Here is a 111,629-nt window from a genome sequence, read left to right on the forward strand (position 1 = left end):
GGTCTCCGGACCCCCCCCCCCCCCCCCCCCCGCCCACCTGCAGTCCCGGAGGGCCCTCAGAAGCTGTGCTTCATCCCCAGCGAGATACCGGTGCTGGTGGCACTCAGGCCGGCGCCCTGGTAGTCGCGCTTCCAGCGGGTGTTGTCGGCCTCAAGGTAGACCAGAGAGCGCTTCGACAGCTTGTATTCCAGGAACGCAATGGTCCGGTTGTAGCCGTCATCGAGTGCCGCCGTGCGCGACCGGTTCACACGGTAGTGCCCGACCAGCAGATCGAGCTGCGGCGTGATGGGCCAGGTGCCGCCCAGGCCCAGCACCTGGTTGCGCGTCTTGGCCGTGGCCGAGGTGTCTGCGGTGTGGCCGCTGTAGGTCAGGTTGAGCCTGCCCGCCCCCACCGGCACGGCAACACCACTGACATAGCCGTTGAGGGTGAGGCCCGTGACCGTCTTGAACTGCGTGTAGGCCACGACGGCCTGCCAACCTGCAGCCTTGTATTCGATGCTGGCCCCGTTCGAGGACAGCTTGCTGTTGCTGTCGGCCTGGTTGCCGAACGCGTGCATGACCCGAGCCGTGGTGTTGCCAAAGCCATAGGCGTACTTGACCGAGTTGTCCAACCGGTAGCTGCCGGTGCTGGAGCCCGAAGCACCATATTCGATGCCCAATTGATGGGCACTGAGCGCCGCAATCGCCACATTCGAGTTCAAGCTGGCAAAGCGGGTGGCCAGGGGGTCCACCGGCAGCACCGCGTCGGCCAGCAAGGTGTTCTGACGGCCCAGGGTGAGGGTACCCAGATCGCCCCGCAAACCAGTGTAAGCGCCGCGGTCAAAGAACTTGCTGCTGCTGGCGGTGGCGCCGGTGTTGATGTTCAGCCCCGACTCCAGAAAGAACAGGGCCTGCAGCCCGCCGCCCAGATCTTCGGTGCCGCGGTAGCCCAGGCGGCTGGTGGTGTTGATGCCGCTGTTGATCATGCTGGCACTGCCCACCGAGCGCGCATTGGCAGGGTCCATGCCGGAGGTGCTGCGCACCCCTGCGTCCATGATGCCGTAGACCACGGCGCTGCTCTGGGCCTGAGCCAGGCCCGAGGCCAGCAGGCCCAACAACAGCGTGGGCAGGGCATAGGCTGCCCGATGGGGCATCTTCTTCTTGGTCATGCAAGTCTCCTCGTTTCCCGGGATATCGTTTTGGTGAATGTGCTCCGCCGCCTGCAGCGGCCATGGCGTGGCGGACCCCGCGCAAAAGCGGCGTGATGATGCCGGGTCAACGGCTATTTCTCAATTGCATTAATTTGATTTATAAATGCTTCATGCGCATCAATATCGAATTAGGGGAACTGCAGGCCTTCCTGGCCGTGGCTGAAAAATCCAGCTTCAAGGCCGCGGCGGAGAGCCTGTTCCTTTCGCAGCCAGCACTCAGCCGCCGCATCGAGAAGCTGGAGCTGGAGCTCAAATGCCAGTTGTTTCAACGCACCACACGGCGCGTTGCACTGACGGACGAAGGCCGTCAGTTGCAGGCCCATGCGCAGATCGTGATGGAAGAGTTGCGCCTGGCTTACCAAGGCCTGGAGGCCCGGGCCTTGGCCCGCACCGGCAAGGTGACGGTGGCCTGCGTGCCCTCGGTGGCGCATCACATCCTGCCGGCCGTGCTGGCCCACTACGGCAGCCTGAACGAAGGCGTGCGGGTGAAGATCATCGATGAAAGTGCGCAGACCGTGCTGGACAGCGTGTTGCACGGCCATGCGGATTTCGGCGTGAACTTTCTGGGCAGCCAAGAGGCCGATCTGGAGTTCGTGCCCATCCGAACCGAGGACTACGTCGTGGTGGTCCCCGAAAGCCACGGCCTGGCCCGGCGTCGCAGCGTGTCCTGGAAGACGCTGCTCAAAGAGCCTTTGATTGCGGTGTCCAGCAGCAGCGGCAACCGCCTGCTGATCGACAGTGCCATTGCACGCACCGGCATGCGCCCCACCATCCGCTACGAGGTCAACCACGTCACCGGGGCCTTGAGCCTGGTGGCAGCGGGGCTGGGGGCGGCTGTCTTGCCGGCGTTGGCCGTGCAGGGCCCGCTCCAATCGGGCCTGAAAGGGGTGGCCCTGACCGACCCCGCGGTCTCACGCACCCTGGGCCTGATTGTTCACAAAGGCGCCCGACTGCATCCAGAAGCACAAAGCCTGGCTGACCTGTTGGTGCAGGCCATCCAGGCGGTCTGAGGGCGGGCGACAGAGGCCCCTTCGGGCCAGGCCCCCGCCTCGGGCATCAAGGCTGGCAGCTGAAGCTGGCGGCCGACTCGACGTCCCCCGTGCCGTTGTAGCGCGCCACCTTGGGGTAGGCGCACAGCGGTCGAGTGCGGGTGGCCGACCAGGTGCTGGGCACATCGGCATTCACGCCACCCGCATTGCCGGCCCCCCGGGCGCTAGCCACCACCTGATCCGGGGCCTTGCCCTGCTCCACCCAGGCCACCAGGGGCGTGATCATGTCGAACTGGTCGGTGGCGGGGCCGCCCGAGCAGTGGTTCATGCCAGGCACCTTGAACAGGCGGGCAAAGTTGGTGGCATCGCCTCCGTTGGCAGCGTTCAGGCCGTCAATCAAGGCCACGGTGTCGTTGACCGAGAAGATCGGATCGCTCACACCGTGGTAGACCATCACCTTGGCGCCCCGGTTCTTCAACCCGGACAGGTCGGTCGGGTTGGGTGGCGTCATGAAGCCCATGCCCGACTCGGTGTAGGTGCTGTTGGTGGCATTGATCTGGGCCACCAGGGTGTCGATGTTGGCGCCCAGGGTGAAGGCCGGCCCGTTGAAGGTGGCTGCCGCCTCGGGCGGGGTCTTGAAGATCAGGCCCACGGCGCCTGAATCAAGCTGCAGCGGCGCCGTGAACTCCCAAAAGGCCACGCCGGCACCCCCATGCCCGCTGTCGAACGGGAAGCTGTTGTAAACGGCGGCGCCCGCGCTGGTTGTGGGGCCCTTGAAGATGTTGGACACCGCCGTTTTCTGAGCCGTGGTCAGGCAGGTGCCATCGCGGCTGCCGGTGCAGGTGGGCACATCGGTGGCGATGTTGAACGCGGCCTGACAGGCCTTGCCATCCTGGATCATCCCGTCCGTGGCGCCGTCCAGTGCGTCGCACTTGGCCAGCACCGCCTTGGAGACCATCGTGCGCTCGGCGGTTGTGTAGGCCGTGCCCAGGCCGGCCGGGGTACTGGGGTCGGTGCCTGCCGCGACCAGGCTGGCGTACTGCTGGCCCCGGTAAATGCTGCGCACGGCCGCCTTGGGCAGGTTGTAACCCGGGGCGCCTGCCAGAAAGCCATCGTACTGGTCGCTGTAGCGCGCCGCCCCGACCAGGGTGTGACGCCCCCCGTTGGAGCAACCGCCCAGGTAAGACCGATCAGGGCCCTTGCCATAGGCCAGTTGAATCACGTTTTTGGCCATTGGGGTCAGCTTTCCGACCGCTTGGTAACCGTAGTCGAGGCGAGCTTGGGGATCGATACCGAACGTCGGGTTCTGGGCCGCAGTGTGTCCGGCGTCCGAACTCAACACTGCGAACCCCTGCAGCAAGGCATGGGTTTGGGGCCCCCCGCCAAAGCCACCTGTGGCCGTGACCACATTGCCGTCGGTACCCCCATTGGCCTGGTAAAAGAAGCGGCCATTCCAATTGACCGGCAGGCGCATTTCAAAGCCGATGGCATAGGTCTGACCATCGACGGCGCTCACACGCTGGTTCATCTTGCCTGTGACCAGGCAATGGGCCGGCACGGCCTGCCCCCCCACCGTGAGGGTGCCGGCAGCCACGGTGCTGGTGCCCGTGATGGCCGTGTTCTGCAGGGCGCCCAACTTGCTGGCCAAGGCCTCGCAGGTGCCGCTCAGGCTAGCACCGGTGGCGGCCCCCAACTGGGGGATCACCACACCGCCGCCACCGCCGCCACAGGCCGAAAGCACCGCCACAGCGAATGCAGCGGGCAACCATCGGCACGCGGCAGAATCATTTACCTTATTAAGCATCTTCATGTCTCCTCGTGGGTCAATTCGCGATTTATATTGGGAAAGTCCAACTCACGACCTTCCAGATACTTACTATATGTAATTAGTTTTGCACAAAAACTAGGGATTACGCGAAGGAATCGAAGAGGGGATGGAAGCCGATCCGGCGCACTTGGACAGGTGCCCCAGGCGAAAAGGCCACGGTGCACACAGGCGTGTGGTCACCCACGCAAGGGCCACTCGTCCAAAGACAAACAGAGATTCAGTGGGGATCAGGCTGGGCCAACACCCAGGCGGCCAGTTGACGGGCTTCGACCTCGGTCACACCAGGCTGGCGAGGCATGATCACGCGCCCCCAACGCCCCACCGAGCCGGCGCGGATGATCGCCGCCAGCCGCTCCGGGGCTTCGGGATCTCCGCGGTAGCGCTGGGCCACCTGGGCGTAGCCCGGCCCCACCTGCTTGTGCACCAGGCCATGGCAGGACAGGCAACCATGGCCACGGGCCAGACTCAGGCCCGGGTCGGTCACATCGCTGCCCGCATCGCCGAAAGCCACCCACAACAGGCCGGCCAAGGCCAGGCCCAGCAGCCCCGTCAGCGCCGCGGGCCAGAGGTGACGGATTCGATGGATCAAGGCAGGGGCACTTTCAGACCTTGCGGTGTGCAGCGACCTTGGCCAGCAACTCAAACAACAGGGTGCGCTCACCCGGGCTGAGGTGGCTCAGCAGATCCGCCTCCATGCGGTCGATGATGGCTTCCAACTTTTGCACCAGCACCTCACCGTCGGGGGTCAGCCTCAGGTGCTGCACACGCCGGTCCGTCTCGCTGCGCTCACGCTGCAGCAGCCCCCGCTCTTCCAGGCGCCCCAGCAGCAGCGTGAGGTTGGGGCCCGGCACATTCATCGCCACCGACAGGCGTTTGGGTGTGACATGTTCATTGGAGGCCACCAGCATCAACAGGCTGAACTCCAGCTTGTTGAGCTGGCAATGGGTCTCGATGTTCGACTTGAAGAGCCGATTGGTGGGGATGGACGCCTGCGCCAACTGATAACCCAGCAGGCGGGTGAGCCGATGGTGATCAAGGTGGCCGGGGCCGGTGGGGTCAGAAACACGTGTGCTGGGCATACCCGGGTGAGTTTAGCGCCGGCCCGGGCCAGCGGGGCCCGCCATCCTGACGCTTCAGGCAGGGTGCCTGATCAGCCCCCCCTTGAAGCCCAACAATGACACGGCCGCCAACAGCATGGCCAACAGGGCCAGCGTCATATCCGACAACGCTGGCACGCTCAAGGCATCGGCCCCGCCAAGCCCCACCCCGCCCGGGTCAGTGATCGTTCCATCAACCAACCCATCGTCGTCACCAGAGCCACCATCTGTCAGCGTCAATGTGACCGTGTTACCCGAGATTGAGGCCCCGGAAAAGACATACCAGTGCGCCGCGTCTGTAGGGCTGGTTTTACCGTACTTCCAGTACCGGGCACCTGCTGGCAAGGCCTGCGGGTAAGTCAGGGTCAGTTGAACGGTTCCCCCAACCGTGGCATTGCTGATGACCATGTCAAACAGGCCGTAGGGGAAGCTGACCCCCGCGGGCGCAGCTGTTGCTGGGGAACCGGCGTCACCACTCACCGCGATGAGGCGGGCACGGGTCAAGGTGGCACTGCCGCCCCCACCGGTGAACGCCGCCCCCACCGATCCGGAACCACCCGAGGGCGTGCCGCTGTAATTTCGCGCCGTGACCGGCAAGCTCAGCGTTTGTGATGGGGCTGCCGCATAGACGGCATTGCCTGCCTGACTGGCTGTAACAGTGCAAGTGCCCTCGGCTACACCCGTGACCACCTGTCCGCTCACGGTACAAATCGAGGTGGTCTGACTGGCCCAACTGAGCGTCAGGCCTGAACTGGCACTGGCGCTGAGCGTGCCCGTGCCACCCACAGACACCACCGGCGCGCTGCCCAGGGTGATGCTTTGAGTGGCCTGACCGACGGTGATCGTATAGGTGCTGGTGCTGCCATCTTGCGCAGTCACCACCAGGTTGATGGTGCTGCCCGCGGCGACGGCGGCCGAGGCCTGGCCTGCAAGCAGCGAGCTGCCGTTCAGGGCCATGCCCGCATGGCTGAGATCGTCGGGGGTGGCGCTGACCTGCACAGCGTTCGCGCCATTGTTCAACACTGCGCTGTAGCCGTAGACGGTCGCCGAAAAGACCGGCGAAAGCGTGGCGTTGCTCAGGCTGAGTGCCGCAAGCCGAGAGTCGTAGGAAACCACTGCGCCGAGGGTGACCGTATCCACCCGCGACTTCTTGATTGGGTAATCGTGCTGAATGGCGTTGACATCGCCATCCAGATCCTTGGCGCCAAGGCCATCGCCGTAAAAGACCACATCACCACTGTCGCTGATCAAATCCACCGTGCTGGCAGAGTTGGTGGTGTCCGGGACCTCGACGACGCCTTCGACAGAACCGCCATAGTTGGGCGCCGTGATGCTTCCCAAGGCGGTCGCCCGCATCTGAAGATTCGTGGCCAGACCCGTGCTGGAATCAAATGAACCGTCCCAGGTGAACAGACGGAAATCGTAAGGTGCCGTCCCCGTGGCGCTGTTGGCCGGCCCGGCAATGATCAGGTACTGTCCTGCCGCGTTTTTCTTGATGTCGCGGATGCCCCGCCCCCCAAGATCGAGTCGGATCGGCAGGCCCAGACCGGAACTCGGTTGACTGGCGTTGTAGGTGCCACCACTGGTCGTCAAGACCTGATTGGTGTCACGGTAATTGGCCACCTGAATGATCAGTGCGTGGGTACGGCCCGCGTTGTTGCCAGAGGTCACGCCAGGTTGTCCGGGTGCGGGTACCAAGGGGGCGCGGAATGCGAACCAACCCACGGAATCGTTTGGTGAGGTGGTCAACCCCTCGATGTTGAAGCCGTCCAGACTGCTGCCCTCCGGCGCGTTGCCGTCTGCCGTACTGGCCGCCAAGCCGAAATAGTCGCCCCCCAGACCATGCATGTTGCCACGGTCCCAGTTGATCAAATCAGGACGCAGGTACTTGTAGTAGCCCACGAAGGTCAAGCTCGGGTCGGATGGAGTACTGTCGTCCAGGGTATAGGCAAAGTAGCGCCAACGGGCTGGGCGGATCTGGCCGGAGCTGCTGTTGCTGTGGGAGCCAGACCAGTAGGTAACATTGCCAACCCGGGTCGCGGCCTCCATGTCGGACTCCAGGTTGGTGTTGCATTCATTGGCGCCATAGCTGGCGATGGTGGCAGCAAAGGTGCAATCGACACCTGTCTTGCCCGTGTTCACCTGAAGATCGGCAGAGATATCAAATACCTTGATCGGCTGCCCCGACCGCGTTCGGTCCCAGAGGTTGATGACGTTGCCTGGTTCATCGTCGGCCACCAGCACATAGGGGCTGCCAGCACTGCCGCTCACGATGGCATCGGATGAATCTGAGCGCCCGGCCATCCAGCGTGGATTGGTGCCTCCAGCGAGGTCGGCAGCGCTGCGCGCTGACACGGCGAAATGACGAGTTGCCGTCGTGACCGCCTGGTTCTGTCCCTGGGCATCGCCCCCATCGGTGACCGACACGGTCACATCGACATAACCTGCCCCGGTCAACGCCGCCGGGCTGATGGTCAGGGTGCAGGCTCCGGTACTGCAGCCGCTCAAACCCAGCCCCGAATCGGGCAACAAGGCTGTGTTGCTACTGTGCGCTGTGACCGTCAAGTTGGCTGTCGGCGTCTCGGCGTCCGACACGGTGAAGCTCAATCCCGTGCTGGCGACCGGATCGTGGGTGTCGCCTGCCGTGATCGGATAGCCGACGGTGTCAGTGCCGTCGGTGACCGAGGCAAAGGTCAGCAACGGTGCCGTATTGGGAGCCGCAATGGCGGCAGAAACCAGATCCGTGCTGGAACCCAGGCTGTTCACCGCACGAACCCTGAAATAGTGGGTTGCACCACTGAGTCCGGAGACCGTGACCGATGTCTGGGTGCCGGGCACGATCAGGGTCTGGGACGGCGCGGTGGCAAAGTTGTCGCTCGACACTTCTACCACGTAGTAGGCCACATCCCCGCCGGAACTCGGCGCATGCCATTGCGCAACAAAGCTGGTGGCAGTGACAGTGCCTGCATCAGCCTGGCTGGCACTGCCAGGGGCTTCAACAGGCAGACTCGCTTCAGGAGCTAACGCCACACCATAGAAGAAGGTGTTGGTCGAGGTGGTCGTGGCATCGCCCGTTGCCGTGGCAATGATGGCCGGTGTGCTGGCCGCCATGCTTGCCGTCGGACCCGCACCATCCACACTGCGGTACAGATTGCCGGTGTTGGAATCGGTGTAGAACAGCGCCACACGCCCATCGCCAAGATTCAGTGCCGCCAGCCCCTGCAGGTTGCCGACGCCCGTAGCAGTCAGGCTGCCCCGGCTGGTCCAGAGGGTGCCATCGTAGGAGTACTTGTCAATGCTGCCTGCACTGTTGTTGGCCAAATACAGGGTGTCACTGCCCGAGACACCAGTTTGCAGATCCAGCAAGGCCATACCGCGGTAATTGCCCACGGTCGTGATGCTGCCGATGGCGCTACCGGTTTGGCCTGTGGTGGTCGGAAGGCCGGTGCCAATGATGTTCAGCGTTGAGCTCTTGAGAGAAGCCCACAAACGGCCATCGGCCACCAGCAACCCATGCACGGCATTGGTGCTGTAGACCTGTGTGGCACTGGTGCTGCCTTTGGTGGCATACCAAACCCCCTGCTTGGCCGACGTGCTGCCGTCCCCACTGAGCCAGGCATGGCTGCAGTTGTCACTGACCGCTGCGCGAGGGGATTTGGTATTGAACGCATTGCTGCCCAGCGTGGTGGTGGTGTCCACAGCGCCGGCAGCGCTCACGATCGCCAACGAGCGCTGCACCGTGCCGCTGGCCGAAGCCGCCACACCTGTTGTGCCGGCCGCTGTGGCATACCCCGGCACCAGCAGGCAGGCCCCATCAAAGGAACGGGTCAACAACCCCTCCGAGCCCGTGCTGCTGGCGGTCAGAGCATTGGTCAGAGGTGCAGTGCCGGCAACGGTCGGCATGGTGATGGTCTGCACCAAGGTGCCATCCGCCCGGTATTCATCCAGGTAGACCGCCGTAGCTGCTGTGCTGGCTGAGATCGAGCCATCGCCCACCCTGTACAAGACCAGATTGCCCGGCGTGAATGCAGCTGCATGCACCGTACTTGCAATTGTCGCCACCACACTGAACAGCAAACTTGCCGCCAGCACCCTCTTTGATGCGAGCTTCATGACCGTATGTTCCGAACCCAAAGCGTACGAACATAGTTCGCAACGATGACAGGGTCGTGAAACCCCCGTCCGCCGCGGCGATGCACTGCGTCGTGCCAAAAAAGGGGCTAGAAGCACTCACTCATTAACCGTATAAACTATATATACTGTTTATATTTGCATCCCACCACGAAAGGAGGTTAACCCAATGACACTTCTGCTTGCTCTCTTATTCGCGATGCTGCTGATGGCATGGCAGCGCCAACTCCACCTGGGGCTTTACCGCGTGGTTCGCACGCGGCGCAAGGGCTGGATGACAGCAGAGCTGCGCTATCGGGACTTCCTCATCGCCCCGCACCGCGAGGCCTTTCCAGAGCCACGCGAAGAACGGCTGGTGGTATGGCGGCTGTTGGGCTGCGTGATTTATGTGCGCCGCCGCAGCGTGGCCCTGCCCAGCCAGTGCGACGCCCGCATCAACCACATCAGCGAGCGCGACTTTGACGCCCGCTTCGAGAACGACTTTCGCCTGACCGCCTGGTGAACTGCCCGCACCTGAGGATCTCAGTGGCCCCGTACCAGGCTGAGCAAGGCCTGGGGTGCACCATACAGCACCTGCCCGGTGACCACCCTTGAGCCGCCCGCGGCCTGCACCTGCAGGGCCGGCACCCCTTGAAGCCCCAGTTGCTGCCAGGCACTGCGGGCTTTTTGCATGCGCTCGCGGGCATGGGCCAACAGGCCGGCATCGCCGGTCTGCAAGGCCTGGGCCGCGGCCTGCAGGCCCAGGCCATTGAGCAGGGCGACCACCACGGCAGCATCGCTGGTGGCCAGGCCATCCACATACCGCGCATGCTGCAGCGCGTGCAGGGTCTCAAGCTCACGCCCGGGGGCCGTGATCTGCACCGCACTCAAAGCCCGGGTGGCAGGCCCCGAATCGAAGGGCCTTGAAGCGTCTCCAAGCACCTGGTCTCGGTATGCCGGGCTGAACACCTGACCGGTCAAGGCCTGGATGCGTTGGTCATTGGCCCAGGCATAGGCCGCCATGCCACTGTCCATGGGCCGGGCCGCCTGATCGGCAAACAGGCCCACTGGCGCCAAGGTCAGCGCAATGTCGGCTTGCCCCTGCAACACCTTGAGGGCTGGCGTTGCGCCATAGCACCAGCCGCACAACGGGTCAAAGAAATAGCGAACCTGGATGAGATCGGTCTGGCTCATGTGGCACTCCGGTTGGGTTGACGGGATGGCGTGATCGTTCAGCGGCTTACCACTTCATCTCGCCCTTGTTGACCTTGGCCCCCAGGTCCAGCGACATCCCGCCGGGCAAGCCCGGGTAGGCCTGGTTCATGCCCTGCACCACCGCCGCGCTGTTGGCGCCCTTGGCCAGTTGCTGCTCAAAGGTCTTGAGGTAAGTGCTGGTGAAGCTCAGATTGGCCGGCGTCAGCGGGGTGGCTGCCGCCATGTGGCCCGGCACCACCACCTCCGGCTTCAGGGCCGCCATCTCGTCCAGCTGGGCCACCCAGGCGGCCCGCTCGGCCACCGTCTGCGTATCGGCCGTCCACACATGCATCTGGCCGAACACCCCCAGAGCGCCAGTGACGGTCTTGATCGAAGGGATCCAGACATAAGGGCGGTGCGCCAGCAGGCCTTGCGTGCCGCGCAGTTCAATGACTTCGCCGTCCACGCTCAGGCTGTTGCCTTGCAGGGCCTTGGGCAGCACCGGGGTGACCGGCGCATTGGCGCCCATCTTGGGGCCCCAATAGGCCAGCTTGCCGGCCAGCTTGGCCTGGATCTTCTCCAGCACCGCAGGGGTGGCCACCACCTCGGCGGCCGGGAACAGGGATTTCAGCGTTTCCACGCCAAAGTAGTAGTCGGGATCAGCCTGGCTGACCAGGATGGTCTTGAGCTGCCGGCCGGAGTCGAGCACGTTGGCGGCGATGCGCAGGGCATCGGAGCGCGTGAAGCCCGCGTCGATGACCACCGCCTCCTTGGCGCCATAGACCAGGGTGGAGTTGACGTTGAAGCTGTTGGGCCCAGCGGTATAGACCTGCAGGTGAAGGGGCTCGGCCTGGGCGGCGGCGGCAAAGGCCAGGGACAGGGTGGCGGCGATGACGGTGGTGCGGAACATGAGCAAGGTCCTGGTGGTTGATTGGGATGACCGGCAGTTTAGTTTCCTGAATCGCGCAGATAAACCCGATAATCTGCGCATATCTGTTGCACAAATCGATCAAATCATGGACCGTCTCACTGCCATGCGGGTGTTTGCCGAGGTGGCCACGGCCGGCAGCTTCAGCGCCGCCGCCGACACGCTGGAGATGTCACGCTCGATGGTCACGCGCCATGTGGGCGAGCTGGAGCAATGGCTGGGCACCCGCCTGCTGCAACGCACCACCCGCCAGGTGACCCTCACCGACGCTGGCGAAAACTGCCTGCGCCGATGCCAGCAAATGCTGGCCTTGGCCGACAGCCTGCAAGAGGAGACCGACACCCATGGCGACACCTTGCGCGGCCTGCTGCGGGTGACCTGCAGCGTATCGCTGGCCTACGCGCAACTGGCGGCGATGCTGACCGATTTTCTGAGCCGGCACCCGCAGCTCAAGATCGACCTCAATGCCAGCGAGGCGGCCCTCAACCTCGTTGAGGCGCGGGTGGATCTGGCCATCCGAATCAGCAGCGACCCCGACCCGATGTTGATCGCCCGCCCCCTGGCGCCCTGCGAATCGCACCTGGTGGCGGCGCCAGGCTACCTGGCCCGCCAGGGCCGGCCCGAACAACCCGAAGACCTGGGCCGGCACCGCTGCCTGAGCTACGCCAACTTTGGCAAGCATGTATGGCGACTGACGCGTGGCGATGAGACCCGTGAGGTGGCCGTGGCGGCGTATTTCAGCGCCAACGAAGCCACCGCCCTGATGCAGGCCACCCTGGCCGGCGCGGGCATCGCCCTGCTGCCCAGCTACCTGGTGCACGCCGAGCTGGCGGCGGGCCGGCTGCAGGCCGTGCTGCCCGAATGGCAACTGCCCACCCTCACCATCCAGGCGCTGTACCCCTCGCGCCGGCAGCTGTCACCCGCTGTGCGCGCCCTGCTCGATGAGTTGGTGCTGCGCTTCGCCAACCCGCCCTGGCAGACGCACTCGCCCTGACGCGGCGCAGAACCTCGGAATCCAAGCCCCGTGGAATCCCTGGGGGTGGCAGTGGCGCGGCCACCGCGCCCCGATCCTCCAACTGAAGTCTCAGGCCACTGGCCCCGCGCCGCGCACGCCGATCTGGCACACCGCCGTGGCCGAGGCCACCGCCCGACCGCCTTGGGACAAGGTGGCGCTGAGGTTGGCCACGCGGCGACCGCGGTGGACGAAGCAGGCCTCGGCCTGCAGCGGCCCCGGGCGGGCGGGCCGGTGGAAGGCCACATTGAGGTTCAGGGTCAGGACGACGCCCTCGCCGGCCAGACTGGCATCGAGCAGGCAGGCCGTCACATCGTCGAGCATGGCGCAGAGCATGCCGCCCTGCACCGTGCCAGCCGGGTTGAGAAAGGCGGCCGTGGCCTCGTAGGCCACGCTCAGCCGCCCCTGCGCCAGGTCCAGGGCCAGGGGCTGCGCCCCCAGCAGGCGTGCCACCGGCGGTGTGGGCGGCAAGGCGGCCAGCCCGGGCTCAGGCCTCGTCGCGGATGCCATTGCGCAGCACGCCGATGGCGTCGATGTCGATCTCGACCACGTCACCAGGCTTCATGAACACCGGTGGGGTGCGCTTGTTGCCCACCCCACCCGGCGTGCCGGTCACGATCACGTCGCCGGCCTCCAGCGGAATGAAGGCCGAGATGTAGGCGATCTGGCGTGGGATGCTGTGAATCATCATGTCGGTGGTGGCCCGCTGCATTTCCTGGCCATTGAGGCGGGTGACCAACGTCATCTGCTGATCGGGGGCGATCTCGTCGGCACTGACCATCCAGGGGCCGAAAGCACCGGTGCGGTAAAAGTTCTTGCCGGGTGTCCATTGCGAGGTGGCCACCTGCCAGTCCCGGATGCTGCCGTCGTTGTAGCAGCTGTAGCCGGCAATGTGGCTCCAAGAGTCCGCTTCGCTGATGCGGCGCCCGCCACGACCGATGATGATGGCGATCTCGCCTTCATAGTCCAGGCGGTGCGACTCGGGCGGACGGATGATGTCCTGGCCGTGGGCCACCTGCGATTCGGTGGTGCGCAGAAACAGCACCGGGCACTCGGTGACCTGCTTGCCCGTCTCACGCACGTGCTCACCGTAGTTCAGGCCCACGCAGACGATCTTGTTCGGATTGGGGATCACAGGCAACAGGGTGAGTTGCGAGAAGCGCAGCGTGGCCGCGTGCTGACCGGCCGCCTCGGCAGCAGCGCCCAGCAGGTCGAGGGCAATCAGCGTCTTGAGATCGGGGGCACGGTCGCCAAACAAGGGCTTGAGGTCAAGCACGTGTTCGCCTTGGACCAGGCCGTAACTGGGAACACCTTGGTTCAGGAAGCTGACGAATTTCATGGGAACTCCGGTAGGGGTGCTAGGGGATGCGGACCGTGATCTCCTGCGCGGCGCGGGTGAGCAGACGCGCCAGCTTGGGCAGGTCCACCAACGCCATGCGCTGCACGGTCGTGACAAGGGAAATGGCGCCAAGGACAGAGCCGTCGGCGCGGTACAGCGGCGCAGCCAGTGCCGCCAGCTCGGGCTCCAGTTCTCCGTTGGAGAAGTAGTAGCCCGTCTTGCGGATAGCGCTGTAGTACTTTCTGAAGTCGGACCAGTTGGTAGGCAGTCCGACCGAGCCCACCTCATCGAGGTGCTCGTCGAACAGGCGGTGCAACTGGGCCGGGCTGAGACCGGCCAGAATGACTTTCGGGGCCGCGCCCTGAAACAGGGGACGGGGCCGGCCCCGGCCATAACTCAGGCTGGCGGGTGCGGTGCCAAGTTCGCGGTGGGTGTCCAGCAACTGCTGGCCATACAAGGCCGAGATGACGCAATCAAATCCGGTCTGGGTGACCAGTTCCTGCATGAAGGGCACACCGTGCTGCAGCACCGGATCGGCGCGCCGGATGTAGTAATCCAGCATGATGATGCGCGGTCCCAGCGTGTACTGGGAGTCGGCCGAACGCTGCAGCAGGCCCGCGTCCGTCAGCATCTTCACATAGCGGTAGCCCGTCGGCAGGGAGACCTGGAGCGCGGCCGTGATGGCCTCGGCGCTCCAGCTCAGCTGGCGGTCAGAGAACAGATCCAGCACGCTGAGCATGCGCACGAGGCTGGAATCGGATTTGTCGGTCATGAGGCTCGGATCAGTGGGGTTGGAGGGGCGCCACGGGCATCAAAGCCGTGATGGCATCCAACTCCCCGGGCGACTTGGCCAAGCCCATGATATAGCGGTCGGGCCGCAACACCACGGCCTGTGCCGCCTGGGCCTGCAGCCAATCCTGCAGGCCGGCGTCGGCCTCCAGCACGGTCGCGCCGGACGCCTGCCAATGCGCCTGGGTGGCCACCGAGGCCGCCGCCAGCGCCGGGGCGAGGCCGATCACGGCGAAGCGTTGGCCCAGGGCCTCGTCCAGCAGGCGGCCGTCGGCCAAACGGGGCTGAGGGAAGATCTGCGCCACCGGCGCGGCCTCGCCCCGCCACAGGCCTGGGCCGATGCGGGGAGCCGGGAACTCGAAGATCTCGGGCTGATCCTGGCGAAAGCGCGCATCGCGGACGCGCGCCTGCTCGGGATCGGTGGTCTGGATGATGTTGCCCAGGCGCACCGCCAGTTCGATGAACGCGTGCACATGGGGCGAACGCTCGGCCTCGTAGCTGTCCAGCAGCGTGTCCGGGGCTTGCCGAGCCAGCACGGCCTGCAGCTTCCAGGCCAGATTGGCCACATCGCGGATCGCCGCGCACATGCCCTGCCCCAGGAAGGGCGGGGTCTGGTGGGCCGCATCGCCGGCCAGCAGCAGGCGGCCCTGACGCCAGCCCTGGGCAATCACGGACTGGAAGGTGTAGATGACGGCCCGCTCGATCTCGGCATGCTCGGGGCTCATCCAGCGGCTGACCAGGCGCCACAGTGACTCGGGCTTGACCAGCTCAACCGGGTCGTCACCGGGCAACACCATGATCTCCCAGCGGCGGCGGCGGCCCGTGACATTGCACCAGGTCATGGGGCGCGCCGGGTCGCAGTACTGCACCGTGTGCTCAGGCAGTTCGGGCGCGTTGTCACGCAGCAGTACATCGAACACCAGCCAGGGCTGACGCAAGCCCAGGTCATGCATGGGCGAGCCCATGGCGCAACGCAACATCGAGCGGGCCCCGTCGCAGCCCACCACATAGCGCGCGTGCAGGTTCAAGGGCTCGACATGGTCGGGCGACCGCACGGTGAGCCGCACCTGCTCACCCTCGTCCTGCACGGCCAGCACCTCATGGCGCAACAGCACCTGCACCCGCTCGAAGCGGCGCAAGCCCTCGCGCAACACCTGCTCCAACTCGGGCTGATTGAAGTAGTAGTTGCTGGCGCAGCCGTGCGGGCCATTCAACTGGGTGCCCCCCCGGATCATCAGGGTCTCCCCGTCAGCATTCACGAAGCGCATGCCGTTCAGGCCCGGACGCGAGATCGCTTCCACCTGCTGACGCAGGCCGATGCCCTGGAAGGCCCGCATCACCTCGCCATCGAAATGGATGGCCCGCGGCAGCGGGTAGATGCCGGCCTCGCGGTCCAGCACCAGCACCGACAGCCCGGCCTGGCCCAGCAGGTTGGCCAGCATCGCCCCGGCTGGCCCCAGACCGACGATGGCCACGTCGTGAAGTGTGGTGCTCATGCTGCGCCTCCTTCGGCCCGCCCCATGCGCCGCGCCATTCCGGCCTGCCACTCTGCGCGGCTCTGGAATCGCGGCCGGCTGCTGGCCAGTTGGCGCGCCTGCTCGAACACCTGCTCGTCCGGCTGATCCAGGTCGATGGGCTCACGCAGTGGCTGTTCGCAGTACCAGGGCATGTCCATGAACACCTCCAGGCGGTTGCCTTCGGGGTCGCGGAAGTAGATCGAGATGGCATTGCCATGGGTGGCACTGATCAGTTCACTGCTGCCACTGTCGGCCGCCACGCGCGCTCGCACCGCGCGCAGGGTGGCCAGATCGGGCACCCGCAGCGAAATCTGGTTGATCACGCTGAACGCCAGATCGGCCGGGCGGCCGCTGGCCAAGACGATCTGGTGGTGCTCGGCCGGATCGCGGCTCATGAAGACCAGTTGCACCGGCCCCAGGTCGCCCCGGTCGGTCTCGGTGAAACAAAGCACTTCTTGGTAGTAGCGCGCCATGCGCTCCAGGTCGCACACATAGAAGCCCATGTGGCTGAACACCAGGGAGCCGGGCCGGCTCAAGGGCGGAACAGGAATGCTCATCTTGTCTCCTTTTGATAAGTAGGCATCTGTTTTTTATTCTGCACCAGTTTTTTATCTTTGTTTTCTTATATTTTGACATTTAATTGTTTTTTACTGCAGAATTCAGCCGTCGAACGACAAAGAGACTCACACCATGAAAAACAGGAGACTTGCCTTGAACCTATTCACCCGCTGCCTGGGCGCCTTGCTGCCCACTCTGGCTTTGCTGAGCAGCCCCGCGGCCAGCGCCCAGGACTACCCCAGCAAACCGATCCGGATCATTGCGCCCTTCGCCGCGGGCACCGGCCCCGATGCCAACACCCGCGAAATCGCGGCCGAGTTGACACGCGTGCTAGGCCAGCCCGTGGTGGTTGAGAACCGCCCCGGGGCCTCGTCGACCATCGGCATGGATGCCGCTGCCCGCTCGGCCCCCGATGGCTACACCCTGGTGATGGGCTCGACCACTTCACACTCGGTGGTGCCAGCCCTGTACCGCAAGGTGCCTTACAACGCAGAGCGCGATTTCGCCCCGATCAGCATCCTGGGCCTGCTCAATACCGCCTTGCTGGCCAATGCCAACCTGCCCGAGACCAACGCCCGTGAGGTGCTGGCCCGGCTGAAGTTGCAGCCCGAAGGTCTGGTGGCCGGCACCTCCGGCGTGGGCAGCTACTCGCACCTGGCCGGCGAGTGGTTTGCCCACAGCGCAGGGGTGCGCTTGAACTTTGTGCCGTACAACACCACCAGCCCCTATGCCGACCTGGTCTCGGGCCAGGTTCAGCTGATGTTCGATGCCCTGCCCACCGCCCTGGGCAACGTGAAGGCCGGCAAACTCAAGGTGCTGGCCTTGACCGGCACCAGCCGGCACCCCAGCTTTCCGGATGTGCCCACCTTTGCCGAACTGGGCCTGAAGGACTACAGCCCCACAGCCTGGACCGGCCTGTTTGCCCCGGCCGGAACGCCCAAGCCCATCGTGGACAAACTGAGCGCAGCCATGCAAAAGGCCAGCACCCAGAACCCGGCCTTGATCGAACGGTGGCGCTCCTATGGCGGCGAGCTCAAGGCCAACACGCCTGAAGCCTTTGCCGCCTTTCTGAAGCAGGACGCCGTGCTGTGGGGCCAAGCCATCCGCCACACCGGCCTCAAGCTGGACTGAGCGCCATGAGCCCCACCCTTGAGCCGATGGCCCAGGCCCAGGCGCTGGAGGCCGGGCGCGCCGCCGCCCTGCTGGCGGGCGACCGCGCCGGTTTGCAGGCCCTGCTTTCGCCGGGCCTGGTGTATGTGCATTCCAGCGGACTGCGCGACAGCTGCGCCAGCCTGATGGCCCGGCTGACCAACGGACAGCTGCGCTACCAGGACCTGTCGCTGGACGACCTGCAATGCCAGGCGCACGAAGGCACGCTGATCGTGACTGGGCGCATGCGTGCCAGCGTGCTCAAGGCCGGGCAGGCCCTGCGCGTGGACAGCCTGTTCATGACCGTCTGGCTGGCGCAGCCGTGCGCACCGAGTGGCGCCCGCTGGCAACTGGTGGCCCACCACGGGCTGCCCACGCCGCGTTGAGCCAAATGGCCGCGCTCTTTTCACCTTCTTCCATTTGCAGGAGCAAGCCTTGATCGACAAAGAACGGCCTTCCGTGGCCGCGGCCCTGGAGGGCTTGCAGGATGGCGCCACGGTGCTGATCGGCGGGTTCGGCACCGCGGGCATTCCCAATGAACTGATTGAGGGCCTGATCGAACGCGGCACGCGCGATCTCACCGTGGTCAACAACAACGCCGGCAATGGCCACGCAGGCCTGGCCGCCCTGCTCAAGACCGGGCGGGTGCGCAAGATCGTCTGCAGCTTTCCGCGCAGCGCCGACAGCTTTGTGTTCGACGAGCTTTACCGCAGCGGCCGCATTGAACTGGAGCTGGTGCCCCAGGGCAACCTGGCCGAGCGCTTGCGCGCGGCGGGCGCAGGCATCGGGGCCTTCTACACCCCGACAGGCTACGGCACTGCACTGGCCATGAACCCAGATGGCCGACCCAAGGAAACCCGCGTGATCGATGGCCGCGGCCATGTGCTGGAGTACCCGCTGCAGGGCGACCTGGCCCTGATCAAGGCCGAGTCGGCGGATCGATGGGGCAATCTGACCTTCCGAAAGGCCGCCCGCAACTTCGGCCCGGTGATGGCCACCGCGGCCAAGCGCACTGTTGCCACCGTGCATGAGATCGTCGAACTGGGCCAACTGGATCCCGAGACCATCGTCACGCCCGGCATCTTTGTCTCCCACCTCGTGAAGGTCGGACGCACCACCACCCAAGCCGGCGGGTTCCGATCCGCGCAGCCTCAGGAGTCCTGAATGAGCCCCCCCCAAGCCCGCAGCAAGACCGCACTGGCCCAGCGCGTCGCGCAGGACATCTTCGACGGCGCCTATGTCAACCTGGGCATCGGCATGCCTACCCAGGTGGCCAATCACCTGCCCGCAGGTGTCGAGGTGGTGCTGCACAGCGAGAACGGCATCCTGGGCATGGGCCCGGCACCGGCCCCTGGCCAGGAGGACTACGACCTCATCAACGCCGGCAAGCAGCCGGTCACCCTGCTGCCGGGCGGCGCCTTCTTTCACCATGCCGACAGCTTTGCCATGATGCGTGGCGGCCACCTCGACATCTGTGTGCTGGGCGCCTTCCAGGTGTCGGCCACGGGCGACCTGGCCAACTGGAGCACCGGCGAGCCGGGCGCCATCCCCGCTGTGGGCGGCGCCATGGACCTGGCGATTGGCGCCAAGCAGACCTGGGTGATGATGGACCTGCTGAGCAAGTCGGGCCAGAGCAAGGTGGTGGCGCAGTGCACCTACCCCTTGACCGGGGTGGGCTGCGTGAAACGCATCTACACCGACCTGGCCACACTCGAGTGCACCCCTTGGGGTCTGCAATTGATCGACCGGGTCGATGGCCTGAGCCACGCCGAACTTGAGGCCCGGGTCGGCCTGCCGATCCGTGGCTGAGGCGCCGCAAAGTCAAACTCCTTGAGCCAACCCCATGGCCCAGCCTCCCCCCCCCACCACCGAGGCCTCGGCCACCCTGGCCAAGGGCCTGCGCATCCTCAGCGAATTTGCGGCTTGCGAGAGCCTGGGCAACGGCGATCTGGCCGGGCGCACCCAGTTGCCCAAGGCCACCATCTCGCGCATGACCTCGACCCTGCATGCCCTGGGCTACCTGCGCTGGGACGACGGCACACGCAAGTTCAGCATGGGCGAGCGCCTGCTGTGCATGGGTGCCAGCATCCAGCAGCGGCTGGGACTGGGCCCCGAGACCGACTGGCGGCTGCAGCAATGGGCCCAGGCCCAACACTGCGAGGTGCTGGTAAGCCGGCTTGAGCACGAACGCGTGCTGTGCCTCAAGGCCTATGGCCCCCGGCCAGTCACGGCTGCGGGGCCGTCCCAGGTTCGGGCCGGCGACGCGCTGCCGCTGTGGCACAGCTCGGCCGGCCTGCTGCACTGCATCACGGGTCCTCTGGCCACCCGCACCCGGCTGCTGGCCCAATTGCACCAACAGCCCGAGGCCCAGCAGACGTTGGCGCGCGAGCACATTGCAGCCGCCTACCGGAGCTTTCAACAGCAGGGATTCATCCGGCTGGAGGAAGACTGGCGTCCCGGCACGGTGGGCTTGAGTTTTCCGGCTCGATTATGTGAGCAGTCCACCTTCCTCAGTATTACCTTGCTATTTGACAGACCAGAAAATATCAACCCGATTTGGATTGATGATTTCATGAATACCTTTCAAACGACAAGCCAGCACCGACCACCCGGGCCATCCGACAAGCCCGGATTCATTGGGCCTTGAAGACTTGCAAGCCCATCTCGGTGCGCCATTCGAGCGATCGAATGGCATTTTCAGTACTGTTCCAACTGATGGAACGAAAGCCGATCAAGGCTCCACATACAGCGCCAAAGATAATCCGCCATCCATAATCAAATGGCTTCGGCAATTCATTATCTTTACCAATAATCAGGAGACCTGTTTTGAAACGCTTCCACCCCACCCCCTGGTTGATGCTGGCCGGCCTCGGCTTCAGCGGCTTGGCTCAGGCCCAGTCCTCGGTCACCTTGTTCGGCATCGTCGACGCCGGCTATGAAAGTGTGCGCACCGCCTCCGGCCGGGTCTCGGGCCTGGCCCCCTCGGGCAACAGTGCCAGCCGCCTGGGCTTCAGGGGCACTGAAGACCTGGGCGGCGGCCTCAGCGCCAGTTTCTGGCTGGAGGCCGCACTGGCCATCAACAGTGGCATCAGCAATTCAGGCACCTCGCCCAACAACCAGAACGGGGTGGCCTCGAACGTGGCCGGCGGGGGCCTGACCTTCGGCCGGCGTGCCACGCTGAGCCTGAACAGCGCGGCCGGCGAGCTGCGCCTGGGCCGCGACTACGTGCCTACCTTCTGGAACCTGGCCGTGTTCGACCCCTTCGGCGTGGCCGGCGTGGGCACCCTGATCGCCACCTACGCGGCCCTGGGCGCCTCGGGCGGAGGCAGCGGCGCCACCTCGGTGCGCTCGTCCAATTCGATCAGCTACTTTCTGCCGGCCAGCCTGGGTGGGCTGTATGGCCAGGCCAGCTACGCCTTCGGCAACAACGCCGACACGGCGTCCGCCACGGCCTACGGCAGCAGCAACGTGAACATCAAAGACAACGGCAACTACGCTGGCGCCCGCGTGGGCTATGCGGCGGGGCCTGTGAACGTGGCGGCGGCCTACGGCCGACGCAGCTACCAGGCGGGCACCAACAGCACGGCCAACCTGCTGGGCATGCCCGTCACCGGAGGCAACTACACCGACACCAACCTGGGCGGCTCCTACGATTTCGGGGCACTCAAGCTGATGGGTACCATGACCCGCCAGCAGGTCGCCGACGTGGGCAGCCTGGGCAACACCGCCTCGATCAAGGGCTGGTCGCTGGCCTTCAACGCCCCCGTAGGTGCCGGCAACTGGATCGCCCAGTACGGTGCCTTGAAAGTGGGCGGCGCCCGCGCAGACAAATGGGCTGTGGGCTACGTGCACAACCTGTCCAAGCGCACCGCGCTGTACACCACCTGGGCGCATGTGGGCAACCAGGGCGGTGCATCGATGACAGCCGGCTCGTTCAGCGGCGGCTCGCTGGTGCCGGCAGGCACGGCCAGCAGCAATGCCAATGGCAGCTCGACCGGGTTCGACCTGGGCATCCGCACCACCTTCTGAGCCCACCGGGCATGCCGCCACACCGAAGGCCGGCACCGCGACTTTCTCCAAGCCCCCTGCCGGCCCCGAGCTGGCCTGGGCTTTTCCCGGCCTTGCGGCCGGATTTTTTCACACGCAGCCGCCTTATCCAATGTCAGTCGGGCACCGGCCGGAAAAGGCATGCTCCCTGCTTTTCTTGACAGCCAAACTGTTAACGTTACCATTCTGCTTGTGAAATCTGAATACGCTTAAGCAATTGGCTTTCTTCTGCTTGGCGTGTCAACCCAGAATGACAACGTTTTCTAGTGAATCCCCAAGATGACCTCAAGCCCCGCCACCCCTCTGTACATCACCATGCACGCGCTCGACAACGTGGCCATTGTGGTCAACGATGGGGGCCTGCCCGCGGGCACCCGCTTTGCCTCGGGCCTGGTGCTGCGCGAGAAAGTGCCGCAGGCCCACAAGGTGGCCCTGGTGGACATTGGCCAGGGTGAGGCGGTACGCCGCTACAACGTGCCGATCGGCTATGCCTTGCAGGCCATCCCGGCCGGCAGTTGGGTGCACGAAGGGCTGTTGAAGATGCCAGCGGCCCGTGAACTGCAAGGCCTGCCCATGGCCACGGTGAAACCCGCCCCGTTGCCGCCGCTGACGGGCTACACCTTCGAGGGCTACCGCAACGCCGATGGCTCGGTGGGCACGCGCAACATCCTGGCCGTGACCCAGACCGTGCAGTGCGTGGCCGGCGTCACCGACTTTGCCGTGCAGCGCATCAAGGCCGAGCTGCTGCCGCGCTACCCCCACGTCGACGACGTGGTGGCCCTGGAGCACACCTATGGCTGCGGCGTGGCCATCGACGCCCCCGATGCCGTCATCCCCATCCGCACCGTGCGCAACATCAGCCTCAACCCCAACTTTGGCGGCGAGGTCATGGTCATCAGCCTGGGCTGCGAAAAACTCCAGCCCGAGCGCCTGCTGCCCCCGGGCAGCATCCCCATCCGCGACGAGCGCGGCCAACCCACCGGGGCCGATGCCCCGCTGGACACCGTGTGCCTGCAAGACGAGGCCCACGTGGGCTTCATGTCCATGGTCGAGCACATCTTGCGCCAGGCCGAGGTGCACCTGCAGCGCCTGAACGCACGCCGACGCGAGACCGTGCCCGCCAGCGAGCTGGTGGTGGGCGTGCAGTGTGGTGGCAGCGACGCGTTCTCGGGCGTGACCGCCAACCCCGCGGTGGGCTTTTGCACCGATTTGCTGGTGCGCGCCGGCGCCACCGTGATGTTCTCGGAGGTGACCGAGGTGCGCGACGGCATCGACCAGCTCACCGCCCGTGCCGCCAGCCCCGAGGTGGCCCAGGCCATGATCCGCGAGATGGCCTGGTACGACGCCTACCTGAACCAGGGCCGCGTGGACCGCAGCGCCAACACCACACCGGGCAACAAAAAGGGCGGGCTGTCGAACATCGTCGAAAAGGCCATGGGCTCGATCGTGAAGAGCGGCAGCGCCCCCATCAGTGGCGTGATCTCGCCCGGCGAAAAGCTCACGCAAAAAGGCCTGATCTACGCCGCCACCCCGGCCAGCGACTTCATCTGCGGCACGCTGCAGCTGGCTGCCGGCATGAACCTGCATGTGTTCACCACCGGCCGAGGCACCCCCTACGGGCTGGCCGAGGTGCCGGTGATCAAGGTGGCCACGCGCAACGACCTGGCCCAACGCTGGCATGACCTGATGGATGTGAATGCGGGCCGCATCGCCAGCGGCGAGAAAACCATCGAGCAGGTGGGCTGGGAACTGTTCGAGCTGATGCTCGAGGTGGCCAGCGGCCGCCAAAAGACCTGGGCCGAGCGCTGGAAGCTGCACAACGCCCTGGTGCTGTTCAACCCGGCACCCGTGACCTGAGGCGCCAGCCCGACAGCGATTTTTCAACGAAGACGGAGACAAACATGAACGAACCCCAAGCAACCCCGGCACGCCGCCAATTCATGAAGACCGCCACCGGCGCCGGCCTGGCCGGCTTGAGTGGGCTGGCGGCAGCCCAGAAGATCGACTTCAAGCCCAACGCACGCTACCCCGACATGGCCGTCGAGGTGCTGGACCCGAGCTTTCTCAAATACCGCCTCTACAGCAGCTCGGTCGAGCAGTTGGCCAGCGGCATGCGCTGGGCCGAGGGACCGGTGTACTTTCCAGCCGGGCGCTACCTGCTGCTGAGCGATATCCCGAACAACCGCATCATGAAGTACGACGAAACCAACGGCGCCTTCAGCGTGTTCCGTGAGCAAGCCAACTATGCCAACGGCAACACCCGCGATCGCCAGGGCCGGCTGCTGACCTGCGAACACTCACTCACCCGCCGCGTGACGCGCACCGAGTACAACGGCAAGATCACCGTGCTGGCCGACCAGTACGAAGGCAAGCGCCTGAACGCACCCAACGACATCGTGGTCAAGTCGGACGACAGCGTGTGGTTCACCGACCCGCTGTTCGGCATCAATGGCGAATGGGAGGGCTTCAAGGCCAAGTCCGAACAGGCCACCACCAACGTGTACCGCATCGACCCCAACGGACAGATCCGCGCCATCATCACCGACCTGGTGAACCCCAACGGCCTGGCCTTTTCGCCGGACGAGAAAAAGCTGTATGTGGTGGAGTGGAAAGGCACGCCCAGCCGCAGCATCTGGGCCTATGACATCGCGGCCGACGGCAGCGCCTCGAACAAGACCAAGTTGATTGATGCCAACGGCCCGGGTGCTCTCGACGGCTTCAAGGTGGACCGCGACGGCAACCTGTGGTGCGGCTGGGGCTCGGATGGACGCCTGGGCGTGAACCCGGCCGACCACGACGGCGTGCGGGTGTTCAACTCCCAGGGCAAGGCCATTGCCCACATCCACCTGCCCGAACGCTGCCCCAACCTGACGTTTGGCGGCCCCAAGGGCAACCGCCTCTACATGGCCAGCTGCCACTCGCTCTACGCGTTGTACGTGGAGGCCGAGGGCGCAGCCTGAGCCGCAGTTGCTTTTAATCAGGCCCGGGGCGGGTGGCGAGGTCGCTGCGTCATGCAAAATCGAGGCTGAGCTGGCACCAGCCCGCTTGACCTCAACCCGGCCCGACCTTGACCGTGACTTCACCTCGCCCGCAGCCTCTCCGCAAAGCCCCAGCCCGTGCGCTGGAGTTGGTTGAACAGTTGGCGGCCCGCATCCAAGCGGGCCAGCTGCGCGCTGGCGACAAACTGCCCGCCGAGGCCGATCTGATGGTGCAGTTCGGCGTCAGCCGCACGGTGGTGCGCGACGCACTGACCAGCCTCAAGGCCCGGGGCTTGATCTATGCGCACCAGGGTCTGGGGACCTTTGTGTCTGCGCTGCAAGACGCCCGCCCTTTTTCGATCGACCCGGCCAGCATGCACTCCCTGCCCGACCTGCTGGCCGTGCTGGAGCTGCGCATGGGCCTGGAGCCCGAGGCCGCCGCCATGGCGGCCCAGCGGCGTACCGAGGCCCATCTGCAGCAACTGCGCCAGTCGCTGGATGCGGTGTCCCAGGCCTGGCTGGCCAATACCGACCCGGTGGGGGCCGATTTTCGCTTTCACTGCGAGATTGCCCGTGCCTCACAAAGCCCGCATTACATCGCGATGATGGGCACACTGAGCCCCGGCAGCCTGCCGCGCTGCTGGCAAACCACGCAAGACCCGGTTGAGGAAGGCCGGCGCAACTACCTCGACCACGTGGCCGACGAGCATGAAGAGATCTACTCGGCCATCCTGCATCAACAGCCCGAGGCGGCGCGCGCCGCCATGCGCCTGCACATCGCCAAAAGCCGCGAACGCCACCGGGCGCTGGAGGCCCGCAACACGGCGGGTTGAGGCAGCCACCCGAGAGGCCCACCTCACGGCGGATCAGTGCGCCTGCGACACCAGCGGCCGGCCGGCAAAAAACGCCTCCAGGTTCTCGATCACCCGGTCAGCCATGGCCTGGCGGGTTTCGTGGGTACCACTGGCCACATGGGGCAGCAGCACCACCTGATCCATCTGGCGCAAGGCCTCGGGCACCTGGGGCTCGGCCTCAAACACATCCAGCCCTGCGCCGGCAATGGTGCCGTCGGCCAGGGCCTGCACCAGCGCGGCCTCATCGATCACGCTGCCCCGGGCCACGTTGATGATGAAGCCCTTGGGGCCCAAGGCCTGCAGCACAGCCTGGTTGACCAGGTGGTGGGTGGCGGCGCCACCGGCAGCGGCGATCACGAGAAAGTCACTCCAGCGCGCCAGTTCGATCAGGCTGGGCTCGAAGGTATGGGGCGAGCCCGCCACCGGATGCCGATTGGTGTAGCGCACGCTCATGTCAAAGCCGCTGGAGCGCCGGGCGATGGTGCTGCCAATGCGCCCCATGCCGAAGATGCCCAGCTTCTTGCCACTGACACGGGTGGTCATGGGGTACTTGGCCGACGCCCAGGCGCCACGGCGCACAAAGCGGTCGCCGGCTGCAATCTGCCGGGCCACATCGATCAACAGGCCGAAGGCCAGGTCGGCCACGCAGTCGGTCAGCACTTCGGGGGTGTAGCCCACCTGCACCCCCCGTGCGCTGGCGTAGGCCACATCGATCTTGTCCAGGCCGACGCCGAAGCTCGAAATCACCTTGAGCTGAGGCAACGCTGCGATGACGGCGTTGTCCACCCCGATGGCGGCCGAGGTGACCAGGCCGGCGAAAGTGTGGCCCTGGGCCTTCAGGAAAGCGGCCGGGTCGGCCTCGTCGGCCAGGCGGTGCACGGTGTAGCGGGCCGCCAGCGCGGCTTCAAGCTGGGGCATCTGACGGCCGATCTGGATCAGGCGGGGTGAGGTGGTGGTCATGGGAGAAGCTCGGGTCATTCAGGGAAAAAAGTCAGTCGACGTGGATGTTCTTATCGGCAATGATTTGCGCGTAACGCTTGCGGTCGCTGGCAATGAGCTTGGCAAACGCGTCGGGGGTGCTGCCCACGGGCAGTGCGCCCAGTTCGGCCAGCCGGGCCTTGACCTCATCCAGCGCCAGCACCTGCCGGATGTCGGCTGAAATCTTATCGGTGATCTCCCGCGGGGTGCCGGCCGGCGCCAACAGCCCCACCCAGGAGATGGAATCAAAGCCCGGGATGGCGCCTTCGGCCAGCGTCGGCACCTGTGGCAAGGCGGGCACCCGGGTCTTGCCGGTGACGGCCAGCGCACGTACCTTGCCACTCTTGAGGTGCCCACTCGATTCAAGCACCGTGGCAAAACAAAGTTGCACATGGCCGGCCAACAGGTCGCCCACGGCCGGGCCACCCCCCCGGTAGGGCACGTGTTGCACAGCGGTTCCGGAGCCACTCTTGAACATCTCTGCCGCCAGGTGCATCGAACTGCCCGCACCCGAGGTGCTGTAGCTCATGGCATCAGGCTTGGATTTGGCCAGTGCGATGAACTCTTCCACCGTCTTGGCGGGCACCTGGGCATTCACCATCATCACCAGGGGCAGTTCCGCCACCAGGGACACGGGCACGAAGGCCGTGTCGGGCGAATACGGCATCGACTTGTACAACGAGGGGTTGATGGCCTGGGTGCCGATGTTGCCAAACAGCAAGGTGTAGCCGTCGCTTTTGGCCTTGGCCACGAAGTCAGCGCCGATCATGCCGGCAGCGCCGCCCTTGTTGTCGACGATGACCGACCTGCCCCACTTCTGACTCAGGCGCGTGGCGATCAGGCGGGCACTGGTGTCGGTGCCGCCGCCGGGTGGAAACGGCACCACCAGGGTCACCGGTCGGTTCGGGAAATCATGGGCCTGGGCATGCACGGCCGTGCCCAGAACACAGGCACTGAGCGCGGCCAGGCCCAGGATCCAACGACGGCCTGAAAGGTGGGAGGGTGTTTTCATGCGGGTCTCCTGAGGTTGTTGTGGGGCTTCATCCGGGCTCGATGCCGGCTGGCTGGATCAACATCGATGCGGCGCCGGCGTGCACCCGCGTGATCGACCACTGCAGCTCACTGGCCAGCACTGGCAGGCTGGGCAGGGCCGGTCTGGCCAACAGCAGGGATGTCATGTCGTCTCCATGTGCGCTCGCTCATGGCGAGCGCTTCATCAATGATTGTCGTTGTCATTACCGTCACATTTTTTGAACACCCACCCTGCAAATAAGATGTTGCAAGGGGATTTTTCTATTTGAACAGCAATGACAACGATACCATTTTTAGAAACGACTGAACAGAAGCCACCAGGCGGCCCTGCCCCCCCCCATGCCCACGCAAACCCGCCGGACGGGTATCAGGGCCTGACAAGCTCCTGCAAGGCCGCCACGCCCACCGGCGGCTTCGCGGTCCAGGGAACGCTGTAGACCGAATGCCCGGCCAGCCCCAGGACACGCTCGATTTGCCGGTGCTCACTGAGCAGTCGCGCCTGGAGCAAGGGATCCTGGGTGGCCGTGGCCAGCAAGGATTTGTTGATCACCCACGCAAAGGGCTCGATCTGGGCGCGCAGCAGGTCATCCTGAAGAGCCGCCGCCTGCGAGACCGGCGTTGCCTCAGGCAGGGTCACCAGGATGATCTTCGTGTAGTCGGCATCTTGCAGGCGCATCAGCGGGGTCACGATGCGCCCTGCCCCTTTGCCTTCAAACTCTCTGAGCATCTGACGGTGGTAGGCGCCGGTGGCGTCCATGAGCAACAAAGAATGCCCGGTTGGAGCGGTGTCCAGCACAACAAAAGCACTTCTCGCCTGCGAAACCACATGCGAGAAGGCATGAAATACCGCCACCTCTTCTGTACAGGGTGAGCGCAGGTCTTCGATCAACAGGTCTTTTTCGGCAGCCGTCATGCCGGGCGACCTGGCCGCCACGATTTTGTCCACGTATTTTTGGGTCTCGGCCTTGGGGTCGATCCGGCCGACGCTCAAGCCAGGCACCTCGCCCTCGAGGGTGACCGCCAGGTGAGCGGCAGGGTCGGTGGTGCTGAGGTGAACCGATTTGCCATGTCGGACCAGGCCCAGGGCCAGCGCAGCTGCCATGGTGGTTTTACCGACGCCGCCCTTGCCCATCACCATGATCAAGCCGTGCTCGTCCTTGGCCAGTTCGGCCACCAGATCCCCCAGACCGGGATGCGCCCGGGCCAGATCAAGCGCCAGGGGTGGAGGGGCATCGACCGGATTGCCCGACAGCAGCGCCCTGAGCGCCGCCAAGCCCACTGAATCGACAGGACGCAAGGCCACCAGATCGCAAGGCAAGTGGCGAAGTGCATCGGGCATCGCCCGCAGCGCCTGCTGCCCCAAGTCCTCCAGTGCCATGGCGATGGCGTCTTGCCGGTCGCTGGCCTTGAACACGGCATTGACCACCAGGCGCTGCCGAGTCAGCCCCAGCGCCAGCAGTTCGACCGAGGACCTGGCGGCCTCCTGCAGGGCGCTGGCCTCGGGGCGGGCCACCAGAACCAGGCTGGTCAATGCCGGATCGTTCAGCGACTTCAAGGCCCGGTTGAAGAGTTGCTCCTGCATCTTCAAGCCCGAGTGCGGGCCCAGGCACGAAGCCCCCCGGTCATTGCCGCCCAGAAACCCGCTCCAGGCCTTGGGCAGGCTGAGCAGCCTCAGCGTGTGGCCCGTGGGCGCCGTGTCAAACACCACGTGGTCAAAGGCATCGCCCCCATCCGAGAGAAGGCTGGCAAATTCGTCGAACGTGGCGATCTCGGTGGTGCAGGCACCCGAGAGCTGCTCGCGCACCGTGGACACGTCCTCCGAGCTGGCCTGAGGCCCCATCTGCTCGATGACGCGCACGCGGTAACTCCGGGCAGCGGCCTCGGGGTCGATGTTCAAAACCGAGAGGCCGGCCACACCCGGCACGGTGACCGGTTGATTGCGCAACTCGACCCCCAGCATCTCGTCCAGGTTGGAGGCTGAATCGGTGCTGACCAGCAAGACCTTTTTGCCTGAATCTGCCAGGGCAATGGACACCGCTGTGGACACTGAGGTCTTGCCCACGCCGCCCTTTCCGGTGAAGAAAAGGTACTTGGTCGGGGCATCCAGAAGACGGATGGATGACGGCATGAATTTCCTGTTTCAGAAGGCCAGCGAGGTGTCTGCGCGCAGCGCGACAAGTTGGAAATCACCTCGACAGGCTTAAATTTACAACATTTCCAATATCGTTGTATAGTTGATGCATGAAAGAACAAGATGTCGTCCGCTCCCTGGCAGCACTGGCCCAAGAAGTGCGCCTGCGGGTTTTTCGAGCCCTGGTGGTCGCCGGCCAGGCGGGCATGACCCCGGGGGTTCTGGCAGAGCAACTGGCCGTTCCGCCCAACACGCTGTCGTTTCACCTCAAAGAGCTGACCCACGCGGGGCTCATCAGCCAGGAGCGCCAGGGACGCAATCTGATCTATCGAGCATCGTTCGAAACCATGAACGAGTTGTTGAGCTACCTCACCGAAAACTGCTGCCAAGGCACGGACTGCACGCTGTCAACAGCGCGCCCGTGCGATTGTTGAACGTCCATTCAGGAGAGCCCCATGAAACGATTCCATGTTCACATGCACGTTGAAGACCTGGCCAAGAGCATCGGCTTCTACACCCAACTGTTCTCTGCCGAGCCGACCCGGACAGAGGCTGACTACGCCAAATGGATGCTGGAGGACCCTCGGGTGAACTTCGCCATCTCCACCCGCGGCAGCAAGCCGGGGCTGGACCACCTGGGCTTTCAGGTGGATGAGGCGGACGAACTGGCCGAGCTCAAGGCCCGGGCCCGATCGGCTGACCTGGCGTTGCTCGACGAAGGCAGCACCACCTGCTGCTACGCCCGCAGTGAAAAGCACTGGGTCACAGACCCCCAAGGCATCGCCTGGGAGCACTTTCACACGCTGGGTGACATCCCCGTGTTCAACGAGAACCCGCCAGCCACCGCAGCCGGCGCCTGTTGCAGCCCATCGACACCGACAGCCGCGCTGCAATCCGGGCAGGCGGCCGGCAGCGACCGGGCCGCATCGGCTTGCTGTGCCCCCGTTGCAGTAGCGCACGCCCCTGAACAAGCGGCCTGCTGCACCCCCAACACCACCCGATCCACCTGCTGTTGAGCCTGTCATGACCACCGAAACCACCCCCCTGAATGTCTTGTTTCTCTGCACCCACAACTCTGCCCGCAGCGTGTTGGCAGAGGCCTTGCTGAACGCCATGGGCCAAGGCCGCTTCAAGGCCTTCTCCGCCGGCAGCAGCCCACGCGAGAACCAGAAGCCCAATCCGCTGGGCTTGCAAGTGTTGCAAAAGGCCGGCATCTCCACCGAAGGCCTGCGCAGCAAGAGCTGGGATGAATTCGCCGCGACAGACGCCCCCAAGATGGACCTGATCATCACCGTGTGCGACAACGCCGCGGGCGAGGTCTGCCCGATCTGGCCGGGGCACCCGGCCACCGCCCACTGGGGCTATGCCGACCCTTCCGAAGGCGAGTCCTCGGACGAGGAAAAGCTGGAGGCCTTCCGCCAGACCCTGCACCTGATCAAGCGTCGCCTGGAGTTGCTGATCAACCTGCCAGCCGACAAGCTGGCCAAGGCCATGCTGCAGACGACGGCCCGTGAACTCTCCAAGGACTGACATGAGCGCCCCCTGCGAAACCACTGCCCAACGAGCGGCCAGCGCCCCCATGAGTGTGTTTGAGCGCTACCTGACGGTCTGGGTCTTTCTTTGCATCGTCGCCGGCATCGCCCTGGGCCAACTCATGCCGGGCGTGTTCCAGGCCATCGGCCGCCTGGAAGTGGCCCAGGTCAACCTGCCCGTGGGCCTGCTGATCTGGGTGATGATCATCCCGATGCTGGTGAAGGTCGATTTTTCTGCGCTCGGCGAGGTCCGCCAACACGTCAAGGGCATCGGCGTCACCCTGTTTGTGAACTGGTTGGTGAAGCCCTTTTCAATGGCATTTCTGGGGTGGCTGTTCATCCGCCACTGGTTCGCGCCACTGCTGCCGGCCGATCAACTCGACAGCTACATTGCGGGGCTGATCCTGTTGGCAGCCGCACCTTGTACCGCCATGGTGTTTGTCTGGAGCCGCCTGACCGGCGGCGACCCCTTGTTCACGCTGTCCCAGGTCGCCCTCAACGACAGCATCATGGTGATTGCCTTTGCGCCGCTGGTGGGCTTTCTGCTGGGGCTATCAGCCATCACCGTGCCCTGGGACACCCTGCTGACATCCGTGGCGCTCTACATCGTGATTCCGGTGATCCTGGCCCAGTGGTTGCGCAGGTCGCTGCTGGCCAGAGGCCAGGCCGCTTTCGATGCGGCCATGGCCCAAATCGGGCCCTGGTCGATCACGGCCTTGCTGGCCACGCTGGTGCTGCTGTTTGCGTTCCAGGGCGAAGCCATTCTGAAGCAGCCATTGGTGATTGCACTGCTGGCCGTGCCGATCCTGATCCAGGTGTTTTTCAACTCGGCGCTGGCCTACTGGCTGAACCGCGCCGTGGGAGAAAAACACAACATCGCCTGCCCATCGGCCTTGATCGGTGCCTCGAACTTTTTCGAACTGGCGGTGGCAGCGGCCATCAGCCTGTTCGGCTTCAACTCAGGTGCGGCACTGGCCACCGTGGTGGGCGTGCTGATCGAAGTGCCGGTGATGCTGCTGGTGGTGAGCATCGTCAACAACAGCAAGCGCTGGTATGAACGCTCGCCCGTGAAGACGGCATGAACCCGACCGCGGTATCGCACTCCAGTGCGACACCGCACCGCCGGCCACGGCTCTCTGCACGCGTGGCCCTTGGCGCCGCCGAAGCGGCACGCTGAGCGCCCTGCAGACCCGCCTGGCTTTACTTGCCAAACAGCTTGGCCAGGCCCTGCCAGGCGCGCAGCATCAGGCCGGCACGCTCCACTTCAGCCTGCGCCACGAGCGGGGCTTCACCCACTGGCTTGCCATTCGAGGTGGCGACCACCTTGCCGATCACAGCCCCTTTGGCCACCGGAGCCTCCAGATCAGCCTTCAACTCAACCGCCGTCTGCACCTGCTGGCCCCGCGGCACGGTCAGGGTCCAGGGGGCCCCCAGGCCTGCGGCCACGGTATCGGCCTTGCCGTAGCCGACCTTGGCCGTGGCCACCACCGCGTCCGGCTGGATCGGGGTGGCCTTCTCGAAGGTGCTGAAGCCCCAGCCCAGCATGGCTCGCGTCTGGTCAGCACGGGCCTGGGCACTGCTGGTGTTGAGGATGACGGTGATCAAACGCATCCCGTTGCGCTTGGACGAAGTGACCAGGCAGTAGCCAGCCTCTTCGGTGTGGCCCGTCTTCAGGCCGTCCACGGTGGGGTCGGTGTACAGCAGGGCGTTGCGGTTGCCTTGCTTGATGCCGTGGTACTTGAACTCGCGCTCCGCGTAGATGGGGTAGTAGTCGGCACTGTCTCGGATGATGGCGCGCGCCAGGATCGCCAGGTCACGCGCAGACGACTTGTGATCCGGATCGGGCAGGCCCGTCGGGTTCATGAAGTGGGTGTGCGTCATGCCCAGGCGCTGGGCTTCGGCATTCATCAGCTTGGCAAAGCCCTCCTCGGAGCCGGCCATGTGTTCGGCAATCGCCTTGGAGGCGTCATTGCCCGACTGGATGATGATGCCGCGCAGAATATCGATCACCGTGGCCTGGCTGTTCAGCGGCAGGTACATGCACGACTCGGTGCTGGAGCCACGGCACCAGGCGTTCTGGCTGACCGAGACCAGATCGTCCTGCTTGAGCTTGCCTGAGCGCAGCGCCTGCTCGACCAGGTAACTGGTCATCATCTTCGTGAGCGATGCGGGCGGCAGGGGTTCGTCGGCGTTGGCCGAGGCCAGCACCTCACCGGAGTCAAAGTCCATCAGCAGCCAGGCCTTGGCTGGCAGCGCGGGTGGGCTGCCGGCCAGGGTGGTCTGGGCAGCCAGGGGCGGCAGGGCGTTGGCCGCAGCAGCGGCGGCGGCCTTCTTGGGAGAGGCAGCCTTGGCGGCATGGTGTCCACCCGCAGCAAATGACGCCGAACTTGGCACCAGAGCGCCCGCAGCGATGGCGAAGATGACAGGAAGGATGGAGAGAGTCTTGGTTTGCATGGCGTTTTCAATCGGTTCGCCGATTGTCGCGAATCGGCAGGGTGGATTGTCCACCCGGCGAGCGGCCCCCCCACGCTGAAAGCGGGCCGCCCCGCGAAGAATTTGCCTCGTGCGCCACCGCATCAGTGGGGTTTTGTGAGTCGATGCGTTGATGGGAACAGGGGCAGAAAATTGTGACAAATCATGACAAGCGGTGCCAAGTCAGGTTTTGGTCAGTCGACGCCCTCTAAGTTACGACACAAGTCAACTCCAAAAGGTGCCTGATGAAACTACCTGCCGCGCCCTACTTCAGTGACTCCCTGATTGCACAGGAAACACGCCCCATGGAGCCCTTGCCCCGAGGCCTGAACCCAAACCCGAACACTGGATCGCACTGGAACAAGGCATTGCTTGCGGGCGTGTTGCTGGGTGCCGCGATCGCCATGATCGGGTTCTGGCTCGACACCATCGGCTGAAGGCCGCCCTGGCCGTCGGCCCGCGTGCTGCCCAGACTGTCGAAAATCCGCCTCCCCCAGCTCAAACGCCGAGGGGGCCGCCGGCGCAAGGAACGGCGCAGGCCCGGGTGATGCCCTGGTTCTGGCACCATGGGCAACCCGTCTCAAATTGCGCCACGCCATGCTCCCATCGCCCAAACTGCTGCAGCAACTCGACGAGGGTGTACTGACCCTGACGCTGAACCGCCCCGACAAACTCAATGCCATCGACAATGAGCTGGCCAGTGCGCTGCTTCAGGCGCTGGAGAACGCGGCGGAGGCCCCTGACGTGCGGGCCATCCGGCTGCGCGGCGAGGGTCGCGCCTTCTGCGCCGGGCGGGACGTCTCGGCGCCCCCCACGGAACAAGACCTGGTGCTGGTTCAGGCCGTGGCCCGCGCCATCGTGCACAGCCCCCGGCCGGTACTGGCCGAGGTGCATGGCTGGACTGTCGGTGCCGGTCTGGAATGGATGCTGGATGCCGATGTCGTCGTGGCGGCAGAAGACACGCGTTTCAAGCTACCGGAAGCCTCACTGGGCGTGTTCGTCACCGGCGGGCTGACCGCCACGCTGCCTGCCCTCGCCGGGCTGGCTCGGGCCAGAGCCCTGATGCTGCTCGGCGATGAATTCAATGCCGTGCAAGCCCAAGCCTGGGGACTGATCTGGCAGGTGGCCCCTGCCCCAGCGCTGCCGGCCCAGGGGTTGCAGATCGCCAGGCGTCTGGCCGATCTGAAACCCGAGGTGGCCGCCAGCTTCAAGCGCGTGCTCAACCAGATCGGCCTGCCGGACTTTGATCGCGCTGTGACCGAAGAAAGCCGCGCGCAACGCCGGCTGCAAGGGGGCTGAGAGTCGACGCAGGGGTCCATCCCGGACTCGGAGGTTGCGATTTGAGCCGGGCACCGAGCGCCGGGCTGATCCGGTCGGGTTGACCCAGCACAGCTTCTAGAATGCCCGACCAAGAAGCATTACCCCCAGATCGACGGCCTTCAGACGGCGACACGCAAACCATGAACCCGAACCAGATCCAAACTCGCACGCCCACCACCGACGCCGACCGCATCAACCACCAGCCCTGGAGCGTGGCCCAGGTGCTGGAACTGCTGGAACTGCCTTTCAACGACCTGATGTACCGGGCCCAGCAAGTGCATCGCCAGCACTTCGACCCCAACGCGATCCAGCTCTCCACGTTGCTGTCGATCAAGACCGGCGGCTGCGAAGAGGATTGCAAGTACTGCCCCCAATCGGCCCACTTCGACACCGGTCTGAAGGCCGACAAGCTGCTGCCGCTGGCCGAGGTGCTGGAGGCCGCCCGCGCCGCCAAGGCCAACGGCGCCACGCGTTTTTGCATGGGTGCGGCCTGGCGCTCGCCCAAGGCGCGCCATGTCGAGGTCATTGGCGAGATGATCAGCGAGGTCAAAGCCCTGGGCCTGGAAACCTGCCTGACCGCCGGCATGCTGGCCGACGGTCAGGCCGAGCAACTGCGCGAAGCGGGGCTGGACTACTACAACCACAACCTGGACACCTCGCCCGAGTTCTATGGCCAGATCATCACCACCCGCACCTACCAGGACCGCCTCGACACCCTGGAGCGGGTGCGTGATGTGGGCCTGAAAGTGTGCTCAGGGGGGATCGTGGGCATGGGCGAATCACGCCGTGAGCGCGCGGGCCTGATCGTGCAACTGGCCAATCTGCAGCCCTACCCCGAGTCGGTGCCCATCAACAACCTGGTGCAGGTGGAGGGCACCCCCCTGGCCGGCACCCAGACACTCGACCCGCTGGAGTTCGTGCGCATGATCGCCGTGGCCCGCATCTGCATGCCACGGGCCATGGTGCGCCTGTCGGCTGGGCGCGAAGACATGCCCGAAGCCCTGCAGACACTGTGCTTTCTGGCGGGTGCCAACAGCATGTTCTATGGCGACAAATTGCTCACCACCAGCAACCCGCAGGCCGAAAAAGACCGGCAGCTGCTGCAGCGCCTGGGCATGCACTGCGCCACTGAAGAGCAGAGCAAGGTCCCGTTGGGCGCTGCCGTCAACTGATGGCCGAGGGGCTCAGGCCCTTGGGGCGACCTCAGGTCTGATACCCTGACCGGTATTCCGCAGCAAGCATCCGATGAAGACCACAGCACCCAAGAAAGCGGCCACCCTGCACGACGTTGCCCGTGAGGCCGGCGTCTCTCTGATCACCGCCTCGCGCGCCCTGAGCAAACCTGAACTGGTGTCCGACAAGACACTCGAACGGGTGAAACAGGCCGTGGCCGCCACCGGTTACCTGCCCAACCTGCTGGCCGGGGGCCTCAAGTCGCGCAAGAGCCAGATGATCGCGGGCATTCTGCCGGCGGTGTCGGTGGCTCAGTTTCTGCCCACGCTGCAGGCCCTGACCGATACCCTGGCCCAGGCGGGCTACCAGCTCATCCTGGGACAGAGTGGCTACAACCAGGACCGCGAAGACGCCCTGATCAACACCATGATCAGCCGCCGCCCCGATGGCCTGTTCATGGCCGGGCTGGTGGGCTCGGCCTCAGCCCGAGAACGGCTGGTGCAGGCCGGCATTCCGGTGGTCGAATCCTGGGATCACAGCGACCGCCCGATCGACATGCTGGTGGGGTTTTCGCACCTCAAGGTGGGCGGTGCGATTGCCGGCTACTTTCTCAGCAAGGGCTGGAAACGGGTGGGCATCGCCAGTGCCGACGACCACCGGGCCCGCCAGCGCTGCGAAGGCTTCGTGGCCACCTGGGGCCGCGAGGTGCCCACCGCCTTCGTGCCCGCCCCCAGCGGGCTGGCCTTGGGGCGCCAGGCCCTGAGCCAGCTGCTGGCGCAGGCCCCCGATCTGCAGGCGATCTATTGCAGCTCCGACCAGATGGCCCAGGGCGTGATGATCGAAGCCCAGGCGCGCGGCCTGCGCGTGCCGCAAGACCTGGCCCTCTGCGGCTTTGGCAATGCCGAGTTCTCGGCCCATGTCGAACCCGCGCTGACCACGGTGAGCGTCGATGGGCGTCTGATCGGCGAGCTGTCGGCCCGCCTGATCCTGGAGCGCTGCGCGGGCCACACACCACAGCACCCGATCGTGGACATCGGCTTCCAGATCCTGGAGCGTGCCTCGACCGCCCAAGCCGCCTGAGCGCGGCGCGGGGTCGCTGAACCGGCACCTGACCGCCTCAGGGCTTGGTGTTCAGGGCTTGATGGCGACCTTCAACACCCCGTCGCGTTGGTGCGAAAACAGGTCATAGGCCGCCACGATCTGATCGAGCGGGTAGTGGTGGGTGACCAGCACGCCCAAATCCAGCCGGCCTGAGGCCAGCACGTTCATCAGACGGCGCATCCGCTCCTTGCCGCCCGGGCACAGCGCGGTGTTGATGCGGTGGTCACCCAGTCCAGCGGCAAACGCCGACAGCGGGATCGTCAGGTCACCGGAGTAAACGCCCAGGCTCGACAGGGTGCCCCCGGGTTTGATCACGCGCAGGCCCGCTTCGAAGGTGGCCTGGGTGCCCAGCGCCTCGATCGCCGAATCTGCTCCGCGTCCGCCCGTGAGCTTCAGCACCTCGGCCACCACATCGCACTCATGGATGTTGAGGGTCACGTCCGCCCCCAATTGCCTGGAGATGCCCAGCCGGTGGGCATTGCCGTCCACCGCGATGATGGTGGTGGCACCCAGCAGACGGGCCCCGGCCGTGGCGCACAGGCCGATCGGGCCCTGGGCAAACACCACCACGGTGTCCCCAATGCGGATATTGGCGTTCTCAGCGCCCTTGAACCCGGTGGACATGATGTCGGGGCACATCAGCACCTGCTCATCGGTCAGGCCATCGGGGATCGGGGCCAGGTTCGCCTGGGCGTCGGGCACCAACACGTACTCGGCCTGAGTGCCATCGATCAGGTTGCCAAAGCGCCAGCCTGCTGTGGCCTTGAAGCCATGGCAGCCGCACAAGCCCTGAGGCACCAGGTAACTACCGTCCTGCGAAGGAGCACCGTCCTGGGCTGCATACGAATTGAAATTGGGACAGATGGCCCCCGCAATCACCCGCTGCCCTTCCTGGTAGCCCTGCACGGCGCTGCCCAGCTTCTCGATCACCCCCACCGGTTCATGGCCCACGGTGAGACCGCGGGCCACCGGGTACTCCCCTTTGAGGATGTGCACATCGGTGCCGCAAATGGTGGTGGTGGTGATGCGCAGCAAGGCATCGTTGGGCCCGACATCGGGAATGCGCTTGTCGACCAGTTCAATGCGGCCGGGTTCGACAAAAACGGCGGCTTTCATCAAGGTACTCATGGGCTGACTCCTGGAGATGAGGTGCACGCAAGGGCGCGCCTTCCCACTCTAGAGCCGCTCTGGGGCGAAACCATGACTCAGCGCAACAAGCACCGCCGATGCCCCCGGCCAGCCACACAGGGAGTGTTCTGGATTTGCGTTTGATCAACACCTTGAAAATCAAATCAATCATTATTTGCAGTCGGCTATTGTTCATTTTTGACTTTTAAATGATCATAGCGATACAATTGACATCGTCCATGGCGAGACAATTGATATTTACGGCAGCCACAAACACTCTGGAGCACAACATGGCCATTCCGGCTCTCAACCATCCCTGCTGGCAAAAGCTGGCCGCAGGCGGGCTCAGCAAAATCCGCACACAGCACCTGGGCACCCAACTGCTGGCCAAGCGCATCGAACGAAGTACCGATCCGCTGCCCGCACGCGCCGCCGAGCTGCATGCCTTCTTCACCAAGTGGGAACGCATTCTCCCGACCGAAGTCGCCCAACTGACCACACTCTGAGGACCGAACCATGAACAATTTGATCTCCGTGCAGGCTGCGGCCGAACTGATCCGCCAAGGCACGCCGCTGAGCTTGGCCGGCCCCGAATCCGCACTGGACCAATTGCCTGCCGGCAACTGGATTGGCGGCACCATCCCTTATTTCATGGTGCCCAGCGGTGGCGTGGTGGTGCAGGACGGTCAGGTTTTTGCCACCGATCTGTCGCCCGTCGGCGAGGTGAGCTTTGCCAGCTACGGCCCCGAGGCCCTGGGCGACATCAGCCGCAACGGCCCTGACAACGGCTTTGCCGTGACCATCATCCCGGCCGGCAGCAGCTCGCACCAGAAGTTCGCCGCAGGTGCCGCCAACTTCGAAGACGCCTTCATCAAGCCCACGGTGGGCTGGATCGCCGGTGTGCACCTGTCGCAGCTGGGCAGTGCCACCCCCAAGGTCTACGACGGCCGCACCGCCACCAAGTACGAAGACCGCGCCGTGGTGGCCTATGTCAAGCTGCCCGAAGACAAACTGGCTTCGATCGAAATCGTCAACCTGTTTGAGCCCGGCACCGGCGACCTGCTGCAGTTCGAGCAGACCACCTTCGAAGTGGGCCAATGCCTGGTCAATGGCCAGCCGACCAACTTCGCCGCGTATGTGCGCGAACACGACCTGGAAAACGGCCAGTTGCCCCTGGTGGGTGACTTTGCCGGCGCCCACGTGAATGCGTCGCTGCAAAGCGTGGGCGAGGCGGGCGGCAAGGTGGTGCTGTATGCACCCGTGTTCCCCGGGGTGGACTACCGCTTTGCCAAACCCGTGGGTGACTACGCCGCCGCCTTCCGCGCCCGCCTGGCCGACCAGAGCGCAGACGGCCTGGCCCTGTCGTGCAACTGCATTCTGAACTTCGTGTTCGGAGAGCTCGAAGGCAAGGCCATCGGCGGCATGGCCGGCCCCATCACCTTTGGTGAAATCGCCTACCAACTGCTGAACCAGACCATGGTGAGCGTGCGCGTGCATTGATTGCCGCGCATCCAGCCCCCGTGCCGGTGCTTTTCCGCATCGGCACGGGGGCTTTTTTTTGTCTGTCTGCCGCTGCCGACCCGGCCGCCCAAGGCTGATTCCGAGCCCACCGCCTCCCCTGGCCTGCGTCGTCACCAGTGACTTCCCGGTCCACATCCAGCCGCGCCGCAAGCGGAGGCCAGATGTCGCGCACCAGACAGATGGTGCTTTGCGTCAAAGGGTTTTCCTTAGCTGAAATGCCTTTCAGGAGGTCTATCTTTCCGCCAGTCGACAGGCTTACCCGCCGGTAACCTGATCTCGATCAAGCCAGGAAAGGTCGGTGTCCGTGCCTAAAACTGCTGCTGCAAGCGTCCAAGGGAGCCAACCGCCCGAGCCCAAGGGCTCGCCCTGGGCCACCCGCCATGAGCGGGAACCTGCGCGCCAGGCCAAGAAGGACGCCGTGTTGCTGGCAGCGGCGCGCCTGTTCACCAAGAACGGTTTCCAGCACACCTCGCTCGACGACATCGCGCGCAGCCTGGGGGTGTCCAAGCCAACGCTTTACTACTACGTCGACAACAAGGAGCAGATCCTTTTTGACTGCGTGGAGCGCGGACTGGCCGAGTTTCACACTGGCCTGGCCCAGCTGCAGGGCCAGGGGCTGAGCGGGCGTGAGCGCCTGCGCGCCGCCATGGCCTTGTACGCCAGCGTGGTGACAGGTGATTTCGGCCAATGCGTGATCCGCCTGGGCGAGGACACCCTGCCCGAAGAGCGGCGGCGCGAGTTGCGCCGCCTCAAGCGTCAGGTCGACGCCGATTTCCGGGTGCTGATCGACGAAGGCATGCTGGCCGGCTGGATCGTCACCGGCGATGCCGCCGTCGCCTCATTCACCGTGGTCGGCGCCCTGAGCGGCATCGGTCGCTGGTACCGACCGGGCCAGCACAGCGCCGAAGCCTTGCGCCACGCCGTGGACCATTGCCTGGAGATGTTGCTGCGCGGCGTCTTGAGCGAGCCCGCGGCCCACCCGGCCCGCCCCGACCAGACTGGAGACAGCATGCCCCTGACGCGTCGCGAAACCCATTTCCAGAACCGTGTGATGCGCTGCTACAGCGAACGCCCGATCAGCCTGGGCCACATGCTGCAGCGGGCCGCCCAGGCACACCCTGATGCGCCAGCCCTGGTTTCAGGCGGGCTGCGGCTGAGCTGGCGTGAGCTGCAACACACCGCCGCCCGATATGCCGCCGGCCTGGCACGCCTGGGCGTGCAGCCCGGTGACCGTGTGGCCCTGCACATGGCCAACCGGCCTGAATTCGTCTTGCTGGGGTTGGCCTGCGCCTGGATGGGCGCCGTGCTGGTGCCCATCAGCGACCGGGCCCGGGGGCTTGAGCTGGCCCATGCCCTGGCCGATTCAGCGGCGGTGGTCGTGGTGTGCGCACCCGAGCTGGTCGAGTGGTTCCCACACGACCAACCACCCGAGGCGCTGCGCTGGCGGCTGGTGTGCGGAAGCCAGGCCGTGACCGGCTTCAGCGCCCTGTCCGGCCTGCTGCAAGGCGAGGCCATGACCCAACCCCACGCCGCCCACGAAGACGATCTGGCCGTGCTGCTCTACACCTCGGGCACCACCGGCAAACCCAAGGGGGCCATGATCTGCCAGCTCAACATCATCCACTCGGTGATGCACTTTGCGCAGGTGATGGCCTTGGGCGCCCAGGAGCGCACGCTGGTGGCCGTGCCCCTGAGCCACGTCACCGGGCTGGTGGCGCAGCTCTACACGATGCTCCACTGCGCCGGCTGCCTGGTGCTGATGCCCCCCTTCAAGGCGGGCGAGTTTCTGCGACTGGCCGAGGCCGAGCGCATCACCCACACCATCATGGTGCCGGCCATGTACAACCTGTGCCTGCTGCTGCCCGATCTGCAGAACCACGATCTGCGGCACTGGCGCATCGGGGCTTTTGGGGGCGCCTCGATGTCGACCGCCACCATCGATGCGCTGGCGCAGCGCCTGCCCGGCCTGACACTGATGAACGCCTACGGCGCCACCGAGACCTGCTCGCCCGCCACGATCATGCCGCCCGGTCAGACCGACCACCACCGCGACAGCGTGGGCCAGGCCGTGCCCTGTGGCGAGGTGTGCATCGTCGACGACGAGGGCCGCGAGCTGCCACGCGGCAGCGTGGGCGAGATCTGGATCGCCGGTCCGATGGTGGTACCGGGTTACTGGCGCAACGAGGCGGCCACCGCCAGCGAGTTCAGGGGCGGCTTCTGGCGCTCGGGCGACATCGGCAGCCTGGACGCCGAAGGCTATCTGCGCATCCTGGATCGCAAGAAAGACATCATCAACCGAGGCGGCTACAAGGTGTATTGCGCCGCGGTGGAGAACGTACTGGCCGAGCACCCTCAAGTCATCGAAGTGGCCCTGGTCGGTGTGCCCTGCGCGGTGCTGGGTGAAAGAGTGCACGCCTTCGTCACCGTGCGTGCACTGGGTGACGACACCCAGGCCCCGGTGTTGCAGGCCTTCTGTGCAGAGCGCATGGCCGACTACGCCGTGCCCGAGACCTGGACCATCGATACCGAACCTTTGCCGCGCAACCTGAACGGCAAGATCGTCAAGCGCGAGCTGCGTCGCTCGCTCAACGCCGCCCTGACCTGACCCGAGGAGCCCGCCATGACCATCCCCAAACTGCGTGCCACCCAGCAAACCATTGTGTTTGCCCTGTTCATCGTGATGTTCCTGGGCTTCACGGTCCTGCTGCCCGGCTTTTCCAACCTGGACAACCTGCTCACGCTGCTGCAGAACGTGGCCATCCTGGGCATCCTGGGCCTGGGCATGGCGGTGGTGGTCATCGGGCGCGGCATCGACATCTCGATGATTGCCGCGCTGGCCGTACCGGCCGGCCTGATGCTGCAGATGGTCGCCAATGGGCAGTCGATCGCCTCGGCAGGGCTGATGGCGCTGGGCCTGTCGCTGGCTTTTGGCCTGATCAATGGCTGGCTGATCGCCTATGCCGAGGTGCCTTCGCTGTTCACCACCCTGGCCTCGGGCCTGTTTCTGGCCGGCCTGGGGCAGGCGGCCATCTTTCAACTGGAGGTGGTGCAATGGCCCGCGGCGCTGGACGCCGTGGCCGGCATGGGGCGCGGCTCGCTGGGGGGCATCCCCATGCCCGTGGTCATGTTCGCGCTGGCCTCGGCCCTCATGGCCTTGCTGCTGCGCAAGGTGCGCGCCGGCGCCTTCATCTATGCGATAGGCGACAACCCCTTCAGTGCCCGCGCCACCGGCCTGCCCACTCGGCCGGTGATCGTCTTTGAATACGTGCTGGCCGCCTTGATCGGCCTGTTTGCAGGCCTGGTGATGGCCGCCTCGGTCAACAGCATGCCCACCCGCATCTACAACTCGACCATGGTCTATGACGTGGTGCTGGTGGTGGTGTTGGGCGGCATCGGCCTGTCGGGTGGCCGCGGCGGCGTGGCCAACGTGGTGATCGGTACCTTGCTGATCGGCACCATGCTCAACGGCATGACCATCATGGACATTTCTTACTCGGTGCAGAACATCATCAAGGGCCTGGTGCTGCTAGCCGCCATCCTGATCGACTCGGTGCTCAACCCGCGCAACGAAGAGACAGCCCAACAGGGCGACATCTAGAGCCGCCCGCTCCCATTCTGGTTTCGGTATGCCGCACGCCCGGCCTCAGGCGCTTTTGATCCTCAAACAAGCAAGGAGACAAGCATGCACAACGCAGGAAACGCAGGAAAGTGGACGACAACCTTCGCCGGTCTGGCCCTGAGCCTGGGGCTGGCGGGCAGCGCACTGGCCCAGAGCAAGGGCCTGGATGAGCCCTTCCGTGAGGGCTACAAGAAGGCGCTGGCCGGCAAGACCGTGGGCTACATTCCGGTGGCCATGGGCTTTGACCTGGCTCAGGGCTGGTACCAAGGCCTGAAAAAGGAGCTGGAGCCCTCGGGCATGAAAGTGGTGGCCCGTGACCCGAACTGGAACACCAATGCCGGCGCCCAGGCCTTCACCTCGCTGATCGCCGAAAAGCCCGCCGCCATCGTGATCCACAACCCCGATGTGCAAACCTACGCCAAGCTGATCAAGAAGGCCGAGGACGAAGGCATCTACGTGGTGCAGATCAACATGCGCTCGGCCCAGCCCTCCACCGTGTTTGTCGGCGCCGACTGGGTGGACATCGGTGAACGCACCACCACCGCGGTGGTCGAGTCCTGCAAGGGCAAGTCCAACAAGATCGCCATTGTGCAGGGCGCCCCCACGGCAGCCGCCAGTGCCTACACCCTCAAGGGTGTGGAGAACGTGCTGGCCAAGAACCCCACCGTGAAAGTGGTGTCCAACCAGGCCGCCGACTGGGACGCCGCCAAGGCCAAGGCCCTGACCCAGACCGTGCTCAAGCAACACCCTGATCTGTGCGGCATCGTGGGCTTCTGGGACGGCATGGACATCGGCACGGCAGCGGCCATCAAGGAGGCCGGCCTGACGGGCAAGGTGTACCTCGCCACCTCGGGCGGCGGCGAGCAAAAGGGTGCATGCGACATGGTCAAGAGCGGCGGCTTCGACTACGACATCAGCTACGACGTGCCCACGCAGGCCAGCAACATGGCCGCCATGATCAAGTGGCTGGTGCAGAACGGCCTCAAGGCAGGCCAGGCGCGCCAGAACATCTACACCACGCTGATCCCGATCACCAAAGAGAACGCCGGGGCCGACGGCACCTGCTGGAAGCTGGCTGCCAAATAAGCCGCTGCGCCTGTGCGCACATCAACCGAGCCTTGGCGCCCTCTGGGGCCGCCGGGCCGGCCCCCCCAACGCCGGCGCCAGGCCCGCCCTTGCGCCAAGGGCGCCTCACCAATGGATGGAAACCTGCCATGAGTGACCCTTCAAGCACCACCTTGCCCCCCTTGCTGCAGGCCGGCGCGCCGCCGCGCCAGCACGCGGACGCCCCCTCGTGGTCCGAGACGCTGACGCGCCTGCGCTATCGCTACTGGCCCGACCACTGGGTGGGCGAAATCCTGTCCAAGCGCTGGACCGAGACGGCCATCCCGGTGATCCTGCTGCTGGCGGTGCTGATCGCCTCGGGGCAGTTGCTGCCCAACTTCTACAGCCTGGCCGTGATGGCCGACACCTTGCGGCAGGCCGGCGAGGTGGGCTTTGTGGTGCTGGGCCTGGCCCTGGTGATGATCGTGGGCGGCATCGACCTGTCGGTGGGTTCGATCTTTGCACTGACCAATTTCAGCGCGCTGATGATGATGCATGTGCTCAAGTGGCCGGTGCCGGCCGCCGTGCTGGGCACCCTGCTCACGGGCGCGGTCTTGGGGGGCATCAATGGTGTGCTGATCGGCTACCTGCGCCTGCGGGCCTTCCTCACCACCTTGATCACGCTGATCATCTTCCGCTCGCTGTACGAGATCCTGAGCCTGCGCTATTCGACCGAGATCGCCGGCAACCTGCCCGACTCGGCCTGGTGGGATTTCTTGGGCGGCGGCACGTTTCTGGAGATCCCCTCGGTGGCCTGGGTCTATGCCGTGGTGGCCATTGCAGGCCACCTGATGCTGACCCGGCTGCGCTGGGGCTGGCATGTGATGGCCATTGGCGGCTCACGCCGCTCGGCCTACAACTGTGGCATCGCTGTGCGCCGCACCGTGGCCTTGAGCTATGTGGGCAGTGGCGTGCTGACGGCCGTGGGCGGCTGCTTCTTCGCATCGCGGCTGGCCACGGCAGGCGCCGACATCGGCGTGGGCATGGAGGTGCTGGTGTTGACCGCGGCCGTGCTGGGCGGCATCAGCCTGGGCGGTGGGCGCGGCTCGGTGACCAAGGCCCTGGTCGGCACCCTGGTGGTGCTGCTGATCACCAACGGCCTGACCTCCCTGTCGGCCCCCGGCGGCGTGACACGCATGGTGTTGGCGGCCATCCTGATCGCGGCCGCCGCGATCGACGTGCGCTGGCTGAAAAACCGCCACCGCATCATCAGCAAGGTGTACGTGAGCCCCACCTACCTGTGCCTGCCAGCTGCCCCCGACTGCAGTGCCCAGGCGCCCACCGCCTGGGCCGTCAACAACAAGCTGCGCGATGTGGACCTGATCGGACTGGGCCGCATCGAAGCCCCCGAAGACGTGATCCTGGACCGCGACAACCACCTGTATGCGGGCTCGCGCCATGGCGACATCATCCGCTTCAAGGCACCCGACTACCAGGAGATGGAGGTCTTTGCCCACATCGGCGGCCAGCCGCTGGGCATGGCGTTCGACCGCGACTGGAACCTGCTGGTCTGCGTGGGTGGCATGGGCCTGTACAAGGTGACGCCAGAGCGCGAGGTGCACTGCGTGACCGACGAGACCAACCGCAGTTGGGCTTCGATCAACGACGACAGCCGCCTGCGCCTGGCCGACGACCTGGACATCGCGCCCGATGGCCGGATCTTCTTCAGCGAGGCCACCACCCGCTATGAAATGCACGAATGGCCGGTGGACGGCTTGGAGGCCCGCGGCAACGGCCGCATCGTGTGCCACGACCCGCGTGACGGCAGCACCCGCACCCTGCTGCGCGGGCTGAAGTTTCCCAACGGCATCTGCGTGGGCAGCGACGGCCAGTCCATCCTGTTTGCCGAGACCTGGGGTTGCTGCGTCAAGCGCTATTGGTTTGACGGGCCACGCCAGGGCCAGGTCGAGGTGGTGCTGGACAACCTGCCGGGCTACCCCGACAACATCAACCTGGCCTCTGACGGGCACTACTGGATGGCCCTGGTGGGCATGCGCGCGCCGGCCTACGACCTGGCCATGCGCATGCCGGGCTTCAGGCGCCGCATGGCCAAGCGGGTGCCGGTGGACGAATGGCTGTTCCCCAACATCAACACCGGCTGCGTGCTCAAGTTCAGCGAGCGCGGCGAAGTGCTTGAAACCCTGTGGGACCTGGGCGGCGAGAACCACCCCATGATCACCTCGATGCGCGAGCACCGGGGCTACCTGTACCTGGGCGGCATTTCCAACAACCGCATCGGCCGCTACAAGCTGCCCGACGCCAAGGCGGATTTCGCCCACTACGAACAACGCTGGGAGCAACGCTGATGCTGGCCACCTTCAGACAACTGAGCGACCGCTTTCTGGGCCGGGGCGATGCCGCCATCACCGTGCCGGTGATGGATGGCGCCCTGAAGCCCAACCGGGCCCTGGACGAGGCCCAGGTGGTGGCCCATCTGCCGGGTCTGAACGACCTGGCCAGCGACGGGCGCCAGCTTTGGATGAGCGCCGGCAATGCGCTGTATCGCCTGGACCAGGACGCCGGGCCCGTGGAGCAACTGCGCTTTGACCGCCCCATCACCGCGCTGGCCCTGCAAGGGCCTGAACGCCTGGCCGTGGCCCTGGGCGGCAGCGAGTTGCGCATCCTGTACCGCCCCAACCAAGACCCGGTGTGGCACACCGAGGCCAGCCTGCAGACACTGGCGGGCACGCCGCTGCTCAGCGTCAACGCGTTGAGCTTTGACACCCAGGGGCGGCTGTTGTTCAGTGAAGGCTCCTCACATCACGGCACCGAGGCCTGGTGCCACGACCTGATGGCCCTGGGCCACACGGGTCGGGTCGGCTGCTGGACACCGGGCACACCGCAGGCCGACCTGCTGGCCCAGGGGCTGCGTCATGCCTTTGGCGTGCTGGCGCTGGGCTCGCGGGTGCTGGTCAGCGAAAGCTGGCATCACCGGGTGCTGGACCTGAGCGGCGCCGGCCCGCGCCAGGGCCACTTGCTGAGCGCTGAACTGGTGGGCTACCCCTCGCGCATGGCGGTGGATGACCGTGGCGGCTTCTGGCTCAGCTGCTTTGTGTGCCGCTCGCAACTGGTCGAGTTCGTGCTGCGCGAGCCGGCCTACCGCCAACGCATGATGGCCGAGATCGATCCACGCCACTGGATCGCACCTGCGCTGTCATCGGGCCAAAGTTTTCTGGAGCCGCTGCAGGGTGCAGGCGTCAAACAGATGGGCGTGCTCAAACCCTGGGCCCCTCCGCACTCCTATGGGCTGGTGCTCAGGGTGGCGGCCGATGGTCGGGTGCTGTCGTCTCTGCACAGCCAGGTGGACGGACAGCACCACGGCATCACGGCGGTGGCCCAGGTGGGCATGGTCTTGTATGTGGCCTCGCGCGGTGCGGGGCGCTTGTTGCGGCTGGACGCCCAGCCGACAGGGAGTCAGACATGACGGTTTCTCAGCTGGATTCCACCCACACCCCCTCACCCGCCCCCCTGGCCGACGAGGTGGTGCTGGAACTGCGCCAGGCCACCAAGAAGTACGGCGGTGTGCCAGCCGTCGACGGCGTCAATTTCGATCTGCGGCGCGGTGAGATCCACGCCCTGCTGGGCGAGAACGGCGCCGGCAAATCCACCCTGACCAAGATCATGGCCGGTGTGGTGGCGCTGAGCGAAGGGCAGATGCTGGTAGAAGGGCGCGAGGTCCAGCTCAAGACCCCGCTGGAGGCCCGCGACGCGGGCATTGCCATGGTGTTCCAGGAGACCAGCCTGGTCCCCACCATGACCGTGGCACAGAACCTGTTCCTGGGGCAAGAGCACTTCTTCAACCGCTTGCGCGGGGTGTACATCTCGGCGCAGCAGTTTCTGCAATCGCTCAACTTCGATGTCGACCCCACGGCCACGGTGAGCCTGCTGGGCGCCGCCAAGAAACAGATGGTGGAGATTGCCCGCGCCGTGCTGCATCAGGCCCGAATCATCATCTTTGACGAGCCCACGGCCAGCCTGACCCCCGAAGAGAAGAAATACTTCTTCGACCTGATGCTCAACCTCAAGGCACGCGGCGTGTCGGTGATCTTCATCTCGCATGCGCTGGAAGAGGCGCTGCTGCTGGCCGACCGCATCACCGTGCTGCGCGATGGCCAGCACGTGGTGACTGACCTCAAACAGAACTTCGACCGCGCCCGCATCATCCAGGCCATGGTGGGCCGCGACCTGTCGCAAACCCTGTACGGGCAAAAGAAGACCCAGGTCCGGGCCCAGGGGGACTGCGTGCTGTCGGTGCGCAACCTGCGCATGGCCTCGATGGTGAAAAACAACTCGCTGTCGGTGTTTGCAGGCCAGGTGACGGGTGTGTTCGGACTGGTGGGGGCAGGCCGCACCGAGACCTTCAAGGTGGTGGCCGGCCTGATCAAGCGCGACTTCTTTCACGGCGGCGAGGTGCTGCTGCGCGGGCGCCCGGTGCGCTACCGCGTGGCACGCCAGGCCGTGGCCGATGGCATCGCCTACATCACCGAAGACCGCAAGGTGGAGGGCTTTTTCGAGACCATGTCCATCACCCAGAACATCTACATGGGCTGGCTGGGCAAGCTCGGCTCGATGGTAGGCCTGCTCGACCCGGGCCGCGCTGCCCGCATGGGCGAGCACTGGAGCCAGCTGCTCAATGTGCGCGCCATCAGCCGCGACGTGAAGGTGATCGAACTGTCGGGCGGCAACCAGCAAAAGGTGGTGATCGCCAAATCACTGGTGCAAGACCCCGATGTGATCATCTTTGACGAGCCCACCCGCGGCGTGGACGTGGGGGCCATCACCGAGATCCATGCCGAAATCAACCGACTGGCCGATGCCGGCAAAGCCGTGGTGGTGATCTCGTCCTATCTGCCCGAGGTGATGGCCCTGTCCGACCGCATCCTGGTGGCCAAACAAGGCAAAGTGGTGGTCGAGTTCTCTGCCGAGCAGGCCAGCCAGGAAGCGATCATGTACGCGGCCATCCACTGATTTCACAGGCCGCCACCGACGGCAGCTGGGCACCCCAATTGGCATTCAAGGCGGCCGAATCCCAGACACCTGCTTCAGACGCCGGGTCGGAACGGTCTACCGCTTGCCACACCACTCGGCAAGCGCCCGCACGGCACGGATGACTTCGTCCTCTGTGTTGTAGAAGTGAGGCGCGATGCGCAACACGTCATTGCGGGCCGAAGTGATGAAGCCAGATTGCCGCAGATGCTGTTCGCTGGATGCGGCATCCTGTACCAGGATGGCCGTGTTCAGGGTGCCCACCCTGAGGTCGCTCACCACGGGCTTCAGACCCAGGCGCCGGGCCTCCTGACGACCTATTTGCGACAGTTCCAACAGGTAGCCCTGCACTTCAACGCAGTCCATGGCGTTCAACAGTTGCAACCCAGCCCGCGCTGCGTAGGCGTTGACCATGGGGGGCGTGCCAGTGTTGAAGCGATTGGCATTGTCGGAAAAATCCAGTTTCCGGATATCGAACGCGAACGGCTCTCGGCGGCCAAACCAACCGGTGTGGGTGGGCTGCAGTGTCGTGGCCAGACCGGGCCGCACGTAAAGAAAGGCGATGCCGGGACAGCCCAACATGAACTTCTGTGCACCAGCCACCAGGATGTCCACCTGGTCGCGTTCGACATCGATGTCGAGCGCGCCCGCCGACTGGTAAGCATCCACGAAGACGATGGCGCCATGGTGGCGCGCGAGCTGCCGGATCGCCGCCAGGTCCTGGATGTAACCCGTGTCATAGGCCACATGAGAGACATGGATGAGCAGGGTGCGGTCGTCGATCACAGCCTCCAGACACGCGGGGGTGACGCATCTGTCAGCCTGGGCGGTGGCGAATCGGACACGCGCTCCGCGAGGCTCCTGGGCCAGCCAAACGTGGCCCTGTGACGGGAAATCGCTCTCACCGACCACCACGCACTCCTTGCCGGGCTCGAACCTCAGTGCGCTGCCCACGGCGCTGGTCGCGTCGGCCACCGAGCCAGCCACAGCAATGTCCTGGGGCTTTGCGCCGATCAGGCGTGCAAATTCGGCCTTGGCCCCGTCGACGGCCAGCATCCAGCCGGCCCAGTCCATACCCTGGGTCTGCCAGCTCTCGAGGTAGGCCTGAACCGCCTCGATCACCGGCACGGACAACGCGCTCTGGGAGCAACTGGAGAGCTGGGCCTGGTGATCCAGGATGGGGAATTGACTGCGGAAGGCGGCAAACGGGTGGTGCATGGCGTCACATGAGCAAAGTGATTGAGGTAGGCGCAGCGTAGGACGGCGTCATGGTGGGGTCTGCCAAGCGCTTTACACAACAGGGCGAGGGCACAATCGGTGGAATCAGCCGCCTGAGTCGATCACCCGAAACCAAGCCCATGAGCCCCCCAGTGAGTGAACCCCAAAGCGCCTGCACCTTTTGGCTCGGAGAGCCCCGGCACGACTGGGCTTCGCTGATTGCCGATCGACCCGCCAGGCCGCTGCGTCGGGGAGCCGTCCTCTACACGCAGGGCGACCTGTTTCGGGCGCTTCACATCGTGCTGCGCGGGCGGATCCGGCTGGTGCGCTACACCCCCGATGGCCACGAGCGGCATCTGATGGTCATCGGGCCCGGTGGCTTGCTGGGTGACGAAGGAGCATCTCAATCTGGGTTCCATGCCTGCACGGCGGTGGCCTCGTCCGAGGCCCTGGTGGTCGAGTTGCCCTGGCCGCAGGCGATGGCAGACCTGCAGGCCGAGCCCACGCTGCTGGGTCAGTACCTGGCGTTCTCGAACCAGCGCTTGCAGGCGCTGCTGATGCACCATGACCTGCTCAGCCATGGCGGCGCAGGCCGACGGGTTGCCACCGCCCTGCTGGGCTTGCTCCACTCACACGGGCAGGCCCACCCCGCGGGGCGCCTGATCCGGATCAACTTCACACAGGAGGAAATGGCCTGCCTGTGCAGCCTCTCACGCATGAGTGTGTCCAGCGTGATGACAGAGTTGCTCAGGCGACGGGTCCTGTCCCGCGAAGGCCGCCTTTATGTGGCCATGGACCCCGCCGCATTGCAGGCGCTGGCTCAGGCCTGACCGAACCACGCCCCAAGGGCTCAAGACTCTGACTGCGCCAGGCAGTTCTTCAGGTAGTCGAGAAACGTCAGCACCACCCCTGGCAGGGTTCGACCCACCAGCGTCTGCAATTCGATGCTGCGACTCTCCAGGCCCGCATCGCGGATGGGCAGGCCGACCATGCGTCCTTCCCTGAGAAAGTGCCGCACCGAGACCTCGCCGGCAATCGACGCGATACCGCTGGAGAGCACCAGCCTGTGCAGCGTCGCAGCACAGTTGCTCGCCACCGTCGGCTCGATCAGCAGCCCGCGTCGACTGCAGGTGATGTCAAAGATCTGCCTCAGGCTGGTCTCCTGGGTCGGCAATGCCAAGGGGTGGGCGGCCAGCTGCGAAAGGCTGAGGCTCTTCTTGCTGGCCAAAGGGTGGTCGGGGCGCATGATCACCAGGATCGGCGCGGCAAGCCGATGCTCCACCTTGATCTCGCGCTGCGCCAGGCGATTGAAGGCGAGGCCAATGTCGGCCTCTCCGTTGCGAACCCGCTCGGTCACCTCGTCAGGGCCGGACACGTTCATGTTGAAGGTGATGCCGGGGTATTTCTTCTGGAACTCAATGATGACGGAAGGCAGGAAATCAATGGCGAAGCCTTCCGTGCAGGCCAGGCTGACCTTGCCCCGCTTCAGCCCCTGCAGGGCCACGATGTCGGCCACCACACGGTCGGCCTCCAGGGCGGCACGGCGGGCGTGAGCCGCCAGCATCTCACCCGCAGCACTCAACACCATGCCCCGGGGTCGGCGCTCGAACAGCGTCACTTCAAGCACGTCTTCCAGCGCACTGATCTGTCGGCTGATGGCCGAGGCAGCGACGAACAGCCGCTCTGAGGCCTGGGTGATCGAACCACAGCGCGCCACCTCCAGAAAGTACCGCAACGAGGTTTCCTTGAGGTGATCGGACTTCATGGGTTTCGATATGGTTTGCCAAAACGGCAATTAAAGCATGTTAATTATCTAATGGTGGCAAATGTCTCATCGCCCTATTCTTCGCGTCACACAAGCCGAACACCCCATACGGAGACCCGATTCAAGGGCAGACAAAGATGAAGCAGGCAGCGATCAGCACCTTTAACGACCAAGGCCGCCAACGGGCCATCGACGCGGCGACGCGCCTGTTTGACACGGGCCGCTTTCAGGCGCTGCTGGCCCAGCGGGTGGCCATGCGAACAGAAAGCCAGAAGGCCGAGAGCCTGCCCATCCTGCACGCCTACCTGGAGGAACTGATCGGCCCGGAACTGCAGGCCATCGGTTTTGAAGTGCGCATCGAACCGAACCCGGAAGCTGGCAAAAGCCCTTTTCTGATCGCCTCCCGCATCGAAGATGTGGCGGCCTGCACGGTGCTGATGTATGGCCATGGCGACGTCGTCAACGGTTACGACACGCAATGGCGTACGGGCCTGTCGCCCTGGCAACTGACGGTGGAAGGGCCCCGGTGGTACGGCCGCGGCATTGCGGACAACAAGGTGCAACACAGCATCAACGTGTCGGCCTTGGGCGAGGTCATCCGTGCGCGCGGTGGCCGCTTGGGCTTCAACGTGAAGATCCTGCTGGAGATGGGCGAGGAAGCCGGCTCACCCGGCCTGCACGAGTTCTGCGCCAGGCACCGGCACACCTTGAGCGCCGATGTCTTCGTGGCCTCGGATGGGCCTCGTCTCAATGCCGCCTCACCCACCGTGTTCCTCGGTGCCCGAGGGGGCCTCAACTTCAACCTGCACGTGCGGGCGCGGGAAGGGGGTCACCATTCGGGCAACTGGGGTGGGTTGTTGCGCAACCCGGGCATCCGCCTGGCACACGCCATCGCCAGCATGGTCGATGCCAAGGGGCGCATCCTGGTCCCCGGCCTGCTGCCGGACAGCCTGCCGGACAACGTGCGGGAGGCTTTACAGACCATCGAGGTGGGGACAGACCCCGGAGCACCCGAGATCGACCCCGACTGGGGCGAGCCCGGCCTCAGCCCGACCGAACGGGTGTTCGGGTGGAACAGCTTCGAGGTCATCGCGTTCAAGACCGGCAACCCCGAAGCGCCCGTCAATGCCATTCCACCGCATGCATTTGCCCAATGCCAGATCCGCTATGTGGTCGGCAGCGACAACACCCGGTTTCTGGAACACCTGCGTCGCCACCTGGACGCACACGGCTTTCAGGATGTCGAACTCAGTCAGGCCGGCTCTGAGGCCATGGCCACACGCCTGGACCCGAGCGATCCGTGGGTTCGGTGGTGCCTTGCTTCGCTCAGGCAGACCACCGGCAGGGCCCCCAGCCTGCTGCCCAACCTGGGAGGCTCCTTGCCCAACGATGCCTTTGCCGACGTTCTGGGATTGCCCACCCTGTGGGTGCCGCACTCCTATCCCGGCTGCGCCCAGCATGCACCGAACGAGCATGTGCTCGCCAGCGTCACCAGAGAGGGCCTTCAGATCATGGCCGGCCTCTTCTGGGACCTGGGTGAACAAGGCCATCAGGTGATGCAAGCGCGGCGTGCCGCCATTGCCAACAGCACCAGCAGCGTCGGCGCCGCCGACTGAGGCTGGAACCGACTGCCCCATCCAACCGGTGGCCGCTCCACGGGCCGCTGACAGGTTTCCCCACGACCCTCAGAAAGCACACATGAAAAAACACAAGCTTCTTTGCGCCACGTTCAGTTTGGCGGGCCTCGCATGTCACGCCCAGAGCACCGGTGCCTCATCGGTGTCCATCTACGGCATCCTGGACACCGGGGTCAGCTACACCAATCGGATCCAATCAGGGAGCGCCACCACACCAGGCTCGATGTGGTCGGTGCTGCCGGGCGCCATGCAGGCATCGCGCCTGGGTTACCGGGGGCGTGAGGACCTTGGCGGCGGCATCAGCGCCGTGTTCGCCCTCGAATCGGGCCTCAACATGAACAGCGGCAGCTTCGCACAAGGCGGTATCGCTTTTGGCCGCAAGTCCATTGTGGGCCTGAACACCCCCTGGGGTGCCTTGCTGGTCGGACGCCAGACCGACCCCCTGGATGACATGGGCACCCTGTCGTCCACGATCGATTTCGGCTCTCAGGCGGCCCCAATCCACGGCCTGGACCGCACCTACGCCGATCGGACCAACAACTCGATCCGTTACAACTCGGTGCGTCAAGGCGGGCTGCAAGGAACCGCCATGGTCGGCCTGGGTGGCAATGCGGGCGACAGCCAGGCGGGCCAGACCGTGGCACTCGGCCTCGACTACCAGCAACAGGCGCTGCGCCTGGCTGGCGCCTTCTATCAGACCCGACTCGGTGCCACCTCTGCCGATGCCAGTGCCGCCAACATCGGTGCCAACAAGGGGGGCGCGGGCGACGTGGCGCTGCGCACCTGGACATTGGGTGCAGCCTACCAGTGGGGTGTCGTCCGCCTGCATGGCACCTACTCGGACACGCGCCAGCCCCTGGCCATCGCCAGCACCTCGCGTGACTTGAAGGGTGCCTCCGCTCGCCAGTCCACGATCCTGGACCTCGGTGCCAGCTGGGCCGTCACGCCCAATCTCAACCTCAATGCCAGCATCATCCGCAACCAGGTCGACTTCGTGGCCGCGGCCGGAGGCCGACTGAACCAGCTGAACCTGGGCCTGGATTACTACCTGTCGAAGAGAACCGATCTGTATTTCAACACCGGATACCTGGGTGCCAAGTCCATGAATTCGCCGGGACTGAGCGATGGGGTCCCTGGTGCTGATCGTTCACAACGCATGATCCGCGCCGGCATCCGGCACAAGTTTTGACCCGCCTCCGGTGTCAACGCCTCACAACAACAACACCCTCACCTCCCATGCCCACCCCCTCCTCATCCCTGCGTCGCCGATCATTGATCGCGGCCGCCGCTGCACCCTGGATGGCCAGTTCGTGGCACAGTGCGCAAGCCCAGTCCTGGCCCAGCAAGCCGATCCGCCTGGTGGTGCCCTTTGCCCCCGGCGGCGCATCGGACACCATCGCCCGCCTGATTTCCGATCAGTTGCCCCGTCGTCTCGGGCAGCCCGTGGTGATCGACAACAAACCCGGTGGCTCCACCATCATCGGCGTCGACGCCGTCGCCAAAGCAGCCCCCGACGGCTACACCCTCCTGCTCGCAGGGGTTGGCAGCTACAGCGTGCTGCCCGCCCTGCGCAAGAACCTGCCGTTTCAGATCGACCGGGATCTGGCCATGTTGGCCTTGGTCAGCTACACCCCGAACGTGCTGGTCACCGCGTCGAACAAGCCCTATGCCTCGCTGGCCGACTTCATCCGCCAGGCCAAGGCCAAACCAGGCGACCTGCGCTATGTCACCTATGGTGAAGGCGGGGCCAACCATCTGTGCGGTGTGATGCTGGAGAACGCGGCCGGCATCAAGATGGATGCCATTCCCTACAAGGGGGCGGCAGATGCCAAGCTGGCCCTGCTTCGAGGCGATGTGGATCTGAGCTTCGAAACACTGGCCAGCGTGGGCGGCGAACTGCGCTCGGGCCGCCTGCGGGCCCTGGCCATCGGCAGCCCCGAACGCAGCAAGCTGCTCCCCAGCGTGGCGAGCCTGGCCGAGTTGGGGCTGGGCCAGGCCGCCGTTCAACCCTTCTTCGGATTCTCGATGCCCAGCGGCACGCCGCAGGCCATCCGTGACCGCCTCAGCCGCGAGCTGATCGACATCATGTCCCAACCCGAGGCGCGCGACCGCTCCACCGCAGCCTTCCTGGAGCCCGTCGCACTCGGCCCGGACGAGATGCGCACGCTGGTGAACCGCGAAACCGAAAGCTTCCGCCGCGTGGCTCAGCAACTGAAGCTGAATCTCGATTGACACGCGTGCATGCATCCACCCCATTTTTCATCGGAGACCTTCATGCCCCCTGCCAGCCTGACCCCAGCCCAGTCGTCGCCCAGTGCGCCGCTGCCCTCTTTGAACCTCGATGGCATCAGCGCCGCCATGGTGCAGCTTGGCTGTGAAACCCTTGAGCCCACGCTCAGCTTTTTCACCCATCAGCTGGGCATGCGGGTGCTGGCCATCTTTCCGGCCGATAACCCCAAGACCGCCCTGGTGGTGGGGCACGGCATCACCCTGCAGCTCTCGGTGGGGGTGCCCAACGCTGCGCCACGCCTGACCCTGCTGTGTCGTGATCCGGCGGCCGTGGCCGGCGGGCGCCTCGTGCTGTCGGCGCCCAATGGCACGGCGGTTCATCTGGCCCCGGTAGACCCCGAGATGAGGCTGCCCGCCACCGTTCAGTCCCTGGTCATCAGCCAACACGGCGCTGCCACTCACTGGAGCGTGGGTCGCGCCGGCCTGCGCTACCGCGACCTGCTGCCAGACCGCCACGGCGGTGCCTTCATTGCCTCCCACATCCGGATCCTGGACGGCGGTGTCGTGCCTGATTACGAGCACTATCACAAGGTCCGGTTCCAAATGATCTTCTGCCGCAAGGGCTGGGTCAAAGTGGCGTACGAAGGCCAGGGCGAACCGCTGGTGATGCAAGCTGGCGACTGCGTACTTCAACCCCCGTTGATCCGTCACCGGGTGATGGAAAGCTCGGCGGGTGCCGAGGTGATCGAGATCGGTACGCCGGCCGAACACATCACCATCGCAGACCATGCGATGTCCTTGCCGTCGGATCACCTGTTGCCGCCCGCGCATGAATTCGGCGGCCAGCGCTTTGTCTTTCATCAGGCGCGTAGCGCCCCTTGGAAGCCATGGCGTCTGGCAGGCCTGTCCTGCCAGGACACCGGCATCGGCGAGGCCACCAAAGGCCTGGCCGGTGTGCGCGTGATCCGGCCTGAAGGCCTGGGCGCTGCCATGATCCCCGATCAGCAGCATGAAACTGAATTCTGTTTCTATTTTGTGCTGTCGGGTCAATTGGATTTCTGCCATGGTCAAGAGCGCCTGACCTTGAAGAGCGACGACAGCGTCACCGTACCAGGGGCCCTGCGATACGGATTCGCCAAGGCGAGCGAAGACCTTCAGTTGCTCGAAGTCACGCTGCCGGACGCCGTCCACCTCTCGCCCCTGATCGAAGAATCAGAGGTTTGCCAAGCCTGAACCCGCAACGCCAGTCACGGCACAACACTTTCTCCAGGCAAGCCTGTTGCCCCGCCAGACTTCATGTCCCGCGGGGCTTTTTTCATGCTGCGGCCACCACCGTGACCTCGATCAGCGCACCGGGATACAAGGGCTCCGCCGCGACGGTGGTCCGCACAGGGAAAGGCGGGGCAAAGCACTCACCGTACACCTGATTGAACGCGGCAAAGTCCTCAGGGTGGCGCAGATGAACCGTGGCCTGGAGAACCTTGTCCAGGCTCGAACCTTCATTGGCCAGCGTGGCGGCCAGGTGATGCAGAACCAGGCGGGTCTGCGCTTCAACCCCTTCGGGCGCCCTGCCCGAGCTCTGGTGGGCCACTTCGCCAGACACAAAGAGGAGGCCGGCATGCTTGCGGACCTTGCTGAAATGTTGGGATGGTTGCGGTGATGGGAGGCTCATTTTTGATTCGAGATGCCGTGGTCTGAAATCAAAATTATCCCGAGACCCTGCCGATCATGGGTTGGCATATTCGCAATGTGGTCATGCAATTTCGGCAAACGCCCGAGCACCCGACACCCGAGCACTCCATTGAGCCTGAAGTCAGACCCGGCGGCCCTCCGGCCCGCGGCTCGACCCACGGATCACCAGTTGCCCCTCCAGCACCACCTTGCGGGGCGGGCGGCTCGGGTCGTCGATGCGCTGAAGCATCAGTTCGGCCGCGCTGCGGCCGATGTCGTAGGTGGGCTGGGCGATCACGGTCACGTCGACCGAGGGCAGCGCTGTCCAGTCGTTGTTGTCGAAACCGGCCAAGCCGATCTGGCCGGGCGAACGCCTGCCTGCGGCCTGCAAGGCCTGCACCGCGCCCATCAACAGCAGGCCGTTGGATGCCAGCAGGGCGTCCGGTCCGTCGGCCTGGGCCAGCAAAGCGGCGGCCGCCTCAATGCCGGCCTCGCGGGTGGGCGCCACCCGGTGCACCTCGGGGCGGAGGCCCTGAGCCTGCAAGGCGGCTTCGTAGCCGGCCTGGCGCTCCTGACCGGTGGTGCTGTGGTGGCCCACCAGCAAGGCAATGCGCCGGTAGCCCGCCGCCAGCAGGTGCTCGGTCAGCTGACGTGCTGCCGCCACGTTGTCTAGCAGCACCCGGTCCACCGGGGTGTCGGGCAGGGCACGGTCCACCATCACCACCGGAAACGGCCAGTCCGTGGGCCTGAAGCGCCGCAGGCCTTCCAGTGTGGGTGAGTAGATCACCCCGCTGGCCTGTTCGTCGGCCATCAGTTGCAGGTAGGAGTGCTCTTTTTCAGGGTTCTCGTCGGTATTGCACAAGATCAGACGCAGGCCGTGGCGGTAGGCCATGTCCTCAACCGCCCGCCCCACGTCCGTGAAAAAGGGGCTGCGGATATCGGACACGATCAGGCCCAACAACGAGGCTCGTTGTTGTCGCAACCGGCGGGCTGCCAGATTGGGCCGATACCCCAGGGCGGCAATCGCCTGTTCCACCTGGGCGCGCAACGCCGGTCGCACCGCCTGGGGCTGACTGAGCACCCGCGAGACCGTGGTGGTGGACACGCCGGCCTTGGCGGCCACGTCCTTGATGCTGCTCACCTGGAATCCTTTCTTTTACCGGCCTCCATGGTAACGCCCGTGAACCAATTTGGTATCGATTCCAAAAACAAACAGAATTCTGATCTGCACAATCAAATCCAGTAACCCGTTGCTTTTAATTTCTTCGCCAAAAATTCGGGGTTTACCCTTGTTTTAGGCCGCTCAATGGCGCAATCATGCCCATTCCAGAGAAACGAGATCGATAATGCCGAACTGAAATCGATACCAATTTGGAGACAGAGATGCCGATCCAGGTCGAAGTCCGTCTGGGGGCTGCCCCCCACAACCGCGAAGATGCCGTGCGTGCCGCCGGTGCCCTGCTGGCCCAGGCCGGCCATGTGCTGCCGGCCTATGTGGACAGCCTGTTGCAACGCGAAAAGCTGGCCAACACCTTTCTGGGCCAGGGGGTGGTGATCCCGCACGGTTTGATCGAAGACCGCCACCTGGTGCAGAGCACGGGCCTGGCGGTGCTGCAGGTCCCGGCCGGGGTGCGCTGGGGGGACGACGCCAAGCAGGCCCACCTGGTGGTGGCCATTGCGGCCGCCTCGGACGAGCACATTGACGTGCTGCGCCGCCTGACCCGCCTGATGCGCAACGAGGCCTTGATGCAGCGCCTGGTCACCACCCACGATGCGCAAGACATCGTGCGCGCCCTGACCACCGATGGCGAAGCCGATGCCACCGCCACCGCCACCGCCGTCCTGGAAGACTTTGCCCTGGGCCGCGAGGTGGCGCTGAGCTACCCCAACGGCTTGCATGCGCGCCCTGCCGGCCAATGGACCCAAACCGCACAGCGCTTCGCCGCCCAGGTGCACGTGCGTTACGACCAGGTGGTGGTCGACGCCAAGAACGTGGCGGCCCTGCTGAGCCTGGGCGCCGGCCGCGGGGCCACCCTGCGCCTGTCGGCCCAGGGCCCGGATGCCGAAGCGGCCTTGCGCGCCCTGCGGGCCATCGTCGTGCGGCTGGGCGAGGAGGAGGCGCGCCAGGCCCAGTTGGCCAGCTTTCGCCAGAGCCAGGCCCAAGGCCTGGGCCAGGTGCTGGGCGACTGGCAGCCCACGGCGCGCCAGACCTTCACCGGCATCGCGGCCAGCCCCGGCCTGGTGATCGGCACCCTGGTGCAGGCCGCCGGGGCGGTGCTGCAGGTCGAAGACCATTTCCGCAGCGCGCCGCAAGAGGCCGAAGCGCTTGAGCGCGCCCTGCAGGCGGCTTTGGCCGAGCTGGAAACCGGGGCCAGCCAGGCCCGGGGGCAGGGCCAGGCTGAACAAGCCGGCATCTTCAGTGCCCACGCCGGCTTGCTGCGCGACCCCCGCCTGCTGCAGGTGGTGAGCCGCGGCATCGTGCAGGGCCACGGCGCGGCCTGGGCCTGGCGCCAGGCCCTGAACGAGCGGGTAGCAGCCCAGCGGGCGCTGCCCGACGCCACCCTGGCCGCGCGTGCGGCGGATCTGCAGGATGCCGGCGACCGCGTGCTGCGTCACCTGCTGGGCCTGCCCACGCAGGCGCTGGGCGACACCTGGCCGGGCGACGCCATCCTGCTGGCCGACGACCTGTCGCCCTCTTTCACCGCCCAGCTCGACCCGACCCGCGTGCGTGGCTTCTGCACCGCCAGCGGGGGCCCCACGGCCCACACCGCCATCCTGGCCCGCGCCCTGGGCCTGCCGGCCCTGGTGGCCGGCGGCCCCGATCTGCTGCAGGCCGAGAGCGGCACCCTCGCCATCCTCGACGGCTACCGGGGCCGTTTGTATGTGGGGCCCAGCGCCACCGCCCTGATCGAGGCGCAGGAACAAATCGAGGGGCTGACCCGCCGGCAGGCCGAAGAGGCGCGCAACCGCCTGATGCCCGCCACCACCACCGATGGGCACACCGTGGAAATCGCAGCCAACGTCAACCGCGCCGACCAGGTGGCACGGGCACTTGAGGCCGGGGCCGAGGGCGTGGGCCTGATGCGCACCGAGTTCCTGTTTCTGGAGCGCGACACCGTGCCCGACGAAGAGGCTCAGTACCTGGCCCTGCGGGCCATGGTCGAGGCCCTGGGTGGACGGCCGCTGGTCGTGCGCACGCTGGACATCGGCGGCGACAAGCAGGTACCCCACCTGCAGTTGCCGGTCGAGGACAACCCCTTCCTGGGTGTGCGCGGTGCCCGCCTGGCGCTGCGCCGCGACGACCTGCTGCTGCCCCAGCTGCGCGCCCTGTGCCGCGCCGCCCGGCACGGCCCGCTGCAGATCATGTTCCCGATGATCAGCACTGTGGAGGAGGTGCAGGAACTGCGCCGGCGCATGGCCCAGGTGCGCGAAGAACTGGACGCCCCCGAGGTGCCGATCGGCATCATGATCGAGGTGCCTTCGGCCGCCTTGCTGGCCGACCGGCTGGCCGCCCAGGTCGACTTCTTCTCGATCGGCACCAATGACCTGACCCAGTACGCCCTGGCCGTGGACCGCCAGCACCCCGAACTGGCCGCCATGGCCGACAGCCTTCACCCCGCCGTGCTGCGCCTGGTAGAGCGCACCGTGGCTGGCGCGCGCCGCCATGGACGCTGGGTGGGCGTTTGCGGCGGCCTGGCCGGCGAGCCTCTGGGCGCGGCCCTGCTGGTGGGCCTGGGCGTGGACGAACTCTCCATGAGCGTGGGCGATGTGGGGCCGATCAAGGCCTTGCTGCGACGCCACAGCCTGAGCGAGCTTCAGGCCCTGGCCCGCCGGGCCCTGGACATGGACAGTGCCGACGAAGTGCGCGCCCTGGGCGGTGCGCTGCACGGTACCCCAAGCGGGGCTGACAGCCCGGAGGCCCAGGCATGAGCGCCCGCCTGATCACCATCACCCTCAACCCCGCCATCGACCAGACCGTGCGGCTGAGCCGTCTGGAGCCCGGCGCGGTGCACCGCGCGCTGGGCGAGCAGACCGAGGCGGGTGGCAAGGGCATCGGTGTGGCGGCGGTGCTGGCCGCCCTGGGCCGGCCGGTGACTGCCAGCGGCTGGCTGGGGGCCGACAACGACGCGGTGTTCCGCGCCGCGTTTGCCCACCACGGCATCACCGACGCCATGGTGCGCCTGCCTGGCGCCACCCGCACCAACATCAAATTGGCCGTGGCCGAACGCGGCGACAGCACCGACATCAACCTGCCCGGCCTGAGCCTGCCCGCCGAGGCCTTGCAGGCCGCAGAACAGCGCCTGCAAGAGGCCCTGGGCACCGCCGTGGCGCCGGGCGATTGGTGCGAACTGGCCGGCAGCCTTCCGCCGGGCACCGATGTGGCGCTGTGGGAGCGCCTGGCACGCTGGCTGGCCGGACGAGGCGCCCACTTGGTGATCGACACCGGCGGCGCCGTGCTGGGGCAGTTGCTGCAACGCCTGTCCGACCCGGCCCAGGGGCCAACGGTGGCGCCCGCCTTCATCAAGCCCAACCGGGCCGAACTCGAAGAACTAGTGGGCCGGGCCCTGCCAGATGCCCAGGCCGTGGCCGAGGCGGCCCAGGCCCTGGCCGGCCGGCACGGCGTGCAGCAGATGGTGGTGTCGCTGGGCGCCGAGGGCGCGGTGATGGTCAGCCCCCAGGGCTGCTGGCTGGCCGCGGCACCGCCCGTGCCGGTGGCCACCACGGTGGGTGCCGGCGACGCCTTGGTGGCAGGCACCCTGGCGGCCCTGATGGGCGGGCAGACCATGCCGGTCGCGGGTGTGTTCGGCATGGCCTGCGCCGCCGCCCGCATCCAGCGCATTGCGCCTGGCCTGCCCCCGCTGCACCAGGTGCACGAGCTGGCCAACCACATCCACACCACCCTGATCTGACCCCCGATCTGCCCCCTTTTCACTGAGCACACGGAGACACGCATGGCGCAACTCATTGCCCTCGCGGCCAGCCAGGCTGGCCCTGCCCACAGCTTTGTCACGGGCGAGGCCCTGCGGGCCGCTGCCGAACGCCAGGGCCACCACCTGGCCCTGTGGGTCAAAAGCCCGCTGGGTGACCAAGGTGTCTGGAGCGAGACCGAACGCGCAGGCGCCCTGGCCTGCATCCTGGCCTCGGACCTGGACAGCCCCCTGCCCCCGCATCTTCAGCCCCAGGTGCCCACCCTGCGGGTGACCCCGGCCGAGGTGCTGGCCGATGCCGAGGGCGTGCTGCGGCGCGCCCTGATGCCGGCGACAGACACTGGCGCGGCCCCAGCCATTGCCGCGACCAAGCCAGCGTCAAACAAGCCCCCAGCCCCGCAAGCCACGGCCCCCACGGCGCCGCTGCGCATCGTGGCCGTCACCTCATGCCCCACCGGGGTGGCCCACACCTTCATGGCGGCCGAGGCGCTGGAACAGGGCGCCAAGGCCCTGGGCCACCTCATCCAGGTCGAAACCCAGGGCTCGGTGGGTGCCCAGAACACCCTGAGCGCCCAAGCCATTGCCCAGGCCGACCTGGTGATCATTGCCGCCGACACCCAGGTGAACCGCGATCGCTTTGTGGGCAAGCGCCTGCATGTGACCGGCACCAAGGCCGCCATCCACGACGCAGGCGCCGTGTTCAACGAGGCGGCACGCCAGGCCGTGGTCTGGAACACCGCCACAGACCCCACAGCGGCGGCTTCGGCCAGCGCAGCACCGGCCGGCCCCCAGGCCCGCACCGGCGCCTACAAGCACCTGATGACCGGCGTGTCGTTCATGCTGCCCTTTGTGGTGGCCGGTGGCCTGTTGATTGCACTGGCCTTTGCGCTGGGCGGCATCTATGTCTATGACGATGCCCACAAAGGCACGCTGGGCTGGGTGCTGTTTCAGGTGGGGGCCAAGGCCGGCTTTGCGTTGATGCTGCCGGCCCTGGCCGGCTACATCGCCTACTCGATCGCCGACCGCCCCGGCATTGCACCGGGCATGATCGGCGGCCTGCTGGCCGGTACCGTGGGAGCCGGGTTTCTGGGGGCCATCGCGGCCGGCTTCATTGCTGGCTACAGCGTGCAGGCACTCAACCGGACCATGCGCCTGCCCCGCGGGCTGGAAGGCCTCAAGCCCGTCCTGCTGTTGCCGCTGCTGGGCGCGGCCATCACCGGCGTGCTGATGCTGATGGTGATCGGCGAACCCATGGCCGCCGTGATGAGCGCGCTCACCCACTGGCTCAAGGGCTTGCAGACCGGCAGCGCCGTGATGCTGGGCCTGGTGCTGGGCGGCATGATGGCCGTGGACATGGGCGGGCCCGTCAACAAGGCGGCCTATGTGTTCTCGACCACCTTGATCGGCTCGGGCGTGACCGAACCCATGGCCGCCGCCATGGCCGGCGGCATGACCCCGCCATTGGGCATCGCCCTGGCCTGCTGGCTGTTCCGCAGCCGCTTTTTGGCCGAAGAGCGCGACGCCGCCAAGGCCACTGCCGTGCTGGGCCTGGCCTTCATCTCCGAAGGGGCCATCCCCTACGTGGCGCGCGACCCCCTGCGCGTGATCCCGGCCTGCGTGCTCGGCTCGGCCGTGGCCGGTGGCCTGAGCATGTTCTGGCACATCGGCCTGCACGCCCCCCACGGCGGCATCTTCGTGCTGGCCATCCCGAACGCCGTCAACCAGGTGCTGCTGTATGCCGCCGCGATTGCCGTGGGCACGGTGGTGACGGCGCTGGCGCTGGGGGTGGTGAAACGGGAAGTGGCGGCCAAGGCCACCTGAACGTTCAAGGCCTGCCCTCCCCGACACCCCCTCACTTGGCAAGGATGTGAGGCAACAGGGGCCGGGAAAGCCGATTCACCCACCACTTCAGCGCCTCGCCCTCGTGGCCGATCTTCCAGCCCAGCCAGAATTGCTCGTCAGGCCGGGATTCCTGGCAGGGCAGTTCGACCAGGGTGCCGCGGGCCAATTCAGCCTGTATGCAGGCCAAGGGCAGAAAGCCATGGCCCAGCCCCGCCACCTGGTAGGCCACCTTGGCCTCCATGGAGGGCACGGTGATCCGCTTCTGGCCCAGTTGCACCCCCACCGTTCGCTCTGACAGGTGGCGTGCGCTGTCACCGACCACGATGGCGGTGTGCTTCAACAGCTGGTCCCGGCTCAAGGGCTGCGGAGCCCTGGCCAAGGGGTGGGTTGGCGCCACACAAAAGCCGAAGGCGAGCGAGCCCACGTTGACCGCCCTGTACCCGCCCCCGGCCGGGCCATCCCCGGCCGCGATGACCAGATCGGCACGGTCGTCACGCAGGGCCTCCCAACTGCCGGTCAGGGCCTCGCAGGCGATGCGCAAACGGGTGCCGCAATGCAGGTCTTCGAAGGCACAGACATCTGGCGCCAAGGCGCTGGGGGGGATCAACGAGTCATGCACCAGGCGCAACTCGGACTCATAGCCGGTGGCGATCTGACACATCCGTGACTCCAGATCGGCAGCGGCATCGAGAAGCCATCGCCCCTCTTTGAGCATCTCCCGCCCCGGGGGCGTGAGGGTGATGCGCGGCCCATTTCGCACAAACAAGGCCATGCCCAGCTGCGATTCCAGCTTGTTGATGGCATAGGACACGGTCGATGGCACCTTGTGAAGCCGCTCCGCCGCCGCGGCGAACGAGCCATGCCTGTCAATCGCGTCGATCAACTCAATGGCTTCAAGGGTGATCTTCAACATGCGTGCACTGCCCCTCTATGTTCGGATTTTTTGATTATGAAGCATGAAACTCTTCAATCCAAGCAGGCTTTTGGAAGTGGAAACTAGCATCTCTTCATCGGAAATCACCCACTGACGAGTTGATTCGATGAAATTGATCATCAACCAGATCGAAAGATCAACCAGTCCGGAGAGCAGCATGCTTGAACTTCGCAAAGCCGACCATCGGGGCCTCGCCAACCTGGGTTGGCTTGAGTCTCGTCACACCTTCTCATTTGGTCACTACCGCGACCCCCAGCAGCAGGGCTTTTCTGAATTGCTAGTCATCAATGACGACAGGGTGCAGGCCGAGCAGGGCTTCGGCACCCACCCGCACAACAACATGGAAATCTTTTCCTATGTGCTCGAAGGTGCGCTGGAGCACAAGGATTCGATGGGGACCGGCTCGGTCATCCACCCTGGCGACGTGCAGTTGATGAGCGCCGGCGCCGGGGTGCGGCACAGCGAGTACAACCACTCGGCAACCGAGCCGCTGCACTTTCTGCAAATCTGGATCGTGCCCAACATCCGGGCGGCCAAGCCGGGTTATCAGCAAAAGCACTTCAGCGAAGCGGACAAGCGGGGCCGGCTGGCGCTCATCATTTCGCCGGACGGTGCGGAGGGCTCACTGCGCATTCACCAGGACGCCCGCGTGTATGCCGGCCTGTTCGACGGCGACGAGGCCAGCACTTTGGCGCTGGGGCCCGACCGCTACGCCTATGTCCATGTGGCACGCGGCAGCCTGGAGGTGAACGGCCAAAGGCTCGCCGAAGGCGACGGGGCCCGTGTGCGCCATGAAGAGGTGTTGCATCTGAGCGCTGGCCGGCAGGCCGAGGTGCTGGTCTTCAACCTGCCGCCACGCGAATTGCCCTCGCGTTGACGCCCACCTCGACACCGCCTTGACCACCTGACAAATCTTCAAGACGGCATCGGACGGCCTTGGCACGATCGGTTCGCTTCCATTGATTTTTTCCCCACACCTACAAGGATCTCACCATGACACTCACCGCCACCCCGACACCCGGCGCCACCTTGCTCACGCCATCGGACCACGCCCTGATCCTGATCGACTACCAGTCACAGATGTCGTTCGCGACGCAGTCGATCGATGCCATCCAGCTGCGCAACAACGCGGCCCTGATCTCGCGCGCCGCCAAAGGCTTTGGCGTGCCCACCATCCTCACCACCGTGGCAGAGAAGAGCTTCTCCGGGCCCATGTACGAAGAGATCACCTCTGCCTTCCCGGGCCAGGCACTGATCGATCGCACCTCCATGAACACCTGGGAAGACGCCAACGTGATCCAACAGGTCAATGCCATCGGGCGTGACCGCGTGGTGCTGGGCGGGCTCTGGACCTCGGTGTGCATCGTCGGCCCGGCCTTGTCCGCACTGGCTCAGGGCTATGAGGTGTATGTCATTGCCGACGCCTGCGGTGATGTGTCGGTCGAAGCCCACAACCGCGCCGTGGACCGCATGGTTCAGGCCGGCGCCCGCCCCATGACCGCGCTGCAATACCTGCTGGAACTGCAACGGGACTGGGCGCGCACCGACAGCTACGAGCTGACCACGGGCATTGCCAAGCAGTACGGCGGCGCCTATGGCCTGGGCATCACCTACGCCAAGACCATGTTCGGCGCCCACGAAGGCTGACAGGCCATGAAGCCCTATCTTTTGGCACTGGCCGTCGGTCTGTTGGTGGGTGTCATCTACGGGGCGCTCAATGTGCGGTCACCAGCGCCCCCCGTGATTGCGCTGGTCGGCCTGCTGGGCATCCTGGCGGGCGAGCAGATCCCGTCTCTGCTCAGGCAGGTTCTTCAGGAGCGCGCGCACCGCGTGTCCTGGTTGAATGAGCAGGTCAAACCGCACATGTTCGGGCACCTGCCCAAAGCCCCGGTGAGGGCCCGTGAAACCAACGCCGAAAGGCAGGACAGCTGATGAACCCCGACAACCATCCCGACCTGATCCTCCACCGTGGCCTGTTCACCACGCTCGATCGCAGCCAGCCCCATGCCAGCGCCGTGGCCATCCGGGACGGGCGATTTCAGCAGGTGGGGCGCGATCACGAGATCCTGCCGCTGGCAGGCCCGAACACCCGGGTCATCGACCTGCGCGGCAAGCGCGTCCTGCCCGGCCTGATCGACAACCACATCCACATCATCCGCGGCGGTCTGAACTACAACATGGAGCTGCGCTGGGATGGTGTGCGCAGCCTGGCCGACGCGATGGCCATGCTCAAGCGCCAGGTCGACCTGACCCCCGCGCCGCAGTGGGTTCGCGTGGTGGGCGGCTTCACCGAGCACCAGTTCCAGGAGAAGCGCCTGCCCACGCTGGAAGAACTCAACGCGGTCGCACCGGACACCCCCGTTTTCATCCTGCACCTGTATGACCGGGCCTTGCTCAATGGCGCCGCCTTGCGGGCCGTGGGCTACACCAAGGACACCCAGGCCCCGCCCGGTGGCGAGATCCTGCGCGACGCGGGTGGCAACCCCACCGGTCTGTTACTGGCCAAGCCCAACGCGGGCATCTTGTATGCCACCCTGGCCAAAGGCCCCAAATTACCCATCGACTACCAGATCAACTCGACGCGCCACTTCATGCGCGAGCTGAATCGCCTGGGCGTGACCGGGGCCATCGATGCGGGTGGCGGCTTCCAGAACTACCCGCAAGACTATGAAGTGATCCAGACGCTGGCCGATGCGGGGCAGCTGACCCTGCGCCTGGCCTACAACCTCTTCACGCAAAAGCCCAAGCAAGAGAAAGAAGACTTCCTGCAATGGACCGCCACCTCGAAGTACAAGCAGGGTGACGACTACTTTCGCCACAACGGGGCGGGCGAGATGCTGGTGTTTTCGGCCGCCGACTTCGAAGACTTCCGCCAGCCGCGCCCTGACATGGGGCCCGAGATGGAGGGCGAACTCGAGGCCGTGGTGAGTCTGCTGGCGCAGAACCGCTGGCCTTGGCGCCTGCATGCCACCTATGACGAGACCATCAGCCGAGCCCTGGACGTGTTTGAGCGCGTGAACCAAAGCGTGCCCTTGCAAGGGCTGAACTGGTTCTTTGACCACTGCGAGACGATCTCCGAGCAGTCCATCGACCGCATTGCAGCGCTGGGTGGCGGCATTGCGGTTCAGCACCGGATGGCCTATCAGGGCGAGTATTTTGTCGAGCGCTATGGCCGGGGCGCTGCCGAGGCCACCCCGCCCGTGGCCCGCATGCTCGAAAAAGGCGTGAAGGTGTCAGCGGGCACCGATGCCACCCGCGTCGCCTCGTACAACCCCTGGGTGTCCTTGTCCTGGCTGGTCACCGGCAAGACGGTGGGCGGCCTGCAGCTCTACCCGCAGCGCAATTGCCTGGACCGCGAGGCCGCCCTGCGCATGTGGACAGACAACGTGACCTGGTTCTCCAACGAGGAAGGCAAAAAGGGCCGCATCGAAGCTGGCCAACTGGCCGACCTGATGGTGCCCGATCGCGATTTCTTTGCCTGCCCCGAGTCCGAGATTGCCGACACCACCTCCTTGCTGACGCTGGTGGGTGGCAAGGTGGTGTACGCATCGGGCCTCTTCCAGGATCACGACGAGGCCGCGCCTCCCCCTGCCATGCCGGACTGGTCTCCGGTGCGCACCTTTGGCGGCTACGCGGGCTGGGCTGACGAAGGCGGAGCCCCCTTGCAAGCCAGTTTGAAGCGTCAGGCCGCCGCCTGTGCCTGCAACGTGAGTTGCGGTGTCCATGGCCACGAACATGCCACGGCCTGGAGCCGCAAGCTGCCCATCGCCGACCTCAAGAGCTTCTGGGGGGCGCTCGGCTGCGCCTGCTGGGCCATCTGACCCCGACCGAGACGAGCATGCTCAGATCATCGACGGATCAGCCGCCCCAAGGGCCAGCGCATCACCTGGCATCGGCCATTCAATGGCTGGCCCTGCTCGGGCTTTGCGCGGCCTACCTGCAGGGGGGCGTCAACAAGCTGCTTGATTTTCCGGCAGCGGTGCAGGAGATGCAGCACTTCGGACTGGCCCCCGCCCCACTCCTGGCGGGGGGCACCATCGCACTGGAACTGGGGGCGTCCCTCATGGTCCTGACGGGTTGGTGGCGTGGGCTCGCGGCCGCCCTGCTGGCGTGCTTCACCGTCGCCGCGACCTTTCTGGCCAACCGCTACTGGACCCTGGCGCCACCGCTGCGCGACGGTGCGGCCAACGCCTTCTACGAACACCTGGGCCTGGTGGGCGGCTTCGTGCTCGTGGCCGTACAAGACTGGCGGGCTCGGCAGCGATGACGAACGCGCCCTCCCGCGACGGGAAAGCCCCGTCCAGACCGCAGCACCAGGTGATTGCCTGGCGCACCGATGACATTGGCTTTCAGCGCGTGGCGATCTCCACCGATCAACCGCTGGCCTTCAACCGGGTGTTCCACGATGACATCACCATCCTGGCCTTTCGGCAGTCCTATTGGCGCAGCGAGCAGGACCGGCGCCAGCACGATGAAACGCCTGATCACCTGGTGATTCGCAATGCCGGTCAGGTCTTTTCGGCCTGCCTCATGGAGGCCCATGCCAGCGCGGATACCGAACCCGAATGCCGGGAGATGCACCTGTCCAGCGGGCGGTTGGCGCAGATCTATGAACAGTCGCACGGCGTTCTGCCCGCGGTCGATTTCTCGTCGCCCGTGATCATGAGCCCGGAGCTGGTGCAGCTGTTCTGGGACACGCACTGGCTGTTTGAGCATCGCAACGAATGCAGCTTGCTGGCCACGACCTACCTCAGCTGGCTGTTGTCGGCCATTGCCCAGCGCAGCAGCGGGCAGGGCCTGAAGGCGTCGACCGCCTCTTGCACCCATCGCCCCATTCGGGCGATCGAATACCTCAGAGCGCATTTCCAGGACAAGATCAGCCTGAACGATCTGGCCCAGGTGTGCCAGACCAACCCTTACACCCTGCTGCGGCAGTTCAAGAAGGCCTTCGGCATCGCCCCGCACGACTACCTACTGGCCTACCGCATCTTTCGCGCCAAGCAATACCTGCAAGCCGGCTTGCCCTGCTCCGAGGTGGCCCAGCTGTGCGGCTTCGCAGACCAAAGCCATCTGAACAGGCGCTTCAAGCAGCGGCTTGGCGTGAGCCCGGGCAGCATCATCCCCAGAACGCGCAGCTGAAAGGCCGTGGGCCCCAGTTGCACGCTGGGCGGGCCGCGGCCCACAAATCAAGCACAGATGGCCAAACGATCGTCGGGTGATCTCCGCTTGATTTCTGCTTGATTTCTCCTTGATGGCGGGGCGCATCAATAACGTCCAAGACGACGCGGGACTTGATCACTACGCTGAACACATTGCCACCGTATTCAACCCACACCGGAGACGCCATGTCCCTCAATGCACCTGTCGATCGTCGCCAAGCCCTGCTGGGGGCGGCCGCTGTTCTGCCCACCCTGGCCATGGCCAAGGACAAACCCGCCACCCCGGCATCCACTCTGTCACACCCAGGAGCCCAGTCCATGACCCAAGGCAATGTCATCGTCACCCAAGACAAGACCCGCATCTTCTACAACGACTGGGGCCAAGGGCAGCCTGTCGTCTTCAGCCACGGCTGGCCCCTGAACGGAGATGCCTTTGAAGATCAGATGCTGTTCCTCGCATCGCGCGGGTATCGGGTCATCGCCCATGACCGGCGTGGCCACGGCCGCTCGTCTCAACCCGGCTTTGGCAACAACATGGATCAATATGCCGATGACCTGGCCGCCTTGACCGAGGCGCTGAACCTCAAAGACGCGGTGCACGTCGGCCACTCCACTGGTGGCGGCGAAGTGGCGCGCTACATCGGCCGGCACGGCACGAAACGCGTGGCCAAGGCGGTGCTGATCGGCGCGGTCACCCCCATCATGGCCAAGACCGACTGGAACCCGGCCGGTGTGCCCCTGTCGGTGTTTGACGGCATCCGTGCCGGTGTGCAGGCCAATCGGGCCCAGTTCTACAAAGACCTGACCCTGCCTTTCTATGGCTACAACCGAGCCGGCGCCAAGGTGTCAGAAGCCGTGCGCGACACCTTCTGGCTGCAAGGCATGACAGGCAGCATCCTGGCCCAGTACGAGTGCATCAAGGCCTTTTCGGAGACCGACCTGCGCGAAGACCTCCAACGCATGACGGTGCCCACCCTCATCATCCACGGCGATGATGACCAGATCGTGCCCCTGGAAACCACGGGGCGGGAGGCGGCCAAACTGGCACCGCGATCCAAACTGGAGATCGTGCCAGGCGCGCCCCATGGCCTGTGCACCACGCACAAGGACCGAATCAACGAGTTGCTGCTGGCCTTTTTGCAGGCCTGAACAACACCACCGGGAGTTCACCATGGGATATGTCACCAAGATGGATCTGCCGCCGCTGGTGCGTGGGCAGGTTGCACGCTTGTTGCAGCAGCGCCTGAACGACGCCATCGACCTGGACGCGCAACTCAAGCATGCGCACTGGAACGTCAAGGGCCCCCAATTTCTGCAGCTGCACCAGCTGCTGGATTCAGTGCACGACGCGATCGAAGAGGCGGTCGACCTCATTGCCGAGCGCATCACCGCCCTGGGCGGCACGGCCGATGGGCGCCTGAAAACCGCCGTCAACGGAAGCTCTCTGGCGGAGTACCCGCTGGGCCTGAAGGGCGGCGCGGCCCACCTTGACGCCGTCAGCGGGGCCCTGAGCGGCTTCGGGACTGGCGTGCGGCAAGACATTGAGGTGGCCAGCCATCTCGGTGACGCCGGCACGGCCGACCTGTTCACCCAACTGTCGCGCGAAACAGACAAGCTGTTGTGGCTGGTCGAGGCCCACCTGATCGACGCGCCCAACCTGGAGTCTGCCAATTGAATGCCGCCGTCCTGCAGGCATCGGGCGGGGGGCTGTCCCGGCACCATCGCATTCAGGCCTTGTCCATGTTCGAACTCTGCGGGCAGGCCCATCCCCATTGCACCGTGACCGCCGTGGCACGCCAATGCGGCCTGTCGCGGGGCCACTTCAGCGTGGCCTTCAAGGCCTGGACGGGTTACAGCCCGGCGCAATGGCGCCTTGCACGCAAGATTGACATGGCCAAACTGTTGCTCAAAGGCACACTCTCGATCGCAGACATTGCGAACGAATGCGGCTTTGCCGACCAGGCCCACCTGACACGCACCTTCCGCGCTGCGGAAGGCCTCTCGCCAGGCCAGTGGCGCAGCCAGTTCCGTGCCCACTGACACCCTCTTACCGCACCGAGACCGCCCCACCATGAAACCCTTACCTGCCCACCACGGCGCCACGCTTTTGGCGGGGGTGGCCGGCTTTGTCGACACGCTTGGGTTTGTCGCCTTGTTCGGCCTGTTCACCGCCCACGTCACGGGCAACTTCGTGTTGATCGGTGCCGAGCTGGTGCAGCCCGGGCGGGGCGTTGCGCTCAAGCTGCTGGCGTTTCCGGTCTTTGTGCTGGCGGTCGCGCTCTGCCGTTGGCTGGCTTTGGCACTCGAACGCCGAGGCCGGCCGCCTTTGGGCCCCTTGATGGGCCTGCAAGCCTTGCTCTTGCTGGCTTTCATGGCGGCGGGTGTGGCCTCAGAGCTTGTGCCAGGGCATTTTCAGCCCCTGGCCTACGCTGCAGGCCTGTTTGGCGCTGGCGCCATGGGCATGCAGAACGCCAGCAGCAAGATGCTGCTGGCCAAGCTGACGCCCAACACGGTCATGACTGGCAACGTCACCCAACTGGTCATGGAAGCCAGCGACTGGATCGCCGGGCGCCGGGATGCGGGCCTGAGCCAGCGCATCAGCCGGCTCTTCTACCCGGTTTTGACCTTTGCCCTGGGGTCGATCGCGGGTGCCCTCAGCTATTCGGCCGTCGGCTTTGTGGCCCTGTTGGTGCCGGTGACGGCCATCGCCTGCATCGCCACCGCAGGCTTGCACACCACCGAGCCCTGACGCCCGAACACGCCAAGCCGAATGCTTTGTGTTTGAAATTGACTCAGCCCGTTTTGTGAGCGATACCAGCAGACGGGTGCGCGCCAAATGGGCAAGACCCTGCAACCGGGGTTCAGACTCTCTGAATCCCATTTTCAACAAGAACCCAACCGTTCTATTTCAAACAGGAATCAACATGAAAAAGCAAATTTTGATCGCCGGTCTTCTGGTCTCGCACGCCTTCATCGGCACAGCCTTCGCGGCCGGCGAGGTCGATGCTGCAGACAGCAAGGCAGCCCCCACCAAAATGGTCACACCGGAAGAGAAGAAAGCCGCACGTGCAGAGCGCAAGGCCAACGGCGCCGCGGCTGCCAAGGCAACACCGATTCCTCAAGGGGGCGAAGTGGCCCTGGGTGACAGCAAGGCGGCGTCATCGGGCAAGGTAAGCGCCGAAGAGAAAAAGGCAGCCCGTGCCAAAAGAAAGATGGAAGGTGCCGCCGCAGCGAAGGCCGAAAAGAACGGCCAGTAAAGCACTTAGCGCTCCAGGTGCGCCAGGATGGGCACACAGGCCAGCGCGTCTATCCAGTGCCGACCTGGGCCCAAGGGCCCATCGCGGGTGCCTGAGCCCTTCGGCCGCCAGCTTCATCGCCTGGCGGCTGCCGATGACGCCCATCACCGGCGTCGCCAGCGCAGGCCTGCCGACCACCGCGCCCTGAGGCCACAGCCAGGGAAGCAGCGAACGCAGCACTGGCACCGAGATCCTCGCCGCCCAAAAGGGCCTGCCAAAGGGGCGATTGAGGGCTCAGCGTTGCCCAGCTGACCCTGCGCCCCCCGCTTGCGCCGCCTTGCCACCCTTGCCGGCCTCCAGCTCCGACGCCAGGTCATGGCTGCGCTTGACCAGGTACTGGCGAATCAGCTCCACCTGATCCATCGTCAGCACGCCATTGAAGCTGGGCATGCCCTTGGGGATGCGGGCGCCGTAAAGGATGCCGGCAAACTGCTGGTGTTTGGCGGGGGTCAGGTAGCGCAGGTCGGGCACCACGCCGCCGCTGATGGCGTTGATGCCGTGGCAAGAGGCACACAGGCCATTGAACAGGGTGCGCGCCTGCTGCACCTGCTCGGCGCTGGCCGTCAGCGTTTGCAGCGGGGGCAGATCGCGGGCCTGTTGAGCCGGTGCGGGCAGCTTGGCCTTGCCGTCGAGCTTGAAGGTGACCACGCGCGCTTCGGGCTGCACCTGCGCACCCAGCGACAGCGGCCCCCCGATCAGGGGCAAGGCACCGCCCCAGCCCACCATGAAGGTCACGTATTGCTCGCCCTTGACCAGGTAGGTGACCGGGCCCGCCATGGCGCCGGAGTTGACGCGCTGCTCCCACAGCTTGCGGCCGGTGTCTGCGGCATAGGCCACGGCCCGGCCATCGGCCGTGCCCTGGAAAACCAGGTTGCCGGCCGTGCTGAGGGTGCCGCCATTGCCCGGGGCCTGGTAGTCCACCGTCCAGGCCGGCGCCTTCTTCACCGGGTCCCAGGCGATCAGGCGGCCCTTCCAGGCGTCGCGCACCTGCGCTGTGATCTGCGGGTCTTCAGGCAGGTCGGGGGCATTCAAGCCCAGGTTGACCACCGATTTGGTGGGCAGAAACTCGGGCGCCTTGGCCGCCTCCAGGCCGGCCACCGTCTCTTGCGCCGGCAGGTAGATGTAGCCCGTCTGGGGGTTGAACGACATGGGCTGCCAGCTGTGGCCACCCAGGAACGAGGGCACCACCATTTTCGGGCCCTTGTTGTAGTCGGCCTCGCCCGTCATCACGGGCCGGCCCGTGCTCAGGTCCACATGCGAAGCCCAGTTGGCCGGCACAAACTTGTCGGCCGACAGCAGCTTGCCCGTCTGCCGATCCAGCACATAGAAAAACCCGTTCTTGGGCGCCTGCATGATGACCTTGCGCGGCTTGCCATCGATCACGATGTCGGCCAGCACCATGTGCTGCGTGGCGGTGAAATCCCAGCGGTCGCCGGGCGTGGTCTGGTAGTGCCACACGTACTCGCCGGTGTCCGGGCGCACGGCAACGATGGACGACAAAAACAGGTTGTCGCCCTTGCCTTCGCTGCGGAACTCGTAGTTCCAGGGTGAGCCATTGCCCACGCCCACATAGAGCAGGTCAAGCTCAGGGTCGTAGGCCATCGAGTCCCACACCGTGCCGCCACCGCCCCACTTCACCCAGCCATTGCCCGACCAGGTCTTGAGGGCCATCTGCATGGCGGCGTTCTCGGGCGGGTTCTTCGGGTCGCCAGGCACGGTGTAGAAGCGCCAGGCCTGCTGGCCGGTGTCGGCATCGTAGGCCGTCACATAGCCCCGCACCCCGAACTCGGCGCCGCCATTGCCGATCAGCACCTTGCCCTTCACGATGCGCGGGGCGCCCGTGATGGTGTAGCTCTTCTTGTGGTCAATGACGGTATCGACCTCCCAGACCTTGCGGCCGTTGCGGGCGTCAAGCGCGATCAGGCGGCCATCGAAGGCGCCCACATAGACACGGCCCTTCCAGACGGCCACGCCGCGGTTGACGATGTCGCAGCAGCCGGTAGACAGGCTTTCCACCCGCACCTGCGGATCGAACTTCCACAAGGGCTTGCCCGTGCGGGCATCGAGCGCATAGACGATGCTCTTGGCGCCGGTGGTGTACATCACGCCATCCACCACAATGGGTGTGGCCTCGACACCGCGGTCGATGTCGAGCTTGTAAGTCCAGGCCACACCCAGCTGGCCCACGTTGGCATCGTTCACCCGCTTGAGCGGGCTGAACCGCTGCTCATCATAGGTGCGGCCATGGCTCATCCAGTTGCCGGGCTCTTGATCCGCCCTTTGAATGCGCTGCCCATCCACATCCGCCGGCGGGCGCAGGGCCATGGCCGGCGCAGCGGTGGTGAAGAGCCCCCCGGCCAGGAGGGTGAGCGAAAGCAGGCGATGGCGGCGTGAGCTTGACATGGGCAGTCTCCGAGTTGTTCTGCCGCGAATTGTCTGAAGTCAAGCCCGTTCGCGCATCGCGAACAATCGTTAAGGGTGAGCCCTAGGCTGGCGGGGGGGTGTTGGGGGTATTCAGACTGCGGTGCTGGCCTGTGAAGAGCCCATTGGCTCAACAAAGACCAGCGCGCAAGCGAGCGGTCCTCCCTCCGACGCGCTTGCTATCAAGCAAACCCGTATGGCCCCTCAAAGTCACCCATGTGGCTCACGTGGCTGATCATGCCGTGGGCCTCGTCCCACAAGTGCAGCATGCAGCCGCGCGGGCCGATGTGAGACTGCGGCTTGGCATCGGGAGCCAGTTGCAAGTCAATTTCCGTGGTGGTGCTAGGGCAAGAGCACAAGACGGTTCCACCCCAACGCCGCACCATGGTGCGATGAACATGCCCACATAGCACAAGCTCGATGTTGGGCGCCGCCCGCACCACCGCCTCCAGGGCCTGTGCCGTCATGTAGCGGTACTTGTCCATGTAATGGATGCCGCTCATGAACGGCGGATGGTGGAGCATCAAAAGTGTGGGCTTGACCCTGTCTTGAGCCAGCACGCCGGCCAGCCACGCAAGGCCTTGCTCGTCGATCTGCCCGTGGTGTTTCCCTGTTGGGCACGAGTCGAGTCCTATCAGGCGAACTGAATAGTCGTCGTTGCACCAGTGCAGGGGGCCCGTCGTGGGCAAATAGGGCTGATCCTGAAACGCGAGACGGAAATTCTCACGGTGATCGTGGTTGCCCGGAATGACGAAGACGGGTATGCGCGAAGCCGCCAGCAACTCGCGCACCATCGCGTACTCCGCAGGCAGCCCCTCATCAACCAGGTCACCCGTGATCAGCATCAGGTCCGGGAGTTGATCAAGGGCGTGAACATGGGCGATCGCTTCCGTGAACATCCGGTTGGAATCCGCAACGCCTTGGTACAGCTCGCCTTTGGGACGGATGTGCGGGTCTGACAACTGAGCAATGAGCATGAGAATCCCCAATAAACCTGGCGTCAGGCTAAATCAAATCCAAGGAAGGTCTGTAAAACCTCCGCGTCCCGATCCAGATTCGACCCTGAGTTGCGCGAAATCCATGCATTGGTAAATGCCTTTGGAATTGAAGCCCAGTCGGAGAGTTACGAGCCTACGGCTGCGCCTGGCCGGCAGCCGAAGCAAGCGTGCAACAGCGCTCAGCGCACCAGCGATTTCCTCATGTAGGCCAGGTAGAAGCCGGGCGCATAGTCCTCGACCCGCGCGTACTCTTCGTAGCCGTGCTTTTGGTAGAACGCGGGTGCCTGCCACTCGAAGGTGTCGAGCTTCGAATTTTTGGCACCCAGCTCGATGGCTTGCCGTTCTGCTTCCGCGAGCAGGCGACTGCCCAAGCCATGGCCGCGTACCTCGCCTTCGACAAACAGCACTTCGATGTTGAGCCAGTAGAGAAACACAAAGCTTCTCAGCCCGCCGACGCATCGGCCATTCTCATCTCTGGCAGTTAACCGAATGTACTGCTGCTCGGGATATTCACCGACGAAGCCATAGTTGTAGCGGCGCAGCTTCAGGCCGAGCTCGCTGGAGCGGAGTTCATCGGGTGTGGCGGTCGTTATGGTGATGTTTTCCATTCGGAAGAATGGTAGTGGAACTGCTCAGCAAAGGTCGGCTTCTGGCCTTTTTCGGCCCTCCTATCAGGGGATTCGCCTACGATGTCCGCATGGACAAGCAGGCCGCGAGCAAGAGCACCAACCGCCACGACTACGAGCAGGCCGCATCACCCCTGGGCGTGATGCCCAAGGATTATCCAGACGGCTTCGTCGTCGGTTGGCACGCCCATGTCCGCGGGCAGCTCATTCACGCGGTTTCCGGCTTGATGAAGGTGCGTACCGAAAAGGGCTTCTGGCTCGTGCCGCCTTTGCATGCGCTGTGGATGCCCCCGGGCCTGATGCATGACATGCAGGCTTGCGGACCAGTTGCCTTGCGCACGCTATACGTCCACCCGGCAGTGCTGTCCCAACTGCCGGTGGTTCCCAAGGCGCTGGGGATCTCTCCACTGCTGCGCGAGTTGCTCGTACGAGCCTCTGTCATACCCATCGACTACCCCGCCGGCAGCCACGAGGCGCAATTGCTCCAGGTTCTTCTGGGCGAGGTGCAGGGTGCGTGCGAGGCCATCGATTTTCACCTCCAACCGGCCCGGGACAGGCGCTTGGCCCATGTCTGCGATGCGCTGGTCGCGCAGCCCGGCGACACCCGAGAGCTGACGCAGTGGGCCGAATTGGCGGGCTGTTCGAGTCGCACGCTCGCGCGCCTGTTCAAGCAAGAGTTCAGCCTGTCCTTCAGCACCTGGCGCCAGCAAGTGCGTCTGATGGCCGCGCTTACGCGCCTGGCGCGCGGGGAGCAGGTCACGAGCATCGCTCTGGACCTGGGCTACGGAAGTCCTGGGGCGTTCACAGAGGTGTTCCGGCGCTGGCTCGGTACCGTGCCCTCCAGTTACTTCGGCGGGATATAGCACCACCTGCCTGCTGCAGGCGTTCAGTTTGTCTGTTCTGCCGCAGTCATTGTCCATTTGGCCGCAGCGGGTCAAGCGGCGGTCTCCTAACCTTGGCTTGGGCTTTTTCGTACCAGACGCGAGTCCACGACACAAGACACCAGGAGACAACACTTTGACTTTTTTGATTCACCTATCGACAGATCACGTCTCGCTCAAGAGCCGCCGACGCGTCGGTCTATGCCTGATGGCTACCATGCTCTCCACTCTCCACGCCCCATTGGCACAAGCCACACCATCCGTCTCCCCCGATTTGGCGGCCAAAGCCGCCTTCGCGCCGCAGGCCAGTTTCAGCCGCCAGGACGTGGCTTTCGATGCCGATGGTGTTCAACTGAGGGGCTGGCTCTACTTGCCCGCCGGCAGTGGGCCAACGCGACGCGCGCCGGCCGTGGTGATGGCTGGCGGCTACGGCACCACAAAGGAGATGTTCACCGACCGCTATGCCGAAGCCTTCGCGGCGGCAGGGCTGGCCGTGCTGCTATACGACCACCGCGGCTTCGGAGCCAGCGACGGGGAGCCGCGGCAGGAGATCGATCCCTGGCGCCAGGTGGAAGACCTGCGGCACGCCATCACCCATGCCAGCAGCTTGCCGGCCGTGGACCCGGTGCGCATCGGCGTCTGGGGCAGTAGCTACAGCGGCGGTCATGCGCTGGTGGTCGCCGCCACGGACCGGCGTGTGCGCTGCGTGGCCGTGCAGGTGCCCACCACCCATGGCAGCCAGACAGCCCAGCGTCGGGCATCGGGTGAGGCTGAGGCCGCGTTGCTTCGGCGTTTTGCAGAAGAACGCTTGCGCCGCGCCCGTGGCGAAGCCCCGACCCGGCTGCGCCTGATGGGCGACGCGACTTCCAATGCGATCTACCGCAGCCAGGAGGCCGTGGACTGGTACACCGCCGCCTATACACGAGCCCCCGGTGCCGTACCGGAGGTCACGTTGCGGTCGGTGGAAGCGGCACGTGGCTACAACCCAGTGGATTTCATCGACCGCATCAGCCCGACGGCGCTGCTGATGCAGGTGGCCGAACACGACAGCGTCACCCCCACGGATCTGGCGCTGAGTGCTTATGCTCGCGCACTGGAACCCAAGGCTTTGCGTATCGTGCCGGGAGCCGGGCACTTCGACGTCTACGAACGAGACTTCGACAGCACATCCCAGGCGGCGATCAACTGGTTCCAGCGTTACCTCGGTGTACGCTGATCGGCTTACCCGGCCATGTGATGCCAATTCGAGACGGGGCCCCCAGTCGTTCCTTCACCCTGCAACCACTTCTTGCAGATCTGGGGCCACCGTCTGATTTGGCACCCCCAGCGGTCTGTAGGCATCATCGGTCCAAGGTCTGCAACCACAGCAGAGCCGACTCCCGTTGCTGGGGGCCGCTCAGGCTGGTCTGCAGACATACGGGACGCTTCCGCGAATGAGTACTATCGGCCAGAAGCCGTCTTTCACCACCCTCTTCCAGTTCAATTTCTACCCATGAGTTCATTAACTTGGGACGATCTATTTGTCGATGCAGAGCATCTCGACTTCGGTAGATTACTTGCCGAATGGCAAAGCGTGGTCACAGGTCAAGTAGGCCCCATTGGGGCATCAGCATTCGGAGACCTTTTCTTCGAACGCAGGTCCGGTGAGGTGGAGAAATTGGATGTTTTGGAGGGCGGCGTCCAGCGAGTCGCATCAAGCCGGCAAGAATTTGCTGCATTGATGAATGATCAGCCTTGGCAGGAGCAACATCTTTTGAGCCAAGGCGTTGCTTTGCTGAAGGAACGCGGCATCTCGCGGGCTGCGGGACAGTTCTTCGGCTTCGCACCTCATCCTGCGTTCACGGGGAAAGTTGACTGGTCGAGGGTCATGCCATTGGATGCCGCCGTTTGGAACTCGATCTGCGCTCAGTCCTTAAGCCAAGCCGCCCCACCACCAACTCTGACGATACCTGCCGAATCGACAAAGAAGCCTTGGTGGAAATTCGGTCGCGGGCAGTGAAATCCTCCCTGGTCCATCGGGCGGGCGCAATGTCTGCTTAGGAGCGGAGCGAACTTCTGCTTGGGGCCCAAAGCGGACATACGACTTTCATTAGCGGACGTTCTGTTGGAGTTGGGCGCTTTCACATCCCGACATAGCACCCTCGACAATGGAAGCCATCGCCGCAGATCACCGCCGCAATCGCTCCATAGCAGTTTCGGACGCTACGAAGCCCAGCTTTGCAAAAAACTCTGCAGCCCCTGGCCGGCCCGCACGAAGCACCCAAGTGATGTTCGACCCAGACGCGACAAGGCGTTCAACGAGCGCCTGCCCAATGCCCCGTCGCCGATGCTTCTCTGCGACGACGACCATGGACACGTACCCATTGGATATGCCGTCAGTGATCGCGCGAGCGAAGCCGACGATCTCATTGTCTGCAACAGCGACCACCGCCTGCTGTGATGCCAGAATCAGCCGCTCGAGTTCTTCGACGCCACCCACCCGATGGGCCCACCCGCTGGTCACCAAAAGGCCATGGATAGCCTCAATGTCGGAAGTTGCGATGCTACGAACCTGCATGTACACGTCTCGTATAAATCAGCCGATTTTGCGGCTGAAGCGAGGGACCGCTTCTGGCCGGATTCTGTAGGTCAAAGAACGGTTCTAGCCGATGCTCATCCATCACGTTGAAGCTGCTTGCGCATCAGGGCATTTGGAATACTCACACCACGACGCATTGGTAGTCTTCGCTCTGCGACTTTGAATCCATGGAGAGCAAAGAACGGCTCAGCAGTCTTGCTCACATCTGATGTCAGCTCGGTCAGTCCGAGCGACTTGGCTTCCTCATGGATACGGGCCATCAGCAGTGTGCCAATTCCCTGTCGCGGATGTGCGCCTGATACGAAAAAATGGTCGATGTAGCCCTGTGGCTGAACGTCCGCATAGCCAACGATTTCGCCATCAAGCTCAACTAAGAACGGGCGAATTTCTTGAACCTTGTTTGCCCATAGGTCCATGTCGAGGTCAGCCGGTGCCCATGCATCAATTTGCTCAGGTGTGTAGTTGCGGTAGGCAATTTCATGGATGGCCGTGAAATACACATGGAACAACGCAGTTTCGTCACCATGCCTGAACCGACGAATCTCCATGAAGTCTCCACTACATCAAAAAATGATCACGTGTCCGTCGCGTATAGGTTGCAGCGCGATCGACCGCTCCTGGCCGTTCTCGGACATCGTATCAGGCAGTGTTCCAAAAGGATGCCGTCTCCGACGGTAGCTGGATCGAATCGGAATCAGTGGCCTAGTTTCAATCGGAGTTGGTGGCAGGTTTGGATCTGATCCGCTGGTTAAGCTGATCGAAATATGCAAGATCGGCCAGCCCTGCCACGCTGCTGATGCAACAGGGTGGGCCAGCAGGCCGGACTGAAATGACGGCGAAGACCGACCGTTTGGGTGGTGAAGGCCTCTCGCACTGGGGCTCATCTCAAGGCGAAACCTGGCCCAAGGGGCCGGGGGTTTTCATCCAAATCAACACCCGCTGGCCACCACAAAATCCCCAAATGCGCGCACCTTGGCGGAGTGTCTGCGGTGGGGCGGGATCACCAGATGCAGTGGCAGGTCTTGCACGGTCCAGTCTGAGAGCAATGAGGTCAGTTCGCCGCTGGCAAGCTCTTGTTCGAACAGGAACACGGGGGCGTAACCCACGCCGTGCCCGGCCAGCACGGCGGCCCGCACCACTTCACTGGCGTTGGTCTGCAGGTTGCCAGCGGCCCGGATGGTGTGAACGCTGCCGGCTTCGGCATCGGCGCCCGGTCCGGCAATGAAGCTCCAGGCATTTCGGGTGGCCAGCTCGCTGTAGACGATGCAGTTGTGCTGCAGCAGGTCTTCTGGCCTGCGCGGCAACGTGCGCCCTTCAGGCAGCTTGCGCAGGTAGTCGCGGCTGGCGATCAGGCCGCGTCGCGTGGTGCCGATGCGCCTGGCGATCATGCTGCTGTCGGCCAGTTCGCCGATGCGAACGGCCATGTCGACGCCCTCCTCGACCAGATCGATAAAGCCGTCGGCCAGCCGCAGGTCGATGCGCACGCCAGGGTGCAGCGCCAGAAAACGCTGCACCAGCGGGAACAGCTTGAGCCGGCCAAACGCACCGGATGCGGCGATCCTCAGCCAGCCCTGCAACTGCTGCTCTTCTGCACGAAGCTGGGCCTCGGCCTCGGCCACCTCAGACACCAGGCGCCGGGCCTGCTCGAAGTAACGATCCCCGGCCTCGGTGAGCGACAGCGAGCGCGTGGTGCGCGCGAGCAATTGCACGCCCAGCGCACGCTCCAGCCCCGCAACCTGCTTGCTGATCGCGCTTTGGGAGGTGTTTGTTTCACGCGCGACAGCCGAAAAGCTGCCGGTTTCGACGACCCGAACAAAGGTCTGCATGGCCAGCAATTTGTCCATCGAATGGCCTATTTAAGTCCAGATAGGAATGAATTATAGGAATCGAATGGGTCTATTCGATCGGCTGGGATTGAATCAAAGTACGTCCATCGCAACACCCGCGGTACTCAGACCGGTTCTTTGATTTTCTCTTCAACCCATCACCAAAGCCTTGAGGAACACCCCATGACCCCCGAAACCACCCACCCCGTCGTCCTTGTCACCGGTGCCCTGACCGGCATCGGCCGTGCAACAGCGCTGGCATTTGCCCGCGAAGGCAGTCACCTGGCCATCAGCGGCCGCCGCGAGGCCGAAGGCCAGGCACTGGCAGCCGAGTTGCGCGCGTTGGGGGCACAGGCCGAGTTCTTTCGCGCCGATGTGCGTGACGAGGCCGAGGTCCGGGGCTTGGTCGAGCAGACCGTTCAGCGCTTCGGCCGGCTGGACATCGCCATCAACAATGCCGGCGTTGAAGGCGAGATGGGCCCGATCACGGAACAGGGCGTTGACAACTTCGCCCATACCTTCAACACCAATGTGCTGGGTACGCTGCTGTGCCTCAAACATGAACTGCGCACCATGCTCAAGCAAGGCAGCGGCAGCATCGTCAACCTGTCGTCCATTGCGGGGCAGGTGGGGGCTGCAGGCGCTTCGGTCTACGTGGCCAGCAAGCACGCGGTCGAAGGCCTGACCAAGACAGCGGCACTCGAAGTGGCGGCCACCGGTGTGCGGGTGAATGCCGTGGCGCCGGGCCCGGTCGCCACCGCCATGTTGGACCGCTTCGTGGGTGGCAGCGACGAGGCCAAAGCCGGCTTTCTGGCCTCGATGCCTGCCAAGCGCGCCGCCACGGTGGAAGAAATTGCTCAAACCATCGTCTTTGTGGCGGGTGACAAGGCCCGTTACCTGACCGGCCAGTCGATCGTGGTCGATGGTGGGTACACCGCCCAGTGAGCGCAACCCATTCCTGAATTCCAGCATTCCTACCCCCCCCGAAAGGCCCCCCGCCATGAACACCCTCCAAGTTCCCACCCGTGACCAGGTCAGCCCCGCCAACCAGGCCATCTTCGACAAGCTGCAAAAGACGCTGGGCTTTGTGCCCAACCTGTACGCCACGTTCGCCTTGTCCGAGCACGCCCTGGGCAACTACCTGGCTTTCCAGAACGCCAAGAGCAGCATCACCAGCAAGGCACGTGAAGTGGTCAACCTCGTCGTGAGCCAGGTCAACGGCTGCAAGTACTGCCTGGCCGCGCACACCGCACTCGGTGGCATGGTCGGTTTCAGCCCCGAGCAGATCCTGGAGATCCGTCGCGGTGGTGCCTCATTCGACCCCAAGCTGGATGCCTTGGCCCAACTTGTCAAGCAGGTGGCGGTGGAGCGCGGCCACGCCGACCCGGCCTTGGTGGACGCCTTCTTTGCTGCAGGCTGGACCCAGGAGAACCTGGTCGACACGCTGGTCGTGATCGGCGACAAGGTGGTCAGCAACTACCTGCACTCGACCACACAGATTCCGGTGGACTTTCCCGCCGCACCGGCCCTCTGAGGCGGCCATGGCTGCAACGACTGCACCGGCCCCCCGTCACTTGGCCCTGGGTCTTGCTGTGGGCTTGCTCGCCGCCAGCATCGGGGCGCTGTACACCGTCTTCGCCCGATGGGGCATCGCACAGGGCATGAGCTCTCCGGACCTGACCGTGCTTCGATTCGGCACGGCGGGCCTGGTCACACTGCCGGTGCTGGTCTGGGCCCTGTGGCGTGATGTCGACGCGATGCTGGCACGCTGGCGGGTTTGGCTGCTGATCGCCATGCTGGCCGGAACGCCTTTCGGACTGCTGATGTTCGGCGCCTTGCAATGGGCGCCATCCAGCCATGCGGCGATCTTTCCATTCGCTGCCATGAGTGTGATGGGCATGCTGCTCAGTGCCTGGGTGCTGGGCGATCCGCTCACCCGTCGGCGTCTGACGGGCATCACCATCGTGTTAGTGGGTCTGGTGGTGCTGTCAGGTGTGACCGCCACGGCCTTCACGGGCCTCACGCTGCTGGGCGATCTGATGTTCATCGCCGCCGGAACCCTCTGGGCCGGTTTTGGCATCGTCCTGCGCCGGCACCAGCTGAACCCCCTGCTGGCCACCGCCGTCATTTCGTTTTCAGCGCTGGTCACCTACGTGCCGGCCTACCTGCTGATGGGCGGCACGGCGCGACTGATGGCGACCGAGCCCCGCGTGCTGGTGGTTGAAGTGCTGGTTCAAGGCCTGATTGCAGGCGCTGGAACGCTCTACAGCTACGCCAAGATGGTGTCCTTGCTGGGCGCCGCACGGGCCGCTGTGTTCCCTGCGCTGGCGCCCGGGCTGGCCGCCCTCATGGCCTGGCCCGTGCTCGGCCGCCTGCCCAGCCCAGCCGAAGGCCTGGGCCTTTTCATCGCCATGTTGGGGCTGCTGATCGCAGTCACACAAACCCGTTTCCCCACCCGTTCACAGGCAACACCATGACCACCTCACTGACCCAAGCCCTGGCCGACTACAAGACCGCCTTCATCGCTCGCGTGGATCCCGCGCGCGTCCAGATGATGGAGGCTGCCACCGATGAACTGCGCGCCACGGGCATCGAACGCTCGGCCCTGCAGGTGGGCGACCCGGCACCAGACCTCACACTGCCCGACGCCCTGGGAAAGCCGGTTCGCCTGTCAGATCTTTGGGCAAGCGGCCCGCTCGTGCTGGTGTTCTACCGCGGTGGTTGGTGCCCGTACTGCAACCTGGAGCTGCGAGCCTGGCAGCAGCAGCTTGATGAATTGCGCCGCCGAGGTGCTGGCCTGGTCGCGATCTCGCCTCAGACGCCGGACAACTCGCTGTCCACCGCCGAGAAGAACGCCTTGGCCTTCCCGGTCCTGAGCGACTCTGCGCTGGCCGCCGCCCAGGCCTTCGGTGTGGCATTTGAGCTGCCGCCCGAGTTGGTGGACCTGTACGGCCGGGTTGGCAATGACCTGCCGACCCTCAATGGCAACGGCCAATGGGTGCTGCCTGTTCCGGCAAGCTATGTGGTTGGCAGGGACGGCCGAATCGCCTGGGCCCACATCGATTCAGACTACCGGCTGCGCGCCGATCCCTTGGATGTCTTGCAAGCAGTTGGGCAGATGGCTTAGCCGCCAGGCTGGCGCACCGCAGCAAAGGCTTCCGAGCGGGCCGGCCCAGGCCGAGGCGATGGCCAGACCCTGGGAGCCGGCAGGGCCTGAATTCGAGAGGGCTTCAACGAGGATCAGGCAAGCACGCGATTCGCCATTAACATGGCGGCCACCAGGCGCTGAAACGAGAGCGCTCAGAACGCTCTATTGATTGCGAGGACATCATGGTTTTCCCAAGTCTGAAGATTGGATCGCGCCTGGCGCTGGGCTTTGGCGTCATGGTCTTGCTCATGCTGGGCATCGCGTACACCGGCATCCATTCCATCAGTGGCTCGAAGGACGCGATCAGGTCCATCACACAAGACCGTTACCCGCAAATCGTTCGAGCGACCGAACTGCAGGTGACCATCAACGAGCAGGCCCGCATTCTGCGCAACCTGATCATCTCGGCCAAAGACCTGGAGAAGTCGACAGAGTGGCAGCGCCAGATCGACGAAAAGGCAAAGCGCGGGGGCGAGATCATTGACCGCCTCAAGGCCGACATGACCCACCCCAAGGCCTTGGAGCTGTTGAATGACCTGATCGTCAAACGAGAGGCTTACGCCAAAGCCCGGGCTGACCTGATGTCGTTCCTGGCCATCGGCAAGGTTGAGGAAGCCGGTGTTTACATTTTTGACGACTTCCAGAAGCCGCAAGATGATTACTTTGCAGCGGTGGCGGCTTTCACGGCCTACCAGGAAGCGCTGATGAAGGAAGACGGTCAACGCGCCGATGACGCTGCTGATCTGGCAATGAAGCTGGCCATCGCGATCTCGGTCGCCGGGGTGTTGGTGGCCGTGGCTGCGGCCTATGTGGTGGCCAAGTCGATTGTGTTGCCACTGAACCGCGCGGTGAAAATTTCCGAGAGCGTCGCCTCGGGAGACCTGACGGCCGATATTCAAGCCCATGGCCAGGACGAGACGGCGGTACTGCTGCGTGCCCTGCAAAGCATGCAGGCCGGCCTGGCCAAAGTGGTCTCGAATGTCCGAGCCAACTCCGAGCGGGTTTCCACCGCAGCCGCCGAGATCGCCCAGGGCAACAACGACCTGTCCATGCGCACCGAGCAACAGGCCAGCTCGCTGGAGCAGACCGCCTCCAGCATGGAAGAACTCAGCGCCACGGTCAAACAAAATGCCGACGCGGCCAGCCAGGCCAACCAGCTGGCCCAGAGTGCGTCCGCCATCGCATCCCAGGGGGGGCAGGTGGTCTCTGACGTGGTCGAAACCATGCGAGGCATCAACGACGCCAGCCGAAAGATCAGCGAGATCATCGGCGTGATCGACGCCATTGCTTTCCAGACCAACATCCTGGCGCTGAACGCGGCCGTCGAAGCGGCCCGGGCCGGGGAACAGGGGCGCGGCTTTGCCGTGGTGGCCAGCGAAGTCCGCTCGCTCGCCGGGCGCAGTGCAGAGGCCGCCAAGGAAATCAAGACCCTGATCAACGCGAACGTCGAACGGGTTGAGCGGGGCACCGACCTGGTCGACAAGGCGGGCGGCACCATGGCCGAAGTGGTCAACAGCATCCGCCGGGTGACCGACATCATTGGCGAAATCAACGCCGCCAGCGCCGAGCAGGCCGCAGGGGTGACCGAGGTGGGCGTGGCGGTCGAAGACATGGACAAGGTGACCCAACAGAACGCCGCGCTGGTCGAACAGATGGCCTCGGCCGCAGACGGCCTGAAGTCGCAAGCCCTGGACCTGGTGCAGGCCGTGGCTTCGTTCAAGCTCAATGACTTGCCAGGCCAAGCGTCCCGCCGCGCACCGATGCCCCCACCGGTGCGCATGGTGGCCGCAGCGCCCACGCTGGGCCAGGTGCACCACCTGCCCAAAAAGGCGGCAGCACCCGTGGCACTGCCCAAACCCGCGGGCAACAGCAAAAACACCGCAGCGGGTGGGGCCGACGATCAATGGGAAGCCTTTTGATCGCCTTCGGCGAGGGCCGGCCACCGCACCCCCACCGCACCCCCACCGCATACCCACCTCAGCGCATCTGAAGCTGTGAAGGCTTGGGCACTTCGGGCGCGCACCTGAAATCGTCGGCCTCAAACTGATGAGCCGGGCGGGCTGTCATGGCGGCCAGCCGCTGCAGGTCATCGGTGGCGGGCTTGGGATGGAGGTATGCGCGCATTCCAATGATCCGCGCCGCGCCGTTTTGGGTCGGTGGACAGGACGCCGGCAGGTTCGCAGGCACGCAGGCACACAGGTGGTCAACCAGCAGGTCACCTGCACGTGATTGACGTGGCGCCTGTCGATGAGCGCCATGAAGACATTGACAGCCAGCAGAGTGATCATCTGTCAACGTCGAATCAAGCTCGCGGCCAACCTGGTCGCTGGGTAACTTGACGCTCTCAAGCCTGGAGATGGCGGCTCGCGACATCCAGGCCTTGAGTCTCCGCGACCAACCATGCCTTGAAGAGCTTGAGCGTCGGAGACTCTGCCTTGTGCTCCGGGTAGGCCAGGTAGTAGGCCCGATCACTGGGGCAGGCATGCTGGATGGGGATGATCAAGCGCCCTGAGGCGATGTCGCTGCCGAGGTCGTATTCCGGCACCAAAGCGACGCCGAGCCCCACGACCGCGGCCTCCAAAGACATGAAGAACAGCTCATAGCTGGGGCCCGCGAGCTCGTTGCCAGGCAGGTACCCCACAGACTCGAACCACTGGCGCCAGGCATAAGGGCGCGTGCTTTGTTGCAGCAGCGGGAATTGGGCCAACTCCTGTGGCGAAAGCGCGCGCCGCGGCGCAATCAGCTCAGGGCTGCAGACCGGGATCAGCGCTTCCTGCATCAGGCAGGTGGTGTTGGCACCGGGCCAGTTGCCATCCCCGGCATAGATGGCAGCATCGATGCGGGTCTCGTCAAACAAGAATGGACGCGTTCGACTGCTCAGGTTGATGGTGATGTCGGGATGCCTCTTCGAAAAGTCGGGCAGGCGAGGGATCAACCAACGGGTCCCGAAGGTCGGTACCACCGCCAGATCCAGACGCCCTCCTCGCCCTTGCCGGGCCATGAGATCCAGCGTGTCGCGCTCGACATCGTCCAGACGCTGGGTCACCTGGCGGTGATAGACCTCGCCCGCTTCGGTCAGCAGCACCCCTCGGCGGGTGCGACGGAACAGCTTCACGCCCAGAAACTCTTCCAAGCCCCCGATCTGCCGGCAGATGGCGCTTTGGGTCAAGGCCAATTCGTTGGCGGCCTCGGTGAAGCTGGAGTGGCGGGCGGCGGCTTCGAAAGCGCTCAGAGAACTGGTGCTGGGGATTTTTCTTCGCATCCCGCCATTGTCTTTCGGAGTGCAATAAACGCAAGACATAGTGAGAAGAAATCGTTTGAATGCCCATTTCTTACTGGATAAAGTCCGCCCGACTGATTTAACAAATGAGTTGATTGCAGATCTAAGGGTTTTCCTCAGGCTGCAGAGCCAGGCAGGTGTTCGAAGAGCTTGCCGGCTGTGACGATTTTTTTCTTCGCCTCTGAAAGTCGACCATGAAGCTTTTGTCGTTCCAACACCAGGGTGTGGCCTCTTGGGGGGCCGTGATCGGCGACCGAGTCGCCGACCTGGGTCGCGCCCATCCGCAATACCCGACCCTGCAGTCCTATCTGAGCGCGGGCCGCCTGCCACAACTCGCCCAGGACAGCGCCTGGGTCAAGGCCGACATTGCGCTGGGTGACATCACCTACCTGCCCGTGATCACCCAACCCGAGAAAATCATCTGCGCCATCCGCAACTACCACGACCACCACAAGGAAGTGGTGGCCGCCGGTCTGGATCGCGAGCTCTCCGACCACCCCCCGATCTTTCTGCGCACCTGGCGTTCGCAGGCCGCTCATGGCCAGGCCATCCTGCGCCCGCATTGCTCGAATTCGCTGGACTGGGAAGGAGAACTGGCCGTGGTGATCGGACGCAGCGGCCGCAACATCCCCGAAGCCCAAGCCCATGACTACGTGGCCGGCTACTCGATCTACAACGACGCCAGCATCCGCGAATGGCAGTTTCACGCCAAGGCCATCGCAGCCGGCAAGAACTTCGAATCCACCGGCGCATTCGGCCCCTGGATGATCACCGCCGACGAGATCGATCCAGCCCGCCCACTCGAACTGAGCACCCGACTCAACGGCGAGCGGATGCAGCACACGAACACCGGGAACATGATCTTCTCGGTGGCGCAACAAATCGCCTACGCCTCCACCATCTTCACCCTGGTCCCCGGTGACGTGATCGTCACCGGCACGCCAGGTGGGGTGGGCTGGAGCAGCAAGCCCCCGCGCTTCATGGTGCCCGGCGATGTGGTCGAAGTCGAGATCGAAGGCATCGGGGTGTTGCGCAACCCCGTGGCACAGGCCGCGCAATAAGGCCCTGGCCCGATCACAAGGAGACAAAGATGACATTGACGCGCAGACGCGCAGGCTTGGCCCTGGGTGCGGCCTGCCTGATGCCCGCCGTGAGCGGCTGGGCTCAGGCCTCCCGTTACCCCGATCGGCCGTTGAGGCTGTTGCACGGCTTTGGCGCCGGCGGCAACGCCGATGCGGTGGCTCGCATCCTGGCCACCGAGTTGGGCAAAGGCCTGGGGCAAGCTGTGGTGGTCGAGCCCAAACCGGGCGCTGGCGGCACGATTGCCGCCGGCACCGTGGCCGCAGCACGCCCCGACGGCTACACCCTGCTGCTGGTCACCGGCGGGCACGCGATCGCAGGTGCCCTGTATGACCGCCTGCCCTACGACACGCTGAAATCATTCCAGGCCGTGTCGGCCCTGACCACCTTCCCCTTTCTGGTCGTGGCCCAGGCCGGTAGCCGGTACACGGGCTTGCAGGATGCCCTCAAGGCAGCGCGGTCTCGAGGTAACGAATTGACCTATGGCTCGGCCGGCGTAGGTACCGGTCAGCACATGGCCGGCGCCCTGCTGGCCCAACAGGCCGGGGTTCAGATGGTTCATGTGCCCTACCGCGGCGAAAGCGCCGCCATGACCGGCTTGCTGGGGGGTGAGATTGACCTGGTTCTGGTGGCCCCGACCGCAGCCGTGCAGCACATCCGATCCGGCAAGCTACAGGCACTGGCCACCACGGGGCCCTCTCGCTGGCCAGGCATGCCTGAGGTCCGCACCGTGGCCGAACAGGGCGTTCCTCAGTTCGATGTCCGCTCCTGGACGGGTTTGCTCGCGCCAGCCGGGCTGCCAAAACCCCTGTTGGAGCGCATGCAACACGAGGTGCGCAAGGCCCTGGCCGACGAAGCGGTGCGCGCACGGCTCGAAGAGATCACGGGCGGCGAGGTCCGTGCCAGCAGCCCTGCCGAGCTGCAGGCCACGATGCAAAGCGATCTCAAGCGTTGGACCCAGCTGGTCAAAGACGCCCACATTCAAAAGGAGTAATCATGAAAGTCTCGCGCCCGACCCCCGCTCACTTCGGCATCTATGTCTACGATGTCGACCGCATGGTGGACTTCTACACCCGGGTCTTTCGCCTCACCATCACCGACGAAGGCCTCGGCAAGAACTTTGGCAATCGCCTGGTCTTCATGAGTGCAACCGAAGACCAACACCACCAGTTTGTCTTGTCTGGGGGCCGCTCGGCCGAGTCGCCGGTCAGCACGATCATGCAGGCCTCGTTCATCGTGCCCGACCTGGCCGAACTGAGATGGAACCGCGAACAGGCAGCGGCGCTGGGAGCCACCCAGATTCAGCCCATGAACCACGGCAACGCCTGGTCGGTCTATTACTTTGATCCTGAAGGCAACCGGGTCGAGGTCTACATGGACACGCCCTATTACGTCAACCAGCCGTACGGCACCCCCCTGGACCTGGCGAAGACCGAGGAGGAACTGCTGGCCGAAACCTTGGCCATGGTTCGTGAAGACCCCAGCTTCATGCCCCTGGCCGAATGGCAGGAGCGCTTCCGCCAAAAGGGCAACGGAGCGCGCTCATGAAACCCAACTACATCGGCGGGCAATGGCGCGAAGGGGTTCGCGCCGTGCCCAACATCAACCCCTCGGATGTGCGCGACGTCATCGGTGAATTCGCCCAGGCCGATGCAGCACAAGCCCGAGAGGCCGTGGCGGCGGCCCATGCGGCCGCCCCAGCCTGGGCCCAATCCACTCCCCAACAACGCTTTGACGTGCTGGACCGGGTGGGCCATGAGTTGCTGGCCCGCGCCCAGGAACTGGGCGATCTGCTGGCCCGGGAGGAAGGCAAGACCCTTCCCGAGGCCATTGGCGAGGTGACCCGTGCAGGCCAGATCTTCAAATATTTTGCGGGCGAGGCCCTGCGCTTGCGAGGGGATGTGCTGCCTTCGGTGCGCCCAGGCATCACCGTGGAAGTCACCCGCGAGCCACTGGGCGTGGTGAGCCTGATCACCCCCTGGAATTTCCCGATCGCCATACCGGCCTGGAAGATGGCACCCGCCTTGGCCTACGGCAACTGCGTGGTGTTCAAGCCGGCCGAACTGGTGCCCGGCAGCGCCTGGGCCCTGGCCGAAATCCTGTCGCGCAGCGGATTGCCCGATGGCGTATTCAACCTGGTCATGGGCCGAGGGGCCGAGGTCGGAGCCGTGCTGACCGAAGACCCCCGGGTGGCCGGCGTCAGTTTCACGGGATCGCAAGCCACAGGTCGCCGCCTGGCGCAATCCTGCGCGGCACACGGCATCAAGTTCCAGCTCGAAATGGGTGGCAAGAACCCCCTGATCGTGCTGGACGACGCGGACCTGCCGGTCGCCGTGAACTGTGCCGTGCAAGGGGCCTACTACTCGACAGGCCAGCGCTGCACGGCCACCAGCCGGCTGATCGTCACGGACGGCATCCATGACCGCTTTGTCGCGGCCCTCATGGAACGTCTCGGCCAGTTGAAGGTGGGCGACGCCCGCAGCCCGGGCGTGGACATTGGTCCTGTGGTGGACGAACGCCAGCTGGCGGTTGACCTGGGCTATATCGCGTCCGCCAAAAATGAAGGCGCCACGCTGGCGTTTGGCGGAGCGCCTGTGGCCCACGACGAGCGGGGCCGACCGGGGTTCTTTCTGACGCCTGCGCTGTTCACCGACACCCACCCCGAGATGAAGATCAACCGCGAGGAGGTCTTCGGCCCGGTGGCCACGGTGCTGCGGGCAGCAGACCTGGATCAGGCCCTCGCGCTGGCCAACGACACGCCCTTCGGGCTCTCCAGCGGCCTCTGCACCACGAGCCTGCGCCATGCCAGTCACTTCAAACGCCACGCCCAGGCGGGCATGGTGATGGTCAACACCCCCACCGCGGGCGCGGACTACCACGTGCCCTTCGGCGGGCGCAAGGCCTCCAGCATGGGGGCTCGCGAGCAAGGCAGCTATGCCAGCGAGTTCTACACCACGGTCAAGACGGCCTACACCGCCGCCTGAACCCACCCACGACATGATTCATACAGCCCATCAAGCCATGATGCACGCCCAAGAGCAGGCCTTTTTGGCGGCCCGCACCTACGCCCGATTCCTGGACCACCCGGTCCCGCTCGACTTGTTGCGCCAGGTCAGCGAGCTGGCCCAATGGGGGCCGACCTCCATGAACACCCAGCCCGCGCGCTACGTCTTTGTCTGCAGCCCGGAGGGCAAGGCACGCCTGCGAAAGTGCCTGGCACCGGGCAATGTCGACAAGGTCGATTCGGCCCCCGTGACGGTGATCGTCGCCCAGGACTTGCGCTTCTACGAGCACCTGCCGACGCAATTCCCCCACGCCCCACAGGCAGCGCAGAGCTTTGCCACGGACCCGGCGCTGAGCCAGAGCACGGCCCTGCGCAACAGCAGCCTGCAAGGGGCCTACCTGATCATGGCCGCGCGCCTGCTGGGTCTGGACTGCGGGCCCATGAGCGGCTTCAACAGCGCCGCGCTGGACGAGGCGTTTTTCCCGGACAGCGCCTGCCGCAGCAACTTCCTCATCAACCTGGGGTATGGCGACAGCGAGTCCTTGCGCCCCCGCGGCCCTCGGCTGCCGTTCGAAACCGTTTCAACCATTCTGTAAGAGGGATCCCATGCCATTCATTGAAGTCAAGATGCTCGAAGGTGTTCTGCCCGAACACAAGGTGGCCGAATTGATGGAAGCCCTCACCGACGCGGTCGTCCGCGTCGGCGGAGAAGGATTCAGACCCATGACCCGCTGTGTCGTGCAAGAGGTGCGCAGCGGGTGGTGGGCCGCCGCCGGCAAGCCCCTGAGTACCGGCATGGCCTTGCAAAGTTTGCAGGCCACGGCCCCGGCATCGACGCCAACGCCAACACCGACGCGCGGCTCATCCTGAACCCGCCCTGAGCCTGGCCCGCCAGGCTGCGGCGGTGCTCATCTGAGCACAGGCCCGCATTGGATTCCCCTCCCCAACGATCAAGCGGGTGTCTGCACCGGCTGGGGACGTTGCGCGCCTTTCATTCACAACAGGAGACAAAAACATGAACTCATCCAACGGCCTCGTCACAGCCCTGGCGCTCGGTCTGGCCGGCACACTGCCATTGCAGGCAGAGGCCCAGGCACAGACCGCACCGGCGTCAGGTGTCCAGCTTTACGGTCTCATCGATGCCGCCGTGGGCAGCGTCACCAATGCGTCGGGTGTCAATGCACTCGACAAGCCCATCAACAAGCAGTTCAGCGGCGGCTTGTCGACCAGCCATTGGGGATTGCGCGGCCAGGAAGACCTGGGCAATGGGCGCCAGGCCATCTTCGAGCTGTCCTCATTCATCCGCAACGAATCAGGGGCGGCCGGTCGCAGTGATGCCCTGCCGGCCCCCGTCAATGTGGCAGCAGACCCCTTCTTCTCTCGTGCCGCCTGGGTGGGTTTGAGCGACACCACCCTGGGACGGGTGCGGATCGGCAATGTCACCACACTGCTGTTCACCAACTCGGTCACCAGCAATGCACTGGGCGACAGCACCACGTTCTCACCGATCAACCTGCTGACCTTCATCGGATCACCCCTGTCTGGCGGCACGGCCTGGGCCAACTCCGTGGTGTACGACAGCCCGGTGCGCGCCGGGCTGTCGGGGTCCGTCGCCTATGCCGCCTCGCAGAATCTGGGGGGGCCCAACAGTGCCGTGCGGCTGGCCTATGGGCAAGGTGCCTTCAACTCGTCCATAGCATGGCAAAGCGTCAATCGCAATCCGGTGACGTTTGCCGACGGCACCTCGTCCAACAACACCCGCGCCTGGCAATGGGCCGCCAGTTATGACTTCAGCCCTCTCAAGGTGTTCGGACACCTGGGGCAGATTCAGAATCTGGGCACGGCCGCCGCGCCTCAAGCGGTGCAGTACCGGGTGTGGGACCTGAGTGCCAGCCTGCCCATCGGGGCTGGGCGCTGGATCGCGGGCTATGGCTCACGCACGACGGGCAACACGCCGACGGCGGTGGCGGCCACCGCAGCGGGCGGCAATGTGTCGCGCAAGGTGCTGACCCTGGGCTACGACCACTACCTGTCAGCCCGCACCGAGGTCTACGTGCTGGCCTCGCAGGATCAGACGCAAACCCGGCAACAAGCTGCCACGGTCGGCGCCACAGGCCACAGCTTTGCGCTGGGCATCCGGCACCGCTTCTGATCGCGCCCGGCGCGCCCCGCAGACCACCCTTCGAGCCCCCAAAAGGTCGTGCCGTGGGTGGCTGCGTCACCGCTCAAACCCACTCCCCCACTCTCCCAATCCCACATTGCCCTTCATGAACTCATCCCCTCTCCGTCGCAGGCGGCTTGTCCAGGCGGCAGCGCTCGCCCTCCTCTTTGGAAAGACTGCGGCCCACGCCCAGGGTGAGCGCAACATCCGAAAGCTCTTCGTCGGCTTTCCGCCAGGGGGCACCGCCGACAGCCTGGCCCGCGCGCTGGCCAGCCAATCTCAGGATCCCCAAGTGGCGTATGTCATCGAGAACAAGTCAGGGGCTGCGGGCCAGCTTGCGGTGCAGGCCACCGTGCAGGCCTTGGCCGACGGCAGCAACCTGCTGTTGACGCCGTCATCTGTGTTGACGTTGGCGCCTCTGCTCTACAAGACGCCGCTCTTCAATGCGCAGCGCGACCTGGTCCCAGTGGCCTGCCTGGGCGAGCATTGTTTTGCCTTGGCCGTGAATGGATCTTCCGGGATCAACAGCTTGCAGAGCTTCCTTCAGTGGGCTCGAACGCACCCGGCACAGGCCACCTACGCGACCCCTGGCCCGGGAAGCGCGCCCCACTTCCTCGGTGTGCAAATGGGTCACGAGCTCGGAGTCACCCTCACCCATGTCCCCTATCGAGGCGTCGCGCCGGGCCTGCAGGACCTGATGGCAGGCCAGGTGGCATGCACCTTCAACCCGCTGCCGACCCTGCTGGACCTTCATCGCAGCGGGCGCATCCGCGTTCTGGCGGTCACCAGCCCCCGGCGACTGGCGACGCTGCCCGACACCCCCACCTTCGCTGAATCAGGGCTCGCGGCCCTGCAACTGATCGAGTGGTACGGCCTGTTCGCGCCTGCGCGAACGCCTGCAGCCCTGGTCGGCCAGTTGGGTCTTGATGTGCGCAACACGCTGCGGACCGTCGCCATGCAGGATGCCGCGAAGCGCATGGAGATCAATCTCCGCTATGAAGATGCTGGCACGTTGAGCAAGATGGTCTTGCAAGATCAGGAGCGGTGGAAATCGCTGGTGGCGGCCAGTGGCATTCAACTGGACTGAAAGATGTGACGCCAGACGGGCGCTCCCATCGGGCATTTCCGGTCCAGCGCCCATGGACTGCACGATTCAGGCTGGCGACTCGGCATGGCCAGTTGGAAGAACAAGCCTGGCCCGGCCCTTGGCACTGATCAGTGGGTAAAACGCTGCCGCTGGCAGCACGGCAGTCAAGGCAAGCAAGGTGGGCCCAGGAAGCCCCTGCGTTGACCAGGCTCGCCCTGTCGAAAGAGACCCTTCAATGACGCAGGCGGCGAAGTCATTCGATCACGGATCTCGTCAAGCCAGCCCGAACGTTTTCCGCAGCCCCTTCTCCACCGGGCCCGCGGGCATGAAGCGGCGCAGCTTGGCCAGAAGAGCCGCTTCGCCTCGGGGCGTGTGGCGCATTTTCCAGGGCCCCAGTGCCGCCTTGACGATCGTGGCGGCCACCCCGTCGGGCAAGGGCGCCTTTTGCACGTTGTTCTGGATCGCCTTGGCAACAATGCCAAGCTCCTGGCTGTAGGCGGCGATCCTGATCGCCGCCTGGGGGGCGTTCAGGTCCAGGTTGGTTTTGGTGAACGAGGGCTCGACCAGCGAAACGCGAACGCCGAATTGGCGGACCTCGTGATCCAGCGTTTCAGCCAGGCCTTCGACCGCGTGTTTGGACGCCGAATAAAGCGCCATGTAAGGCGCGGGCAAAAAGCCCAGCACCGAGCTGACATTGACGATGCGCCCCGATTGCTGCTGCCGCATGTGCGGCAGCACGGCCTGGATGACCCGAAGCAGGCCGAAGAGGTTGGTATCGAACAAGGTCTGGGCTTCTTTGATGGAGGTTTCTTCCGCAGCACCCAACAAGGTGACACCGGCACTGTTGACCAGCACATCGATGCGTCCGGCCTGCGCCAGGATGGACTTGACCCCACGCTCGACGGCCCCGTCGTCCCGGAGGTCCATCTCGACCAGCGTGACCTTGGGGATGGCTTGCGCTTTCGCGGTGTTGCGCACAGTGCCAAACACCCGACAACCCTGCTCGGCAAACCGGATGGCAGCGGCGCGCCCGATGCCCGACGACACGCCGGTCACAACAACAACTCTGGATTCAGACATGGTGGTTCCTAGGTGGGGGGGTGTTCAGCCGCGGAGGCCGTGCTTCAGGTCGGTGGCCCGAATCCTGAACCAGATGGCATACATGGCAGGCAGAAAGACGAGGGTCAGGACTGTGCCGGCCAAGGTGCCGCCGATCAGGGTGTAGGCCAGGGTTCCCCAGAACACGGAATGGGTCAGCGGAATGAAAGCCAGGATGGCGGCCAAGGCGGTCAGGATCACGGGACGAGCCCGTTGCACGGTGGCTTCCACCACCGCACGGAATGGATCGAGCCCGGCCTGTTCGTTCTCACGGATCTGCCCGATCAGGATCAAGGTGTTGCGCATCAGGATCCCCGACAGCGCAATCAAGCCGACCAGCGCATTGATGCCGAAAGGTTGCTGGAACAGCAGCAAGGTGGGAACCACCCCGATCAAGCCCAGTGGGCTGGTCAGGAAGACCATGACCATGCCCGAGATCGAGCGCACCTGCAGGATGATGATCAGCAGCGTGGCGGCCAGCATGATGGGGAAGATCGGCAGCATGGCCACCGTGGCCTTGCCAGACTCTTCGATGGAGCCGGCCTCCACGAGGCGGTAGCCCCCGGGCAGCTTGTCCATGATGGGCTGGAGCTGCCGGGTCATGGCTGTTGACACGTCCGGCGGCTGCAAGCCGTCGGCGATGTCGCCACGCACGGTGAGGGTTGGCATGCGGTCACGGCGCCGCAGGATGGGGTCTTCCATGCGCACCTCGACCTGGCCCACCTGCGACAAGGGGATGCGCTGCCCCGCCCCCCCGACCAGCGACAGCGCAGCAATCTTCGCGGGGTTGAGACGGACATCGCCAGCGGCACGCCCGATCACCTGCACCGAGCGGATGTCCTCACGCACCTCCGTCAGCGGAGCGCCGCTGAGCAGGAACTGCAACTGCTGGGCCACGGCGCTGGCGCTCAGCCCAAGGGCATGGAGCCGGTCCGGGTCCAGTGTGAAATGCAGGGTGGGCACACGCGGACCCCAGTCGGTGTTGACCGTGCGCATCATCGGGCTGGCGCGCATCACGGCCTCGACTTGGGCCGCGATCTCGCGCAGTTGGTCCGGGTCCGGGCCCACCACGCGGTAGGCCACCGGGAAGGGTGACGGGGGGCCGAACACGATCTGGGTGACGCGAACCTGGGCCTCGGGGGCCAGCCCGTCGGCCACCGCCTGACGCAGCCTGAACTTGAGGGCCTCGCGCTCCTTGTCGTTGCCGGTCAGCACCACGGTCTTGGCAAACGACGGGTCGGGCAGCTCAGGGGACATCGCCAGAAAAAAGCGCGGCGCGCCCTGGCCGATGTAAGAGGTCACGATCCGGGCCTCTGGCTGCTTGGCCAGCCAGTCTTCGACCTTGGCCGTGGCAGCGCTGGTCTGTGCGATCGAGGTGCCATAAGGCATCTGCACCTCAACCAGCACCTCCGGGCGGTCGGAGGTCGGAAAGAACTGCTTTTTGACCACCGCCATGCCCAGCACCGCCATGACGAACAGTGTCACCACCGTGGCCGCAACAAGCCACTTGCGCGCGATGACCCGGCCAAGCACCTGGCGGAACCGGTTGTAACGCGGGGTGTTGTAGATGGCCTCGTGCCCGCCTTCGACCTTGGGCAGCTCAGGCAGAAGCTTGACACCCAGGTAGGGCGTGAAGGCCACGGCCACCACCCAGGAGGCCATCAACGCGAAGCCCACAATCCAGAACATGTTGCCGGTGTACTCGCCCGCGGTGGAGCGCGCGAAGCCATTGGGCATGAAGCCGACGGCCGTCACCAGGGTGCCCGACAACATCGGGGCCGCGGTGTGGCTCCAGGCATAGGCCGATGCCTCGATACGGCCATAGCCCTCCTCCATCTTCACCACCATCATCTCGATGGCGATGATGGCGTCGTCCACCAGCAGGCCCAGCGCCAGGATCAACGAGCCCAGCGTGATGCGGTCAAAGTTCTTGCCCGTGGCCGCCATGATGACGAACACCGCAGCCAATGTCAGCGGCACGGCCGCCGCCACCACGATGCCGACGTGCCAACCCATGCTGACGAAGCAGACCGCCATCACGACCAGCAAGGCCACGAAGAACTTGACCATGAATTCATCGACCGCCGAGCTGATGTTCACGGCCTGGTCGGTCACCTTGGTCAGGCTCATGCCAAGTGGGAGCGCGCCGTTGATGCGGGTGACTTCGGCCTCCAGGGCCTTTCCCAACTCAAGCCCGTTCCAGTCGTCGCGCATCACCACGCCGAGCAGCAGAGCCGGTTCACCGCCGTTGCGGATCAGAAAGGTAGAGGGGTCTTCATACCCACGCTCGACACTCGCCACGTCCGACAACTTGAGTGTCCGCCCCTGCGCCACGATGGGCGTCTGGCGGATCTTCTCCAAGGTGTCGAACGCGCCGTCGACGCGAAGCATGACCTGTGGCCCCCGGGTTTCGATGGATCCGGCCGGGGTGAGCAGGTTTTGGCTGTTGAGCGCGGCAAAGAGGTCTTGCGGGGCCACGCCCAGGGTGGCCAGGCGATCATGTGAGAAGGACACAAAAATGCGCTCAGGCTGCTCGCCGATGATGTTGACCTTCTTGACACCAGCCACGTGCAGCAACTGCTGGCGCAGCGCTTCCGCGTCGCGCACCAGCCGCCTTTGAGGCTCGCCCTGGGCCTTGAGGGCCAAGAGGGCAAAGGTCACATCCGCGTACTCGTCGTTGACCATCGGGCCGATGACGCCCGCGGGCAGCTTGCGGGCCTCGTCGCCAATCTTCTTCCTGGCCTGGTAGAACTCCTCCTGCACCGCTGAAGGCGGTGTGCTGTCAAGCAGCGACACCATGGTGAAGGCCAGGCCCGGGCGGGTGTAGGTCTCCGTGCGGTCGTACCAGCGCAGTTCCTGCATGCGCTTTTCCAGCGGCTCGGCGACCTGATCCTGCATCTCTTGCGCCGTGGCGCCCGGCCATGCCGTGACGATCGTCATCTGCTTGATCGTGAAGGGCGGATCTTCCGCGCGGCCCAGTTTGAAGAACGCGAGAATGCCTGCCACTGAAATCAAGACGATCAGGAACAGGGTGATGGAACGCTCGCGCACGGCGAGCGCTGACAGGTTGAATCGGCCTTCGCTCACGGACGCGCTCCTTGGGCCGACGCGGAGGTCACGCCCTCCATGGATCTGACCACCTGGTCTTCTCGCAGCAGGTGCGCGCCCAGCGCCACAATTCGGTCGCCTGGCTTGATCTGGCCTGCGACCTCGGCGCCCTCGTCATCGAGGCGCTCGACAGACACGCCCTGCCAGCGCACCCTGGCCGGCTCGCCACGGAGCACCCAGACCCCTGGACCGTGGCCCGCGTCGTAGAGCGATGCCATGGGCACCCTGAAGCGGGCCCTTGTCGCAACGGTCTGGTCGTGGAGGCGAATCACCACCGTCGAGCCCAGGGGGGCCTGGGCCAAATCTCCTTCAAGCACATAGCGGGCCTCGAAGGTGCGGGTCAGGCGATCGGCTGAGTTGGAGAGCTGCCGCAACCTGGCAGGCACGGTGGCGCCCTCCCTGCCGAACAGGCTGGCCTGTGCCAGGGATCCGAGGGCAGGACGCAGGGCCTCAGGCATTTGAATGAGGGCTTCGCGCTGCCCCGCACGGGCCAGGCGGACCACGGCTTGTCCCGCTGCCACCACCTGACCGGGTTCGGCGAGCGTTTCAACCACCACGCCGTCGCCGTCGGCCACCAGTTCGGCGTAACGGCTCGCATTCAGAACCACACCGGCCTGGGCCTCGGCTGCGCTGAACTGGGCTTGGGCGGCGTCGGCCGCCGCCCTCACCTGATCGTAGGCGGATGCCGAGATGGCGCCGGTACCGCGCAGGTCGCGGTAGCGCGCTTCTTCGTCGGCAGCCTGCCGCGCGCGGGCCCGTGCCGCCACGACGGTCTCCTCTTGGGCGCGGACGGCCAGCTTCAGGTCGATGGCGTCAAGGCGCATCAGCACCTGGCCCCGTTTGACCCGCTGACCGGCATCCACCAGGCGCTCCAGCACCTTGCCCGAAACCCGAAAGCCCAGGTCGCTTTGCACCCGGGCCGCTACCGTGCCCGTGAACGCCCTGGACGCAGCGCTGGCCTCCTGAACCACGGCCACCCGCACCAAGGGCACACCGGTGCGGGCGTCAGGAACGGCCTTTTCGCCGCAGGCGACCAGCGCCAGCGGCAAGGCACAGATGAGAAACGGGGTAGCAAGGCGAAGCCGAGGCATGAAAGTCCCTTGAGCAAAGTGATCGGGACCTTCATTTTTATTCTTGTGACTAATTTAGTCAATAGTCACACCTCAATTCGCTCAGGGCGAAAGGCTGCGAAGCACCAGGCTTGAGAGTTGGCCCGGCGCCTCTTCGGCATAGTCCAGGCTGTGCTGCAGGATCAAAGGATTGAGGTAGGGGCGCATCACCAGCAGGATCGCCCCAACGGCTTCGTCCAGCGGCGTCTTGCGCTCGAAATCGCCGGCCAGGCGCCCCTCTTGCAAAACCTCCAGCAACAAGGCCTGGATATGCGCCTCGTACGCGATCGTGGTCTGCCAGCGCTCTGTCGCGGCAGACGCCGCGATTTCGTAGAGCTTCCGGTCCTGGAAGAACAGCCGCAGGCTGGCCTCGACAATGGCCTTGAACATGCGCCGCAGCTTCTCGGGCGGGTGCTCGGCCTGCGCCACCGCAGCCCGGACCTCGGACTCGATGTCAACCAGGCAGTTGGCGCAGATCATCTCGCCAATGGCCTGCTTGGACTCGAAGAACTTGTAGATGTACGCCTTGGAAAAGCCGATGGCCTTGGCGAGGTCGGAGACGGTGGTCTTCTCGTAGCCGTAGCGGCTGAAATGTTCCGTGGCCGCGGCCACGATCTGGCTGCGCACCTCGTGGTCGACGGGGCCACGGGGGGTGGCGGTGGAAGAACTTGCTTTGGTCATGGGCACAGCTTACGTCAGTCTGAAACACTGGACAACGAGTGACCATTTGGTATTATGGTCACAAATAGATCTCATCGGAAGAAACTATATGCTGCCCAAAAGTACCCTTGCCGCCATCGTCGTGGCCAGTCTGTCCGCCGGCTGTGCAGTGGGCCCGGACTATGTGCGACCCACCCTGGCCCTGCCGGCGCAGTTCCAGGGCCAAGCCCCTCGCGATCAAGCCCACGACCATGCACGGGCTGACCTCGCGACCTGGTGGTCTGCGTTCGGTGATCCCCAGCTGACGCGATGGGTGGCGCTGGCCTTGGACCAGAACCTGGATCTGGCTCAGGCAGCGGCGCGGGTCAGCCAGGCACGCGCCGGCCTGGGCGCGGCGGACGCCGCCCTGCGCCCCTCTGGGGCAGTGTCTGGCCAAGCAGCCCGGGCCTACCAGTCCACCCAAACCCCGCTGGGTCAGGTCCTGAATTCTGTGCCGGGCTTCGACCGCAATGGCCGTGCTTACGAGGTGAATCTGGGCGGAAGCTGGGAGCTGGACCTGTTCGGCAGCCTAGGCCGAGGCCAAGAAGCTGCCGCCGCCGAGCTTCAGTCATCGCAAGCAGGGGCCGTCGCCACACGACTGGCCGTGGCGGCACAGACAGCCGACATCTACATCACGATTCGAGGCCTGCAGGCCCGTTTGAATGTCGCTCGACAGCAAGTCCGGACGCAGGAAGCTCTGCTGTCGAAGGTCCGCTTGCTGAGCAGCAAAGGACTCGCGCCCGAGCTTCAGCAGCAACAGGCAGAGGGTGCGCTTGCGCAAACCAAAGCTGCGCCCCTTGTTTTGGAGTCTTCCCTGGACACGGCGATGAACGCGATGGATGTCATCCTTGGAACACCGCCCGGTACGCATCGATCCGAACTCGCGGCACCCGGCGAGATTCCAGCCGCACCCACAGGGATCGCGACAGGATCACCGGGCGATCTGTTGCGGCAGCGGCCAGACCTGATCGTGGCCGAGCGACGTTTGGCAGCCGCCAATGCGCGCATCGGGGCCGCCATCTCGGAGTACTACCCCAAGGTCTCGCTCAGCGGCCTGCTGGGCAATGCGACCTCCGTCTCAAGCAGCCAGCTGTTTTCGGGCGGCGCTGCGCAAGCCAGCGGTGTGTTGGGTCTGCGCTGGCGCCTCTTCGACTTTGGTCGGATCAATGCGCAGATCGAGCAAGCCCAAGGCCAGGAGGCCGAGTTGCTGGCCGCCTACCGTCTGGCGGCCCTCAAGGCCACCGAGGATGTGGAGAACTCGATCTCAGCCTACGCTCGGCGCCAGGAGCAGGTTGCCATGCTGACAGCGGGCGTTGATTCACTGAGCCGGGCTCGGGCCGCATCGCTTGCGGCGTATCAAAAAGGGGTCGCCAGCATGATCGACGTCTTGCACGCTGACGAGACGCTGCTGCAAGCCACCGATGCGCGCGTACAGGCCCAGCTTGAACTGGCCCGCTCGGCAGTGGCCACCTACAAGGCTTTGGGGGGTGGCTGGGAGGCATCGCCCCTGGCAGCACAGGCTGGCACGTGACAAGCCCGTGCTGGCGGGGTACCTCAGCACGGCACCGTCAACCCTGTGGCAGGGCGGAGGGCCAGCGCCGTCAAGGCGCAGGAGTTGCCGCGAAGCCCACGCGCAACCCGGCCTTCAAGGCTGCCCCTGAAAACCCTGCACCTGATCATCCAGCGCCACCCAGGGCAGGCGCCGCTGTGTCCAGATCTGCCGTTTGGGTGAACCCAGTTCATGCCGTTGCTTGAGCGTACCGATGCGAAGGGAGTAAGCCGTCGGCGCCTCTTCCGCACAAGCGTAGACCGGTGTGCCGCAATGGCCGCAGAAGGCCAGCACCCGCCGGCTGCCGCTGGCGGCCGTCTTGATGTAGGTATTTGGCGACCCTTTTAGCAGGCGAAATTGGTCGGCCGGTGCTGCGATGTTGGCCCGGAAGGCAGAGCCTGAGTGGATCTGGCAATCGTTGCAATGGCAGACCGTGATGCTGCCCACCTGAACCTCGGCCTCATACGCAATGGCGCCGCAATGACATTGGCCTTCAACTCTCATCGGAACCCTCCTGACAGGACGACCGCCGCCCCGGATGGCATTGTGAGCGCTCTTGCATCAGCCCCCTGATCCACAGCGCGTTCAGGGCCTGGGGCGTGATCAGGGCCGATGGAAGCAATGGCAGAGCCCGCTCAGAACGCCACCCGGTACGTGACCCGCACAGAGCGTGGCTCGCCCGGATGCACCACCTTGCCGTTGACCGCCGTGGCCTCGCCAGGCAGTTGCGAGGCGTAGTCATACTGGATGTCGTCCACCTTGCGGTTGAACAGATTGAAGACATCCACCGTCAAGCTGGACGGGCGACGCGACAGGTCCAGCAGATCGCGGCTCACGCGCAGGTTGAACGTTGACGCAGCGTTGGAGCGCACCGAGTTGTCCTCGACCAAGGCGCCGCTGCCCAGGTAACGCCATTGCAGGCTGGCCGACCAGCGGCCGATGTCCTTGAGGGTGGCGGCGATCGAGGCCACGGAGTCGACCGCGTTCGGAATGCGGTCCCCGTTGGCAAATCGGGCATGGGTGAGTGCGATGTCTGCGTCCAGCAGAAAGTGTTGATGGGGTGTCCACCGATTGTTGAACTCAACGCCGTGGCGGCGGCTCGCGCCGCTGGCCTCGGTGGTGCCCGAGTCGCCGGCATAGACCAGCTCGGAGTCTGAATTCAATTGCCAGAACGCCACCGAACTTTGCAGGTTGGCGATGGCCTCGGTGCGCACACCCAACTCCCAACCACGAGCGGCCACCAGACCCGGTACCGCATCGACCGTGTCGCCGGTCTTGGGGTCCACCTTGGCCGTGGTGCCCCGGGCATCGTTGCTGTGAAAGCCCTTGCCCGTGTTGAAAAAGAACTCGGTCTGCGCCCAGGGGCCAGCCACCAGGCTGAGCTTGGGCGACAGCAAACTGGCCCGGGCGCTGCCCGAGTTGGCCGGGTTGTTCAGGCTGTTCACCGCAAAGCGCGCGGTGTCGCCGCGCAGGCCCAGCACGCTGCGCAGCCAGGGGGTCAGCTGCACGGTGCTCTGGCCATACACGCCCAGCACAGTCTCGCGCACATCATCGAGCCGGGTGGTGGACAGGATCTGGCGCGCCTGGGTGTCGTACAGGCCCACATGGATGCGGTCGTTGCGCAACTGCACACCGACTTCGGTGCGTGCATCAAGGCCGGCCAGCGTCTGGTTCCAGGCCCTGGAGGCCTTGCCGCCGTACACGTTGCGATCGTCCTGCTGCGAGAACTGGTCGCCGGTGGCGGGCCGGTCCATGGCATAGGTGAAGTTCGAGAACAGCTTGAGCGCGTATTTCATCGCGTAGGCCGAGACCCGGGTCTCGCCAGCGCGGTCTCGGTCATGCCATTCGCCAGACAGGCTGTAGCGTGAGGTGCTGCCTCCGTCGGTGGGGTCCACCGAGTCGTAGCGGCCAAAGGTACGGCCGTTGTAGCTGCCGGCGTCGATGAGGCGTTGGGGTACCTGGTCGGTGGAGTTCCAGCGGGCCTCGTAGGCCATCAGGCTCAGCGTGCTGCCACGCTCACGCGTGCCCTGGCTCAGGCGCAGCACGGCGTTCTGGCGATGCAGGCCCTCGGGGACGGTCCAGGGGCCGTTGTTGCCCATCCACTCCACCGCGCCCAACAGCGTCACGTCGTCACGCAGTTGGCGGGTATCGGCCGCCACGCCGCGACGATACCCGTTCTGCCCGACCGAGACCTGTGCAAAGGGGGCATCCAGCCGTGTCTTGTAGGCAATGTCGGCCGCGCCGGCGGCGGCAAAGTCACCATGCGTGGCAAAGTACGGGCCCTTGCGATACTCGATGCGCTCCACCAGTTCGGGGATGAGAAAGTTCAGGTCCGAATAGCCCTGGCCGTGCGCATGCGTGGGCATGTTCACCGGCACCCCGTCGATGGTGGTGGCGAAGTCAGTGCCGTGGTCCAGGTTGAAGCCGCGCAGAAAGTACTGGTTGGCCTTGCCGTCGCCCGAGTGCTGGGTGACGATCAGCCCGGGCACGAACTCCAGCACCTCGCCAGGACGCAGCGCGGGCCGGCTGGCCAGCAGTTCGGCCCGGATCACGCCTTGCGAGGCCGCATCGCTGCTGCCCACCGAGTTGTCGTAGTGCCGACCGGTGATGGTGACAGGGGCCAAGGAGGCCGACGCAGGAGACTCTGCAGCGGCGGTAGCAGCCTCGGGACTGCTCAGGGTCTGTGCCAGGCTCGCGGAACACACAAGGGCAGCGGCCGTGGCCACCCAGCGGGGACTGGACACATGTGAGGGCCACAACGGTTTCATTGAGACTCTAGGATTGAAGTTTTGGAAAATCGGGTGGACGTGCGCTGGGCACATGCCAGGGCAAACCATCGGCAGGGGTCACAGGGCCTCGTGCGTTGACTGCGCCCGCCGCGCCAAATGCCTGGCAGCGACATAGCTGAGGGCCAGCACCAAGACCAGCGAAGCGCCGAAGGCCAGTTCATTGCCATCGCTCCAGGCTTCGAAGGCAGGCGACAGCCAACGGCTCAGCCCCAGCGCGGCCACCAGCAGGCTGACCGCAGCCACGGCGGCCCCCATGATGCGTGAGGCCAGCGCGGCCAACTCGTCAGCCCGAGCCATCAGGCGGGCGATCCACCAGCCATTGAGGCCGTCGGTAAAAAGCATGCCCAATACGAACAACAGCCCCAACGTCAACGAAGGCAGCACGCCGCCGAACTGAGCCCCCGTGGCAGCGAACATCACGGCCTGGGTCACCGTGTCGAAGGACAGTGCGAACAAGGCCCCCACCGCAGCCACCCCCCAGGGGCCGCGGGCCTGAACCAGCCGACCGAAAAAGCGCCCCTTCAGGCCTACCAGGGCCACGGGTTTGCCGGGCGCCACGGTCAGCACGGCATGCAGGTTGGCCAGGCCCAGGGCCAGCAGGAATCCGATCGAGACCCAAGCACCCAGGGCATCCAGCCAGCCAGGCGGCGTCCAGCGCCCGGTCAAGGACCCCACCGTCAGCGCAATGCCAATCACGACCGCCCCATGGCCCAATGAAAACAGCGCCCCGCAATAGCGGGCCACCGCAGACTGCCTGCGCTGGTTGAGACGGGTCAGGCCGTCAATGGCGGCCAGGTGATCGGCATCAAAGCCGTGGCGCATGCCAAGCAAAAAGATGAGCGCGCACAAAGCGCTCCAGTCGGTGGGTAGGTCATGCATGGCAGTAGCCGGGCTTGGATGGACGAGTCTGTATGACGATTTTATAAATAATCATACAAAATTCGTGCCAGCTGCAAAGCAGGCAAACGGCCTTCAAAACAAGCCCGGTGCCCGGCAAAGGGCGCGGCGCCACCAACAATGCACCAGTAGGGTGCGTTACCCCACGATCGGCAGCAGGTGGTCGTGCCCGTGGGCGTGGTGCACCGCCAGCGGAACGATGTGCAGTGCACCGTGGCTCACGCCGGCCTGGGTGGTGATGGATTTGGCGAAGTCCTGCACCAGCCGGGTCTTGCCGCGCAGGATCACCACCTCCACGCAATGATCATGGTCCAGGTGGGCATGGGTGGTCGAGATGGTGATCTCGTGGTGCTCATGCTGAAGGTCGGTCAGCCGCATCGCCAACTGGCGCTGGTGGTGGTTGTACACATAGCTGAGCGTGGCCACGCACAACCCGTCAGGGTTGTCCTGCTGCAATGCTTTGCCCAAATCAGCCCTGAGCAGATCGCGAAAGGCCTCGGACCGGTTTTCGTAGCCCCTTTCGCTGACGATGGCGTCAAACGCATCGGCGAGGTCATCGTCCAAGGACATGGTCAATCGCTTCATGGGGGCTCCTGTGAAAACTTAAGAACGGGCTGAGGATCTCGCATGGGCCCACCAAAAATCGCCGACACGCGCTGGACCCTCGTCAAAACTGAAAGACGAGACCGCCCACAGTTTAGAGTGGGTTGACGCTTGGGCCCGGCAAGGCGCCATTGCCCCGGCACACACCACCTCACAACTCACCGCCCCACCACGCGCTGCACCCCCAGCAGCACCAGTGCACCGCCCGCCATGCCATTGATGGTGCGCTCCAGGCGCAGGTAGCGCTGTCGCAACGCGGGCAGGCCGAACACCAGGGTGATGCCCAGGTGCCAGCCCAGCGACAGCAGCATGACCATCAACACCACCAGCACCTGGAACCAGGCGGGCGCTGCAGGGGGCAACAGGGTGGCGAAGGCGCTGGTCCAGAACACGGCACTCTTGGGGTTGGTGAGCCCCGTCATCAGCCCCACCCGGTAGGCCGCCCCGGCCGAGGGCGTGGCCGCAGGAGACCCCAGGTTGCGGCGCTGCGGGCGAGCGGACACGGGCCAGGCAGACCTGAGGAGCGCGGCCCCATACCAGATCAGGTAGACAGCCCCCAGCAGGCGCACAGCGCTGGCGACCAACGGGTGGCTGCCCAACAAGGCCGACAGGCCCGCCATCGACAGCATCACCCAAACCACCGACCCAGTGACCAAGCCCATCACGGTCCAGCGCGCATCGCGCTGCCGGCCATCCAGCGACAGTTGGCTGAGGATGAAGAAGTTTGGGCCTGGGCTGGCCAACACGGCCAGGTAAACGGCGGCCAGCAGCAGAAGGGATGAGGCGTAGGGCATGGCAGATCCAGTCGAGCGCCGATTAAAGCAGACCGGCCCGGCATGTGGGACTACGCCAAACGGCGGGTTAGGCATTAGAGGCAAGGCGCTTTCCCTGACACGGGCCTCGGAGCTGGTGGCATTGCCAGCTTCAGTTCATCTGGTTTGAGCTGGCCCATACTGCCCAATTTTTAAGCAACCCAAAGCAAGCCTTTTAAAATCAACGGCTTAGCGCTTCTTTGCAGGCTGTGGGCACGGCTTGTCCACAGCTTTGTCCAGGGTTTGCAGGGAGAAGTCGGCATCGGGCAGGGCTGGCATGTCCGCCGCGGTCCGCCTCGTCATCGCCATCGCCCGGCACATTCAGCGCCGGCAGGCGAAACAAAGCCCAACGGGCACCGCAACACCCACCTGTTCTGCTTGCAAGCCCACTCTGCAATGAATCAATTGAGTGCCTGGGACAGCGCAGACAGAAAATCGCCCAGTTCGCTGGCCCTGGGCTCCATGTGCTCGATCGGGATGGTGCCGGCATAGACGCCGCCATACCAAACATGACAACCCGTGATGCCCTCCCATGCCGGAGCGCCAGCGTGGTCGAAGATCGCCGACTCGACGCTGTCGTGGTGGGTCGGCTCAGCGACCTCGACATCCCCCTTCGTGAGCCTGGCCAGAAACCGGCCCGGTGCCTCCTGGTGGATAGAAAGTGTGAGGAGGCTGCTCATTCGCGTGCGGCATGACCAAGCGCTTTGGCCGCAGCGGCCCTGACCTCCAATCCCCGGTTTGGGCTGGTCAAAACTCTGATCAACGCGGCTCGCGCGTCAAAGCCGCCTGCGTAGCCCAGTCCTTCTGCCGCCGCTGCTTTCATGGCAGCGCCCGAGCTCAAAGACTCGAGTATCGAAATCAACAGTTGCACCGCTTCCTGTGGAGTGGCCATGAATTCCCCCTGATATTTTCTGATACATCATAGCCACATGAGACTTAAATTGTCATAAAACGGGCATTCCGGATCAGCGCCGGAGAGAAAGGCTTCAAGATGAACTTTGGCATTCTGGTTTTCGACGACGTGGAAGAGCTCGACTTTGTCGGCCCTTGGGAGATGCTCACCATGTGGAGCAAGGTGGCCGAAGGCCCCGCACGGGGCCTGATCGTGGCGCAGAACGCCGGACCGGTGCGCTGCGCCAAGGGCCTGTCGATCAACCCACAGGTGTCTTTTGCCGAGTGCCCACCGCTCGACTACTTGCTGGTGCCCGGTGGCCAGGGCACGCGCCGTGAGGTGAACAACCCGGTGCTGCTCGAATTTGTGGCAGCGCAGGCCCGCAACACCCGGGCCATGCTGTCGGTCTGCACCGGCTCGTTCGTGCTGCATGCTGCTGGCCTGTTGTCGGGCAAAAAGGCCACCACCCACTGGGCTTCGCTGGACCGCCTGCGGGCCCTGGGCGATGTCACCGTGCTGGAGGAGCGCTGGGTGCAGGACGGCACGGTTTGGACCTCATCAGGGGTGTCGGCCGGGATCGACCTGATGCTGGCCTTCATCGCCAGCACGGCGGGCGACGAGGTAGCCG

At 64.9% G+C, this 111,629-nt stretch carries 107 protein-coding genes (1 of these 107 only partly in view); 65 read left to right on the forward strand and 42 right to left on the reverse strand.

Going from position 1 to position 111,629, the window contains the following annotated elements:
- Window positions 1-56: 56 nt before the first annotated feature.
- Window positions 57-1,148: a porin gene (locus AC3WUT_RS05420; RefSeq protein ID WP_492346047.1), complete on the reverse strand. Its 1,092-nt coding sequence runs from the start codon at window positions 1,146-1,148 to the stop codon at window positions 57-59.
- 152 nt (window positions 1,149-1,300) lie between these two features.
- On the opposite strand from AC3WUT_RS05420, the gene AC3WUT_RS05425 reads away from it, so the two are divergent.
- The gene (locus AC3WUT_RS05425; RefSeq protein ID WP_492346048.1) at window positions 1,301-2,200 is read left to right on the forward strand and encodes a LysR family transcriptional regulator; all 900 of its coding nucleotides are present in this window, start codon (window positions 1,301-1,303) and stop codon (window positions 2,198-2,200) included.
- Between the two features lie 46 nt (window positions 2,201-2,246).
- Here the strand turns inward: AC3WUT_RS05425 and AC3WUT_RS05430 are convergent, their stop codons facing one another.
- From AC3WUT_RS05430 to AC3WUT_RS05445, 4 genes are all read right to left on the reverse strand, one after another.
- Window positions 2,247-3,983: a tannase/feruloyl esterase family alpha/beta hydrolase gene (locus tag AC3WUT_RS05430; RefSeq protein WP_492346049.1), complete on the reverse strand. Its 1,737-nt coding sequence runs from the start codon at window positions 3,981-3,983 to the stop codon at window positions 2,247-2,249.
- 241 nt (window positions 3,984-4,224) lie between these two features.
- On the reverse strand, window positions 4,225-4,596 hold the full coding sequence (locus AC3WUT_RS05435; RefSeq protein ID WP_492346050.1) for a c-type cytochrome: 372 nt from the start codon (window positions 4,594-4,596) through the stop codon (window positions 4,225-4,227).
- 13 nt (window positions 4,597-4,609) lie between these two features.
- Window positions 4,610-5,086 (reverse strand): MarR family winged helix-turn-helix transcriptional regulator, encoded by a 477-nt coding sequence (locus tag AC3WUT_RS05440; protein WP_492346051.1) that lies wholly within the window; start codon window positions 5,084-5,086, stop codon window positions 4,610-4,612.
- Window positions 5,087-5,140: 54 nt separating this feature from the next.
- Complete coding sequence (locus AC3WUT_RS05445) at window positions 5,141-9,217, reverse strand: beta strand repeat-containing protein (protein WP_492346052.1); 4,077 nt, start codon at window positions 9,215-9,217, stop codon at window positions 5,141-5,143.
- Window positions 9,218-9,404: 187 nt separating this feature from the next.
- Here AC3WUT_RS05445 and AC3WUT_RS05450 point away from each other — a divergent pair, with 187 nt between their 5' ends.
- On the forward strand, window positions 9,405-9,737 hold the full coding sequence (locus tag AC3WUT_RS05450; protein WP_492346053.1) for a hypothetical protein: 333 nt from the start codon (window positions 9,405-9,407) through the stop codon (window positions 9,735-9,737).
- A 20-nt stretch (window positions 9,738-9,757) separates the two neighbouring features.
- Here the strand turns inward: AC3WUT_RS05450 and AC3WUT_RS05455 are convergent, their stop codons facing one another.
- A complete protein-coding gene (locus AC3WUT_RS05455) occupies window positions 9,758-10,408 on the reverse strand; it encodes a DsbA family protein (RefSeq protein WP_492346054.1) in 651 nt (216 codons plus the stop codon).
- 46 nt (window positions 10,409-10,454) lie between these two features.
- Window positions 10,455-11,318 carry an MBL fold metallo-hydrolase gene (locus AC3WUT_RS05460; RefSeq protein ID WP_492346055.1) on the reverse strand — a complete coding sequence of 288 codons (864 nt, stop codon included), beginning with the start codon at window positions 11,316-11,318 and terminating at the stop codon, window positions 10,455-10,457.
- 106 nt (window positions 11,319-11,424) lie between these two features.
- On the opposite strand from AC3WUT_RS05460, the gene AC3WUT_RS05465 reads away from it, so the two are divergent.
- Entirely contained in the window at window positions 11,425-12,330 is a 906-nt protein-coding gene (locus AC3WUT_RS05465) for a LysR family transcriptional regulator (RefSeq protein WP_492346056.1), read from the forward strand.
- A gap of 90 nt (window positions 12,331-12,420) precedes the next feature.
- On the opposite strand, the gene AC3WUT_RS05470 is transcribed toward AC3WUT_RS05465, so the two are convergent.
- Genes AC3WUT_RS05470 through AC3WUT_RS05490 form a run of 5 tightly spaced genes read right to left on the reverse strand, consistent with a single transcriptional unit; the run spans window position 12,421 to window position 16,550 of the window.
- Window positions 12,421-12,858 (reverse strand): PaaI family thioesterase, encoded by a 438-nt coding sequence (locus AC3WUT_RS05470; RefSeq protein ID WP_492346057.1) that lies wholly within the window; start codon window positions 12,856-12,858, stop codon window positions 12,421-12,423.
- A complete protein-coding gene (locus tag AC3WUT_RS05475; RefSeq protein WP_492346058.1) occupies window positions 12,836-13,687 on the reverse strand; it encodes a fumarylacetoacetate hydrolase family protein in 852 nt (283 codons plus the stop codon). The genes AC3WUT_RS05470 and AC3WUT_RS05475 overlap by 23 nt, the downstream gene beginning before the upstream one ends.
- Window positions 13,688-13,706: 19 nt before the next feature.
- On the reverse strand, window positions 13,707-14,459 hold the full coding sequence (locus AC3WUT_RS05480) for an IclR family transcriptional regulator (RefSeq protein WP_492346059.1): 753 nt from the start codon (window positions 14,457-14,459) through the stop codon (window positions 13,707-13,709).
- A 10-nt stretch (window positions 14,460-14,469) separates the two neighbouring features.
- Window positions 14,470-15,972, reverse strand: a complete 1,503-nt coding sequence (gene mhpA, locus AC3WUT_RS05485; protein ID WP_492346060.1) for a bifunctional 3-(3-hydroxy-phenyl)propionate/3-hydroxycinnamic acid hydroxylase MhpA — start codon at window positions 15,970-15,972, stop codon at window positions 14,470-14,472.
- Window positions 15,969-16,550, reverse strand: a complete 582-nt coding sequence (locus tag AC3WUT_RS05490; protein WP_492346061.1) for a VOC family protein — start codon at window positions 16,548-16,550, stop codon at window positions 15,969-15,971. The genes mhpA and AC3WUT_RS05490 overlap by 4 nt, the downstream gene beginning before the upstream one ends.
- Window positions 16,551-16,704: 154 nt before the next feature.
- On the opposite strand from AC3WUT_RS05490, the gene AC3WUT_RS05495 reads away from it, so the two are divergent.
- The 9 genes from AC3WUT_RS05495 to AC3WUT_RS05535 all read left to right on the forward strand — a co-directional run bounded on the left by AC3WUT_RS05495 (window position 16,705) and on the right by AC3WUT_RS05535 (window position 25,558).
- Window positions 16,705-17,682, forward strand: coding sequence for a Bug family tripartite tricarboxylate transporter substrate binding protein (locus tag AC3WUT_RS05495; protein WP_492346062.1), 978 nt, complete (start codon window positions 16,705-16,707; stop codon window positions 17,680-17,682).
- 5 nt (window positions 17,683-17,687) lie between these two features.
- Window positions 17,688-18,086 (forward strand): nuclear transport factor 2 family protein, encoded by a 399-nt coding sequence (locus tag AC3WUT_RS05500; protein ID WP_492346063.1) that lies wholly within the window; start codon window positions 17,688-17,690, stop codon window positions 18,084-18,086.
- 49 nt (window positions 18,087-18,135) lie between these two features.
- Window positions 18,136-18,864, forward strand: a complete 729-nt coding sequence (locus AC3WUT_RS05505; protein WP_492346064.1) for a 3-oxoacid CoA-transferase subunit A — start codon at window positions 18,136-18,138, stop codon at window positions 18,862-18,864.
- A complete protein-coding gene (locus AC3WUT_RS05510; protein ID WP_492346065.1) occupies window positions 18,865-19,509 on the forward strand; it encodes a 3-oxoacid CoA-transferase subunit B in 645 nt (214 codons plus the stop codon). It abuts the gene before it with no gap.
- Between the two features lie 34 nt (window positions 19,510-19,543).
- Window positions 19,544-20,347: an IclR family transcriptional regulator gene (locus tag AC3WUT_RS05515; RefSeq protein WP_492346066.1), complete on the forward strand. Its 804-nt coding sequence runs from the start codon at window positions 19,544-19,546 to the stop codon at window positions 20,345-20,347.
- Window positions 20,348-20,526: 179 nt separating this feature from the next.
- Window positions 20,527-21,729, forward strand: coding sequence for a porin (locus tag AC3WUT_RS05520; protein ID WP_492346067.1), 1,203 nt, complete (start codon window positions 20,527-20,529; stop codon window positions 21,727-21,729).
- A gap of 297 nt (window positions 21,730-22,026) precedes the next feature.
- Complete coding sequence (gene garD, locus AC3WUT_RS05525) at window positions 22,027-23,604, forward strand: galactarate dehydratase (RefSeq protein ID WP_492346068.1); 1,578 nt, start codon at window positions 22,027-22,029, stop codon at window positions 23,602-23,604.
- 44 nt (window positions 23,605-23,648) lie between these two features.
- Complete coding sequence (locus AC3WUT_RS05530; protein ID WP_492346069.1) at window positions 23,649-24,707, forward strand: SMP-30/gluconolactonase/LRE family protein; 1,059 nt, start codon at window positions 23,649-23,651, stop codon at window positions 24,705-24,707.
- Between the two features lie 113 nt (window positions 24,708-24,820).
- Window positions 24,821-25,558 (forward strand): FadR/GntR family transcriptional regulator, encoded by a 738-nt coding sequence (locus AC3WUT_RS05535; RefSeq protein ID WP_492346070.1) that lies wholly within the window; start codon window positions 24,821-24,823, stop codon window positions 25,556-25,558.
- Between the two features lie 33 nt (window positions 25,559-25,591).
- Here AC3WUT_RS05535 and AC3WUT_RS05540 read toward each other — a convergent pair whose 3' ends face one another.
- From AC3WUT_RS05540 to arsA, 4 genes are all read right to left on the reverse strand, one after another.
- Complete coding sequence (locus AC3WUT_RS05540; RefSeq protein ID WP_492346071.1) at window positions 25,592-26,539, reverse strand: 2-hydroxyacid dehydrogenase; 948 nt, start codon at window positions 26,537-26,539, stop codon at window positions 25,592-25,594.
- A gap of 31 nt (window positions 26,540-26,570) precedes the next feature.
- Entirely contained in the window at window positions 26,571-27,569 is a 999-nt protein-coding gene (locus AC3WUT_RS05545) for a Bug family tripartite tricarboxylate transporter substrate binding protein (protein ID WP_492346072.1), read from the reverse strand.
- Window positions 27,570-27,597: 28 nt separating this feature from the next.
- Window positions 27,598-27,735, reverse strand: a complete 138-nt coding sequence (locus AC3WUT_RS05550; protein ID WP_492346073.1) for a hypothetical protein — start codon at window positions 27,733-27,735, stop codon at window positions 27,598-27,600.
- 221 nt (window positions 27,736-27,956) lie between these two features.
- Window positions 27,957-29,717: an arsenical pump-driving ATPase gene (gene arsA / locus AC3WUT_RS05555; protein ID WP_492346074.1), complete on the reverse strand. Its 1,761-nt coding sequence runs from the start codon at window positions 29,715-29,717 to the stop codon at window positions 27,957-27,959.
- 113 nt (window positions 29,718-29,830) lie between these two features.
- Here arsA and AC3WUT_RS05560 point away from each other — a divergent pair, with 113 nt between their 5' ends.
- From AC3WUT_RS05560 to arsB, 4 genes are read left to right on the forward strand one after another with little or no spacing between them, the layout of a single operon-like run.
- Window positions 29,831-30,154, forward strand: coding sequence for an ArsR/SmtB family transcription factor (locus AC3WUT_RS05560; protein ID WP_492346075.1), 324 nt, complete (start codon window positions 29,831-29,833; stop codon window positions 30,152-30,154).
- 21 nt (window positions 30,155-30,175) lie between these two features.
- On the forward strand, window positions 30,176-30,736 hold the full coding sequence (locus AC3WUT_RS05565; RefSeq protein ID WP_492346076.1) for an ArsI/CadI family heavy metal resistance metalloenzyme: 561 nt from the start codon (window positions 30,176-30,178) through the stop codon (window positions 30,734-30,736).
- Between the two features lie 7 nt (window positions 30,737-30,743).
- Window positions 30,744-31,250 (forward strand): arsenate reductase ArsC, encoded by a 507-nt coding sequence (locus AC3WUT_RS05570; RefSeq protein ID WP_492346077.1) that lies wholly within the window; start codon window positions 30,744-30,746, stop codon window positions 31,248-31,250.
- Between the two features lies 1 nt (window position 31,251).
- A complete protein-coding gene (gene arsB, locus AC3WUT_RS05575; RefSeq protein WP_492346078.1) occupies window positions 31,252-32,334 on the forward strand; it encodes an ACR3 family arsenite efflux transporter in 1,083 nt (360 codons plus the stop codon).
- A 118-nt stretch (window positions 32,335-32,452) separates the two neighbouring features.
- On the opposite strand, the gene AC3WUT_RS05580 is transcribed toward arsB, so the two are convergent.
- Window positions 32,453-33,706 carry a D-alanyl-D-alanine carboxypeptidase family protein gene (locus AC3WUT_RS05580; protein WP_492346079.1) on the reverse strand — a complete coding sequence of 418 codons (1,254 nt, stop codon included), beginning with the start codon at window positions 33,704-33,706 and terminating at the stop codon, window positions 32,453-32,455.
- Between the two features lie 323 nt (window positions 33,707-34,029).
- Here AC3WUT_RS05580 and AC3WUT_RS05585 point away from each other — a divergent pair, with 323 nt between their 5' ends.
- From AC3WUT_RS05585 to AC3WUT_RS05600, 4 genes are all read left to right on the forward strand, one after another.
- Complete coding sequence (locus AC3WUT_RS05585; protein ID WP_492346080.1) at window positions 34,030-34,161, forward strand: LPXTG cell wall anchor domain-containing protein; 132 nt, start codon at window positions 34,030-34,032, stop codon at window positions 34,159-34,161.
- A gap of 160 nt (window positions 34,162-34,321) precedes the next feature.
- Window positions 34,322-35,023: an enoyl-CoA hydratase/isomerase family protein gene (locus AC3WUT_RS05590; protein ID WP_492346081.1), complete on the forward strand. Its 702-nt coding sequence runs from the start codon at window positions 34,322-34,324 to the stop codon at window positions 35,021-35,023.
- A 161-nt stretch (window positions 35,024-35,184) separates the two neighbouring features.
- Window positions 35,185-36,216 carry a biotin synthase BioB gene (gene bioB, locus AC3WUT_RS05595; RefSeq protein ID WP_492346082.1) on the forward strand — a complete coding sequence of 344 codons (1,032 nt, stop codon included), beginning with the start codon at window positions 35,185-35,187 and terminating at the stop codon, window positions 36,214-36,216.
- A gap of 73 nt (window positions 36,217-36,289) precedes the next feature.
- Complete coding sequence (locus AC3WUT_RS05600) at window positions 36,290-37,297, forward strand: LacI family DNA-binding transcriptional regulator (RefSeq protein ID WP_492346083.1); 1,008 nt, start codon at window positions 36,290-36,292, stop codon at window positions 37,295-37,297.
- A gap of 51 nt (window positions 37,298-37,348) precedes the next feature.
- On the opposite strand, the gene AC3WUT_RS05605 is transcribed toward AC3WUT_RS05600, so the two are convergent.
- Complete coding sequence (locus AC3WUT_RS05605) at window positions 37,349-38,446, reverse strand: NAD(P)-dependent alcohol dehydrogenase (protein WP_492346084.1); 1,098 nt, start codon at window positions 38,444-38,446, stop codon at window positions 37,349-37,351.
- Between the two features lie 290 nt (window positions 38,447-38,736).
- Here AC3WUT_RS05605 and AC3WUT_RS05610 point away from each other — a divergent pair, with 290 nt between their 5' ends.
- From AC3WUT_RS05610 to AC3WUT_RS05645, 8 genes are all read left to right on the forward strand, one after another.
- A complete protein-coding gene (locus tag AC3WUT_RS05610; RefSeq protein WP_019572347.1) occupies window positions 38,737-38,952 on the forward strand; it encodes a hypothetical protein in 216 nt (71 codons plus the stop codon).
- 10 nt (window positions 38,953-38,962) lie between these two features.
- Window positions 38,963-39,946 carry a DUF6976 family protein gene (locus AC3WUT_RS05615; RefSeq protein WP_492346085.1) on the forward strand — a complete coding sequence of 328 codons (984 nt, stop codon included), beginning with the start codon at window positions 38,963-38,965 and terminating at the stop codon, window positions 39,944-39,946.
- Between the two features lie 319 nt (window positions 39,947-40,265).
- Complete coding sequence (locus AC3WUT_RS05620; protein WP_492346086.1) at window positions 40,266-42,572, forward strand: AMP-binding protein; 2,307 nt, start codon at window positions 40,266-40,268, stop codon at window positions 42,570-42,572.
- A gap of 15 nt (window positions 42,573-42,587) precedes the next feature.
- Window positions 42,588-43,565, forward strand: a complete 978-nt coding sequence (locus AC3WUT_RS05625) for an ABC transporter permease (RefSeq protein WP_492346087.1) — start codon at window positions 42,588-42,590, stop codon at window positions 43,563-43,565.
- Window positions 43,566-43,649: 84 nt separating this feature from the next.
- Window positions 43,650-44,672, forward strand: coding sequence for a sugar ABC transporter substrate-binding protein (locus AC3WUT_RS05630; protein WP_492346088.1), 1,023 nt, complete (start codon window positions 43,650-43,652; stop codon window positions 44,670-44,672).
- 128 nt (window positions 44,673-44,800) lie between these two features.
- On the forward strand, window positions 44,801-46,996 hold the full coding sequence (locus tag AC3WUT_RS05635) for an ABC transporter permease (RefSeq protein ID WP_492346089.1): 2,196 nt from the start codon (window positions 44,801-44,803) through the stop codon (window positions 46,994-46,996).
- Window positions 46,996-48,114: an SMP-30/gluconolactonase/LRE family protein gene (locus tag AC3WUT_RS05640; protein ID WP_492346090.1), complete on the forward strand. Its 1,119-nt coding sequence runs from the start codon at window positions 46,996-46,998 to the stop codon at window positions 48,112-48,114. Before AC3WUT_RS05635 ends, AC3WUT_RS05640 begins: the two co-directional genes overlap by 1 nt.
- Window positions 48,111-49,658, forward strand: coding sequence for a sugar ABC transporter ATP-binding protein (locus AC3WUT_RS05645; protein ID WP_492346091.1), 1,548 nt, complete (start codon window positions 48,111-48,113; stop codon window positions 49,656-49,658). Before AC3WUT_RS05640 ends, AC3WUT_RS05645 begins: the two co-directional genes overlap by 4 nt.
- A gap of 96 nt (window positions 49,659-49,754) precedes the next feature.
- Here AC3WUT_RS05645 and AC3WUT_RS05650 read toward each other — a convergent pair whose 3' ends face one another.
- Window positions 49,755-50,894, reverse strand: a complete 1,140-nt coding sequence (locus tag AC3WUT_RS05650) for an aminotransferase class V-fold PLP-dependent enzyme (RefSeq protein ID WP_492346092.1) — start codon at window positions 50,892-50,894, stop codon at window positions 49,755-49,757.
- A gap of 152 nt (window positions 50,895-51,046) precedes the next feature.
- Between AC3WUT_RS05650 and AC3WUT_RS05655 the strand changes: the two genes are divergently transcribed.
- Window positions 51,047-51,724: a Crp/Fnr family transcriptional regulator gene (locus AC3WUT_RS05655; RefSeq protein WP_492346093.1), complete on the forward strand. Its 678-nt coding sequence runs from the start codon at window positions 51,047-51,049 to the stop codon at window positions 51,722-51,724.
- Between the two features lie 20 nt (window positions 51,725-51,744).
- On the opposite strand, the gene AC3WUT_RS05660 is transcribed toward AC3WUT_RS05655, so the two are convergent.
- The gene (locus tag AC3WUT_RS05660; protein ID WP_492346094.1) at window positions 51,745-52,659 is read right to left on the reverse strand and encodes a LysR family transcriptional regulator; all 915 of its coding nucleotides are present in this window, start codon (window positions 52,657-52,659) and stop codon (window positions 51,745-51,747) included.
- A gap of 137 nt (window positions 52,660-52,796) precedes the next feature.
- On the opposite strand from AC3WUT_RS05660, the gene AC3WUT_RS05665 reads away from it, so the two are divergent.
- The 4 genes from AC3WUT_RS05665 (at window position 52,797) to AC3WUT_RS05680 (ending at window position 57,758) form a co-directional block, all read left to right on the forward strand.
- Complete coding sequence (locus AC3WUT_RS05665) at window positions 52,797-54,275, forward strand: M20 family metallopeptidase (RefSeq protein WP_492346095.1); 1,479 nt, start codon at window positions 52,797-52,799, stop codon at window positions 54,273-54,275.
- An 82-nt stretch (window positions 54,276-54,357) separates the two neighbouring features.
- Window positions 54,358-55,485, forward strand: coding sequence for a porin (locus AC3WUT_RS05670; RefSeq protein WP_492346096.1), 1,128 nt, complete (start codon window positions 54,358-54,360; stop codon window positions 55,483-55,485).
- Window positions 55,486-55,532: 47 nt separating this feature from the next.
- Window positions 55,533-56,528: a Bug family tripartite tricarboxylate transporter substrate binding protein gene (locus AC3WUT_RS05675; protein WP_492346097.1), complete on the forward strand. Its 996-nt coding sequence runs from the start codon at window positions 55,533-55,535 to the stop codon at window positions 56,526-56,528.
- 42 nt (window positions 56,529-56,570) lie between these two features.
- On the forward strand, window positions 56,571-57,758 hold the full coding sequence (locus tag AC3WUT_RS05680; protein ID WP_492346098.1) for a cupin domain-containing protein: 1,188 nt from the start codon (window positions 56,571-56,573) through the stop codon (window positions 57,756-57,758).
- Window positions 57,759-57,840: 82 nt separating this feature from the next.
- Here the strand turns inward: AC3WUT_RS05680 and AC3WUT_RS05685 are convergent, their stop codons facing one another.
- Window positions 57,841-58,197 (reverse strand): RidA family protein, encoded by a 357-nt coding sequence (locus AC3WUT_RS05685; RefSeq protein WP_492346099.1) that lies wholly within the window; start codon window positions 58,195-58,197, stop codon window positions 57,841-57,843.
- A gap of 141 nt (window positions 58,198-58,338) precedes the next feature.
- On the reverse strand, window positions 58,339-59,337 hold the full coding sequence (locus AC3WUT_RS05690; RefSeq protein WP_492346100.1) for a LacI family DNA-binding transcriptional regulator: 999 nt from the start codon (window positions 59,335-59,337) through the stop codon (window positions 58,339-58,341).
- Between the two features lie 242 nt (window positions 59,338-59,579).
- Between AC3WUT_RS05690 and ptsP the strand changes: the two genes are divergently transcribed.
- The 3 genes from ptsP to AC3WUT_RS05705 are packed head-to-tail and all read left to right on the forward strand — an operon-like array spanning window position 59,580 to window position 64,945.
- Window positions 59,580-62,126, forward strand: a complete 2,547-nt coding sequence (gene ptsP, locus AC3WUT_RS05695) for a phosphoenolpyruvate--protein phosphotransferase (RefSeq protein ID WP_492346101.1) — start codon at window positions 59,580-59,582, stop codon at window positions 62,124-62,126.
- Window positions 62,123-63,106, forward strand: coding sequence for a 1-phosphofructokinase family hexose kinase (locus tag AC3WUT_RS05700; protein WP_492346102.1), 984 nt, complete (start codon window positions 62,123-62,125; stop codon window positions 63,104-63,106). Before ptsP ends, AC3WUT_RS05700 begins: the two co-directional genes overlap by 4 nt.
- 42 nt (window positions 63,107-63,148) lie before the next feature.
- Window positions 63,149-64,945 carry a fructose-specific PTS transporter subunit EIIC gene (locus AC3WUT_RS05705; protein ID WP_492346103.1) on the forward strand — a complete coding sequence of 599 codons (1,797 nt, stop codon included), beginning with the start codon at window positions 63,149-63,151 and terminating at the stop codon, window positions 64,943-64,945.
- A gap of 31 nt (window positions 64,946-64,976) precedes the next feature.
- Here AC3WUT_RS05705 and AC3WUT_RS05710 read toward each other — a convergent pair whose 3' ends face one another.
- Entirely contained in the window at window positions 64,977-65,879 is a 903-nt protein-coding gene (locus AC3WUT_RS05710; protein WP_492346104.1) for a LysR family transcriptional regulator, read from the reverse strand.
- 178 nt (window positions 65,880-66,057) lie between these two features.
- Between AC3WUT_RS05710 and AC3WUT_RS05715 the strand changes: the two genes are divergently transcribed.
- The 11 genes from AC3WUT_RS05715 to AC3WUT_RS05765 all read left to right on the forward strand — a co-directional run bounded on the left by AC3WUT_RS05715 (window position 66,058) and on the right by AC3WUT_RS05765 (window position 74,316).
- Window positions 66,058-66,777 carry a pirin family protein gene (locus AC3WUT_RS05715; RefSeq protein WP_492346105.1) on the forward strand — a complete coding sequence of 240 codons (720 nt, stop codon included), beginning with the start codon at window positions 66,058-66,060 and terminating at the stop codon, window positions 66,775-66,777.
- Between the two features lie 116 nt (window positions 66,778-66,893).
- The gene (locus AC3WUT_RS05720; RefSeq protein ID WP_492346106.1) at window positions 66,894-67,547 is read left to right on the forward strand and encodes a hydrolase; all 654 of its coding nucleotides are present in this window, start codon (window positions 66,894-66,896) and stop codon (window positions 67,545-67,547) included.
- A gap of 6 nt (window positions 67,548-67,553) precedes the next feature.
- A complete protein-coding gene (locus AC3WUT_RS05725; RefSeq protein WP_492346107.1) occupies window positions 67,554-67,832 on the forward strand; it encodes a DUF1427 family protein in 279 nt (92 codons plus the stop codon).
- On the forward strand, window positions 67,832-69,721 hold the full coding sequence (locus AC3WUT_RS05730) for an amidohydrolase (RefSeq protein ID WP_492346108.1): 1,890 nt from the start codon (window positions 67,832-67,834) through the stop codon (window positions 69,719-69,721). Before AC3WUT_RS05725 ends, AC3WUT_RS05730 begins: the two co-directional genes overlap by 1 nt.
- Before the next feature lie 17 nt (window positions 69,722-69,738).
- Window positions 69,739-70,167 carry a DoxX family protein gene (locus tag AC3WUT_RS05735; RefSeq protein WP_492346109.1) on the forward strand — a complete coding sequence of 143 codons (429 nt, stop codon included), beginning with the start codon at window positions 69,739-69,741 and terminating at the stop codon, window positions 70,165-70,167.
- Window positions 70,164-71,039, forward strand: a complete 876-nt coding sequence (locus AC3WUT_RS05740) for an AraC family transcriptional regulator (protein ID WP_492346110.1) — start codon at window positions 70,164-70,166, stop codon at window positions 71,037-71,039. Before AC3WUT_RS05735 ends, AC3WUT_RS05740 begins: the two co-directional genes overlap by 4 nt.
- Before the next feature lie 338 nt (window positions 71,040-71,377).
- On the forward strand, window positions 71,378-72,208 hold the full coding sequence (locus AC3WUT_RS05745) for an alpha/beta fold hydrolase (protein WP_492346170.1): 831 nt from the start codon (window positions 71,378-71,380) through the stop codon (window positions 72,206-72,208).
- 22 nt (window positions 72,209-72,230) lie between these two features.
- Window positions 72,231-72,734 (forward strand): DNA starvation/stationary phase protection protein Dps, encoded by a 504-nt coding sequence (gene dps, locus AC3WUT_RS05750; protein WP_492346111.1) that lies wholly within the window; start codon window positions 72,231-72,233, stop codon window positions 72,732-72,734.
- Complete coding sequence (locus tag AC3WUT_RS05755; protein ID WP_492346112.1) at window positions 72,731-73,099, forward strand: helix-turn-helix transcriptional regulator; 369 nt, start codon at window positions 72,731-72,733, stop codon at window positions 73,097-73,099. Before dps ends, AC3WUT_RS05755 begins: the two co-directional genes overlap by 4 nt.
- 31 nt (window positions 73,100-73,130) lie before the next feature.
- A complete protein-coding gene (locus AC3WUT_RS05760) occupies window positions 73,131-73,808 on the forward strand; it encodes a YoaK family protein (protein WP_492346113.1) in 678 nt (225 codons plus the stop codon).
- A 175-nt stretch (window positions 73,809-73,983) separates the two neighbouring features.
- Window positions 73,984-74,316, forward strand: a complete 333-nt coding sequence (locus tag AC3WUT_RS05765; RefSeq protein WP_492346114.1) for a hypothetical protein — start codon at window positions 73,984-73,986, stop codon at window positions 74,314-74,316.
- A 273-nt stretch (window positions 74,317-74,589) separates the two neighbouring features.
- On the opposite strand, the gene AC3WUT_RS05770 is transcribed toward AC3WUT_RS05765, so the two are convergent.
- The 3 genes from AC3WUT_RS05770 to AC3WUT_RS05780 form a co-directional block, all read right to left on the reverse strand.
- The gene (locus tag AC3WUT_RS05770) at window positions 74,590-76,758 is read right to left on the reverse strand and encodes a PQQ-dependent dehydrogenase, methanol/ethanol family (protein ID WP_492346115.1); all 2,169 of its coding nucleotides are present in this window, start codon (window positions 76,756-76,758) and stop codon (window positions 74,590-74,592) included.
- A gap of 200 nt (window positions 76,759-76,958) precedes the next feature.
- Entirely contained in the window at window positions 76,959-77,753 is a 795-nt protein-coding gene (locus AC3WUT_RS05775) for a phosphodiesterase (RefSeq protein ID WP_492346116.1), read from the reverse strand.
- Window positions 77,754-77,953: 200 nt separating this feature from the next.
- Window positions 77,954-78,382 carry a GNAT family N-acetyltransferase gene (locus AC3WUT_RS05780; RefSeq protein WP_492346117.1) on the reverse strand — a complete coding sequence of 143 codons (429 nt, stop codon included), beginning with the start codon at window positions 78,380-78,382 and terminating at the stop codon, window positions 77,954-77,956.
- Window positions 78,383-78,396: 14 nt separating this feature from the next.
- On the opposite strand from AC3WUT_RS05780, the gene AC3WUT_RS05785 reads away from it, so the two are divergent.
- The 3 genes from AC3WUT_RS05785 (at window position 78,397) to AC3WUT_RS05795 (ending at window position 81,280) form a co-directional block, all read left to right on the forward strand.
- Window positions 78,397-79,263 carry an AraC family transcriptional regulator gene (locus tag AC3WUT_RS05785; RefSeq protein WP_492346118.1) on the forward strand — a complete coding sequence of 289 codons (867 nt, stop codon included), beginning with the start codon at window positions 78,397-78,399 and terminating at the stop codon, window positions 79,261-79,263.
- 235 nt (window positions 79,264-79,498) lie between these two features.
- Complete coding sequence (locus AC3WUT_RS05790; RefSeq protein WP_492346119.1) at window positions 79,499-80,497, forward strand: alpha/beta hydrolase; 999 nt, start codon at window positions 79,499-79,501, stop codon at window positions 80,495-80,497.
- A 276-nt stretch (window positions 80,498-80,773) separates the two neighbouring features.
- Window positions 80,774-81,280 carry a hypothetical protein gene (locus tag AC3WUT_RS05795; protein ID WP_492346120.1) on the forward strand — a complete coding sequence of 169 codons (507 nt, stop codon included), beginning with the start codon at window positions 80,774-80,776 and terminating at the stop codon, window positions 81,278-81,280.
- Between the two features lie 168 nt (window positions 81,281-81,448).
- Here the strand turns inward: AC3WUT_RS05795 and AC3WUT_RS05800 are convergent, their stop codons facing one another.
- The 3 genes from AC3WUT_RS05800 to AC3WUT_RS05810 form a co-directional block, all read right to left on the reverse strand.
- Window positions 81,449-81,838 (reverse strand): GNAT family N-acetyltransferase, encoded by a 390-nt coding sequence (locus AC3WUT_RS05800; RefSeq protein WP_492346121.1) that lies wholly within the window; start codon window positions 81,836-81,838, stop codon window positions 81,449-81,451.
- A gap of 95 nt (window positions 81,839-81,933) precedes the next feature.
- Window positions 81,934-82,407, reverse strand: a complete 474-nt coding sequence (locus AC3WUT_RS05805; protein WP_492346122.1) for a GNAT family N-acetyltransferase — start codon at window positions 82,405-82,407, stop codon at window positions 81,934-81,936.
- 381 nt (window positions 82,408-82,788) lie between these two features.
- Window positions 82,789-83,703, reverse strand: coding sequence for a LysR family transcriptional regulator (locus AC3WUT_RS05810; protein WP_492346123.1), 915 nt, complete (start codon window positions 83,701-83,703; stop codon window positions 82,789-82,791).
- 165 nt (window positions 83,704-83,868) lie between these two features.
- Between AC3WUT_RS05810 and AC3WUT_RS05815 the strand changes: the two genes are divergently transcribed.
- The 5 genes from AC3WUT_RS05815 (at window position 83,869) to AC3WUT_RS05835 (ending at window position 88,752) form a co-directional block, all read left to right on the forward strand.
- Window positions 83,869-84,630, forward strand: coding sequence for an SDR family NAD(P)-dependent oxidoreductase (locus tag AC3WUT_RS05815; RefSeq protein WP_492346124.1), 762 nt, complete (start codon window positions 83,869-83,871; stop codon window positions 84,628-84,630).
- A gap of 55 nt (window positions 84,631-84,685) precedes the next feature.
- Window positions 84,686-85,219 (forward strand): carboxymuconolactone decarboxylase family protein, encoded by a 534-nt coding sequence (locus tag AC3WUT_RS05820; RefSeq protein WP_492346125.1) that lies wholly within the window; start codon window positions 84,686-84,688, stop codon window positions 85,217-85,219.
- A 7-nt stretch (window positions 85,220-85,226) separates the two neighbouring features.
- Window positions 85,227-86,162 (forward strand): DMT family transporter, encoded by a 936-nt coding sequence (locus AC3WUT_RS05825; RefSeq protein ID WP_492346126.1) that lies wholly within the window; start codon window positions 85,227-85,229, stop codon window positions 86,160-86,162.
- Window positions 86,159-86,812, forward strand: a complete 654-nt coding sequence (locus tag AC3WUT_RS05830; protein ID WP_492346127.1) for a peroxiredoxin-like family protein — start codon at window positions 86,159-86,161, stop codon at window positions 86,810-86,812. The genes AC3WUT_RS05825 and AC3WUT_RS05830 overlap by 4 nt, the downstream gene beginning before the upstream one ends.
- Before the next feature lie 203 nt (window positions 86,813-87,015).
- Window positions 87,016-88,752, forward strand: coding sequence for a methyl-accepting chemotaxis protein (locus AC3WUT_RS05835; RefSeq protein ID WP_492346128.1), 1,737 nt, complete (start codon window positions 87,016-87,018; stop codon window positions 88,750-88,752).
- 58 nt (window positions 88,753-88,810) lie between these two features.
- Here the strand turns inward: AC3WUT_RS05835 and AC3WUT_RS05840 are convergent, their stop codons facing one another.
- Together AC3WUT_RS05840 and gcvA are read right to left on the reverse strand one after the other, a co-directional pair.
- The gene (locus AC3WUT_RS05840; RefSeq protein WP_492346129.1) at window positions 88,811-88,957 is read right to left on the reverse strand and encodes a hypothetical protein; all 147 of its coding nucleotides are present in this window, start codon (window positions 88,955-88,957) and stop codon (window positions 88,811-88,813) included.
- Window positions 88,958-89,177: 220 nt separating this feature from the next.
- Window positions 89,178-90,095, reverse strand: coding sequence for a transcriptional regulator GcvA (gene gcvA, locus AC3WUT_RS05845; RefSeq protein ID WP_492346130.1), 918 nt, complete (start codon window positions 90,093-90,095; stop codon window positions 89,178-89,180).
- A 212-nt stretch (window positions 90,096-90,307) separates the two neighbouring features.
- Here gcvA and AC3WUT_RS05850 point away from each other — a divergent pair, with 212 nt between their 5' ends.
- The 8 genes from AC3WUT_RS05850 to AC3WUT_RS05885 all read left to right on the forward strand — a co-directional run bounded on the left by AC3WUT_RS05850 (window position 90,308) and on the right by AC3WUT_RS05885 (window position 97,445).
- Window positions 90,308-91,174, forward strand: coding sequence for a fumarylacetoacetate hydrolase family protein (locus AC3WUT_RS05850; protein ID WP_492346131.1), 867 nt, complete (start codon window positions 90,308-90,310; stop codon window positions 91,172-91,174).
- A gap of 29 nt (window positions 91,175-91,203) precedes the next feature.
- Entirely contained in the window at window positions 91,204-92,187 is a 984-nt protein-coding gene (locus AC3WUT_RS05855) for a Bug family tripartite tricarboxylate transporter substrate binding protein (RefSeq protein ID WP_492346132.1), read from the forward strand.
- A 2-nt stretch (window positions 92,188-92,189) separates the two neighbouring features.
- Window positions 92,190-92,741, forward strand: coding sequence for a VOC family protein (locus AC3WUT_RS05860; protein WP_492346133.1), 552 nt, complete (start codon window positions 92,190-92,192; stop codon window positions 92,739-92,741).
- Window positions 92,738-94,177: an aldehyde dehydrogenase family protein gene (locus AC3WUT_RS05865; protein WP_492346134.1), complete on the forward strand. Its 1,440-nt coding sequence runs from the start codon at window positions 92,738-92,740 to the stop codon at window positions 94,175-94,177. The genes AC3WUT_RS05860 and AC3WUT_RS05865 overlap by 4 nt, the downstream gene beginning before the upstream one ends.
- A 37-nt stretch (window positions 94,178-94,214) precedes the next feature.
- Complete coding sequence (locus tag AC3WUT_RS05870) at window positions 94,215-94,793, forward strand: malonic semialdehyde reductase (RefSeq protein WP_492346135.1); 579 nt, start codon at window positions 94,215-94,217, stop codon at window positions 94,791-94,793.
- A gap of 10 nt (window positions 94,794-94,803) precedes the next feature.
- Window positions 94,804-95,067, forward strand: a complete 264-nt coding sequence (locus AC3WUT_RS05875) for a tautomerase family protein (RefSeq protein ID WP_492346136.1) — start codon at window positions 94,804-94,806, stop codon at window positions 95,065-95,067.
- A 145-nt stretch (window positions 95,068-95,212) separates the two neighbouring features.
- On the forward strand, window positions 95,213-96,349 hold the full coding sequence (locus AC3WUT_RS05880; protein WP_492346137.1) for a porin: 1,137 nt from the start codon (window positions 95,213-95,215) through the stop codon (window positions 96,347-96,349).
- 115 nt (window positions 96,350-96,464) lie between these two features.
- Window positions 96,465-97,445 (forward strand): tripartite tricarboxylate transporter substrate-binding protein, encoded by a 981-nt coding sequence (locus AC3WUT_RS05885; RefSeq protein WP_492346171.1) that lies wholly within the window; start codon window positions 96,465-96,467, stop codon window positions 97,443-97,445.
- A gap of 273 nt (window positions 97,446-97,718) precedes the next feature.
- Here AC3WUT_RS05885 and AC3WUT_RS05890 read toward each other — a convergent pair whose 3' ends face one another.
- The 4 genes from AC3WUT_RS05890 to AC3WUT_RS05905 form a co-directional block, all read right to left on the reverse strand.
- Entirely contained in the window at window positions 97,719-98,525 is an 807-nt protein-coding gene (locus AC3WUT_RS05890) for an oxidoreductase (protein WP_492346138.1), read from the reverse strand.
- A 24-nt stretch (window positions 98,526-98,549) separates the two neighbouring features.
- Window positions 98,550-101,630, reverse strand: a complete 3,081-nt coding sequence (locus AC3WUT_RS05895) for an efflux RND transporter permease subunit (protein ID WP_492346139.1) — start codon at window positions 101,628-101,630, stop codon at window positions 98,550-98,552.
- Window positions 101,627-102,742, reverse strand: a complete 1,116-nt coding sequence (locus AC3WUT_RS05900; protein WP_492346140.1) for an efflux RND transporter periplasmic adaptor subunit — start codon at window positions 102,740-102,742, stop codon at window positions 101,627-101,629. The genes AC3WUT_RS05895 and AC3WUT_RS05900 overlap by 4 nt, the downstream gene beginning before the upstream one ends.
- 81 nt (window positions 102,743-102,823) lie before the next feature.
- Window positions 102,824-103,441 carry a TetR/AcrR family transcriptional regulator gene (locus AC3WUT_RS05905; protein WP_492346141.1) on the reverse strand — a complete coding sequence of 206 codons (618 nt, stop codon included), beginning with the start codon at window positions 103,439-103,441 and terminating at the stop codon, window positions 102,824-102,826.
- 88 nt (window positions 103,442-103,529) lie between these two features.
- Between AC3WUT_RS05905 and AC3WUT_RS05910 the strand changes: the two genes are divergently transcribed.
- Window positions 103,530-104,990, forward strand: coding sequence for an efflux transporter outer membrane subunit (locus AC3WUT_RS05910; protein WP_492346142.1), 1,461 nt, complete (start codon window positions 103,530-103,532; stop codon window positions 104,988-104,990).
- Between the two features lie 114 nt (window positions 104,991-105,104).
- Here the strand turns inward: AC3WUT_RS05910 and AC3WUT_RS05915 are convergent, their stop codons facing one another.
- The 7 genes from AC3WUT_RS05915 to AC3WUT_RS05945 form a co-directional block, all read right to left on the reverse strand.
- Complete coding sequence (locus AC3WUT_RS05915; RefSeq protein WP_492346143.1) at window positions 105,105-105,512, reverse strand: GFA family protein; 408 nt, start codon at window positions 105,510-105,512, stop codon at window positions 105,105-105,107.
- 131 nt (window positions 105,513-105,643) lie between these two features.
- On the reverse strand, window positions 105,644-107,776 hold the full coding sequence (locus tag AC3WUT_RS05920) for a TonB-dependent receptor (protein WP_492346144.1): 2,133 nt from the start codon (window positions 107,774-107,776) through the stop codon (window positions 105,644-105,646).
- A gap of 78 nt (window positions 107,777-107,854) precedes the next feature.
- On the reverse strand, window positions 107,855-108,676 hold the full coding sequence (locus tag AC3WUT_RS05925) for a HoxN/HupN/NixA family nickel/cobalt transporter (protein ID WP_492346145.1): 822 nt from the start codon (window positions 108,674-108,676) through the stop codon (window positions 107,855-107,857).
- Between the two features lie 156 nt (window positions 108,677-108,832).
- A complete protein-coding gene (gene nikR, locus AC3WUT_RS05930) occupies window positions 108,833-109,279 on the reverse strand; it encodes a nickel-responsive transcriptional regulator NikR (RefSeq protein WP_492346146.1) in 447 nt (148 codons plus the stop codon).
- Window positions 109,280-109,455: 176 nt separating this feature from the next.
- On the reverse strand, window positions 109,456-110,091 hold the full coding sequence (locus AC3WUT_RS05935) for a LysE family translocator (RefSeq protein ID WP_492346147.1): 636 nt from the start codon (window positions 110,089-110,091) through the stop codon (window positions 109,456-109,458).
- A gap of 419 nt (window positions 110,092-110,510) precedes the next feature.
- The gene (locus tag AC3WUT_RS05940; protein WP_492346148.1) at window positions 110,511-110,789 is read right to left on the reverse strand and encodes a hypothetical protein; all 279 of its coding nucleotides are present in this window, start codon (window positions 110,787-110,789) and stop codon (window positions 110,511-110,513) included.
- On the reverse strand, window positions 110,786-111,001 hold the full coding sequence (locus AC3WUT_RS05945) for a HEAT repeat domain-containing protein (protein ID WP_492346149.1): 216 nt from the start codon (window positions 110,999-111,001) through the stop codon (window positions 110,786-110,788). Before AC3WUT_RS05945 ends, AC3WUT_RS05940 begins: the two co-directional genes overlap by 4 nt.
- Before the next feature lie 99 nt (window positions 111,002-111,100).
- Between AC3WUT_RS05945 and AC3WUT_RS05950 the strand changes: the two genes are divergently transcribed.
- On the forward strand, window positions 111,101-111,629 hold the 5' portion of the coding sequence (locus tag AC3WUT_RS05950; protein ID WP_492346150.1) for a DJ-1/PfpI family protein. It continues 101 nt past the right edge of the window; 529 of the gene's 630 nt are visible here — the first part of the coding sequence; it begins with the start codon at window positions 111,101-111,103; the stop codon falls past the right edge of the window.

The sequence above is a fragment of the Curvibacter sp. EU05-FHT14A10 genome, assembly GCF_058791075.1.

What these genes read in the sequence shown, in the direction of transcription:
- AC3WUT_RS05420 (WP_492346047.1), bottom strand. Translation starts at nt 1,148, where the DNA reads ATGACCAAGAAGAAGATGCCCCATCGGGCAGCCTATGCCCTGCCCACG.
- AC3WUT_RS05425 (WP_492346048.1), top strand. Translation starts at nt 1,301, where the DNA reads ATGCGCATCAATATCGAATTAGGGGAACTGCAGGCCTTCCTGGCCGTG.
- AC3WUT_RS05430 (WP_492346049.1), bottom strand. Translation starts at nt 3,983, where the DNA reads ATGCTTAATAAGGTAAATGATTCTGCCGCGTGCCGATGGTTGCCCGCT.
- AC3WUT_RS05440 (WP_492346051.1), bottom strand. Translation starts at nt 5,086, where the DNA reads ATGCCCAGCACACGTGTTTCTGACCCCACCGGCCCCGGCCACCTTGAT.
- AC3WUT_RS05445 (WP_492346052.1), bottom strand. Translation starts at nt 9,217, where the DNA reads ATGAAGCTCGCATCAAAGAGGGTGCTGGCGGCAAGTTTGCTGTTCAGT.
- AC3WUT_RS05450 (WP_492346053.1), top strand. Translation starts at nt 9,405, where the DNA reads ATGACACTTCTGCTTGCTCTCTTATTCGCGATGCTGCTGATGGCATGG.
- AC3WUT_RS05455 (WP_492346054.1), bottom strand. Translation starts at nt 10,408, where the DNA reads ATGAGCCAGACCGATCTCATCCAGGTTCGCTATTTCTTTGACCCGTTG.
- AC3WUT_RS05460 (WP_492346055.1), bottom strand. Translation starts at nt 11,318, where the DNA reads ATGTTCCGCACCACCGTCATCGCCGCCACCCTGTCCCTGGCCTTTGCC.
- AC3WUT_RS05465 (WP_492346056.1), top strand. Translation starts at nt 11,425, where the DNA reads ATGGACCGTCTCACTGCCATGCGGGTGTTTGCCGAGGTGGCCACGGCC.
- AC3WUT_RS05470 (WP_492346057.1), bottom strand. Translation starts at nt 12,858, where the DNA reads ATGGCATCCGCGACGAGGCCTGAGCCCGGGCTGGCCGCCTTGCCGCCC.
- AC3WUT_RS05475 (WP_492346058.1), bottom strand. Translation starts at nt 13,687, where the DNA reads ATGAAATTCGTCAGCTTCCTGAACCAAGGTGTTCCCAGTTACGGCCTG.
- AC3WUT_RS05480 (WP_492346059.1), bottom strand. Translation starts at nt 14,459, where the DNA reads ATGACCGACAAATCCGATTCCAGCCTCGTGCGCATGCTCAGCGTGCTG.
- mhpA (WP_492346060.1), bottom strand. Translation starts at nt 15,972, where the DNA reads ATGAGCACCACACTTCACGACGTGGCCATCGTCGGTCTGGGGCCAGCC.
- AC3WUT_RS05490 (WP_492346061.1), bottom strand. Translation starts at nt 16,550, where the DNA reads ATGAGCATTCCTGTTCCGCCCTTGAGCCGGCCCGGCTCCCTGGTGTTC.
- AC3WUT_RS05500 (WP_492346063.1), top strand. Translation starts at nt 17,688, where the DNA reads ATGAGCCCCACCCTTGAGCCGATGGCCCAGGCCCAGGCGCTGGAGGCC.
- AC3WUT_RS05510 (WP_492346065.1), top strand. Translation starts at nt 18,865, where the DNA reads ATGAGCCCCCCCCAAGCCCGCAGCAAGACCGCACTGGCCCAGCGCGTC.
- AC3WUT_RS05515 (WP_492346066.1), top strand. Translation starts at nt 19,544, where the DNA reads ATGGCCCAGCCTCCCCCCCCCACCACCGAGGCCTCGGCCACCCTGGCC.
- garD (WP_492346068.1), top strand. Translation starts at nt 22,027, where the DNA reads ATGACCTCAAGCCCCGCCACCCCTCTGTACATCACCATGCACGCGCTC.
- AC3WUT_RS05530 (WP_492346069.1), top strand. Translation starts at nt 23,649, where the DNA reads ATGAACGAACCCCAAGCAACCCCGGCACGCCGCCAATTCATGAAGACC.
- AC3WUT_RS05540 (WP_492346071.1), bottom strand. Translation starts at nt 26,539, where the DNA reads ATGACCACCACCTCACCCCGCCTGATCCAGATCGGCCGTCAGATGCCC.
- AC3WUT_RS05545 (WP_492346072.1), bottom strand. Translation starts at nt 27,569, where the DNA reads ATGAAAACACCCTCCCACCTTTCAGGCCGTCGTTGGATCCTGGGCCTG.
- AC3WUT_RS05550 (WP_492346073.1), bottom strand. Translation starts at nt 27,735, where the DNA reads ATGACATCCCTGCTGTTGGCCAGACCGGCCCTGCCCAGCCTGCCAGTG.
- arsA (WP_492346074.1), bottom strand. Translation starts at nt 29,717, where the DNA reads ATGCCGTCATCCATCCGTCTTCTGGATGCCCCGACCAAGTACCTTTTC.
- AC3WUT_RS05560 (WP_492346075.1), top strand. Translation starts at nt 29,831, where the DNA reads ATGAAAGAACAAGATGTCGTCCGCTCCCTGGCAGCACTGGCCCAAGAA.
- AC3WUT_RS05565 (WP_492346076.1), top strand. Translation starts at nt 30,176, where the DNA reads ATGAAACGATTCCATGTTCACATGCACGTTGAAGACCTGGCCAAGAGC.
- AC3WUT_RS05570 (WP_492346077.1), top strand. Translation starts at nt 30,744, where the DNA reads ATGACCACCGAAACCACCCCCCTGAATGTCTTGTTTCTCTGCACCCAC.
- arsB (WP_492346078.1), top strand. Translation starts at nt 31,252, where the DNA reads ATGAGCGCCCCCTGCGAAACCACTGCCCAACGAGCGGCCAGCGCCCCC.
- AC3WUT_RS05580 (WP_492346079.1), bottom strand. Translation starts at nt 33,706, where the DNA reads ATGCAAACCAAGACTCTCTCCATCCTTCCTGTCATCTTCGCCATCGCT.
- AC3WUT_RS05585 (WP_492346080.1), top strand. Translation starts at nt 34,030, where the DNA reads ATGGAGCCCTTGCCCCGAGGCCTGAACCCAAACCCGAACACTGGATCG.
- AC3WUT_RS05590 (WP_492346081.1), top strand. Translation starts at nt 34,322, where the DNA reads ATGCTCCCATCGCCCAAACTGCTGCAGCAACTCGACGAGGGTGTACTG.
- bioB (WP_492346082.1), top strand. Translation starts at nt 35,185, where the DNA reads ATGAACCCGAACCAGATCCAAACTCGCACGCCCACCACCGACGCCGAC.
- AC3WUT_RS05600 (WP_492346083.1), top strand. Translation starts at nt 36,290, where the DNA reads ATGAAGACCACAGCACCCAAGAAAGCGGCCACCCTGCACGACGTTGCC.
- AC3WUT_RS05605 (WP_492346084.1), bottom strand. Translation starts at nt 38,446, where the DNA reads ATGAGTACCTTGATGAAAGCCGCCGTTTTTGTCGAACCCGGCCGCATT.
- AC3WUT_RS05610 (WP_019572347.1), top strand. Translation starts at nt 38,737, where the DNA reads ATGGCCATTCCGGCTCTCAACCATCCCTGCTGGCAAAAGCTGGCCGCA.
- AC3WUT_RS05615 (WP_492346085.1), top strand. Translation starts at nt 38,963, where the DNA reads ATGAACAATTTGATCTCCGTGCAGGCTGCGGCCGAACTGATCCGCCAA.
- AC3WUT_RS05625 (WP_492346087.1), top strand. Translation starts at nt 42,588, where the DNA reads ATGACCATCCCCAAACTGCGTGCCACCCAGCAAACCATTGTGTTTGCC.
- AC3WUT_RS05630 (WP_492346088.1), top strand. Translation starts at nt 43,650, where the DNA reads ATGCACAACGCAGGAAACGCAGGAAAGTGGACGACAACCTTCGCCGGT.
- AC3WUT_RS05635 (WP_492346089.1), top strand. Translation starts at nt 44,801, where the DNA reads ATGAGTGACCCTTCAAGCACCACCTTGCCCCCCTTGCTGCAGGCCGGC.
- AC3WUT_RS05640 (WP_492346090.1), top strand. Translation starts at nt 46,996, where the DNA reads ATGCTGGCCACCTTCAGACAACTGAGCGACCGCTTTCTGGGCCGGGGC.
- AC3WUT_RS05645 (WP_492346091.1), top strand. Translation starts at nt 48,111, where the DNA reads ATGACGGTTTCTCAGCTGGATTCCACCCACACCCCCTCACCCGCCCCC.
- AC3WUT_RS05650 (WP_492346092.1), bottom strand. Translation starts at nt 50,894, where the DNA reads ATGCACCACCCGTTTGCCGCCTTCCGCAGTCAATTCCCCATCCTGGAT.
- AC3WUT_RS05660 (WP_492346094.1), bottom strand. Translation starts at nt 52,659, where the DNA reads ATGAAGTCCGATCACCTCAAGGAAACCTCGTTGCGGTACTTTCTGGAG.
- AC3WUT_RS05665 (WP_492346095.1), top strand. Translation starts at nt 52,797, where the DNA reads ATGAAGCAGGCAGCGATCAGCACCTTTAACGACCAAGGCCGCCAACGG.
- AC3WUT_RS05670 (WP_492346096.1), top strand. Translation starts at nt 54,358, where the DNA reads ATGAAAAAACACAAGCTTCTTTGCGCCACGTTCAGTTTGGCGGGCCTC.
- AC3WUT_RS05675 (WP_492346097.1), top strand. Translation starts at nt 55,533, where the DNA reads ATGCCCACCCCCTCCTCATCCCTGCGTCGCCGATCATTGATCGCGGCC.
- AC3WUT_RS05680 (WP_492346098.1), top strand. Translation starts at nt 56,571, where the DNA reads ATGCCCCCTGCCAGCCTGACCCCAGCCCAGTCGTCGCCCAGTGCGCCG.
- AC3WUT_RS05685 (WP_492346099.1), bottom strand. Translation starts at nt 58,197, where the DNA reads ATGAGCCTCCCATCACCGCAACCATCCCAACATTTCAGCAAGGTCCGC.
- ptsP (WP_492346101.1), top strand. Translation starts at nt 59,580, where the DNA reads ATGCCGATCCAGGTCGAAGTCCGTCTGGGGGCTGCCCCCCACAACCGC.
- AC3WUT_RS05700 (WP_492346102.1), top strand. Translation starts at nt 62,123, where the DNA reads ATGAGCGCCCGCCTGATCACCATCACCCTCAACCCCGCCATCGACCAG.
- AC3WUT_RS05705 (WP_492346103.1), top strand. Translation starts at nt 63,149, where the DNA reads ATGGCGCAACTCATTGCCCTCGCGGCCAGCCAGGCTGGCCCTGCCCAC.
- AC3WUT_RS05710 (WP_492346104.1), bottom strand. Translation starts at nt 65,879, where the DNA reads ATGTTGAAGATCACCCTTGAAGCCATTGAGTTGATCGACGCGATTGAC.
- AC3WUT_RS05715 (WP_492346105.1), top strand. Translation starts at nt 66,058, where the DNA reads ATGCTTGAACTTCGCAAAGCCGACCATCGGGGCCTCGCCAACCTGGGT.
- AC3WUT_RS05720 (WP_492346106.1), top strand. Translation starts at nt 66,894, where the DNA reads ATGACACTCACCGCCACCCCGACACCCGGCGCCACCTTGCTCACGCCA.
- AC3WUT_RS05725 (WP_492346107.1), top strand. Translation starts at nt 67,554, where the DNA reads ATGAAGCCCTATCTTTTGGCACTGGCCGTCGGTCTGTTGGTGGGTGTC.
- AC3WUT_RS05730 (WP_492346108.1), top strand. Translation starts at nt 67,832, where the DNA reads ATGAACCCCGACAACCATCCCGACCTGATCCTCCACCGTGGCCTGTTC.
- AC3WUT_RS05735 (WP_492346109.1), top strand. Translation starts at nt 69,739, where the DNA reads ATGCTCAGATCATCGACGGATCAGCCGCCCCAAGGGCCAGCGCATCAC.
- AC3WUT_RS05740 (WP_492346110.1), top strand. Translation starts at nt 70,164, where the DNA reads ATGACGAACGCGCCCTCCCGCGACGGGAAAGCCCCGTCCAGACCGCAG.
- AC3WUT_RS05745 (WP_492346170.1), top strand. Translation starts at nt 71,378, where the DNA reads ATGACCCAAGGCAATGTCATCGTCACCCAAGACAAGACCCGCATCTTC.
- dps (WP_492346111.1), top strand. Translation starts at nt 72,231, where the DNA reads ATGGGATATGTCACCAAGATGGATCTGCCGCCGCTGGTGCGTGGGCAG.
- AC3WUT_RS05760 (WP_492346113.1), top strand. Translation starts at nt 73,131, where the DNA reads ATGAAACCCTTACCTGCCCACCACGGCGCCACGCTTTTGGCGGGGGTG.
- AC3WUT_RS05765 (WP_492346114.1), top strand. Translation starts at nt 73,984, where the DNA reads ATGAAAAAGCAAATTTTGATCGCCGGTCTTCTGGTCTCGCACGCCTTC.
- AC3WUT_RS05770 (WP_492346115.1), bottom strand. Translation starts at nt 76,758, where the DNA reads ATGTCAAGCTCACGCCGCCATCGCCTGCTTTCGCTCACCCTCCTGGCC.
- AC3WUT_RS05775 (WP_492346116.1), bottom strand. Translation starts at nt 77,753, where the DNA reads ATGCTCATTGCTCAGTTGTCAGACCCGCACATCCGTCCCAAAGGCGAG.
- AC3WUT_RS05780 (WP_492346117.1), bottom strand. Translation starts at nt 78,382, where the DNA reads ATGGAAAACATCACCATAACGACCGCCACACCCGATGAACTCCGCTCC.
- AC3WUT_RS05790 (WP_492346119.1), top strand. Translation starts at nt 79,499, where the DNA reads ATGCTCTCCACTCTCCACGCCCCATTGGCACAAGCCACACCATCCGTC.
- AC3WUT_RS05795 (WP_492346120.1), top strand. Translation starts at nt 80,774, where the DNA reads ATGAGTTCATTAACTTGGGACGATCTATTTGTCGATGCAGAGCATCTC.
- AC3WUT_RS05800 (WP_492346121.1), bottom strand. Translation starts at nt 81,838, where the DNA reads ATGCAGGTTCGTAGCATCGCAACTTCCGACATTGAGGCTATCCATGGC.
- AC3WUT_RS05805 (WP_492346122.1), bottom strand. Translation starts at nt 82,407, where the DNA reads ATGGAGATTCGTCGGTTCAGGCATGGTGACGAAACTGCGTTGTTCCAT.
- AC3WUT_RS05810 (WP_492346123.1), bottom strand. Translation starts at nt 83,703, where the DNA reads ATGGACAAATTGCTGGCCATGCAGACCTTTGTTCGGGTCGTCGAAACC.
- AC3WUT_RS05815 (WP_492346124.1), top strand. Translation starts at nt 83,869, where the DNA reads ATGACCCCCGAAACCACCCACCCCGTCGTCCTTGTCACCGGTGCCCTG.
- AC3WUT_RS05820 (WP_492346125.1), top strand. Translation starts at nt 84,686, where the DNA reads ATGAACACCCTCCAAGTTCCCACCCGTGACCAGGTCAGCCCCGCCAAC.
- AC3WUT_RS05825 (WP_492346126.1), top strand. Translation starts at nt 85,227, where the DNA reads ATGGCTGCAACGACTGCACCGGCCCCCCGTCACTTGGCCCTGGGTCTT.
- AC3WUT_RS05830 (WP_492346127.1), top strand. Translation starts at nt 86,159, where the DNA reads ATGACCACCTCACTGACCCAAGCCCTGGCCGACTACAAGACCGCCTTC.
- AC3WUT_RS05835 (WP_492346128.1), top strand. Translation starts at nt 87,016, where the DNA reads ATGGTTTTCCCAAGTCTGAAGATTGGATCGCGCCTGGCGCTGGGCTTT.
- AC3WUT_RS05840 (WP_492346129.1), bottom strand. Translation starts at nt 88,957, where the DNA reads ATGCGCGCATACCTCCATCCCAAGCCCGCCACCGATGACCTGCAGCGG.
- gcvA (WP_492346130.1), bottom strand. Translation starts at nt 90,095, where the DNA reads ATGCGAAGAAAAATCCCCAGCACCAGTTCTCTGAGCGCTTTCGAAGCC.
- AC3WUT_RS05850 (WP_492346131.1), top strand. Translation starts at nt 90,308, where the DNA reads ATGAAGCTTTTGTCGTTCCAACACCAGGGTGTGGCCTCTTGGGGGGCC.
- AC3WUT_RS05855 (WP_492346132.1), top strand. Translation starts at nt 91,204, where the DNA reads ATGACATTGACGCGCAGACGCGCAGGCTTGGCCCTGGGTGCGGCCTGC.
- AC3WUT_RS05860 (WP_492346133.1), top strand. Translation starts at nt 92,190, where the DNA reads ATGAAAGTCTCGCGCCCGACCCCCGCTCACTTCGGCATCTATGTCTAC.
- AC3WUT_RS05865 (WP_492346134.1), top strand. Translation starts at nt 92,738, where the DNA reads ATGAAACCCAACTACATCGGCGGGCAATGGCGCGAAGGGGTTCGCGCC.
- AC3WUT_RS05870 (WP_492346135.1), top strand. Translation starts at nt 94,215, where the DNA reads ATGATGCACGCCCAAGAGCAGGCCTTTTTGGCGGCCCGCACCTACGCC.
- AC3WUT_RS05875 (WP_492346136.1), top strand. Translation starts at nt 94,804, where the DNA reads ATGCCATTCATTGAAGTCAAGATGCTCGAAGGTGTTCTGCCCGAACAC.
- AC3WUT_RS05880 (WP_492346137.1), top strand. Translation starts at nt 95,213, where the DNA reads ATGAACTCATCCAACGGCCTCGTCACAGCCCTGGCGCTCGGTCTGGCC.
- AC3WUT_RS05885 (WP_492346171.1), top strand. Translation starts at nt 96,465, where the DNA reads ATGAACTCATCCCCTCTCCGTCGCAGGCGGCTTGTCCAGGCGGCAGCG.
- AC3WUT_RS05890 (WP_492346138.1), bottom strand. Translation starts at nt 98,525, where the DNA reads ATGTCTGAATCCAGAGTTGTTGTTGTGACCGGCGTGTCGTCGGGCATC.
- AC3WUT_RS05900 (WP_492346140.1), bottom strand. Translation starts at nt 102,742, where the DNA reads ATGCCTCGGCTTCGCCTTGCTACCCCGTTTCTCATCTGTGCCTTGCCG.
- AC3WUT_RS05905 (WP_492346141.1), bottom strand. Translation starts at nt 103,441, where the DNA reads ATGACCAAAGCAAGTTCTTCCACCGCCACCCCCCGTGGCCCCGTCGAC.
- AC3WUT_RS05910 (WP_492346142.1), top strand. Translation starts at nt 103,530, where the DNA reads ATGCTGCCCAAAAGTACCCTTGCCGCCATCGTCGTGGCCAGTCTGTCC.
- AC3WUT_RS05915 (WP_492346143.1), bottom strand. Translation starts at nt 105,512, where the DNA reads ATGAGAGTTGAAGGCCAATGTCATTGCGGCGCCATTGCGTATGAGGCC.
- AC3WUT_RS05920 (WP_492346144.1), bottom strand. Translation starts at nt 107,776, where the DNA reads ATGAAACCGTTGTGGCCCTCACATGTGTCCAGTCCCCGCTGGGTGGCC.
- AC3WUT_RS05925 (WP_492346145.1), bottom strand. Translation starts at nt 108,676, where the DNA reads ATGCATGACCTACCCACCGACTGGAGCGCTTTGTGCGCGCTCATCTTT.
- nikR (WP_492346146.1), bottom strand. Translation starts at nt 109,279, where the DNA reads ATGAAGCGATTGACCATGTCCTTGGACGATGACCTCGCCGATGCGTTT.
- AC3WUT_RS05935 (WP_492346147.1), bottom strand. Translation starts at nt 110,091, where the DNA reads ATGCCCTACGCCTCATCCCTTCTGCTGCTGGCCGCCGTTTACCTGGCC.
- AC3WUT_RS05940 (WP_492346148.1), bottom strand. Translation starts at nt 110,789, where the DNA reads ATGAGCAGCCTCCTCACACTTTCTATCCACCAGGAGGCACCGGGCCGG.
- AC3WUT_RS05945 (WP_492346149.1), bottom strand. Translation starts at nt 111,001, where the DNA reads ATGGCCACTCCACAGGAAGCGGTGCAACTGTTGATTTCGATACTCGAG.